The organism is Pseudomonas sp. TE24901 (assembly GCF_054058375.1).
The window spans coordinates 113,862-228,369 of sequence record NZ_JBSSAF010000006.1 but is presented as its reverse complement, the minus strand read 5'-3'; the positions used below and the strand labels follow the sequence as shown (position 1 = coordinate 228,369).

General features: G+C 61.8%; 104 protein-coding genes, 1 tRNA gene and 2 pseudogenes (2 of these 107 only partly in view). 44 read left to right on the top strand and 63 right to left on the bottom strand.

The window, feature by feature from the left end:
- The 3 genes from ACVWVP_RS14135 to ACVWVP_RS14125 all read left to right on the top strand — a co-directional run.
- Positions 1-1,032 carry the 3' portion of an ATPase domain-containing protein gene (locus ACVWVP_RS14135; RefSeq protein ID WP_259175044.1) on the top strand. Its footprint begins 411 nt before the window's first position, so 1,032 of the gene's 1,443 nt are visible here — the last part of the coding sequence; its start codon lies beyond the left edge, outside the window; the stop codon is at positions 1,030-1,032.
- Positions 1,033-1,055: 23 nt separating this feature from the next.
- A complete protein-coding gene (locus ACVWVP_RS14130; RefSeq protein ID WP_259174902.1) occupies positions 1,056-1,418 on the top strand; it encodes a response regulator in 363 nt (120 codons plus the stop codon).
- Positions 1,419-1,690: 272 nt separating this feature from the next.
- A complete protein-coding gene (locus tag ACVWVP_RS14125; protein ID WP_457406607.1) occupies positions 1,691-2,131 on the top strand; it encodes a hypothetical protein in 441 nt (146 codons plus the stop codon).
- A gap of 182 nt (positions 2,132-2,313) precedes the next feature.
- Here the strand turns inward: ACVWVP_RS14125 and ACVWVP_RS14120 are convergent, their stop codons facing one another.
- Positions 2,314-4,152 (bottom strand): ATP-binding protein, encoded by a 1,839-nt coding sequence (locus ACVWVP_RS14120; RefSeq protein WP_457406604.1) that lies wholly within the window; start codon positions 4,150-4,152, stop codon positions 2,314-2,316.
- Between the two features lie 164 nt (positions 4,153-4,316).
- Here ACVWVP_RS14120 and ACVWVP_RS14115 point away from each other — a divergent pair, with 164 nt between their 5' ends.
- From ACVWVP_RS14115 to ACVWVP_RS14085, 7 genes are all read left to right on the top strand, one after another.
- Positions 4,317-4,559, top strand: a complete 243-nt coding sequence (locus ACVWVP_RS14115) for a hypothetical protein (RefSeq protein ID WP_178925661.1) — start codon at positions 4,317-4,319, stop codon at positions 4,557-4,559.
- Positions 4,560-4,595: 36 nt separating this feature from the next.
- Positions 4,596-5,132, top strand: a complete 537-nt coding sequence (locus ACVWVP_RS14110; protein WP_457406602.1) for a hypothetical protein — start codon at positions 4,596-4,598, stop codon at positions 5,130-5,132.
- Between the two features lie 16 nt (positions 5,133-5,148).
- On the top strand, positions 5,149-5,319 hold the full coding sequence (locus ACVWVP_RS14105; RefSeq protein ID WP_457406600.1) for a hypothetical protein: 171 nt from the start codon (positions 5,149-5,151) through the stop codon (positions 5,317-5,319).
- Positions 5,320-5,525: 206 nt separating this feature from the next.
- A complete protein-coding gene (locus ACVWVP_RS14100; RefSeq protein WP_259173745.1) occupies positions 5,526-5,981 on the top strand; it encodes an SMI1/KNR4 family protein in 456 nt (151 codons plus the stop codon).
- 167 nt (positions 5,982-6,148) lie between these two features.
- Positions 6,149-6,613 carry a hypothetical protein gene (locus tag ACVWVP_RS14095; RefSeq protein WP_259173748.1) on the top strand — a complete coding sequence of 155 codons (465 nt, stop codon included), beginning with the start codon at positions 6,149-6,151 and terminating at the stop codon, positions 6,611-6,613.
- A 163-nt stretch (positions 6,614-6,776) separates the two neighbouring features.
- Positions 6,777-7,139: a hypothetical protein gene (locus ACVWVP_RS14090; protein WP_178925659.1), complete on the top strand. Its 363-nt coding sequence runs from the start codon at positions 6,777-6,779 to the stop codon at positions 7,137-7,139.
- A 68-nt stretch (positions 7,140-7,207) separates the two neighbouring features.
- Positions 7,208-8,464 carry a hypothetical protein gene (locus ACVWVP_RS14085; protein WP_457406595.1) on the top strand — a complete coding sequence of 419 codons (1,257 nt, stop codon included), beginning with the start codon at positions 7,208-7,210 and terminating at the stop codon, positions 8,462-8,464.
- On the opposite strand, the gene ACVWVP_RS14080 is transcribed toward ACVWVP_RS14085, so the two are convergent.
- Positions 8,465-9,052 (bottom strand): TetR/AcrR family transcriptional regulator, encoded by a 588-nt coding sequence (locus ACVWVP_RS14080; protein WP_259173752.1) that lies wholly within the window; start codon positions 9,050-9,052, stop codon positions 8,465-8,467. It lies immediately after the preceding gene.
- A 106-nt stretch (positions 9,053-9,158) separates the two neighbouring features.
- On the opposite strand from ACVWVP_RS14080, the gene ACVWVP_RS14075 reads away from it, so the two are divergent.
- On the top strand, positions 9,159-10,397 hold the full coding sequence (locus ACVWVP_RS14075) for an epoxide hydrolase family protein (RefSeq protein ID WP_457406592.1): 1,239 nt from the start codon (positions 9,159-9,161) through the stop codon (positions 10,395-10,397).
- Positions 10,398-10,465: 68 nt separating this feature from the next.
- Entirely contained in the window at positions 10,466-11,635 is a 1,170-nt protein-coding gene (gene solA / locus ACVWVP_RS14070; RefSeq protein ID WP_457406589.1) for an N-methyl-L-tryptophan oxidase, read from the top strand.
- A 161-nt stretch (positions 11,636-11,796) separates the two neighbouring features.
- Here solA and ACVWVP_RS14065 read toward each other — a convergent pair whose 3' ends face one another.
- Both ACVWVP_RS14065 and ACVWVP_RS14060 read right to left on the bottom strand, forming a co-directional pair.
- Positions 11,797-12,522 (bottom strand): BPL-N domain-containing protein, encoded by a 726-nt coding sequence (locus ACVWVP_RS14065; protein WP_457406587.1) that lies wholly within the window; start codon positions 12,520-12,522, stop codon positions 11,797-11,799.
- An 87-nt stretch (positions 12,523-12,609) separates the two neighbouring features.
- Entirely contained in the window at positions 12,610-13,236 is a 627-nt protein-coding gene (locus ACVWVP_RS14060; RefSeq protein ID WP_178925655.1) for a glutathione S-transferase family protein, read from the bottom strand.
- A gap of 127 nt (positions 13,237-13,363) precedes the next feature.
- Here ACVWVP_RS14060 and ACVWVP_RS14055 point away from each other — a divergent pair, with 127 nt between their 5' ends.
- Positions 13,364-13,819, top strand: a complete 456-nt coding sequence (locus ACVWVP_RS14055) for a VOC family protein (protein WP_259173764.1) — start codon at positions 13,364-13,366, stop codon at positions 13,817-13,819.
- Here the strand turns inward: ACVWVP_RS14055 and ACVWVP_RS14050 are convergent.
- On the bottom strand, positions 13,800-14,423 hold the full coding sequence (locus ACVWVP_RS14050) for a TetR/AcrR family transcriptional regulator (RefSeq protein ID WP_457406584.1): 624 nt from the start codon (positions 14,421-14,423) through the stop codon (positions 13,800-13,802). The genes ACVWVP_RS14055 and ACVWVP_RS14050 overlap by 20 nt on opposite strands.
- Before the next feature lie 135 nt (positions 14,424-14,558).
- Between ACVWVP_RS14050 and ACVWVP_RS14045 the strand changes: the two genes are divergently transcribed.
- Entirely contained in the window at positions 14,559-14,999 is a 441-nt protein-coding gene (locus ACVWVP_RS14045; protein ID WP_178925652.1) for a hotdog fold domain-containing protein, read from the top strand.
- A 38-nt stretch (positions 15,000-15,037) separates the two neighbouring features.
- Here the strand turns inward: ACVWVP_RS14045 and ACVWVP_RS14040 are convergent, their stop codons facing one another.
- From ACVWVP_RS14040 to ACVWVP_RS14015, 6 genes are all read right to left on the bottom strand, one after another.
- Positions 15,038-16,771 carry an OPT family oligopeptide transporter gene (locus ACVWVP_RS14040; protein WP_457406582.1) on the bottom strand — a complete coding sequence of 578 codons (1,734 nt, stop codon included), beginning with the start codon at positions 16,769-16,771 and terminating at the stop codon, positions 15,038-15,040.
- Between the two features lie 150 nt (positions 16,772-16,921).
- Entirely contained in the window at positions 16,922-18,979 is a 2,058-nt protein-coding gene (locus ACVWVP_RS14035) for a methyl-accepting chemotaxis protein (RefSeq protein WP_457406579.1), read from the bottom strand.
- A 284-nt stretch (positions 18,980-19,263) separates the two neighbouring features.
- The gene (locus tag ACVWVP_RS14030) at positions 19,264-19,557 is read right to left on the bottom strand and encodes a DUF3144 domain-containing protein (protein ID WP_457406576.1); all 294 of its coding nucleotides are present in this window, start codon (positions 19,555-19,557) and stop codon (positions 19,264-19,266) included.
- Between the two features lie 82 nt (positions 19,558-19,639).
- Positions 19,640-20,179 carry an ATP phosphoribosyltransferase regulatory subunit gene (locus ACVWVP_RS14025; RefSeq protein ID WP_259174364.1) on the bottom strand — a complete coding sequence of 180 codons (540 nt, stop codon included), beginning with the start codon at positions 20,177-20,179 and terminating at the stop codon, positions 19,640-19,642.
- A 287-nt stretch (positions 20,180-20,466) separates the two neighbouring features.
- Positions 20,467-21,165, bottom strand: a complete 699-nt coding sequence (locus tag ACVWVP_RS14020) for a tRNA (adenine(22)-N(1))-methyltransferase (protein WP_457406574.1) — start codon at positions 21,163-21,165, stop codon at positions 20,467-20,469.
- 6 nt (positions 21,166-21,171) lie between these two features.
- On the bottom strand, positions 21,172-21,882 hold the full coding sequence (locus ACVWVP_RS14015; protein ID WP_178925647.1) for a FadR/GntR family transcriptional regulator: 711 nt from the start codon (positions 21,880-21,882) through the stop codon (positions 21,172-21,174).
- A 340-nt stretch (positions 21,883-22,222) separates the two neighbouring features.
- Here ACVWVP_RS14015 and ACVWVP_RS14010 point away from each other — a divergent pair, with 340 nt between their 5' ends.
- Positions 22,223-23,584 (top strand): MFS transporter, encoded by a 1,362-nt coding sequence (locus tag ACVWVP_RS14010; RefSeq protein ID WP_457406571.1) that lies wholly within the window; start codon positions 22,223-22,225, stop codon positions 23,582-23,584.
- Between the two features lie 19 nt (positions 23,585-23,603).
- Positions 23,604-24,929 carry a glucarate dehydratase gene (gene gudD, locus ACVWVP_RS14005; RefSeq protein WP_457406569.1) on the top strand — a complete coding sequence of 442 codons (1,326 nt, stop codon included), beginning with the start codon at positions 23,604-23,606 and terminating at the stop codon, positions 24,927-24,929.
- A 126-nt stretch (positions 24,930-25,055) separates the two neighbouring features.
- On the opposite strand, the pseudogene ACVWVP_RS14000 reads toward gudD, so the two are convergent.
- The 8 genes and pseudogenes from ACVWVP_RS14000 to ACVWVP_RS13965 all read right to left on the bottom strand — a co-directional run.
- Positions 25,056-25,253, bottom strand: a pseudogene (locus tag ACVWVP_RS14000) (addiction module antidote protein); the annotation flags it as partial.
- A gap of 125 nt (positions 25,254-25,378) precedes the next feature.
- Entirely contained in the window at positions 25,379-26,536 is a 1,158-nt protein-coding gene (argE, locus tag ACVWVP_RS13995; protein WP_457406567.1) for an acetylornithine deacetylase, read from the bottom strand.
- The gene (locus tag ACVWVP_RS13990) at positions 26,533-27,207 is read right to left on the bottom strand and encodes a DUF1028 domain-containing protein (RefSeq protein ID WP_178925643.1); all 675 of its coding nucleotides are present in this window, start codon (positions 27,205-27,207) and stop codon (positions 26,533-26,535) included. The genes argE and ACVWVP_RS13990 overlap by 4 nt, the downstream gene beginning before the upstream one ends.
- 11 nt (positions 27,208-27,218) lie before the next feature.
- The gene (locus ACVWVP_RS13985; protein WP_457406564.1) at positions 27,219-27,950 is read right to left on the bottom strand and encodes a class II aldolase and adducin N-terminal domain-containing protein; all 732 of its coding nucleotides are present in this window, start codon (positions 27,948-27,950) and stop codon (positions 27,219-27,221) included.
- 54 nt (positions 27,951-28,004) lie between these two features.
- Complete coding sequence (locus ACVWVP_RS13980) at positions 28,005-28,835, bottom strand: ABC transporter substrate-binding protein (RefSeq protein WP_178925641.1); 831 nt, start codon at positions 28,833-28,835, stop codon at positions 28,005-28,007.
- Between the two features lie 29 nt (positions 28,836-28,864).
- Positions 28,865-29,737 (bottom strand): phytanoyl-CoA dioxygenase family protein, encoded by an 873-nt coding sequence (locus tag ACVWVP_RS13975; protein WP_178925640.1) that lies wholly within the window; start codon positions 29,735-29,737, stop codon positions 28,865-28,867.
- Positions 29,738-29,764: 27 nt separating this feature from the next.
- On the bottom strand, positions 29,765-31,282 hold the full coding sequence (locus ACVWVP_RS13970) for an amino acid ABC transporter permease/ATP-binding protein (RefSeq protein WP_457406561.1): 1,518 nt from the start codon (positions 31,280-31,282) through the stop codon (positions 29,765-29,767).
- 333 nt (positions 31,283-31,615) lie between these two features.
- The gene (locus ACVWVP_RS13965; protein WP_178925638.1) at positions 31,616-32,590 is read right to left on the bottom strand and encodes a LysR family transcriptional regulator; all 975 of its coding nucleotides are present in this window, start codon (positions 32,588-32,590) and stop codon (positions 31,616-31,618) included.
- A 183-nt stretch (positions 32,591-32,773) separates the two neighbouring features.
- On the opposite strand from ACVWVP_RS13965, the gene ACVWVP_RS13960 reads away from it, so the two are divergent.
- The 3 genes from ACVWVP_RS13960 (at position 32,774) to ACVWVP_RS13950 (ending at position 35,062) form a co-directional block, all read left to right on the top strand.
- On the top strand, positions 32,774-33,196 hold the full coding sequence (locus ACVWVP_RS13960) for a RidA family protein (RefSeq protein WP_457406558.1): 423 nt from the start codon (positions 32,774-32,776) through the stop codon (positions 33,194-33,196).
- 17 nt (positions 33,197-33,213) lie between these two features.
- Positions 33,214-33,678 (top strand): type II 3-dehydroquinate dehydratase, encoded by a 465-nt coding sequence (locus tag ACVWVP_RS13955; RefSeq protein WP_457406556.1) that lies wholly within the window; start codon positions 33,214-33,216, stop codon positions 33,676-33,678.
- A gap of 133 nt (positions 33,679-33,811) precedes the next feature.
- Positions 33,812-35,062, top strand: a complete 1,251-nt coding sequence (locus ACVWVP_RS13950; protein ID WP_457406553.1) for a flavin-containing monooxygenase — start codon at positions 33,812-33,814, stop codon at positions 35,060-35,062.
- On the opposite strand, the gene ACVWVP_RS13945 is transcribed toward ACVWVP_RS13950, so the two are convergent.
- The 3 genes from ACVWVP_RS13945 to msrA form a co-directional block, all read right to left on the bottom strand.
- Positions 35,059-36,402 (bottom strand): hypothetical protein, encoded by a 1,344-nt coding sequence (locus ACVWVP_RS13945; RefSeq protein ID WP_457406551.1) that lies wholly within the window; start codon positions 36,400-36,402, stop codon positions 35,059-35,061. The genes ACVWVP_RS13950 and ACVWVP_RS13945 overlap by 4 nt on opposite strands.
- A 98-nt stretch (positions 36,403-36,500) precedes the next feature.
- The gene (locus ACVWVP_RS13940) at positions 36,501-37,007 is read right to left on the bottom strand and encodes a hypothetical protein (RefSeq protein WP_457406548.1); all 507 of its coding nucleotides are present in this window, start codon (positions 37,005-37,007) and stop codon (positions 36,501-36,503) included.
- A 326-nt stretch (positions 37,008-37,333) separates the two neighbouring features.
- Positions 37,334-37,840 carry a peptide-methionine (S)-S-oxide reductase MsrA gene (gene msrA, locus ACVWVP_RS13935; RefSeq protein WP_259173813.1) on the bottom strand — a complete coding sequence of 169 codons (507 nt, stop codon included), beginning with the start codon at positions 37,838-37,840 and terminating at the stop codon, positions 37,334-37,336.
- A 399-nt stretch (positions 37,841-38,239) separates the two neighbouring features.
- Here msrA and ACVWVP_RS13930 point away from each other — a divergent pair, with 399 nt between their 5' ends.
- Together ACVWVP_RS13930 and ACVWVP_RS13925 are read left to right on the top strand one after the other, a co-directional pair.
- The gene (locus ACVWVP_RS13930; RefSeq protein ID WP_457406544.1) at positions 38,240-40,519 is read left to right on the top strand and encodes a tetratricopeptide repeat protein; all 2,280 of its coding nucleotides are present in this window, start codon (positions 38,240-38,242) and stop codon (positions 40,517-40,519) included.
- A 183-nt stretch (positions 40,520-40,702) separates the two neighbouring features.
- Positions 40,703-40,940, top strand: a pseudogene (locus ACVWVP_RS13925) (LysR substrate-binding domain-containing protein); the annotation flags it as partial.
- 10 nt (positions 40,941-40,950) lie between these two features.
- Here ACVWVP_RS13925 and gcvA read toward each other — a convergent pair.
- Positions 40,951-41,874 (bottom strand): transcriptional regulator GcvA, encoded by a 924-nt coding sequence (gene gcvA, locus ACVWVP_RS13920; protein WP_178925630.1) that lies wholly within the window; start codon positions 41,872-41,874, stop codon positions 40,951-40,953.
- A 157-nt stretch (positions 41,875-42,031) separates the two neighbouring features.
- Here gcvA and ACVWVP_RS13915 point away from each other — a divergent pair, with 157 nt between their 5' ends.
- On the top strand, positions 42,032-42,805 hold the full coding sequence (locus ACVWVP_RS13915; protein WP_457406541.1) for an SDR family NAD(P)-dependent oxidoreductase: 774 nt from the start codon (positions 42,032-42,034) through the stop codon (positions 42,803-42,805).
- Between the two features lie 99 nt (positions 42,806-42,904).
- Positions 42,905-44,299, top strand: a complete 1,395-nt coding sequence (locus ACVWVP_RS13910) for an aminotransferase-like domain-containing protein (protein ID WP_457406539.1) — start codon at positions 42,905-42,907, stop codon at positions 44,297-44,299.
- On the opposite strand, the gene panB is transcribed toward ACVWVP_RS13910, so the two are convergent.
- Positions 44,287-45,102: a 3-methyl-2-oxobutanoate hydroxymethyltransferase gene (panB, locus tag ACVWVP_RS13905; protein ID WP_178925627.1), complete on the bottom strand. Its 816-nt coding sequence runs from the start codon at positions 45,100-45,102 to the stop codon at positions 44,287-44,289. The genes ACVWVP_RS13910 and panB overlap by 13 nt on opposite strands.
- A 166-nt stretch (positions 45,103-45,268) precedes the next feature.
- On the opposite strand from panB, the gene ACVWVP_RS13900 reads away from it, so the two are divergent.
- Positions 45,269-45,436 (top strand): DUF2986 domain-containing protein, encoded by a 168-nt coding sequence (locus ACVWVP_RS13900; RefSeq protein WP_178925626.1) that lies wholly within the window; start codon positions 45,269-45,271, stop codon positions 45,434-45,436.
- A gap of 41 nt (positions 45,437-45,477) precedes the next feature.
- Here the strand turns inward: ACVWVP_RS13900 and ACVWVP_RS13895 are convergent, their stop codons facing one another.
- The 3 genes from ACVWVP_RS13895 to ACVWVP_RS13885 all read right to left on the bottom strand — a co-directional run bounded on the left by ACVWVP_RS13895 (position 45,478) and on the right by ACVWVP_RS13885 (position 48,124).
- Positions 45,478-45,903 (bottom strand): VOC family protein, encoded by a 426-nt coding sequence (locus tag ACVWVP_RS13895; RefSeq protein ID WP_178925625.1) that lies wholly within the window; start codon positions 45,901-45,903, stop codon positions 45,478-45,480.
- Positions 45,904-46,013: 110 nt separating this feature from the next.
- The gene (locus ACVWVP_RS13890) at positions 46,014-46,889 is read right to left on the bottom strand and encodes a LysR family transcriptional regulator (RefSeq protein WP_178925624.1); all 876 of its coding nucleotides are present in this window, start codon (positions 46,887-46,889) and stop codon (positions 46,014-46,016) included.
- 23 nt (positions 46,890-46,912) lie between these two features.
- The gene (locus ACVWVP_RS13885) at positions 46,913-48,124 is read right to left on the bottom strand and encodes a YeeE/YedE family protein (protein WP_178925623.1); all 1,212 of its coding nucleotides are present in this window, start codon (positions 48,122-48,124) and stop codon (positions 46,913-46,915) included.
- Between the two features lie 167 nt (positions 48,125-48,291).
- Between ACVWVP_RS13885 and ACVWVP_RS13880 the strand changes: the two genes are divergently transcribed.
- The 4 genes from ACVWVP_RS13880 (at position 48,292) to ACVWVP_RS13865 (ending at position 50,639) form a co-directional block, all read left to right on the top strand.
- Positions 48,292-48,741, top strand: coding sequence for a MarR family winged helix-turn-helix transcriptional regulator (locus ACVWVP_RS13880; RefSeq protein WP_457406535.1), 450 nt, complete (start codon positions 48,292-48,294; stop codon positions 48,739-48,741).
- Positions 48,742-48,768: 27 nt separating this feature from the next.
- Complete coding sequence (locus ACVWVP_RS13875) at positions 48,769-49,098, top strand: hypothetical protein (RefSeq protein WP_457406532.1); 330 nt, start codon at positions 48,769-48,771, stop codon at positions 49,096-49,098.
- Positions 49,095-50,372 (top strand): MFS transporter, encoded by a 1,278-nt coding sequence (locus ACVWVP_RS13870; protein ID WP_457406529.1) that lies wholly within the window; start codon positions 49,095-49,097, stop codon positions 50,370-50,372. Before ACVWVP_RS13875 ends, ACVWVP_RS13870 begins: the two co-directional genes overlap by 4 nt.
- Positions 50,373-50,459: 87 nt before the next feature.
- Positions 50,460-50,639, top strand: coding sequence for a DUF1289 domain-containing protein (locus ACVWVP_RS13865; protein WP_178925620.1), 180 nt, complete (start codon positions 50,460-50,462; stop codon positions 50,637-50,639).
- A 3-nt stretch (positions 50,640-50,642) separates the two neighbouring features.
- Here the strand turns inward: ACVWVP_RS13865 and ACVWVP_RS13860 are convergent, their stop codons facing one another.
- Complete coding sequence (locus ACVWVP_RS13860) at positions 50,643-51,434, bottom strand: DNA/RNA non-specific endonuclease (protein ID WP_178925619.1); 792 nt, start codon at positions 51,432-51,434, stop codon at positions 50,643-50,645.
- A 94-nt stretch (positions 51,435-51,528) separates the two neighbouring features.
- The gene (locus ACVWVP_RS13855; protein ID WP_259173898.1) at positions 51,529-52,746 is read right to left on the bottom strand and encodes an MFS transporter; all 1,218 of its coding nucleotides are present in this window, start codon (positions 52,744-52,746) and stop codon (positions 51,529-51,531) included.
- 120 nt (positions 52,747-52,866) lie between these two features.
- Between ACVWVP_RS13855 and ACVWVP_RS13850 the strand changes: the two genes are divergently transcribed.
- Entirely contained in the window at positions 52,867-53,571 is a 705-nt protein-coding gene (locus ACVWVP_RS13850; protein WP_457406525.1) for a TetR/AcrR family transcriptional regulator, read from the top strand.
- On the opposite strand, the gene ACVWVP_RS13845 is transcribed toward ACVWVP_RS13850, so the two are convergent.
- The 7 genes from ACVWVP_RS13845 to ACVWVP_RS13815 form a co-directional block, all read right to left on the bottom strand.
- On the bottom strand, positions 53,474-54,397 hold the full coding sequence (locus ACVWVP_RS13845) for a LysR family transcriptional regulator (protein ID WP_457406523.1): 924 nt from the start codon (positions 54,395-54,397) through the stop codon (positions 53,474-53,476). The genes ACVWVP_RS13850 and ACVWVP_RS13845 overlap by 98 nt on opposite strands.
- 73 nt (positions 54,398-54,470) lie before the next feature.
- Complete coding sequence (locus tag ACVWVP_RS13840) at positions 54,471-56,390, bottom strand: peptide transporter (RefSeq protein ID WP_178925615.1); 1,920 nt, start codon at positions 56,388-56,390, stop codon at positions 54,471-54,473.
- On the bottom strand, positions 56,387-59,308 hold the full coding sequence (locus ACVWVP_RS13835) for a two-partner secretion domain-containing protein (RefSeq protein WP_457406521.1): 2,922 nt from the start codon (positions 59,306-59,308) through the stop codon (positions 56,387-56,389). The genes ACVWVP_RS13840 and ACVWVP_RS13835 overlap by 4 nt, the downstream gene beginning before the upstream one ends.
- A gap of 10 nt (positions 59,309-59,318) precedes the next feature.
- Positions 59,319-62,348 (bottom strand): porin, encoded by a 3,030-nt coding sequence (locus tag ACVWVP_RS13830; RefSeq protein ID WP_457406519.1) that lies wholly within the window; start codon positions 62,346-62,348, stop codon positions 59,319-59,321.
- A 54-nt stretch (positions 62,349-62,402) separates the two neighbouring features.
- On the bottom strand, positions 62,403-63,467 hold the full coding sequence (locus ACVWVP_RS13825) for a hypothetical protein (protein WP_457406517.1): 1,065 nt from the start codon (positions 63,465-63,467) through the stop codon (positions 62,403-62,405).
- A gap of 99 nt (positions 63,468-63,566) precedes the next feature.
- Positions 63,567-64,601 (bottom strand): hydroxyacid dehydrogenase, encoded by a 1,035-nt coding sequence (locus ACVWVP_RS13820; protein WP_457406515.1) that lies wholly within the window; start codon positions 64,599-64,601, stop codon positions 63,567-63,569.
- 8 nt (positions 64,602-64,609) lie between these two features.
- Positions 64,610-65,938, bottom strand: coding sequence for an MFS transporter (locus ACVWVP_RS13815; RefSeq protein WP_457406512.1), 1,329 nt, complete (start codon positions 65,936-65,938; stop codon positions 64,610-64,612).
- 154 nt (positions 65,939-66,092) lie between these two features.
- Here ACVWVP_RS13815 and ACVWVP_RS13810 point away from each other — a divergent pair, with 154 nt between their 5' ends.
- Together ACVWVP_RS13810 and ACVWVP_RS13805 are read left to right on the top strand one after the other, a co-directional pair.
- On the top strand, positions 66,093-66,998 hold the full coding sequence (locus tag ACVWVP_RS13810) for a LysR family transcriptional regulator (RefSeq protein ID WP_178921472.1): 906 nt from the start codon (positions 66,093-66,095) through the stop codon (positions 66,996-66,998).
- The gene (locus ACVWVP_RS13805) at positions 66,995-67,888 is read left to right on the top strand and encodes a LysR family transcriptional regulator (RefSeq protein WP_457406510.1); all 894 of its coding nucleotides are present in this window, start codon (positions 66,995-66,997) and stop codon (positions 67,886-67,888) included. The genes ACVWVP_RS13810 and ACVWVP_RS13805 overlap by 4 nt, the downstream gene beginning before the upstream one ends.
- On the opposite strand, the gene ACVWVP_RS13800 is transcribed toward ACVWVP_RS13805, so the two are convergent.
- A complete protein-coding gene (locus ACVWVP_RS13800) occupies positions 67,885-68,781 on the bottom strand; it encodes a LysR family transcriptional regulator (protein ID WP_259173921.1) in 897 nt (298 codons plus the stop codon). The two genes, ACVWVP_RS13805 and ACVWVP_RS13800, sit on opposite strands and share 4 nt — an antisense overlap.
- A gap of 122 nt (positions 68,782-68,903) precedes the next feature.
- Between ACVWVP_RS13800 and ACVWVP_RS13795 the strand changes: the two genes are divergently transcribed.
- The 3 genes from ACVWVP_RS13795 (at position 68,904) to ACVWVP_RS13785 (ending at position 72,155) form a co-directional block, all read left to right on the top strand.
- Entirely contained in the window at positions 68,904-69,569 is a 666-nt protein-coding gene (locus tag ACVWVP_RS13795) for an RraA family protein (protein WP_176998606.1), read from the top strand.
- An 11-nt stretch (positions 69,570-69,580) separates the two neighbouring features.
- A complete protein-coding gene (locus tag ACVWVP_RS13790) occupies positions 69,581-70,789 on the top strand; it encodes a pyridoxal phosphate-dependent aminotransferase (RefSeq protein WP_457406507.1) in 1,209 nt (402 codons plus the stop codon).
- A 94-nt stretch (positions 70,790-70,883) separates the two neighbouring features.
- On the top strand, positions 70,884-72,155 hold the full coding sequence (locus ACVWVP_RS13785; protein ID WP_457406504.1) for a cation:dicarboxylate symporter family transporter: 1,272 nt from the start codon (positions 70,884-70,886) through the stop codon (positions 72,153-72,155).
- A gap of 11 nt (positions 72,156-72,166) precedes the next feature.
- On the opposite strand, the gene cuyB is transcribed toward ACVWVP_RS13785, so the two are convergent.
- Positions 72,167-73,615: a cysteate racemase gene (gene cuyB, locus ACVWVP_RS13780; RefSeq protein WP_457406501.1), complete on the bottom strand. Its 1,449-nt coding sequence runs from the start codon at positions 73,613-73,615 to the stop codon at positions 72,167-72,169.
- A complete protein-coding gene (locus ACVWVP_RS13775; protein WP_457406498.1) occupies positions 73,612-74,874 on the bottom strand; it encodes a dicarboxylate/amino acid:cation symporter in 1,263 nt (420 codons plus the stop codon). The genes cuyB and ACVWVP_RS13775 overlap by 4 nt, the downstream gene beginning before the upstream one ends.
- A 180-nt stretch (positions 74,875-75,054) precedes the next feature.
- Between ACVWVP_RS13775 and ACVWVP_RS13770 the strand changes: the two genes are divergently transcribed.
- On the top strand, positions 75,055-75,954 hold the full coding sequence (locus tag ACVWVP_RS13770; RefSeq protein WP_176998601.1) for a LysR substrate-binding domain-containing protein: 900 nt from the start codon (positions 75,055-75,057) through the stop codon (positions 75,952-75,954).
- Positions 75,955-76,109: 155 nt separating this feature from the next.
- Here the strand turns inward: ACVWVP_RS13770 and ACVWVP_RS13765 are convergent, their stop codons facing one another.
- The 10 genes from ACVWVP_RS13765 to ACVWVP_RS13720 form a co-directional block, all read right to left on the bottom strand.
- On the bottom strand, positions 76,110-76,352 hold the full coding sequence (locus tag ACVWVP_RS13765) for a hypothetical protein (RefSeq protein ID WP_457406496.1): 243 nt from the start codon (positions 76,350-76,352) through the stop codon (positions 76,110-76,112).
- An 18-nt stretch (positions 76,353-76,370) separates the two neighbouring features.
- Positions 76,371-76,673, bottom strand: a complete 303-nt coding sequence (locus tag ACVWVP_RS13760; RefSeq protein ID WP_457406493.1) for a hypothetical protein — start codon at positions 76,671-76,673, stop codon at positions 76,371-76,373.
- 24 nt (positions 76,674-76,697) lie between these two features.
- Complete coding sequence (locus tag ACVWVP_RS13755; RefSeq protein WP_457406492.1) at positions 76,698-76,856, bottom strand: hypothetical protein; 159 nt, start codon at positions 76,854-76,856, stop codon at positions 76,698-76,700.
- 212 nt (positions 76,857-77,068) lie between these two features.
- Positions 77,069-77,545, bottom strand: coding sequence for a hypothetical protein (locus ACVWVP_RS13750; RefSeq protein ID WP_457406489.1), 477 nt, complete (start codon positions 77,543-77,545; stop codon positions 77,069-77,071).
- A 93-nt stretch (positions 77,546-77,638) separates the two neighbouring features.
- Positions 77,639-77,857 (bottom strand): hypothetical protein, encoded by a 219-nt coding sequence (locus ACVWVP_RS13745; protein WP_457406486.1) that lies wholly within the window; start codon positions 77,855-77,857, stop codon positions 77,639-77,641.
- 328 nt (positions 77,858-78,185) lie between these two features.
- On the bottom strand, positions 78,186-78,488 hold the full coding sequence (locus ACVWVP_RS13740; RefSeq protein WP_457406484.1) for a hypothetical protein: 303 nt from the start codon (positions 78,486-78,488) through the stop codon (positions 78,186-78,188).
- A gap of 16 nt (positions 78,489-78,504) precedes the next feature.
- Positions 78,505-78,858 carry a hypothetical protein gene (locus ACVWVP_RS13735; RefSeq protein WP_457406481.1) on the bottom strand — a complete coding sequence of 118 codons (354 nt, stop codon included), beginning with the start codon at positions 78,856-78,858 and terminating at the stop codon, positions 78,505-78,507.
- 142 nt (positions 78,859-79,000) lie between these two features.
- Positions 79,001-80,151 (bottom strand): IS3 family transposase gene (locus ACVWVP_RS13730; protein WP_457406479.1). Its coding sequence is split into 2 segments (ribosomal slippage): positions 79,001-79,908 and positions 79,908-80,151, totalling 1,152 coding nucleotides; the frame shifts between segments, so codons are not numbered across the junction.
- A gap of 132 nt (positions 80,152-80,283) precedes the next feature.
- Positions 80,284-80,359 (bottom strand) — tRNA-Asn (locus tag ACVWVP_RS13725).
- Positions 80,360-80,419: 60 nt separating this feature from the next.
- Positions 80,420-81,316 carry a LysR family transcriptional regulator gene (locus tag ACVWVP_RS13720; protein WP_178921428.1) on the bottom strand — a complete coding sequence of 299 codons (897 nt, stop codon included), beginning with the start codon at positions 81,314-81,316 and terminating at the stop codon, positions 80,420-80,422.
- 100 nt (positions 81,317-81,416) lie between these two features.
- On the opposite strand from ACVWVP_RS13720, the gene lldD reads away from it, so the two are divergent.
- Positions 81,417-82,547 (top strand): FMN-dependent L-lactate dehydrogenase LldD, encoded by a 1,131-nt coding sequence (lldD, locus tag ACVWVP_RS13715; protein WP_178921426.1) that lies wholly within the window; start codon positions 81,417-81,419, stop codon positions 82,545-82,547.
- Here lldD and ACVWVP_RS13710 read toward each other — a convergent pair.
- The 3 genes from ACVWVP_RS13710 to ACVWVP_RS13700 are packed head-to-tail and all read right to left on the bottom strand — an operon-like array spanning position 82,544 to position 86,120.
- A complete protein-coding gene (locus ACVWVP_RS13710; RefSeq protein ID WP_457406477.1) occupies positions 82,544-83,776 on the bottom strand; it encodes a CaiB/BaiF CoA transferase family protein in 1,233 nt (410 codons plus the stop codon). The genes lldD and ACVWVP_RS13710 overlap by 4 nt on opposite strands.
- A gap of 26 nt (positions 83,777-83,802) precedes the next feature.
- A complete protein-coding gene (locus tag ACVWVP_RS13705) occupies positions 83,803-85,332 on the bottom strand; it encodes a 3-hydroxyacyl-CoA dehydrogenase (protein WP_457406474.1) in 1,530 nt (509 codons plus the stop codon).
- 2 nt (positions 85,333-85,334) lie between these two features.
- Positions 85,335-86,120 carry an enoyl-CoA hydratase gene (locus ACVWVP_RS13700; RefSeq protein ID WP_457406472.1) on the bottom strand — a complete coding sequence of 262 codons (786 nt, stop codon included), beginning with the start codon at positions 86,118-86,120 and terminating at the stop codon, positions 85,335-85,337.
- Between the two features lie 262 nt (positions 86,121-86,382).
- Between ACVWVP_RS13700 and ACVWVP_RS13695 the strand changes: the two genes are divergently transcribed.
- The 4 genes from ACVWVP_RS13695 to ACVWVP_RS13680 all read left to right on the top strand — a co-directional run bounded on the left by ACVWVP_RS13695 (position 86,383) and on the right by ACVWVP_RS13680 (position 91,031).
- Complete coding sequence (locus ACVWVP_RS13695; protein ID WP_259173970.1) at positions 86,383-87,240, top strand: IclR family transcriptional regulator; 858 nt, start codon at positions 86,383-86,385, stop codon at positions 87,238-87,240.
- Positions 87,241-87,309: 69 nt separating this feature from the next.
- Positions 87,310-88,464 carry an acyl-CoA dehydrogenase family protein gene (locus ACVWVP_RS13690; protein WP_178921417.1) on the top strand — a complete coding sequence of 385 codons (1,155 nt, stop codon included), beginning with the start codon at positions 87,310-87,312 and terminating at the stop codon, positions 88,462-88,464.
- 55 nt (positions 88,465-88,519) lie between these two features.
- Entirely contained in the window at positions 88,520-89,794 is a 1,275-nt protein-coding gene (locus ACVWVP_RS13685; protein WP_457406469.1) for an MFS transporter, read from the top strand.
- Positions 89,795-90,101: 307 nt separating this feature from the next.
- Positions 90,102-91,031, top strand: coding sequence for a GGDEF domain-containing protein (locus ACVWVP_RS13680; protein ID WP_457406466.1), 930 nt, complete (start codon positions 90,102-90,104; stop codon positions 91,029-91,031).
- 22 nt (positions 91,032-91,053) lie between these two features.
- Here the strand turns inward: ACVWVP_RS13680 and ACVWVP_RS13675 are convergent, their stop codons facing one another.
- The 7 genes from ACVWVP_RS13675 to ACVWVP_RS13645 form a co-directional block, all read right to left on the bottom strand.
- On the bottom strand, positions 91,054-91,827 hold the full coding sequence (locus ACVWVP_RS13675) for a TenA family transcriptional regulator (RefSeq protein ID WP_218647053.1): 774 nt from the start codon (positions 91,825-91,827) through the stop codon (positions 91,054-91,056).
- Positions 91,828-91,905: 78 nt separating this feature from the next.
- Entirely contained in the window at positions 91,906-94,380 is a 2,475-nt protein-coding gene (locus ACVWVP_RS13670; protein ID WP_178921409.1) for an EAL domain-containing protein, read from the bottom strand.
- Between the two features lie 198 nt (positions 94,381-94,578).
- Positions 94,579-96,399 carry an ABC transporter ATP-binding protein gene (locus ACVWVP_RS13665; RefSeq protein WP_178921407.1) on the bottom strand — a complete coding sequence of 607 codons (1,821 nt, stop codon included), beginning with the start codon at positions 96,397-96,399 and terminating at the stop codon, positions 94,579-94,581.
- Positions 96,392-96,994 carry a DsbA family protein gene (locus tag ACVWVP_RS13660; protein ID WP_457406921.1) on the bottom strand — a complete coding sequence of 201 codons (603 nt, stop codon included), beginning with the start codon at positions 96,992-96,994 and terminating at the stop codon, positions 96,392-96,394. Before ACVWVP_RS13660 ends, ACVWVP_RS13665 begins: the two co-directional genes overlap by 8 nt.
- A 36-nt stretch (positions 96,995-97,030) precedes the next feature.
- Entirely contained in the window at positions 97,031-97,972 is a 942-nt protein-coding gene (trhO, locus tag ACVWVP_RS13655; RefSeq protein WP_457406463.1) for an oxygen-dependent tRNA uridine(34) hydroxylase TrhO, read from the bottom strand.
- A gap of 118 nt (positions 97,973-98,090) precedes the next feature.
- Positions 98,091-98,387: a BolA family protein gene (locus ACVWVP_RS13650; RefSeq protein WP_178921403.1), complete on the bottom strand. Its 297-nt coding sequence runs from the start codon at positions 98,385-98,387 to the stop codon at positions 98,091-98,093.
- Between the two features lie 6 nt (positions 98,388-98,393).
- Positions 98,394-98,912 carry a DUF2059 domain-containing protein gene (locus ACVWVP_RS13645; protein WP_010567461.1) on the bottom strand — a complete coding sequence of 173 codons (519 nt, stop codon included), beginning with the start codon at positions 98,910-98,912 and terminating at the stop codon, positions 98,394-98,396.
- A gap of 181 nt (positions 98,913-99,093) precedes the next feature.
- Between ACVWVP_RS13645 and ACVWVP_RS13640 the strand changes: the two genes are divergently transcribed.
- Complete coding sequence (locus ACVWVP_RS13640) at positions 99,094-100,476, top strand: class II fumarate hydratase (protein WP_457406461.1); 1,383 nt, start codon at positions 99,094-99,096, stop codon at positions 100,474-100,476.
- Here the strand turns inward: ACVWVP_RS13640 and ACVWVP_RS13635 are convergent.
- From ACVWVP_RS13635 to pap, 3 genes are all read right to left on the bottom strand, one after another.
- The gene (locus ACVWVP_RS13635) at positions 100,473-101,429 is read right to left on the bottom strand and encodes a DMT family transporter (RefSeq protein WP_178921397.1); all 957 of its coding nucleotides are present in this window, start codon (positions 101,427-101,429) and stop codon (positions 100,473-100,475) included. The genes ACVWVP_RS13640 and ACVWVP_RS13635 overlap by 4 nt on opposite strands.
- A gap of 210 nt (positions 101,430-101,639) precedes the next feature.
- Positions 101,640-102,824, bottom strand: a complete 1,185-nt coding sequence (locus ACVWVP_RS13630) for a thiolase family protein (RefSeq protein ID WP_178921395.1) — start codon at positions 102,822-102,824, stop codon at positions 101,640-101,642.
- Positions 102,825-102,937: 113 nt separating this feature from the next.
- Positions 102,938-104,452 (bottom strand): polyphosphate:AMP phosphotransferase, encoded by a 1,515-nt coding sequence (gene pap, locus ACVWVP_RS13625; RefSeq protein WP_176998096.1) that lies wholly within the window; start codon positions 104,450-104,452, stop codon positions 102,938-102,940.
- A gap of 141 nt (positions 104,453-104,593) precedes the next feature.
- On the opposite strand from pap, the gene mnmC reads away from it, so the two are divergent.
- A complete protein-coding gene (gene mnmC / locus ACVWVP_RS13620) occupies positions 104,594-106,582 on the top strand; it encodes a bifunctional tRNA (5-methylaminomethyl-2-thiouridine)(34)-methyltransferase MnmD/FAD-dependent 5-carboxymethylaminomethyl-2-thiouridine(34) oxidoreductase MnmC (protein ID WP_457406457.1) in 1,989 nt (662 codons plus the stop codon).
- Here mnmC and ACVWVP_RS13615 read toward each other — a convergent pair whose 3' ends face one another.
- Positions 106,583-111,433, bottom strand: a complete 4,851-nt coding sequence (locus tag ACVWVP_RS13615) for an NEL-type E3 ubiquitin ligase domain-containing protein (protein WP_457406456.1) — start codon at positions 111,431-111,433, stop codon at positions 106,583-106,585. It lies immediately after the preceding gene.
- Positions 111,434-111,741: 308 nt separating this feature from the next.
- Here ACVWVP_RS13615 and ACVWVP_RS13610 point away from each other — a divergent pair, with 308 nt between their 5' ends.
- Both ACVWVP_RS13610 and ngg read left to right on the top strand, forming a co-directional pair.
- Complete coding sequence (locus tag ACVWVP_RS13610; RefSeq protein ID WP_457406453.1) at positions 111,742-113,514, top strand: N-acetylglutaminylglutamine amidotransferase; 1,773 nt, start codon at positions 111,742-111,744, stop codon at positions 113,512-113,514.
- 3 nt (positions 113,515-113,517) lie between these two features.
- Positions 113,518-114,508: the 5' portion of an N-acetylglutaminylglutamine synthetase gene (gene ngg / locus ACVWVP_RS13605; protein WP_178921387.1), read on the top strand. Its footprint extends 743 nt past the window's final position; only the first 991 of its 1,734 coding nucleotides appear in the window; it begins with the start codon at positions 113,518-113,520; its stop codon lies off the right edge, out of view.

The following is a 114,508-nucleotide window of genomic DNA, read 5'->3' as shown; positions in this document are numbered from 1 at the left end:
ATCGATACCAAAAAATTCATTTCTGAGTTGCAAGGGCACGCTGCGTTCGCTGGTTGCACCGTATTATTTCTCACCAGCTCCCGTCTCGACGATGGCAGCCCTGAGCACACCATGGTTGATGGTGTGATTGAAATGGGCGAAGAGCTATTTGGCACTCGCTCGGTACGTCGTATTCAACTGCGTAAAACTCGCGGCAGTGGAGCAATGACAGGCCTTCATGAGTGTGAGATTACCGACGAAGGATTGGTGGTTTACCCTCGACTCGAAAGTCTCTACAGCCATCCGTCCGCTCCCGACAGCGCCGATATGACGCGTATTCCTAGTGGCATTGGTTCGCTGGACGGCATATTGGGTGGAGGCCTTTACAGTTCCAGTGTGTCTCTGGTCATGGGCCCATCCGGGATTGGTAAAACGACTCTGGGTCTCAAATTTATATCCGAGTCGACGGTGGATGCACCAGGACTGCATTTTGGCTTCTACGAGAGCCCACAACGGTTGCGACTCAAAGGCCAATCACTGGGTATCGATATCAAGGGTATGGAGGACAGCGGCGCCCTAAGCATCGCATGGCAGCCTACTACTGAAGGCCTGCTGGATGGGCTGGGCGCACGACTGCTGAATATCGTTGAAGAAAAGGGCATCAAGCGCCTTTTCATTGACAGCCTCAGCGGTATGACACGAGTCTCGACAAATCCCGCACGGATTACTGACTTCTTTAGCGCTCTGATGAATGAGCTGCGATCCAGGGGCGTAACCGTATTCGCATCCTGGGAAATGCGCGATCTATTTGGCTCCGAGGTAAGCGCGCCAAACTCTGATCTGTCCAGCATCGTCGACAACCTGATGCTTATGCGTTTCTCTGAGAATCACTCTGAACTTAGCAGGACGCTTTCCATTCTTAAAGTACGAGACAGCTCTTATGACCCCTCGCGCTTTGAGGTAGTCATCCATGATAAAGATGTTTTCCTGACGAAGGCTTCAAGACATGAACCATCAGTTCCCACTGAGTCATCTCCAGGTTCAATTTCTTAAGCTTTTGAGTGGGTTGAACTGAAATGACCACCATCCTGGTCGTCGACGACGAGTATTTGATCGCTGACATTCTCAGCTTCGCACTGGAGGATGAGGGTTTCATGGTGGTAACCGCCAGCAATGGTCGAAAAGGGCTGGAGGTGCTCGATAGAGAAAGGCCTGCTCTAATCATTACTGACTTTATGATGCCGGTCATGGACGGTCTAGAGTTCGCTACATCTGTGCGAGCGCTTCCTTCCGGTAACGATTTGCCGATCATCTTGATGAGCGGTGCTCAGGCACACATCGGCATGCAGAGATCGGATCTGTTTGATGCAGTATTGGCAAAGCCATTCAATATCGATTTGATCATCGCCGAGGTTAGAAAACTCTTAAGTTCCGAGTAGCTGGCAACCGTTCAAAACAATGTGAATCACCCTGGGTTTCATAGATATTCGTGGTATCCGTTTTTGGACCACAGAACTTACTCATGAACAGCCGCTTCGGGTCGGTTGCGGTTAGCCGTGACAGGCAGCAACCGGCCAAAAGCGGACGTCGAGCCATTCCCCAGACCGTGTGCAAATCGCTCCTTAGCATGATCGACAACGCCTTAACGGCTAAGTAACGTTGCCTCAAGGCGGGCAATGGATGAGATCGGCGGCGTAGATGGAGGGTCAGCATGCAAGGCAAGCTAATTTATGAATTAACTGAGGAAGACTTCCGAGAGCACGGTGTCTGGTATTTCCCGATGGACGATGATGACTGGGAAATTGTTCGCCCCTGCCTGGAAGAGTGCGATACGACTGTGCTGGTGAGAACAGTTTTTCGCGGCGCTGATGGAGCCAGTTACGCTGGGTATGTGTACTGTAGTCTTACCGACGACATCGGTCATATCCAACCTAACCTGTTTTTACCCGATGGGTCCTCCATGACCTTTTGGGGAGGAGTTATCAAAGCTGTATGGGAGGACTGGATTCAGGGTGAAGCCACACGCTTGGTTTTTCCGATCACGTTTGAATCCGAGCCTTTGCTTGGAATGGCACAGATGACGGGGCAAATCGACGGACTCTATTATCTTGATGATGACAAGCGCACGCAGTGCTTAACTCCGCCGGTTTAAATTCATTAGCGGACGTTTAGAGCCTATCCGCGAGCGAATTGGATGATTTAGCTAGCGCTATTGAACGATCCGTCCCTGTTTCATTTTAACCGTGCCCAAAGCAGTCTAACTGCAGGAGCTTCTAGGTCCGCTAATGGCCGATAGCGGACAGTCTCTCTACTCCCTCCTCTGCAGCACACCCCCTACCTCCCCAACAACTCCCGAACCCGCCCCCCCAACACCTCCACCGCAAACGGCTTCGTCAACACCCCCATCCCCGCTCCCAACTGCCCATACCCCATCACCGCATTCTCCGCGTACCCGGTAATAAACAACGTCTTCAACCCCGGCCGCAGCTCCATCCCCGCCTCGGCCATCTGCCGCCCATTCATCCCGCCCGGCAACCCCACATCGGTCACCAGCAGATCAATATGCACATCCGACCTCAACAGTTTCAGCCCCGCCGCGCTGTCGGCGGCTTCAATCACGGTGTAACCCAGTTCGCCGAGGACGTCGGCGAGCAGCATGCGCACGGTGGATTCGTCGTCGACCAGCAGTACGGTTTCGCCGTGCCTGGCGACTTCGAGGGCGGTTTGGCCGGGTTGCAGGTCGTCGCCCGGGGCGGCGCCGTGGTGGCGTGGGAGGTAGAGGGACACGCAGGTGCCTTCGCCTTCGGTGGAGTGCAGGTGCACTTGGCCGCCGGATTGTTGGGCGAAGCCGTAGATCATGGACAGGCCCAGGCCGGTGCCTTGGCCGATGGGTTTGGTGGTGAAAAAGGGTTCGAACACGTGGGCCATCACGTCGGAGGACATGCCGGTGCCGGTGTCGGTGACGCTCAGGCGCAGGTACGGGCCTTCGCTGAGGTCGAGGGCGCGGGCGGCGTTGGCGTCAAGCCAGTGGTTGCCTGTTTCGAGCAGGATGCGGCCGCCTTCGGGCATGGCGTCGCGGGCGTTGATGCACAGGTTGAGCAGGGCGTTTTCCAGTTGGCTGACGTCGACGAAGGCGGTCCAGGCGTCGGCGGCGCCGGTGGTTTCGATCTGGATGCCGGGGCCGGCGGTGCGTTGGATGAGTTCGGCCATGCCGTACATCAGGGTGTTGACGTTGGTGGCGCGCGGTTCCAGGGTTTGCCGGCGCGAGAAGGCCAGCAGGCGTTGGGTGAGCACGGCGGCGCGTTTGGCCGAGCCTTGGGCGGCGACCATGTATTTGTCCACATCGGCCAGGCGGCCCTGGGCGATGCGGCGGTTCATCAGTTCCAGCGCGCCGGAGATGCCGGCGAGCAGGTTGTTGAAGTCATGAGCCAGGCCACCAGTGAGTTGGCCGACGGCTTCCATCTTTTGTGATTGGCGCAGCTTCTCTTCGGCCTGCATGAGCATCGCGGTGCGTTCGGCCACGCGCTGTTCCAGGGTTTCGTTGAGGGCGCGCAGTTCGGCCTGGGCGTCGCGCAGGGCTTCGTCGGCGATGGTGCGTTCCAGCAGGTCGGCGGCTTGGCGGGCAAGGATGTCGAGCAGGCGCAGGTCGCGTTCCGAAGGCTGGTGCGGTGTGCTCCAGTGGGTGGAGATCATGCCGAGCAGGCGACCATCACGCGACAGCAACGGGGTGGTCTGGGCCGAGCGGATGCCGGTGTTGCGGAAGGCTTGCAGGTCGTCGGTGCCGGCGATGTCGGGCCATTCTTCGAAGTCGCGGATGATGGCGCGCTGGCCCAACTGCAGGGCCATGGTGCAACTGCTGTAGGCCATGGGGCTCACCCATTGCCAGAACCCGACCGCTTCCGGTGGCAGGCCGCGCGAACACAAGAGCTGCAACTGGCCGCCATGGCCGGACGGGTGCCCCTCGGGGCACAGCAGCTGCATGGTGCCGAACTGCGAGCCGGTGATGGACACGGCGGCGTCGACGATCTTGCCGTAGAGGGCTTCGAGGTCTTGCTCGCCGATCAGGTCGAGGCTGATGCGGTGCAGGAATTCGATGTCCGACAGGGCGGTTTCCGAGTCGCGGGAAGCGGCGCTGGGAAAGGCGGCCGGGAAGGCGGTGCGTAGGGTTTTCATGGGGCTACCAAGGGAATGGCATTGAGCTATTAGCAGGTTATCAGCAAAGCTGTGACCACGCGCTATGGGCAGACGTTCGGTGGTGATCGCGGCAGAACGCGTGTGTGCGCAGACAGAGGTGTTTACACTGGCGGTTTTGTGCCAATCACTCAGGGAAGAAGTCGATGTCTACCGATCCGTTATGCCTGGTTTTCGTGCCTGCCCTGGTGGCCATCCTCACGGCAGCCGAGGCGGCAAAGGGCGCGCCGCTGAACGAAACCGAGGTGTGTGCGGTCCGAGACGCAGCCACCTGTATTGCGCTGCCGTTCAGCGCCGCGCTGGCGATGGAAACCGAGCGCGGTTATCCGGATATCGTCCCGGAAGACTGCTGGAACGAGTGGCAACGCGTGCGCCCTTCGCTTTCGTAACCCCGTTTTTGCCCGCTACGAATGGAATCGACCCCTATGTTCAGATCGCTACGCCCGTTAAAAACCTTCGCCGGCCTCACGCTGCTGGCCACCCTCACCGCCTGCGGCGCTATGACCGATGTGCGCTCGTTCTCCACGCCCTACACCTCCCCCACCAGCGGCGAGACCGCGCGCCTGCGGGTCATGAGCGATGGCATGGTGCGGGGCGTGCCCAAGTCCGACTGCATCAACTTCCGCCTGCCCGGCGCGGGTGTGATGGTGGCCAACCGCGACGGCTACGCCGACCGCAACGGCGAAACCCTGGGCATGGCGCCCGTCGCGCGCTATTCAAGTAACACGGTGATGACCGAACTGTTGGTGCCGGCTGGGCAGCCCATCGCATTTCATTACATCGGCGACCGTTGCTACAACATGTTCAGCTTCGTGCCGGAAGCGGGGATGGACTACGAGCTGGACGCCGCCAACCGCTATAAATGCGGGGTGACGCTCAAGCGCATGTTGGTCGGGGAGATCAAAGGCTCCCTGGTGCCGTTGGGTGAGAGCAAGTTGTGCAATTGGGCTGATAATTTCTAAGCAAGGCTCACACGCCATGGATATCCACGAGATCCAGCAACGCCTGGCGGGGGAATGGGCGTTTTACTACGACGTCTACTACCCCACTGCGCCCCTGTGGGAGCCGTCGAGCTTTAGCGAGGCCGCGAAGGCGGCGGCACAGTCAACAGTGTTGTCGCCTGACCCACCGCCTTCGCCGCCTCGCTAAAGCTCGACACCTCCCACAGGGGTCTGCGTAACGACGAAGATCCACTGTAGGCGCCGGCAAGCCAGCTCCTACAGTGGGTGCAGGTCAGCGGATGTACTCGGTCAACGCTGGGTTGGTGAGATCAAAAGCATCCGAATGCCGTTGGGCGAGAGCACGTTGTGCAATTGAGCCGATAATTTATAAAGCGCCGCCGGAGTAGCCCTTCAATGCAATGGAATACCTATTCACCGACCCATCAACCGCTATCCGATGATCTGGTTGACGGTATTCAAAAAGTCATCCGCTTCACCCTGCCCAACGACTACGTTGACTGCGTAAAGCGCTATCACGGCGGGCAACCAAAAGACCGGACCTTGACCATCGAGGTGGATGGCACGCCCTGGAACATCGGCTTCGGCATGCTGTTAACCCTGGACCCCTTCGAGAGCGCGGAGAACATCATCACCGCGCTGGTGACGCTGCGAGAACATCATCAACTGCCTGAACACTACTTGCCGATCGTGGTGGGCGGCGGCGGTGATTACCTGTGCTTCGATTATTCCAAAACGCCCGCCTCCCCCACGGTGGTGTTCTACTTTCATGAACTGGAGGTGGCGGAAGGCATGTTTGATGTCGCGCAGTCCTTCACCGCCTTGCTGGGGATGTTGCAACCCGAGGCGTAAGCCCAGCACTTGGGATTCACCCTCGCTCTGCCCGTTGGGTGTCGACGCTTCCAGAACATCGGCACAGCTGCCTTATTCCGAATGGGCCTGTAAAACTGTCAGAAATCACAGTACCCACCTCGGTGGCTGCCCTTTAGAGTGAAGGTCGGTCAACCGAGGAACTCACCATGCCTACCCTGATGTCCCTTCGTACAGCCGCCATGGCGCTACTGTGTCCAACTGCGCTGGCCAGCCTTGTGGCCTGTGCCCCCCACGCGACGACCCAGACGGCCACGTTCTGCCCGGCCATCGCCAGCATCCAGCAGACCAAAGAGGAACAGGGCTATAGCTACACCTCGATATCACCTGGCAGTGGATGGAAAGGCGAAAACCCATATGCACAGGAGCACTACCTCAAGGGGATGAAGTTCGAGTCGGCCGCCATCCGCACGGGCCAGGCGGGCCCAGGCGAGCGGGAGTACTACTTCGTGGCCTGTGACTACGAAGGGCCGGAGCAATTTGCATTTTTGAGGATGTCGCAACGCTTCCCGCAACGGCCGACTGCCGTAGGGCCAAACTGGAACGCGGACGACTTCTGCCGCGCAACGTCAGAGGATGGCTGCCCCTTCACAAATTTCGCGCCCGTGCCATAACCCCCTGTGGGAGCCGTCGAGCCCCAGCGAGGCCGCGAAGGCGGCGGCACATCCAACACATATGCCGCCTGCCCCACCGCCATCACCGCCCCACCAAACCCCAACAGCCCCAACCCAGGAGACTCTGTTAACCTGCTGCGCCTGCCCCTTTGCCGAGCGTCCCATGGCCCTCTCAAAACGCGACATCACGCGCCTCGAACGCGAGCTGGTCACAGCGCTCACCGACGCCTGCGACACCGCCAAAACCGAAATCCCCGGGTTTGAATGGCTGACCCACACGGTCAACCACGCCGACTTCCCCGGCAGCCTGCGCATCACCTGGGTCTTCGACACCCGCGCCAACAAGGACCACGCCGTGGCGACCGGGCTGGATGCGCGCATCCGCGAGCTGACCGCCACCGCCCTGCAAGCCGCCCAGCTCCCGCCCGTGCCGTTGCAGCGCTGCATTGCGCTGGACAGCGAAGAAGCCTGCCAAACCCAGCACGGCGGCAATTGGCGTTTGCGCCTCACCCGCTCAGCCAACTAGAGCCCGGCGCCCAACTGCTGGATAATGCCCGCCCTGCTCCCTGCTCGTCGAAAAGGAAGTTCCGCCCCATGAAGTTGCCGTTTTCCGCCGCCCTGCTCGCTGCTGCCTTGCTGGTGCCAGCCGTGTCCCACGCCGACGATGCCGCGCTCACCGACACGCTCAAGGCCTTCACCCACTGCGACGAGCGTTTCTTCAGCAACCTGAACACCCACCGCGATGCCTGGCAGGCTTATGCGCCGCTCAAGCAGGACAAGCACTTCAGCTGGATCGCGGTGCGGGATCGCACCAACCGCCAAGCCAATGCCGTGCCGGTGAGTGCGCCGGCCATCGCAGGGTTGAAGCTGCTGTCGTACAACGATGAAGTCGCCGATCTCGGCCCACTGGGCCTCTACTATTACTGGGGCTTCGTGGTGGACGGCGGTCTCGACGAGGTCGCCCAACGCCTCGCGCCGTTGATGGAACAACGCGGCGCGCTGATTAAAACCGAGGGGCAATACAGCCGCAGCGAGCTGAAGGTGGGCAACGGCTGGCAGTCGATCAAACCCATGCCGGGCAAGGCGCCGGGGTTGCGCCATGTGGAGCGTGTGCTGATCGTAGAGCCAGAGAACAAGCAAGGCACACAAACACGGGTGAGCTGTTCGGTACAGGGTGGCGTCAACGCCGGGATCCTGGCCGAGTTGCGCCCGGACATCGCGCCGGTGGACTACCCGCGCACCGTCGTCGAAACCTCCATCGGCGATGTGCCGGTGCCCGCCAACGTGCGTCAGCAACTGAACGTGCCGCTGTTGCAGCCCAAGTTCAAGACCTTGAGCTACAGCTACGTGTCGAAGGACGGCAGTGGCAAGGACAACCCGGTCAGGGTCACCTTCAACGCCGAGGGCGGGCTCCTGCGCAAGAACGAAGCCTATGGTGAGGCGTTCAATGTGGACCGCCTGATGCTGGCCGATCTGGTCCAGTTGAAATCAAAAATGAACGGCTTGGGCGCTGACCAGGTCATGCAAACCCAGTCGGCTGAATTGAAGGTGCCGAGCCGTTGGGCGCCCGGCCAAACGCTGAGCGCTTACATGAAAATGGCCTATGTGCCCGTCAAGCCCACCGACAAACCGACCGACACGACCTTGACCTGCCAGGTGGGCGAGCGCTTCCCGGCAAGCCAGGTGTTTACGTCGTTGACGGGCGATGCGATCCGGCTCAGCTGTGAACAGGGCGACTACAAGTCCACCCGTGCGTTCATCGAAGACCTGGGTGTCGCCCTGACGCTGGAGTCGGTGTCGAGCAAGGCGCGTATTGTGAATGAATACACAGCCTTTGATGTGGTGCGCTGACTAAAGCCCCAGCCCCTGCAACACTGTGTCGACCTGGCGCTCGAAGCCAGGTCGCTCGAACTTCACCAAGGCCATGCGCCACAGGCCTTGCAGGTAGGTGAGGATCACCGTGGCGGTCACTTGCGGGTCCAACGAGGCCGGCAACAGGCCCTGGGCCTGATCCTCGCCCAGGCGCTCGGCCATGATGCCGCGCACCGCTTCCAACCCTTGCTCGGCGCGCTCGCGCAGCTCCGGGTCTGACAACACCACGTCCGTCACCATCGCCGCCACCATGCACAGGGGTGATGGCATCTGTGCGCCTTCCAGGTCATCGAGGATCACGCTGAAAAATGCGCGGATGCCCTCGGCCGCCGTGGGCGCCGCCACCAGGGCTTCCAGGCGCCGCGCCACCACGTCGTCTTCGTAGCGTTGCACGCAGGCCAGGTACAGCTGCTTCTTGCTCTTGAGCGAGTTGTAGAAGGAGCTTTCGCCGATGTCCATCACCTTGAGCAAGTCGCGCAGGCCGGTGGCCACGTAGCCACGCTGCCAGAACAACACCTTGGCCTTCTCGACCGCCTGGTCGTAATCAAACGCTATTTTTCTTGCCATGGGGCACCTGCCGATTCTGTATCGGCCGATACAATATCATTGACGCGGGATTTCTGCTCGGGCTATTTTGTAGCGGTCGTTACAAAAAATTCCCTTGGAGACAGAAATGCCCGCAACATACGATTTTTCCGCCCATCGCCCCCTGGTCTTGCCGCCTGCCACCGAGGACGTCACGCCGTTTGAAGTGCACGTGCCCCAGGCCGCCCTCGAAGATTTACAGCTGCGCTTGCGCCTGGTGCGTTGGCCCGATCAGGAATTGGTGGAGGACTGGTCCCAAGGTGTGCCGCTGGAGGCGGCGAAGTCGCTGGTGGACTACTGGCTCAACGGTTATGACTGGCGCCGGTTTGAAGCGCGCTTGAACAGCTTCCCCCAGTTCCGCACGCGGATCGACGGCGTGGGTATCTACTTCATCCACGCCCGCTCGCCGCACCCAAATGCCACGCCGATCCTGCTGACCCACGGCTGGCCGGGCTCGGTGCTTGAGTTTCTGGAGGTGATCGAGCGCCTCACCGATCCGGTCGCCTTCGGCGGCACGGCTGAAGACGCGTTTGATGTGGTGGTGCCGGCGATTCCCGGCTACGGCTTTTCCGACAAACCCACCGAGCAGGGCTGGAACCCGGCGCGTATCGCCCGGGCCTGGGCGGTGCTGATGCGCGAGCGGTTGGGCTACAGACACTGGGTGGCCCAAGGCGGCGACTGGGGTGCGGCCATCACCACGGCGCTGGCCGGCCAGGCCCCCGAAGGCTTGAAGGCAGCGCACGTGAATTTGCCGATGGTGGTGCCGGCGCACTTGCCCGCCCACCCCACCGAGGAAGAACGCCAGGCCCTGGAAGACATCGAGCGTTACGTCAGCGACAAGGCCGGCTACGCCAACCAGATGAACACGCGCCCGCAAACCATCGGCTATGCCCTGAACGATTCGCCGGTGGCCCTGGCCACGTGGATGTATGAAAAATTCTGGGAATGGACCGACAACAACGGCTGCCCCGAAGACGCCCTCAGCCGTGACCAGATGCTCGATGACATCTCGCTGTACTGGTTTACCGGCACCGGCACCTCAAGTGCTCGCCTGTACTGGGAAGGCGTGGGCGCGACCATTCGTGGCGCGGACTTTTTCTCGTCGGCCCGGGGCGGTGTGGAGCGCATCCAGGTGCCGATGGGCGCGAGCCTGTTCCCCGCCGAAACCTTCAAGCCGCCACGCGCCTGGGCAGAGGCGGCGTGGGCCAACCTGTTCTATTGGAATGCCGTGGACAAGGGCGGGCACTTTGCAGCCTTCGAACAGCCGCAGGTGTTTGCCGAGGAACTGTGGAAGGCGTTCCGACCGTTTCGCGCCAGCGCCGGTTGATCGCGGCCATTGTGTTTTAGCCGTGGTTGCACTCAACTAAGCGCCCTCCCCTCTAGCGAGTATCGACAGTGGAACGTTATGAATCGCTGGTCATCGGTTTGGGCGCCATGGGTGCCGCCACGGTGTACCAATTGGCCAAGGCCGGCGTGAAGGTCGCCGGCATCGACCGTCATCACCCGCCGCACACGCTGGGTTCCAGCCATGGCGACACGCGCATCACGCGGTTGTCGGTGGGTGAAGGCGCGCCGTACGTGCCTATCGTGCGTAACTCGCACCGTATCTGGCGCGAGCTGGAGGCGGTGTCGGGGGAGGCGTTGTTCGAGCAGTCGGGGTTGTTGGTGCTTACGTCCAGCGAGGATTTCGACCCCAGTGATGCCACAGACTTCACCCTGCGCACCATCGCTTTGGCGCAAACCTACGGCATCGAACACGAGGTGCTGGATGCCACGCAGATTCGCCAGCGCTTCCCGCAATTTGCCACGGTGGCCAACGACGCCATCGGCTACTACGAGCCCGGTGGCGGGTTTGTGCGGCCAGAGCGCTGCATCGACGTGCAGCTCAAGCTGGCCGAGCAGCACGGCGCCACGCTGTACAAAGGCGAGACTGTGACCCACATCCGTTCGGATGAGCACGGTGTGACGGTGACCACCGACAGGCGCACGTTGCAGGCGGACAAGCTGGTGGTGAGTGCCGGCAACTGGGCGGGCGGGTTGTTGGGCGCGCCGTTTGATCAGTTGCTCAAGGTGTACCGGCAGCAGCTGTTCTGGTTCGAGCTGGAACCGGGTGCCGACCTGGTGGGGAAATCGCCCACCTACATCCTCACCCACGGCCGGGGCGACAGTCAGAACCACTACGGCTTCCCCGCGCTGCCCGGCGAAGGCAGCCTGAAGGTTGCCACGGCGCAGTATCACACCCACTCCACGCCGGAAACGCTGGACCGCACGGTATCCCCGGCGCAGGAACGGGAGATGTATGAGCGCCAAGTGCAGGGCCGTATTGCCGGGCTGACGGGCAAGGTGGTCAAGTCGGCCGTGTGCGCCTACACGGTGACGCCGGATCATCACTTCATCATCGACCAACACCCGACGTTGCAGCACACCCTGGTGGCGTCGCCGTGTTCGGGGCATGGGTTCAAGCATTCGGCGGCGTTGGGCGAAGCGTTTGCCCAATGGTGCATGCACGGCAAGAGCGAGCTGGATTTGTCCTCGTTCTCCCTGGCCCGCTTCAACGCCCCCTAACCCACCCGGAACCGCGCAACCTTGCCGGCGATGGCGGTGGGTCATTGACCGATGCACCTACCGCCATCGCCTGTAGTGAGCGGGCTTGCCCCGCGCCGCGGCATCCCTGCCCCACCGATAAACCTGACACACCGCCGCGCGGGGCAAGCCCGCTCACTACATTAGAAGCTGTGGATCAGGGTGCTGAAGAGGTCGTTCCTGGGCATTTTGCTTAGCGGGATCTCAGCGTTTTCGAACCATTCCCGGCTGGCCTCGGGGTGCGGGCCGCTGAGCACCACCACGCCCTTTTCAAAGGTATACCGCGCCGCCGCGACGTCGCCGTTGCGGTAGGTCGCCAGGGTCGTATAGTGCCCAGCCTTGGGCATGTAAGGACCGTCCTGAAAAAACACCTGATCCGCCTTGCCGCCCCACGTGACCTGCACGGCAGCGTCGACAATACCGGGCACTTCGAAACCGGGGCGGCCGGCTTCGCCGTCAAGATCTTGAGGGATCAGGCCGAGGTTGGTGTCATCCGCCAGGTAGGCGCCCATGCACAACCCCAGGTAGCGGCCGCCGTTGGCGACATAATCACGGATGGCCTCGCTGCGCGCCTCCCCCAGGCTGCGCAGGGCGCCGGGGATGTCCTGGCCGCCGCCCGGCTGTACATAGAGGTCGTAGTGCGCCAGGGTTTGCGGCGTGATATCGACGGGCTCATCCGCCCCCACAAAATCGATGTGGACGTTGGGATTGACCCGTTGCAGGGCCTTCGCCACGTTCTCGGAACAGTCGTCACAACCCGCCGGCCCCCGATAGATGGCGACACGGGTGATGGACGTCGCGGCGCCGGCCAGTGACGGCAGCAACAGGGCAAATGCAAACAACGGCGCGGCGATGGCTCGCAGGTTCATGGCAATGGGCTCCAGGGCAGACAGCCCAAAGCCTATAGCGATTGCGTCGTCCAATCCGTTAACAGTTGTAAGCAACCCCGCCCAGCGTCACCGAGCAAACGCGTACTCACCGCCCTGCTCCACCGCCTTGCGATACGCCGGCCGCGCCTGGAAGCGTTGTACCCACGCCGCCAGGTTCGGGTACGTCGGCAACTTGCCCTGGGCCTTGGCGACTTCGCCGATGAAACTCATCTGGATATCCGCCCCACTCAACTCATCCCCCAGCAGGTACGGCGTTTTACCGAGCGCTTCGTTCAAATAGCCCAGGTAATTGGCCACTTCCGACTCGATACGCGGGTGCAGCGGCGCGCCCGCTTCGCCCAGGCGGCCGACGTAGAGGTTGAGCATCAGCGGCAACATGGCCGAGCCTTCGGCGAAGTGCAGCCATTGCACGTACTGGTCGTACGCGGCGGTGGTTGGGTCCGGCTGCAGGCGGCCCTGGCCGTGGCGGCGGATCAGGTAGTCGATGATCGCGGCGGACTCGATCAGCTTCAGGTCGCCGTCTTCGATCACCGGGGATTTGCCCAACGCGTTGATGGCCTTGAGTTCCGGGGGCGCGAGGTTGGTTTTCGGGTCGCGCTGGTAGCGCTTGATCTCATACGGCAGGCCGAGTTCTTCGAGCAGCCACAGGATGCGCTGCGAGCGCGAGTTGTTGAGGTGGTGAACAATGATCATGACGTGCTCCGAAGGGCCAGTGGGGTCTTGGCAAGAGACTACGCCAGCAGCCGAGAGTGCCGGCAAATAAATTTCTAGGCGATACGCGCCATGGTTAGGATAGGCATCGATCTACAAGGAGCCCGCCATGGACCTGAAATTCAGCCACGTCGACATACTCGTCGAACACCTCGAAGACGCCTGCGCCTACTACGCGCACATCCTCAAAGCACGTATCTCCAAGACCTTCGTCTGGGAACGCGGCGGTTTGCACGTGCGTTATGCCGTGGTGCTGCTGGGCCAGGAGCGCTTCATGCTGGTCCAGCCGATTGCCGGCAACTTGCGCGAGCTGTTGGACGCCCACGGCGAAGGGATGATTTACCGCCACTGCTACACCACGCCGGACGTCGAAGTCGCCTACGACGAACTGGTTGCCGCCGGTGTGCAGCCCGAGAATGAAAACGGTGTGCCCCTGGCCCGCGAGAACCTGCAGTCGCCTTCCGGTGGTCGCATCATCTGGCTACCCAAGCGCTTCGGGCACTTCTCCATGGAGATCCTCGAAGAAGCCACGCTGGAAGCCTTCATCAAGGACGCGTTTGACTGATGGACGCCCATGCCGCCTGCGCCAGCAACGGCGCATGGTCAATCGGGCTGTTCTTGACCCGCCCGGACAACCACGCCCGGGCGTAACTCTCCGCCGCACCGATGATCAGTGACAGCAACAGCTCAGGCGGAATATGGCTGAAGGCTTCACGACGCTCAGCCTCGCTCATCCACTCGGTCAACTGCCGGTTGCGCTGTTTGTTGCGGGTGAGCAGTTCGTCCTTGTGCGGGCCGTTGGCCACGGCGAACCGGCTCTGGAACACAAAGCGCGCCCATTCGGGTTGCGCGTCGACCCATTCCACATAACTGCGCACCAGCGCTTCCACACCGGCCTGGGCGGTTTGCGCCTGCTCTAGATGGTGAGCGCGCAAAGCCGCTTGGTCTTCCAGCGCGGCAAAAAACAGCGCGGCGACGATGCCTTCCTTGTTGCCGAAATGATGGTAGATCGCGCCCACGCTGGTCTCGCAGCGGGCGCGGATAGTGTCGATGGTCGTCGCTTCAATGCCCACTTCGTTAAAGCAGGCCAGGGCCTCGCGCAGGATGCTGCGTTTGAGGTCGCTGCGCCGGCCTGGGAAGGTGCGCTCGAACAGATCAGGTGCGTGCATGAAGTGGCTCGGCAAATGTACGGAGTCTAAAGCGACAGCGGCCCAGAGAGAAGGCATGGCCTTGACACCTCTGGAATTTACAGAATATTGTTCCGTCACAGAATATTATTCTGTAAATTACCCAGAGGAAAACCCATGAGCCAGTTTCTCACTATGTTCAACAGCGCAGGCCCTGCCGCGTTCAGCCAGATGGCCTGCCAGGTGGCGCCCTACTTCAGCACCATCAACCCGCACATCGCCGAGCTGCGCCCCGGGCACGCGGTGGTCAACGTGCCGTTTCGCAAGGAAATCACCAACCACCTGGCCTCCGTGCATGCCATTGCCTTGTGCAACGCGGCGGAATTGGCCGGCGGCACCATGACCGACGTGTCGATCCCTCAAGGGGCCAAATGGATTCCCAAAGGCATGACCGTGGAATACCTGGCCAAGGCCAAGTCGAACATCCGCGCCGTGGCCGATGGCAGTGGCATTGACTGGACGACAGCCGGGGACAAGATCGTGCCGGTGGACATTTTCGACGAGGGCGAGGTGAAGGTGTTCACCGCCAGGATCACCATGAATGTGAAGCTTGCCTGAGGCCTGGGCGGCAGGCTCGGCCTGGGCCGAGCCATGCTTCACCCAACCGCCACCATCGACCACAACGAAGCCCCCACGCCGGTGATGCTCTCCCCCGCAATCAACCCCGCAGCCGCGGTGATCGCAAAGCGTTCGGTGAGGCTCGGCCAGCGGCAGCTCACCAGCCAGGTGAGGATCGCGCCCAGGGCCATCATCAGCGAGACCGAGGCCGGCAGCACAAAGGCCAGGCCCAGCGCGGCGGCGCTCGGGAGATAACGGGCACGATGGGCGGGCAAGGTGCTGTCCAGAATGCCCAGCAGCACGCCGACCAAGCCGCCAAGGGCGATGGCCCAGCGGATACTCGTCGACAACGAATCCAGCCCATGGGTGAGGGTTTGCGCCACGGCCTTCCAGGTGGCGACGGCCGGTGCCGGCCACTCCTCGGTGAGCAACATGGAGGACGGGTCAGGGATCAGCGCCAGGTAGGCGAACACACCGACGATGCTGCCGATGAAAATCCCCAGGATCTGCGCGATCACTTGCTTGTGCGGCGTGGCGCCAATGGCCTTGCCCACCTTGAAATCATTCATCAAATCGGTGCACTGCCCGGCTGAACCGCCAGCCGTATTGGCGCTCATCAGGTTGATCGGCACCTGCCCCGGCGCGGCGATGCCAAAGCTCAGTTGCGACAGTTGCCCGATCGCCCCAATCGGCGGAATGCCGGTGGCGCCCACCACGCGTGCGGCGACGGCCGCGAGGCAGATTGCCAAGGGGATGGTGAGCAAGGCCATGCCCAGGTGGATGCCGAACAGCAACGCCTGCAGGCTCACCACCAGCACGATCGACAGCGCCAAGCCGGCGGCCGGCCCCGGCTTGGGCAGCGTCCAGGTGGCCGCGCCGCTGGCGCGCGTCGAGCGATGCAACGCCCACAAGCGAATCGTCAACGAGGCCAGGGTGGAACACACCATCAGGCTCACGCCCGGCCACAGCAACCACTCCACCAGCGCGGCGAATTGCGGGCCGCTGCTGTCTGCCGGCAAAGTCACCAGGTGCTGCGCCAACAGCCAGGGGCCGAGGCCGCCCCAGGCGAGCAAGGCGCCGAGCAGCAGGGTCAGGCCCACGCGAATGCCGATGATGCCGCCAAAGCCCACCAGCAACAGGGACGGGTCAGCGGTAAAGGTCAGGCGTTCCAACGCGGCGCTGGGCGACCACCGTGGGAAGGCCCACACAAAGGTGTCCACCCACTTGACCAGCCCCGACAGCAACGCGGCACTGAGCAGCACTTTCAAACGTGTCGCGGCTTCACGGCCGTGGTTGTAGATGTGCAGCAGGGTTTCCAGGGTGGCCATGCCTTCGGGAAATTTCAGCGCCTTGTCGTTGAGCAACGACGGGCGCAGGTACCAGGCGATCCAGATGCCCAGGAAACTCACCGAGAAGACCCAGGCAATCATCGGCAGCGCGTCCAGCTGGTTGCCGGTCAACAAGGTGTAGGCCGGAATCGGCGCCACCAGCCCACCGGAGATGATCGACGCGGCGGCCGACGCCACGGTCTGGTTGATGTTGCTTTCGTGCAACGTCCACGGCAGCTGCTCGCCGGAGCGCTTGGCCAAGCCCTGGAAAATCGCGTAGCCGATCAGCAAGGCGATGATCGACATGTTGAACGACCAGCCGATCTTCAGTCCGGCGTAGACGTTGGAGGGGGTGAGCAGAATGCCGAGCACGCTGCCAGTGATGACGGCACGCAGACTGAGTTCGCGGGTGACGGGGCCATGCGGCAGGGTCGTTGCAGGCATGCGGATTCCTTTCGGCAAGGGAACGGGCTACCTGATAAGTGAGCCCTGCCTGCGCCGAAGGTTCAGGTGGAAGACCTGACCGGCCCCTGAAAACACCTGAGAACATCCTGTGGGAGCAAGCCCCCTCCCACAGGGGTGAGTTGTGTCAGCTCAACCCAGGCGGAACCGCGCCGTGTTATCACTCAACGCCTGGCTGCCCTTGCTCAAGGTATCCGCCGCACGGTTCACCGCGCGCGCACCGTCCAACAAACGCCCTGCCGCCTGATCCACCTGCTGGATATTGCCGCTCACCTCATCTGCAGTCGCCGCCTGCTCCTCCACCGCTGTGGCGATTTGCGCCAGGGTGTCGGTGACGTGCTGCACCGCCCCGGCGATCTCACCCAGGCGGGTGCCCAGGCCGGTGACGGATTCGGCATCTGTCAGCGCTTGTTCACAGGCAGCGCCCATCAACGCGACGGCCTGGCTCACGGTGGCGCGCAGGCTGTCCACCGTGCCGGCGATCTGCGCGGTGGAGGCCTGCGTGCGTTGCGACAGGCTGCGCACTTCATCGGCCACCACGGCAAACCCACGCCCCTGCTCACCGGCGCGGGCGGCTTCGATGGCGGCGTTGAGCGCCAGCAGGTTGGTCTGTTCGGCGATGCCGCGAATGGTGTCGACCACCGACTGAATCTGCTGGCCTTGCTGGCTGACCTGTTCCAGCGCGTTGGCGGTGTCGCCCAGGCGGCGGTTCAGTTGCTGGATGCTCGCCGTGGTGCGCTGGCTGTCGCGGCTGCTGTCTTCGGCAATGCGCCGGGTCTGTTGCGCGCTGCCCGAGGCCTGCTCGCAGCTTTTGGCGACGCCCATGGAGGTGGCAGCCAGTTGCGTGGCTGCTGCGGCGATCTGGCTGATTTGTTGTTGCTGGTCCTCGACTTCGGTGAGGGTGCTGCCCGACTGCGTGTTGAGGGTGAGCACAGTGGTGCCCAACTGCTGCGTCTCGTGGTTGACCCCCAGCAGGCTGGTGCGTAACTGCACCACCGCGACGTTGAGCGCCGTGCTGATCGCCGCCAATTCGTCGCGACCCTCCACCGCCACTTCCACACACAGGTTGCCGTCACGCAGGGACTCGGCCAGGGTGGTGATGCCGCTGGCGCTGCGGCGGATGGACGCTTGCAGGCACATGAACAGGTACAGCGCCGCCAGGGCCAGCAGGCTGAAGGTGGCCACCACCGGAATGAAACGCTTGAGCGAGCGGTCACGGTAATAACCCAGGCGTTCGTCCAGCGAATTGAGCGACTGGCTACGCAACGCACCCAGCGCACCGAGCATGCTGTCGACACTGCCATCGAACGTCGCCATGTCGAGCTTGATGGTACCGCCGAACACGCCTTCATCCAGGGCCTTGAGTTGGGTGTCGAGCAGTTGCAGGCTGTTGTCGTATTGCGCTGTCCATGGCTCCAGGCCTGGGTATTGCTTGGCCTTGAGCGAGGCGGCGGCCTTGACCAACTGGTCCCGCGCATCGCCGATGCGCCCGCGCAGGTCACGCATCTGCAGGCGGCTTTGCAAGGTGAACTGCCCGGAGGCAATGGACGACTCACCCACACTCGCCGTGCGGCCGATGCGCTCGATCAGGTCGGGGGTGTGCTGGGTGGAGATCTGCATCAGCAGGTAGGTTTCCAGCCACGGGTCGAGGATCAAGCCGGCGTCGAGGGTGATCTGTTCACGCAGGGCTTGCAGGGCGGTCAGGGCGGCGGTGAAACGGTCATAGCCGTCCGGCCACCAACCCACGGTGCGCTGGGACTGAGTGTCCATGCCCTTGACCGTGGCCTGCAACGCTTCGAAGCGCGCCATCGTGTCAGCACTGGCGTTCTGCGCTTTGAGGGCCTCGCCCAGGGCTTGCAGGCTTTGCAGAATGATCGGGCTGCCGGCGTCCACCTTGTCCATCGCCGCCTGGGCTGCGGGGGTGGGCGCGTGGAGGATGTCCACCGCTTTCCAGCGCGCGGCCAGGTTGCGCTGGGCGGTGAGCTGGGCGTCCAGCGCGTCCAGGGCCAACAGTTGGCGCACGCCGGATTGCTCGCTGGAAATCACCGCGAGCTTGTCGCGGTAGTCCTGGCCGATCATCCACAGGCTTCCGGCCAGGGGCAGCATGAACAGGAAGAACAGCACCTGGAACTTACGCGCAAAACCCAAGCGCCCGAGCAGGCGGATACCGGGGGACAAAAGACTGTGCATGGCCGACCACTCCCTAAAACAACCCACACGGTGCACCGAGGGGCGAAGCCTTGAAATGACTAGCAGCAAAATGCCATGTCATTGATTAGCTTGGCTCTAGCAAGATACGGGCCGTTGGTTGAGACGCAGGAGATCAGCGGGGTTGCACGCTACAGGTGCACAGCCAACGCCCCGAAATGGGGCAAAAGCACTCAGCCCTGAGGGCAGACCTGTAACGGATAAACACCCCGATCAACGGTAGGAGCCGGCTTGCCGGCGATGGCGGTGGGTCAGCTATCCAGGTTTCAGCGGGTGTTGCCCATGTACCGCTCGAAGTTGTTGATGTGATCATCCAGGTTGTCTTCCAGCATCATCCGGTACTGGTCGCAGAAATACTTGAGCATCGCCTCCCGCGCATCGGCCATTTCTGCGCCGGACTTGAAGTTGCGCGCGCTGGCCCAGGCGCTGAAGCGGGTGGCGCCGAACGTCATCGAGGCGCTGACTTCGCCAAGGTTCTCGCAGGTCTTGAGCTGCTCGTTCGACAGTTCGATATGTGCATCAGCACGGTCATAGAAAGCTTGATCAGTGGCATCTGCCATGGCGGGGTTCCTGGGTGAACGAAGAATGGCGGGCATTGGAACATATCCGCCAGGCGCCCCCAAGCAGGAGGCGCCCGTTGCATCAGCTCAATGCGAGCACCAACCGCTCAAGCCCGATACCAAACCCGGCACCTTCTCGGTACGCACCGCCGCCGACCACCTGTTGCTGCGCGCCCAGCGCAGGGCAACGCACTTCAAAACCGTTGCCCTCCAGGTAGTAACTCAGCCCACGCTTCACCGCCAGGCTCAACTCATAGTCGAGCCCCAGCGAATCCAAAAAACCGGTGCACAGTGCCTGGCTGCGCTGCAACGCCAACGCGGGCAATGGGCTGAGAATCTCCAGGCCCAGCTGGGTGAATTCTCGATAACGCCCGGCTTGCGGCCGCTCGTAGCGATAACAGCGCGCCACATAAAAGAACATCGCCTCTTCCCGACCACCGAGCAATTCGGCCGTGCGCTCCTGGAACAGCGCCGTGGCTTCGGGGATCAAGCAACACTTGCGGCCCGCCTTGTCATCAAAGGCCCACATCTGCCCGATGATTTCACTGCCACCGGCCTTTTCGATGAACGTGTCCTGGCCCCACAGCGCGGGCACAATGACTTCTTCAGCGCCCGCTTCGATGAAGCCAGCTCCGAAAGCGCCCCTCGATTTTTCGCATCAGTGCCGCTTCTGTTCCGGTCACGATTCGGGTTCCGCGCAACATGGTCATGGGGTAAATCTCCATTTCTACAGACAATAAAAAAGGCGCCGGGAGGGGCGCCTTGGGTTGGGTTCATTGAGTGATCAGAAGGTTTGATCAATCCGTGAATGCAAGCAACCGCGGCCCCTTGGGAAAGGTCCGTGGTGGTGATGGCGGTTGCTTTGAGGAAATTGAGTCATGCCCGATCCTGGCACATCTGTAGGAAAAGTTACAACCCCAGCAACGCCGCAATCCACTGCGCCTGCCTGGCGACTTCTTGCCGCTTCTCGTCCGGCACCGCCTGGCGTGCGCGCTCAAAGCTGGCCAGGGTTTTCTTTTTCTGGCGCAGCAGGTGCTGCCACTTGGCCAGGAACACCGGGCTGCGCGCCTGCATCTGCAGCGGGCCGAAGTACAGTTCTTCGCCGGTGTAGGTCACAGGCTCGGCGCGTTCAGCCACGATGATTTCGTAGTAGAAGCGGTTTTCCCGCAGCAACTCTTCGCGCAGGATGTGGTAGCCCTGCTCCATCAGCCACTGGCGCAACGGCTGCTCGCCGCCATTGGGTTGCAGGATCAGGCGTTCGTGACCATTGAGGTGCGCCTGGCCAGCGTCGAGGATGTCGCGGATGGTTTCGCCGCCCATGCCGCACAGGCTGACGGCAGTGATGCCATCATCGGGTTCGATGGCCGCCAAGCCGTCAGCCAGGCGCACCGTCACGTTCGCCTCCAGGCCGTTGTCGCGCACGGTTCGTTGGGCTGCGTGGAACGGCGTCACCGCCACCTCCCCCGCCACCGCTGCCGTGATCGCGCCGCGACGCATCAGCGCCACCGGCAGGTAAGCGTGGTCCGAGCCGATATCAGCCAGGCGTGCGCCCGCGGGCACATTGGCAGCCACGCGCTCCAGGCGCTGGGACAAAGTGTGTTCGTTCAACGGGTTTTACTCTCCAGAAAATCGATCGCGGCTGTTGGTCAGGTGCAACACCATGGCCGCCCGCGCGGCGTCCGGGTCCTGGCGCTTGATCGCATTGAAGATCGCTTCATGCTCCAGGTTCGCCAACTGCCCCAGCTTGGCGAAGTCGGCGCCACCGCGCTCGGCGCCCTTGACCTGGGTGCGCGGGATCATCGCATTGCCCAGGTGCAGCATGATCTCGGTAAAAAAGGTATTGCCCGTGGCCTCGGCGATCAGTTGGTGGAAGCGCTTGTCTTCCTCCACGCAGCTGTCGTTGTTGGCCAGCGAGGCCTGGTAGTCATCCAGCGCCTGGCGCATGTGGGCGAGCTGTTCATCACTGCGGCGCTGCGCGGCCAAGGCCACGGCCTGCACCTCCAGCCCCAGTCGCAACTCCAGCATGTTGCGCACGCTGGCGACGGTGTCCACGTGCAGGCGCAATCCCTGCTGGGCACTTGGCGCCAGCACGAAGGTGCCGATGCCGTGACGCGTCTCCACCAGGCCCGAGGCCTGCAACTTGGAAATCGCCTCGCGCACCACCGTGCGGCTCACGCCGTGTTCACCGACGATGGTGGATTCCGACGGCAGTTTTTCACCGGGCTTGAGCTGGCCGAGCAGGATGCGCTGGGTCAGCGCGTCGACCACGCCTTGGGCCAGGTTGTTGGAGCGCTTACGGACAAGGGTTCGGCTTTCAATAGGCATCGCGACGGGTCCACGGGGCTGAGCTGGTGGGAGCTTAACACCCTGCTCGGAGCCCACGCTGGCTCGATGCAAAAAACCCTCAACTTGTATGACAACCAATATTAAGGCCGCCGTTCATGTTGACAACCGCACAGCAGCCCGCCTCCTTCAACGCTGCTTGCACAACCCCAAAGAAGCCCAATAAATACGGGACAAATAACCAAATTACTCGATTCCATCATGGCCTTATAAGAACAAATTCACACCACACCGCATTGCGAACTCAAGAAAACCACTTGTATGATGTCTATCAACAAAACACGCAAACCCGCATAAAAATAATCAGGGGGAGTTTTGAATTGTGAACAATTCAAACCATGCAGCTGCCACGCCAGAAACAGAGTCCGTGCTCGCGCGCACCGTCAGCAAAGTGAAGAGCCATGTGCTCCCACTGTTCGTGATCATGTTCATCCTCAACTACATCGACCGGGTCAATATCGGCTTCGTGCGTACGCACATGGAGCATGACCTGGGCATCGGCGCGGCGGCCTACGGCCTCGGTGCCGGGCTGTTCTTCATCGGTTACGCGCTCTTCGAAGTGCCCTCCAACATGCTGCTGCAAAAGGTCGGCGCGCGTATCTGGCTGACCCGCATCATGTTCACCTGGGGCATCGTCGCCACGCTGATGGCGTTCATCCAGAACGAAACCCAGTTCTACATCCTGCGCTTCCTGCTGGGCGTCGCCGAAGCAGGCTTCTTCCCCGGCGTGATCTACTACTTCACCCGCTGGCTGCCCGGCGTGGAGCGTGGCAAAGCCATTGCGATCTTCCTCAGCGGCTCGGCCGTTGCTTCGCTGATCTCCGGCCCGCTGTCAGGTGCGTTGTTGCAGATCGAAGGCTTTGGCTTCCACGGCTGGCAATGGATGTTCGCCATCGAAGGCCTGGCCTCGGTGGCGCTCGGCTTCTTCGTGTGGTTCTGGCTCGACTCCAAACCCCACGACGCCAAATGGCTGACTCGCGAAGAACAGGACGCCCTGGTAGACGCCATCGATCAGGAACAGCGCGAGCGTGAAGCCCTGACCACCGTCAAACCCAGCCTCGGCAAGCTGCTCAAAGACCGTCAGATCCTGCTGTTCTGCGTCTTGTACTTCTGCATCCAACTGACGATTTACGCCGCCACGTTCTGGCTGCCGAGCATCATCAAGAAGATGGGCGATCTCAGCGACGTGCAGGTGGGCTTCTTCAACTCGATCCCGTGGCTGATCTCGATCATCGCCATGTACGCCTTCGCGTCGCTGTCGGGCAAATTCAAGTTCCAGCAGGCCTGGGTCGCCGCCGCGCTGTTGATTGCCGCAGCGGGCATGTTCATGTCCACCACGGGCGGGCCGATCTTTGCCTTTGTGGCGATCTGTTTTGCGGCCATCGGCTTCAAGTCGGCCTCGTCGCTGTTCTGGCCGATCCCCCAGGGCTACCTGGACGTGCGCATCGCCGCGGCCGTGATCGCACTGATCAACTCCATCGGCAACCTTGGCGGCTTTGTTGCGCCGACCACGTTCGGCTTTCTTGAACAGACCACCGGTTCGATCCAGGGCGGCCTCTACGGGCTGGCCGGCACTTCGATCCTCGCCGCGATCCTGGTGTTCTTTGCCAAGACCTCGCCTTCTGCCGTGTTGACGCCGTCCGGCGGCGTGCCAACCGGCGCAGCACTCAGCAAACCTCTTTGAGCTTATTTAGGAACGTGCCATGACCACTCCCGTTATCACTCACTTCCAGGTCATTCCGGTGGCCGGCCACGACAGCATGCTGCTCAACCTGAGCGGCGCCCACGGCCCTTACTTCACACGCAATATCGTGATTCTCAAGGACAGCAGCGGCAACACCGGCGTCGGTGAAGTGCCCGGCGGCGAACGCATCCGCGAAACCCTGGAAGACGCCCGCAGCCTGGTGATCGGCCAACCCATCGGCCAGTACCAGCGCATCCTCAACCAGATGCGCAGCACCTTTGCCTCTAGGGACGCGGCCGGTCGCGGCCTGCAAACCTTTGACCTGCGCATCACCATCCATGCCGTCACCGCCATGGAAGCCGCGCTGCTCGACCTGCTCGGCCAGTTCCTCGAAGTGCCGGTGGCGGCGTTGCTCGGCGAAGGCCAGCAGCGCGATGCGGTGAAAATGCTCGGCTACCTGTTTTACGTCGGTGATCGCAACGCAACCGACCTGGCCTACCGCAACGAGGCCGACGCCGAGGATGACTGGTTCCGCCTGCGCCACGAAACAGCCCTGACCAGCGAGGCCGTGGTGCGCCTGGCCGAAGCGGCCAAGGCCAAATACGGTTTCAATGACTTCAAGCTCAAGGGCGGCGTGCTCAGTGGCGATGAAGAGATCGAAGCCGTCACCGCCCTGGCCGAACGCTTCCCGGACGCGCGCATCACGCTTGATCCGAACGGCGCGTGGTCACTCAAGGAAGCCATCCGCCTGTGCCGTGACCAGCACAAGGTACTCGCCTATGCCGAGGACCCGTGCGGCGCAGAGAACGGCTATTCGGGCCGCGAAGTCATGGCCGAATTCCGTCGCGCCACGGGCCTTAAAACCGCCACCAACATGATCGCCACCGACTGGCGCGAAATGGGCCACGCGATCCAACTGCAATCGGTGGACATCCCCCTGGCCGACCCGCACTTCTGGACGATGCAAGGCTCGGTGCGCGTGGCGCAGATGTGCAACGAATGGGGCCTGACCTGGGGTTCGCACTCCAACAACCATTTCGACATTTCCCTGGCGATGTTCACCCAAGTGGCCGCCGCCGCACCGGGCGATATCACCGCCATCGACACCCATTGGATCTGGCAGGACGGCCAGCGCCTGACCCGCGAACCGCTGAAGATCGAAGGTGGTTACGTGAAGGTGCCGAGCAAGCCGGGCCTGGGCGTGGACATCGACATGGACGCCGTGGCCAAGGCCCACGAACTGTACAAGGGCATGGGCCTGGGTGCCCGGGATGACAGTGTGGCGATGCAGTTCCTGATTCCGGGTTGGGCATTCAACAACAAGGCGCCGTGTCTAGTGCGGTAAGGCCAACACAGGTAAACAACTGTGGGAGCGGGCTTGCTCGCGAATGCGGTGGATCAGCTACAGATGTGCTGGCTGACACACTGCATTCGCGAGCAAGCCCGCTCCCACCGTTGATCGTCGTCTTGTTCAAGTCCGCGTCTTGCGGGCTGCAATCGGTTGTACCGTGAGCTCGACACCCAACGCCAGCATCAGTTTCTGGACCGTTTCATAACGGGTTTTCGAGCCGCCCTTCAGGGTTTTGTACAGACTCTCTCGATTGACCCCCGCCGCCTCGGCCACCTTGTTCACGCCTTGGGCCTTGGCCACTTCGGAAAACGCCGCCATCGCCGGCAAGCCGGCTCCTACGAGGTTGTGTTAGCGCAGATTCCTGTGTGGGAGCTGGCTTGCCTGCGATGGCGGTTTACCTGCTGGCACAGCGTTAACTGACATGCCGCCATCGCCAGCAAGGTCTAGGGGTAGCCGTCGCTCACAAATTCCACCACCCGCGCCAACATCCGGTCACACGCCGCCAGTTGCTCCACGCTGATGAACTCATCCGGCTTGTGCCCTTGCTCCATGCTGCCGGGGCCACACACCACGGTGGGAATACCGGCCCGGTCAAACAGCCCGCCCTCCGTACCAAAAGCCACGGTGCCGAATGCACGGGAGTCACAGAACTGCGCCACCCATTCAGCAGCCTGGCTTTCCAGGGAGGTGGCCAACCCCGGGTAGCTGGACAGCTCGCTGAAACTGATCGCCGATTGTGCACTCACCGCCTGCATCGCCGGCAGCAAGGTCTGTTCGGCATAGCGCTGCAACTGCTGGGCAACCTGCCAGGGATCCTGGGCCGGCAACGAGCGCACTTCAAAATCAAAGGTGCAATTTTGCGGGACGATATTCAGTGCCTTGCCGCCACTGATCACCCCGGTCTGCACCGTGGAAAACGGCGGATCAAAACGCTCATCCAACTGCGGTGGCGCCTTGAGTTCTTCGCCGAGCCGCACCAGCTCGCTGATCAAGCACGCCGCGTATTCAATGGCGTTGACCCCGGACGGCGCATACGCCGAATGGCACGCCGCGCCCTGCACCTCGCAACGCACCGCCAATTTGCCTTTGTGGCCCAGCACCGGCTTGAGCTCGGTAGGTTCGCCGATCACGCACAGCAGCGGCTTGACCGCCTGCCCATGGAACCGTTCGATGAGCGAACGTACGCCCAGGCAGCCCACCTCTTCGTCATAGGACAAAGCGATATGCACCGGCATACGCAACGGCGCCTCCAGCAACGCCGGCACGCTCGCCAACACACAGGCGATATAGCCCTTCATGTCGGCCGTGCCGCGCCCATACAACTTGCCGTGTTTTTCCGTGAGTTCGAACGGCGCCACGCTCCAGCGTTGGCCGTCTACCGGCACCACGTCGGTGTGGCCGGACAACACGATGCCCGGCACATCTGCCGGGCCAATGGTCGCCAGCAGGTTGGCCTTGCTCTTGTGTTCGTTGTAGACCAGCTCACAGGCCACGCCGAGGTCCTGCAGGTAGGTGCGCACAAAGTCGATCAGGGCCAGGTTGGACTCGCGGCTGGTGGTGTCAAAACGCACCAGCTGCGCCAGCAGGTCGCGGCTGTTCATCGGTCATCCCCCGGCACGGCATAGCCCGGGGCGACATGCGGGTTGAGGGCGCGGTCGATGTAAGCCTGCGATTGCCCGCGATAGGCCTGCCAGAGCTGGTCGAGGGCGCCGATCGGGTCTTCCTCGGCCCAATCCACCCGCAGGTTGACGATGGGCCAGAGCAAGTCGTCGACCACCACCAGCGCCGCCGAATGCACCGGCCCCGCTTCACCGCCCCGCGCCTGCCCGGTGTGCAGGGCGGCCAGCAGGCGATCCGCGAGGGGCCCGGCAGCGTTTTCGAACGCGCGCACCATGGCATCAATCACCCCCGGGGCCGCCAGCATGTTGCCGGCCGCCACACACTGCTCGCCGCTGACCGCGCCATGAATGCCGAGGGTCTGGGCACCACTGAAATGCGCGGTGCGGCCTTGGCTGTCGATCACCGTCACCTGGCGGTATTCGCTGTGGGCCTGCCCGGCCATGGCCGCCAGCGCCTCACCGGGTGTTGCGCCTTGCTCCAGCAGGTCCAGCACCTGGGGCCCCAGGCTGGGCAAGGTGATGTTCTGTGACGCCACCGCGCCCACACCGGGCCGCAGCCACGGGCAACGCGCGCCCACGGCAATGCTCGACGAGCTGATGGCAATGCCCAACTGGCCGGTTTCTGTGCAGCGGGCGACAACGGAAAACGTCATGGAAAGGCTCCTCAGTCGAGCACGGAAGGGTCAGCGTCGATCATCAACTGCTTCATTTCTTCAAAGTGCTGGCGCGAAAAATCCGCAATACCTTCCCAGCCCCGTGCAGTTTTTTCCGCGACGTCATCCGACAGCACCCGCAACGGTTGCCCGGTGGACCACGCCGTCACGAGGATCTGGCAGGCACGCTCCAGGGTCCAGATATCGTCGAAGGCTTCGCCGATGGACGCCGCCGTCACCATCACGCCGTGGTTGCCCATCAGCAGGCGGCTCTTGCCGTCGAGCAAGCCGGCCAGGCGTGCGCCTTCGGCCTCGGTATCGGCCATGCCGCCGTACAGCTCGTCCACGGCCACGCGGTTGAAGTAACGCGCGGTGTTCTGGTCGATCGGCGGCACATGAGGCTTGGCCAGGCACGCCACCGCCGTGGTGTAGACCGGGTGCAGGTGCAGCACCGCGCGGGTGTGCGGCAACAGGCGGTGGATCTGCCCGTGGATCGACCAGGCGGTGGCGTCCACGTTCGGGTTGTCGGCGCAGGTCGGGTCATCGGCGTTGAGCAACAATAGGTCGCTGGCGCGGATGCGTGAAAAGTGCTTCCACTTGGGGTTGAGCAAAAACTCTTTGCCATCGGCCGACACGGCGGCGCTGAAGTGGTTGGCCACCGCTTCGTGCATGCCCAGGTGCGCGATGATGCGAAAGGTCGCGGCCAGGTCGATGCGCGTCTGTTCTTCGAGGGATAACGCCATGAATCGGACTCCGCAGGGCGCGGCCGCACGCGAATGCGGCACGCGCGGGTAGGTTTACTGCGGCATCAACGCCGCGATGTCGGCCTCGGTGGGCGCCTGGAAGTTGTACTTCTTCAGCAAGGCCGCGTATTCAGGCGTGGCGCGGTATTTTTCCAGGCCCTCGACCAGGGCTTTTTTCACCGTGTCATTGCCCTTCTTCACGCCGAAGCCGTTGAGCACCGGATAGATCAGGGTGTCGGAAGAAATCACCACGCGGTTGCCCAGCTTGTCGATCACGCCACGGGCCACGGCGGCGTCGGTGATCTGGGCTTCAACCGCGTGAGCCAGCAAGGCCTGGGTGGTTTGCGGGTCGGTGCTGTATTCGCTGATCTGGATCGGCTTCAAGCCCTTGGCCACGCAATACTCAGTCGACAGTTTGTTCATCTGCGCCAACCACGACGTGGCGCCCATGGAGCCGATCTTGTGGCCGCAGAATTCTTCCGGGGTCTTGGGCTGGAAGGCGCTGTCCTTGAGCGTGAGGATCGACTCGCCGCTCTTGAGGTAAGGGATCATGTCGATGACCTTGACCCGCTCAGCAGTGATGTACATCGACGAGTTGGTCAGGTCGAAACGGCCGGCCTGCAGGCCGGTGATCAGATTGGGAAAACGCGTGTCGAGGGTCTCGACCTTGCGCCCCATGACCTTGCCCAGGCCGTCCATGAACTCGATGTCAAAACCTGCCGGCTTGTTGTTATCCATGTACTCATAGGGGAAGAACGTCACATCGGAACCGGCGATGATCTTGCCGTCCTGCTGGAACGCCGAAGCCGCCAACGAAGTCATCGCAACCGCGGCGCCCAACAGGCATGCGGCAAGGGGACGAACACTCATACGAAACGCTGTCATGGTTTTTACCTGCAAGGGTTTGAGTTGGGTTAGGCAGTGGCTGAATCTTGTCCGGCCTGTTGCACGAAGAACGAGGCGCCACGGGGTTTCTGCGGCAAGCGCATGTGGTTGTCCGTGGAGCGCACCAAGCCGCTCTCTTCACCGGCCACCAGCAGGCCGGCGTGTGCACTGGGCAAGGGGTTTTCGCCGAATGGCAGCGCGTCTTCAGCGGCGTAGACACTGATGAACAAAGTGCGCGGGAGTTCGGTCTCGTTAGGGCTGGAAGCATGCAAAAGGCGGGTGTGCATGAAGCACACGGAGCCGGCCGGGCCGTAGCAGGCCACCGGCTGCTGGCAGTGTTCCTCGACCACCGCGTCATCCACCGAACCGGTGAAACGCTGGTGCTGCCAGTGCGACCACAGCGGGCCTTTATGGCTGCCGGGAATCACGTTCAGCGGGCCGTTTTGCGGGGTCACTTCGCTGACCATCAGCAAGGCGGTGACGATGTCATCGTTGCTGTGGGGCGTGAACAGAAAGTCCTGGTGCCACTTCACCTGGGTCGCGGTGTGAGGCAGTTTGGAGTTGATCTTGCTGTGGTGAAAACGCGTGCCCTGGGCGCCGATCAGTTGCGCGCAAATCGCCGCCATGCGTGAGTGCAATGCCACACGCTCATACGCCGGGGAAATCTCGGTGGGCGAACTGACCCGGCGCAACGATGGGTGATCGGCGCGGTGATCGCCTTCCAGGTCGAAGCGTTCGCGACCATCGACGGTCGCGCCCCAGCCTTTCTGGTGGCTTCGGCTTTCTTCTACCCATTGGTCGAAATCGTGTTGCAGTGCGGCCACTTCGTCCTGCGACAACACGTCTTCGACCACCAGGAAACCGTCACGCTGGAACTGTTCGATTTGCGCTTGCTCGATCATTGTATTTTTTCCTGAACGTTGAGGGGGTCACGCCAGCGAGACGTCCTTGAGGAACGCCTCCACGCGTGGGTTGTGGCCGCTGCGCAGGGCGCCCGGCGTGTCGTCGCAGACCACGCGGCCCTTCTCCATGAACACGATGCGGTCGGAGACCTTGAAGGCGAAGTTCATCTCGTGGGTGACGATCACCATGGTGATCCCCTCCTCGGCCAAGGCTTCGATGACCTGCAGCACTTCGTTGACTTTTTCCGGGTCGAGCGCCGAGGTGGGCTCGTCGAACAGCATGATTTGCGGGCGCATCATCAAGGCGCGGGCGATGGCCACCCGTTGCTGCTGGCCGCCCGACAGCTGGTGCGGGAACTTCCAGGCGTGGTCGAGCATGCCCACCTTGTGCAGCAGCGCGTAGGCCTGTTGCTTGAGGTCGGCCAGGCGCCCCAGGCGGTGGTATTTGGGCGCCATCAGCAGGTTGTCGAGCACGCTCAAATGCGGGAACAGGTTGAAGCTCTGGAACACCATGCCGATGTTCAGGCGGTGCTCGGCATGCTCGATAAATTGCGGCTTCTGCGCGCCGACCTTGTCGAGGTGAATGAACGGCTGGCCGTTGATCCGGATCTCACCGTTATCCAGTTGTTCCAGGCCGTTGAGCAAACGGATCAACGTGGTTTTGCCGGAGCCGGACGGGCCGATCACCGACACCACTTCACCGGGCTGGATCTGCAAGTTCACCGAGCCCAGCACTTCAACGTCGTTGTAGGCCTTGTGCAGCCGCGCCGCCTGCAACGCCGGTTCGCCGTTGCTGGCTGGGCGCACCAACGCCGTGCGCTGCTGGGTGGCCAGCGCCAGCACTTCAGCGTCCGGCACACGGGACACGTTGCGTTGGTTGACGTCGAGAGAGCGCTCCAGGCGTTTGAGCAGAAAGTCGAACACGGTGACGATGAACACGTAGAAAAACGCCACCGCCGCCATGGTTTCGATCACCAAAAAGTTCTGCGAATACAGGCGCTGGCCGACCATCAGGATCTCCGTGAGGGAGATCACCGACACCAGGGAGGTGAGCTTGACGATGGAGATGTATTCGTTGGCCAGCGAGGGCAGCGCCACCCGCAAGGCTTGAGGGATCACCACACGCCACTGGGTACCGAGAAAGCGCAGGCCCAACGCCCGTGCTGCTTCGCCCTGCCCTTTGTGAATCGAGAGCAGGCCGCCGCGATGGATCTCGGCGACGTAGGCGCTTTCGCAGATCACCAGGGCCAGCAGGCCGGACCAGAATGGGTCCGCCAAAATCGCCGACGTGCCGGGCAACGCCTGGGGCAAGTTGTAGATGAAGATCAGCAGCACCAGCAGCGGGAGGCTGCGGAACAACCAGATATAACCACGGGCCGGCACGCTGAGCAGGCCGTGCCTGGATTGCTTGGCCAGCGCCAGCACGAACCCGAAGACGATGCTCAACAACCAGGTCAGGGTGCTGAGCTTGATCACCGTCCACGTCGCGCGCCAGAACTCGGCGTCGCCGAGCAAACCAAACATGTAGTGCCAGTCGAATGTCATCGTCGTGGTGCCCTGAATAAGTTGATCTACATCGATGGGTTGAGAGTCGTGGCGGGAGGTGGTCAGGGTCAATTCGTAAAAGCCGGGGCACTGGGTAGGCAGAACCTATGCAGCCAAAAACCACGCAAAAAACCAATGAACGAAGATCCAATGTGGGAGCGGGCTTGCTCGCGAAGGCGGTCTGTCAGTTACTGATGTGCTGACTGATAAACCTCATTCGCGAGCAAGCCCGATCCCACATTTTGATCTCCATTGTTCTGGGATCATGCGCATTGGCCAAAATGGTGCGCACCTGAACCCACCACGTCGAACACGCCACTTATTGGTGCAACGTCAGCTCACACCACTCATCACCCGCACCGCATGCGGGTCGAAAAAGCTCGGCGGTGCCATGCCGGGGATGTACTGGTCGGAGACAAACATGCGGCACCGCTCGGCAAACGCCGACACCACCCGCGACAGCTGGGTGTTGCTGGCCGTGGCGTAGCCCAGGCGCATCGGGCGATGAGCGCCGGCCAGGCGCAGGCGGATCACGCGCTTGCCATCCTGGGACACGTTGGATTTGGGCCGTGCATTCGCGAAGGAGTAACCGATGCCGTTACCGACCATGGCGCGCACCGTTTCGAGGTTGGTGGAGCGCATGATGATGTTCGGCGTGGTGCCCGCCTGGATGAACAGGCTGAGGAAATAATCGCGGCTCCAGGGCGTGTCGAGCAGCACCACCGGGTAGGCTTCGAGGTCCTGCATGCTCACCGCCGGCAGGTTTGCCAACGGGTGGTATTCGCCGACCATCACATAGGGCGGCAGTTGGGCCAGGGGCTGGAAGTCGATGTCCGGGCTGGTCACCAGGTCGTAGGTCAGGGCGATGTCCAGCTCGCCGCTGCGCAGTTTCTCCAGCAGTTCCTCGTGGTTGCCTTCGGCCTGGGTCAGCCGCACACCGGGGAACGCGCGGCCAAAACCAAACACCAATTCCGGCGTGATCATCGGCGCCAGCGACTCCAGGCAGCCCACCCGCAGCGGCCCGCGCACGGTGTTCAACGACTCCGAGGCGATGGTGTAGAGGTTGGTCATTTGCTCCAGGATCAGCTTGGCCTCCTGCATCACCTGGCGCCCGACGGCCGTGAGGGAAATGCCCTGGGCGTGGTGCCGCACAAACAGCTGGATGCCCAGCTCCGCTTCCATATGGGTGATCGCCGCCGAGATCGACGGCGACGACACATGAATGCGTTCAGCCGCAGCACTGATGCTGCCCGCCTCGCCGGACGCGACAAAATATTCCAGTTGGCGCTGAGTAATTCGACTGAGCATCACGCCTCCACAACAATGGGTGTACGTGATCGATAGTGCAGGGTTCGTGCCGGGTCACTGCGCCTGCCGATGAGGGGCACGGGCTTCGGTTTTTCCTAAGCACTACCCTGCACAAATGCTGGTTTCGCTACAGCCATGGTGGTGTGAAGCTGCGGTCATCCCGTTTTCAGCGAGCCGCCTGCGATGCCCACCCACACTCGAATCCGCATGTTCAACACCCGGGAAACCTACCCCAACCAAAGCCTGGACAACGACCTCTGCCAGGCCGTGCGCGCCGGCAACACCATTTATGTGCGCGGCCAGATCGGTACCGATTTCGAGGGCAACCTGGTGGGCCTCGGCGACCCGCGTGCCCAGGCCGAACAGGCGATGAAAAACGTCAAGCAACTGCTGGAGGAGGCGGGCTCCGACCTGTCGCACATCGTCAAGACCACCACGTACCTGATCGACCCACGCTACCGCGAGCCGGTGTACCAGGAGGTCGGCAAGTGGCTCAAGGGCGTGTTCCCGATTTCCACCGGGCTGGTGATCTCCGGCCTGGGCCAGCCGGAGTGGCTGATGGAGATCGATGTGATCGCCGTGGTGCCGGATGACTGGCAGCCCTGAATGACCTGGAGTACGCCATGAGCCACCGTGTGATGTTCCTCAACGGGCCGAACGCCAACCTGTATGGGCTGGATAAACGCGGCACCTACGGCAGCGAGAGCTTTGCCAGCATCGAAGCGCGCTGCCAACGCCACGCCGCTGAAATAGGCCTGACCCTGGACTTTCGCCAGAGCAACCACGAGGGCGTGCTGGTGGACTGGATCCAGGAGGCTCGGCTGAGCAGCGATGCCATTGTGATCAATGCGGCCGGGCTGACGTACAGCTCGGTGCCGATCCTCGATGCGCTGCTGGCGTTCGACGGGCCGATCATCGAAGCGCACATGAGCAACATCTGGAAGCGCGAAAGCTTCCGGCATCACTCCTTTATATCCAAGGCCGCCACTGGCGTGATCGCCGGGTTGGGCGCGCTGGGTTACCAATTGGCCCTCAGCGCCGTGGCCCAGCTGCTCCACGAACGCCAAACCACCATCGAGCACCTGTAGGAGCCGGCTTGCCGGCGATGACGTTGGGTGAGCCATCCAATCCGTTATCTGGAACACCGCTATCGCCGGCAAGCCGGCTCCTAGAGTGACAACCGGTGTTGCAGACAAACCTTTTACCTTTCGGGAAACGCCTATGTCCGTCGAAACAATCAATACCCTGGTGGTCGGCGCAGGCCAGGCCGGGGTTGCCATGAGTGAGCACCTGTCCCTGATGGGCGTGCCACACATCGTGCTGGAACGCCACCGCATCGCCGAGCGCTGGCGATCGGAGCGCTGGGACTCGCTGGTCGCCAACGGCCCGGCCTGGCATGACCGCTTTCCCGGGCTGACATTCGAGGGCATTTCCCCCGAAGCCTTTCCACCGAAAGAGCGCATGGCCGACTACTTCGAAGCCTACGTCGACAAACTGCAGGCGCCGGTACGCACCGGCGTCGAGGTGCAGCAGGTGGAACGCCATGTGGGTCGCCCCGGTTTCAAGGTCACGACCTCGGCTGGCGTGATCGAAGCCACCAACGTCGTGGCGGCCACCGGCCCGTTCCAGCGCCCGTCTATCCCCGCCCTCGTCCCGGCGTCGGCACCGCTGTATCAACTGCACTCCTCCTCCTACAAGAACCCCGGCCAATTGCCCGAAGGCGCGGTGCTTGTGGTGGGTGCCGGTGCCTCCGGCTCTCAGATCGCCGAAGAACTGCAAAAAGCCGGTAAGACCGTGTACCTCTCGGTGGGCGAACACTACCGCCCTCCCCGCGCGTACCGGGGCCGCGACTACTGCTGGTGGCTGGGCGCGTTGGGCTTGTGGGATGAGGTCAAGATCCAGCCGAAGAAAAAACACGTGGCCTTTGCCGTCAGCGGCTATGAAGGTGGCAAGACCGTGGACTTCCGTCGGCTGGCCCATCAAGGCATTCACTTGGTCGGCGTCACCCAAGGCTGGGACGCAGGCGTGATGACCTTTGCCCCAGGCCTGGCCGATAACGTGGCCGAAGGGGACCGTGCGTATTTCGAGGTGCTGCGCGATGCCGACGCGTACATCGAAGCCAACGGCCTGCCCTTCCCCCTGGAGCCCGAGGCCTGGGACCTGCTGCCCGATCCGCCATGCCTGCTCAACCCGAGCCTGAGCCTGGATTTGGCCGAGGCCGGCGTGACCACGATCCTGTGGGCCACCGGCTTCACGTTCGATTTCGGCTGGTTGAAAGTCGACGCGTTCGATGAGAAAGGCGAGCCCTTCCACAAACGCGGGATCTCGGCCCAGAGCGGGATTTATTTCCTGGGCCTGCCGAACCTGGTGAACCGTGCCTCATCATTTATCTATGGGGTGTGGCACGACGCGAAGTACGTGGCTGACCATATCGTCTTGCAGAATGAATACAGGGCTTACAACAGGCCTTAAGGCTTGAGGTTTTTCAGCAAGGTGAAGAGTTGGCCGGTCAAGCTCCATCGCGGGGTGGGTAGGTCGGAGGGTTCGGCCAGCGCATCGAGAAGGGTGCGATGGGGTGCTTGGCTGGAAAGCGTATCCGAGATCAAGTACTGCTCGTTTTGACGTGTCGAGGGGGCCTCACGTTTGTACGGCCTGCCAGTGGCCGGATCCAACACGTAGCCGGCGGCCTTGCCTTCTTCCGTCACTGTCCAGTCGTCGTCAGTCTTCACAAGGACAGGATTGAAAGGCGGCAGCGTTATGCTCATGTTCGTGGTTTTGACGATATGGTCCGCGATAACGATTGGGTTCAAGACCGCGAACTCACTGCCAAGCGGCGGCTGGTCGGCACCTTCATCGGAGAACTTGTTCACCATCCGTTCCAGGAACGGTATGCCGCCCACGTTGGAAAACGCGCCATGGTCGGGGTTGAGGATGTAGCGCAAAAAGCCCGGGTCGATGCGCGTGCTGTTGATTGCCGAGCCGTTCAGGATACCCGCGGCGGTGGCGGCATCGTCTGGCTTGAAATCGTACCTCACCGGATGCCCGTCCAGGTCGTAGCCGCTATTGCCACCGAGCATCTGGCTGCCGTCGGTGTAATAGCGGTAGGTGCTGTATGACGTGATCAATCGGTCGACAAAATGCAGATCTACTCCTTCGGCTTGTGCATATCCGTACATATCCGCGATCACCGCACGGTCTTCGAGGGTGAGAAACTCGCAGCGATTTTGCCTTTCGTTGTAGGCCGTGGCAGGCGGAAGCGCGACCGGCGGCTCTCTGCCACCAAACAAGCGCGAGATCATGATTTTACGACCGTTAGCAAACTCTGGCTCCGGACTGGAACTTACAGGGGCCTCAGCTGATTGCAACGTTTGCCAAGCGGCACGTCGTTCATTAATGGTGAAGGAGCCGCCGTCGTCGTGGGCGATCAGGCTGAGTTGATCGCGCGCGAGACCTTTGAAGGGGTTGCTGTCAGTGCCGTTGAGAAACGCCGTCGCTTGCCGCGCCCGTGCCAAATGTTCCGGGTTGTCGGTGGTTGGAATCTGCGCATCATGTTGCGCCTTATGGGCGAAATACTTGGCATCGGTGATAGGTGCCAGCAGGTCGGCACCAGTGTGCCCCCCACGCATTTCAGCGCGCACGGCCGCAGCACTCAATTGGCCGGCCAGCAGCGAGACGGTGGTGGCGCCGTTATTGGAAGTAGAGGAATCGGCCTCGCCTGCTTCGGGCAAAGCAACGGGTGGCGTAATCTCGTCTACGGGATGGCTGGCCACTCGACTGTGAGGCGACGTTGTATAGGGACTGATCGTGTTCATGAGTATGTACCTGCATAAAAACATGCGGTTTCTATACAGATCTGTTCTTTTTTAGAGAGCACTCGCAATCGAGCCGACCGCGAGCGCTATACAACAGATCAATATTGATATTTAAACGTTACCGAATCGACACCGGCTGGACGAGCGAACGGTGGTTCTCCGCCTCGCACGCTATGATTGATAACAACTTTAGAACCATGGCCAAAAGCTTGGTCATTAAAAACATCCAATGTTCCGGAAGAACTTGGCTGAATATCCTGACAACTCCTTTCAGAGCTAAAAGGGCGGTAATAACACAGTTCCACATCATCGTGAATCGTTTTAGGGTAGTACGTAGTACTCCATTGAATCCCTAATAACTTTTTCGGGAGAGTAAGCGTCCCTGCGGGTATATCTGTGGACAAAACATTAAACGTAGAAAATCCAGTACCCGGATAAACATCAGACATAGATAGCACCAGCACAGGCGTGGGTGCATCCGTCTTGGTTAAAACCCTTTCTTCCGCGAACACTGAGCCACCTGCAATCGCTGCAAAAGCAGCCACTAAGCCGAGAAGAAAACCCCTCGCAACTCTCACCAACGGAACCACACTCAAGCTTTTCATCATTTACCTCCACAGAGTCAGAAACCAACACCTGGAATTAAACTCAAGCCAACTGTAAGAACCACGCCAGTACGATTGCACGAATAATTAACCGGATAAACCCACGCACTTCCTAAAATAACGAAAGAAGACTCCGTCATACTAGAAAGTAAGAAGCTGCGGGCAACTTCCTAGTCCGCCTCACCCTCTACTTAAAATCCTTATTTCATACGTGCACAGTAGAAGCCCGCAGCACTGGGCAACGGACGGAAAAGCGGGGCAAGGTACCGAGCCGTCGCGGGGAGACGACTCGGCGGGACAAGGGGGGGGTCGAAGGCAGGGCACGCTCACGCGCGCTTGGGCAGTTTCCAGTTCGGGCGTATGAAGTGGCAGGTATAGCCGTTGGGGATGCGCTCCAGGTAATCCTGGTGCTCCGGCTCCGCTTCCCAGAACGGCCCGGCCGGTTCGATTTCAGTGACCACGCGGCCCGGCCACAATTTGGAGGCATCGACGTCAGCCGCCGTGTCTTCGGCGATGTCCCGTTGCTGTTCGCTGAGGTAATAGATAGCAGAGCGGTAGCTGGGCCCCAGGTCATTGCCCTGGCGGTTCGGCGTGCTGGGGTCGTGTATCTGGAAGAAGAACTCAAGGATCTGCCGATAGCCGATCACAGCCGGGTCGAACACGATCTCGATCGCTTCCGCATGGTTGCCATGGTTGCGGTAGGTGGCATTCGCCACATCGCCACCGGTGTAGCCGACGCGTGTGTGCAGCACGCCGGGATAGCGCCGCAACAAGTCCTGCATGCCCCAGAAGCAGCCGCCGGCAAGAATGGCGGTTTCGGTTGTGTTGGTCATGGTCTGTCACCTCGATGGATACAGGCGTAGTTATGGGGCCGTGTGGACCAATCCCAAGGCCCGGGCGACGATTTCCGGAGCTGCGCAGGTACCGGGTTGAGGTCTCCACATTGTTTTCCCCGGAACCGAATATCGAGATAGTGGCCATTTTCGGGGAAAATGCCCGCCGTTGACGCTCAGCGGGGAGAAAAATCAGCCTCGACAGGGAACAAGATTAGCGCCACGCCCCACGGTGATGGCACAATGCCCAGCTGTATTTCCACCGATCAGGGAGGTCAAAAATGCGTCCGTTACAGCCGTCAGTACATTCTGAGCGTCGACAACAACTCGTACATTCACCAATACGGTATGCCTTCCTGCGAGGAGCACTGATAGTCACTGGCAAAAACGACCTCAATCATGAATAAACCGAATCGCCCCGCCACACCGTCAAAGCGTTTCGCCCTTTGTTTGTTCGGCTTACTGGTGGCTGCATCACACACCCACGCCGTCGAGAATAAAAAAGAAGCGGAGCTGGAGTTCTACAAAACCCTCACGCAAATGCGCATTGACACTGCGCGCGACCTGCTGACAAAGGACATGCAGACCTTATCAACACGTATTGATGCGCAAGAAAAACGTGTGGAGACGCAGAACTCACAAATTGATAAGGGCTTAAACGTACTCAGCAACATGCTCAGTGGCCTCGGCATTATCTTGGCCCTCGCAGGTATGGTCGGGTACTTCTCGGTTCAGAACAAAGCAAAAAAAGAAGCACAGAAAGAAGCCGAACTCGCCGCCAACAAGTGGTTTCAAACCCATGCCATTGCCATGCAAACTCAGCTCAATGAGTTGCAAGCAAAATTCCAAGTGCTCGAAGGCGAGGCGCAAACAAACTTCAATAAACACATACAAAAACTCAAGAAGCTCGATGCGCTTTCCGAACGAGCCATGCACATCTTGCAGCACAACCTCAGTGAACCCGATCTGTCGCGAGATGCACCTTCCGCTGATGCATCCGAAGCGCTGTCCGAGGAAGCCGTTGCCGTCACACAAAAGCCTGAGAGCCAGTACACCTACAAAGACTGGAACACACGTGCCTTCGATGCCTACAACAAGGGTGATAAAGAAGGCGCCGCACGATTCTGGCGCGCGGCGGCGAACGACAAGTCTGCTACACCGACCAACAGTGTCCGCGCTCTGTTCAATGCCGGGGTAGCGCTGGGCGCTCTTAATCGCAACGATGAAGCGATTGCAGTGTATGAGGAACTTATCGAACGGTTCCGTACGGACGAGAAGCCCGCCATTAAAACGCAATCCGCCAGAGCGTACGTAAACCTGGGTGCCACACTCGGCAAGATTGGGCAGAACGAGCAAGCGGTCACCGTGTACACGGAATACATGCAGCGTTTCGAAAAAGAAGATACACCTCAAATCAACGAAGCGACGTCCCAGGTACTGTTCAACACGGGCGTCAGGCTCGCGCACATGAATCGTCACGAAGAGGCGATTTCCAATTACGACAAGCTTCTAGATCGATTTGGTACGCAGGAAATCGTATCGATGAAGGACCGGCTCGCGTGCACCTATGTAAACAAGGGAGCCGCTTTAGGGCAAATCAAAAGCAACAACGAAGCTATTGCTGTCTACGACCATGTTATCCAGTCTTTTGGAAACAGCGACTCACCCGTTGCAAAAGAACAAGTTGCCTTCGCCCACCTCAATAAAGGCCTCAGGTTGCGAGCCTTGGGTCGCCACGACGAGGCCATCGGCTCGTTTGACAACTTGATAGACAACGTGGGCATCGACGCTACAGAACCTGTCAAGTCCAGTACCGCAAAAGCGATGCTCAATAAAAGCCATAGCTTGTGGCGGCTCGGTGACAGAGAGGAGTCCATTGAGGCCTGCGACGACCTGATTCGTCGTTTTGAACATGAGACATCGGTTGCCTGCCAGATCCAAGTCGCGAAAATCCTGATCGCGAAAGGCACCCGACTGTGGCAAATGAATAAACATGATGATGCGATGGATGCTTATCAGGAAGTCATCAAGAAATTCGAAAGTGCAGAGGCCATTTCGGTACTTGAGCACGTTGCAAGAGCAATGCTCAATTTCGCCAGCGGCCTAGAAGAGCTCAACCGTCACAGTGAAGCCCTTGTCGTTTTCAACACACTCATTGATCGCTTTGAACACGTTGAATCCAGCACTATAAAAATCCAGGTCGCAAATGCCATCTTGCAAAAAGGTATCGTCATTGGCGGTCCCGAGAACCTGGCAGAGTCCATTAAAGTGTACGACAGTTTATTGGAGCGCTTTGACAAGGACGAAGACCCGGCAATCCAACAGGTTGTTGGCCACGCGAAGAACAGCAAAGGATTCGATCTGCTGTCTCTTGCCAAACAGCACTGGAGCGACACGGAACGTCGAACACGTTGTCTCGAGCAAGCCAAAGTTCTTTTCATCGAGGCAGACGACATCGAGCCCAACGGTCCAGTTGTTCTCGGCAATCAAGCCTACTGTGATCACTTACTCGGCCTTCCCCTTGAGTCATACCGTGAAAAGTTAGGCCAAGCACTGTCAACCGGAAAAGAAAAGCTTTATGCCGGTACTTTAGAAGACCTGCTGATCCACCCCGTCCCGGAAGTAGATGACAGCTTCCGCGCGTTACTCGAGGGTGTGTGGCAGGAGATCAAACGTTAGCCGCCCACCTGTGTTGCTTTCAGCCTCGGCTTCAGGATTTCTGGCGGTCGACCCTACTGCCGAGGTGACGTGCGATGTTCGAACTGGCCCCCCTCCTGACGTACATAACCGTGGTGATCGGCCTATTTCTGATCTACCTGGACGTGCGAGCTTTTCTGGCGCGGCCTGGCGCAATTCGACACCCGAGTGGTGATGGAGGCCAATGCGATTGGCGCGCTGATCGAAGTGGTGCGCAGGACCACGCTGTCGACCCTCCTGCCGGCCCCTATTGCGCGGGCGCACCCGGGTCGCGATTGAACTGGGGCCGCAGACACTGCAACGCACGGCGGTGCTGATGCAGCGTAAAGGGGGTTATCAGTCGGCGGTGGCGCGAGCGTTTATGGCGGTCGCGAATGAGGTGGCGATGGGGCTGGAAGCCTAAACCAAACCTGTCAGGGCTGGCGATCGCTTGCAGCCTGGGCCAGCAGCCACTCCCGAAACGCCTTCACCTTGGCAAGGTCAGCCACTTCGGGCCGGTGCACGATGTAGTAAGCGAACGCCAGCGGCCGGCTGGCCTCACCAAAAGGCCGGACCAACCGCCCCGCTTGCAGGTCATCGCGCAACATCACGCTGCGCCCCAGCGCCAGCCCCTGGCCGTCAATCGCCGCTTGTAGCACCGCCGCCGAGTTGTTGATGCGCAACCCGTGCTCGGCATTGATCCCGGGGAACCCCGAAGCATCGAGCCAGGTGCGCCACGTCGGGTAGTGGGGGTCGCCTGCCATCGACAGGTCGTGGATCAGCGTCGCCTCGGCGAGCTTTTCCGGTGGTAGCCGGCCCTGCTCCAGCAACGGATAGGTGGGCGCACACACCGGGTAGAGGTCCTCTTCCATCAAGTGGGTGGCGACCAGCCCAGGCCAATGGCCCGCCCCGTAACGCACGCCGATGTCCATGCCTTCGGCGATGAAATCCACCGGCCGCAGGTTGGTGTCCAGCAGCACATCGGTCTGCGGGTGAGCCCGCTGGAAATGCTCGATACGCGGCAGCAGCCACTTGGCCGCGAACGCCGGGCTGACCGTTACCGTGAGCCCTGTGCTGAGAGCCCCCTCCTTCAACCGCGCCACCCCCAGCCTCAAGCGATCAAACCCCTCGCGGATATCCGGCAATGCCTGGCGCGCCACCTCGGTGAGCACCAAGCGCGCAGCGCCGCTGGACCCGCGCGTGAACAACGGCACGCCAAGCCAGGATTCCAGGGTTCGCACCTGCTGCCCCACCGCTGCCGAGGTCACGTGCAATTCTGCTGCGGCCGCTGAAAAGCTCAGGTGCCGGGCAGCCGCTTCAAAGGCTTTGAGTGCATTGAGGTAGGCGGGCGTATTCATCGTTAAAGTTTTTCTTTAGTAGGCGGCAATGAATTCTGGTTTGTGGGCAACGATGCCCGGGGCGAAGAATAGCAGCCAAGGACGAACTAGATCAGCTTCGATAGCGATCGATCCGTTCAGGGACTTTTTCTGTCATACCCCACAGGACACTCTCACCATGAAAAGATTTTCTTCCAAGATTGCCATTATCACCGGCGGCGGTTCGGGTATCGGCAAGGAAGTCGCACAACGCCTGGTCGCCGAAGGTGCCAGCGTCGTAATCAGCGGTCGCGATGCGGAAAAACTTGAAAAAGCCGCCGCGCAGATCGATCCCAGCGGCCAGTACGTTCGTACCCTCGCGGCGGATATCGCCAAACCCGCGACCGCCAAAGCGCTGGTGGAACTGGCCACCAGCGCGTTCGGCGGCGTGGACATCCTGATCAACAACGCGGGCGTCTTTAACCCAAAACCCTTCCTGGCGCTGGACGAACACGAGTACGACGGCTTCGTCGATATCATCCTCAAGGGCAAATTCTTCATGGCGCAGGCGGCGGCCAACGCCATGCTGAAACGGGGCGGCGGTGCCATCGTACAAACCGGTTCGCTTTGGGCGTTGCAAGCCATTGGCGCCACACCGTCGGCGGCGTATTCGGCAGCCAACGCCGGTGTGCACGCCCTGACCCGCAACCTGGCGATTGAACTGGCGTCCTCGAACATTCGCATCAACACCGTGGCACCCGCCGTAGTGGAAACGCCGGTGTACAACACCTTCATGGACAGTGAGCAGGTCAAGGCCGTACTGCCCACCTTCAATGCCTTCCACCCGCTGGGGCGCAATGGCCAGCCGGCCGACGTTGCCGAGGCCATCCTGTTTTTGGCCTCGGAACAGGCGGCGTGGATCACTGGTACCGTGCTGCCAGTCGATGGCGGCGTCACGGCGGGCCGCATCTGATCATCGCTCCCCTGGGAAGACCTGCCATCGCCAAATAAATGCGTTCGGCGGTGGCTTGCGCGATACTCGCCCGCACCCAACAAGGCGGCGCGAGTGATCATGGACAGGCCCTCAACTACCCCCTTCGCCTACCAGGCGGTGTACCGCTACCTCGTCGAGTTGATCGCGGCCAGCCCGGCACAGCCGGAGCAGAAATTGCCATCGCTGCGCCAACTGGCCCAGCGCCTGGGTGTGTCGGTCTCGACCACCAAATACGCGTACGCCTTGCTCGAAGACGAAGGCCGGATCGTCGCCCGACCCAAGTTCGGCTACTTCATCAAGGCAGCGCCCGCCCCGCCGTTGGAGAGCGACACACCCAGCCTGCTCGACCAGGCGTTCGCCCACGCGCGCACGCCTGGGATGATGGCCTTGAGCAGTGATGCACCGGCGATGCTGCTGTCACTGGAAAACCCGTTGCTGATGATCGAGCGCGAACTGACGCGGCAATACACCCGGGCGCCCTCGCCGCCCTACCTGCCGTTCGGCGAGCCCGAATTGCGCGGGGCATTGGCCGAGCGTTATACCCAGTCGGCCGAGCGTTATTGGCAGGCTGACCAGGTGTATATCGGCTCGGACCTGCACAGTGTGCTGAACCTGGCACTCAACGCCCTCGACCTGGCCGGCACGGTGGCGCTGGTGGAGTCGCCCTGTTCGTGGGCGGTGCTGCGGCAGTTGGAGGCGGCGAATATCCGTGTGATCGAAATGCCGTTGGGCGCTGATGGGCGCTTCGATCTGGCCGCCTTCAAGGAACGGCTCAAGTGTGAGCCTATTCGCCTGGCCGTGCTGTCATCGGCGGTGAACATGCCCCACGGCAGCCGGATGCCCGCCGAGGACAAGCAGCAGATCTGCCAGTGGCTGGCGGAACGCTCAATCTGGCTGTTTGAAAACGACACCTACGGCGAACTGTATTTCGACACCCAGCCTCCCCGTTATCGCGACTTCGCCGACCCGCAGAGGCTGTTGGTGTTCTCAACCTTTGAGAAAGTGATCGGCGCAGAAGCGCCCTTCGGTTACCTGTTGTGCCGTGAACACGGCGCACGGTGGCGTGAGCTGTTCCTGGCACGGGGGTTTCGCCTCTCGCCGATTCGCCAAAAAGCTATCGCCCGGCTGTTCACGACCAAACGCATCGACCCACACCTCAAGGCGCTGCGGGCCCAATTGATTGCGCGCATGAACGAGATGAATGCCCTGCTGCAAGCACAAGGCAACGGCCTATGGGAGATTCTGGTGCCACAGGGCGGCGCGACCTTCTGGCTCAAGGCAACACGCCCGGTGGACATGCGCCAGGTATTCGACCAGTTGTTGGCCCGGCACATCGTCATCGCCCCCGGCGAACTCTTCAGCCGGCAAGGCCTCTGGCCGCACCACCTGCGCCTGAGCTACACCCTCGACTGGAGCAAAGATGTCGCCCAGGCCATCAGGCAACTGGCCGACGCGATCCGTCACAGCCCGTAGCAATGCCGCGCTTCGGGAAAGCGGCCACGACGCACTTCATCGGCAAACCGCTCGCAGGCGTCACGGATCACCGCGCCGACGTCGGCGTACTGCTTGACGAAACGCGGCACGTGATCGCCACCCAGGCCCAGTACATCCTCCGTCACCAGCACCTGGCCGTCGCAGGCCGGTGACGCCCCAATGCCAATGGTGGGCATGGCCGAGTCCAGGGTGATCTGCCGCGCCAGGCCTTCCGCCACGCCTTCGAGCACCACGCTGAAGGCGCCCGCCGCCAGGTTGGCCCGCACGTCTTCGGCGATCACCGCGCCGGTGTGCGCCGTAAGGCCTTGGGCCTTGAAGCCGCCCATCACGTTGACGAACTGCGGCATCAGCCCCACATGGGCCATCACCGGAATACCCCGCGCCACCAGAAACTCGACGGTGCCCGCCAACGCCTGGTTGACCTCCAGCTTCACCGCATCGCAACCGGTGCGTGCCAACACCTGGGCACAGTTGCGAAAGGCTTGCTCACAGGATTCCTGATAACTGCCAAACGGCATGTCGGCCACCACACACGCCAGGCGCGTGCTGTCGACCACCGCCCGGGTGTGGCCGATGATTTCTTCCAGCTGCATGCTCAAGGTCGACGCCCGGCCGTAGCCGACCATGGCCGTCGAATCGCCCACCAGGATGAAATCCACCAGCGGGTCGATCAGCCTGGCAATCGGGCTGGAATAGGCGGTAAGGGAGACGATTTTCTGCTGGCCCTTCATGGCGACCAATTGAGGGACGGTCATGCGTTTGGTGCGGGTATGGGTGCTCATCGAGGTTTTCCGTTTACGCAGGTTGATCAAGGCTTACCCGGCCTGATTATTGGCCAAACGCACCCTGATTCAATGCACAGATCCGCGCTAAAAAGCGACCCAGTAAGGAATCTACCGGGAGGGTTAGCTGGTATCATCGCGCGCATTACCCGCCGGATAGATCACCATGAACCGCCAGAAAAAACTCCAGCAGCTCTTCAAGGCCAAGGCCAAGAAGGCCAGCGCCAAATTGGCGCCGAAAAGCAAGGACCGCTACATCAGCAAGGCCGACCGCGCGAAGCTGGCGGCCGAAGCCGATCAAGCCACCACCACCGCCTCTGACGCGAACGACTGAACGGCACACGGGATCCGCCCCCGCTCGCGTGCCCCCTCCCCTTACTTGGCGAACAGCTGGCTCATGTCCTTGAACGCCTTGAACTCCAGGGCGTTGCCACAGGGGTCGAACAGGAACATGGTGGCCTGCTCGCCGACCTGGCCCTTGAAGCGCACGTAAGGTTCGATGACGAATTGAGTCTCACGTGCCCGCAACCGATCGGCCAGCGCTTCCCATTGTTCCCAGTGCAGGATGATGCCGAAGTGCGGCACCGGCACATCGTGGCCATCCACCGGGTTGGAGTGCACCGACGCCTGGGAGTGGGTCTTGGGGTGTTCGTGGATCACCAACTGGTGGCCGTAGAAATCGAAGTCGACCCATTGCGCGCTGGAGCGACCCTCGGAAAGGCCAAAGACATCACCATAGAAGTGACGCGCGGCGGCCAGGTCATACACGGGAATCGCTAGGTGAAAAGGAGAAAGGCTCACGGTGGCTACCTGCTGGTTCGGTTATTCAGAACTCGATTCTTCACCAGAAAGACCGGGGGATAAAGCGCATATCTTTGGTCCTGAGCCTCAATCATTTCGATGCTCGCGCCCTATTGGGGCGCGTCCAGCACACTGATGACGCACGAACGGAATAATTCGAAGAGTGGCAGTTGGCGCTGGGTGTACTTGGTCAGCAACACGATTTCGCGGAAAAACGTCAGTTTGTCCAATCGCAAAACCCGCACGTCGCTGTCATGTTCCAGCCACAACCCGGCCAGGGGCACCAGAGACACGCCGAGGCCGCTGCGCACCATCTTGACGATAGCGTCCAGCTCATCCAGTTCCAGGGCCAGTTGGGTCTGGATTTTTTGCTCCTTGAGGAACTGCGTCACCTGGCGCCCGCCGAACGAGCCCCGGTCGTAGCGCACGAAGGGCTGTTCGCGCAGGATCTGCAACGGGTCATCGCCCGGCACGTCATTGGCGGTGATCAGCACAAACGGCTCGCGGGCGATGACCTCAATGTTGAGGTCTTTGGGCAAGTTGAACGGCGGGTTGATCATGATCGCCAGGTCCAGATCACCGGCGTCGACCTGGCTGAGCAGGTTCAGCGAAACGCCGGGCACCAGGCTGACCTCGATGAACGGCGCACGCCGCTTCAAGGCCACCAACGCCTGAGGCAGCAGCCCGGTCTGCACGCTGCCGATGGCGCCGATGCGCAACGAACCCTGGAAGTTGTTGGCGCTGTCGGGCGTGCCCATGCGCGAAAAGATATCGAGGATCTCTTCCGCCAGCGGCACCGCCCGCTGCCCCGCTGCATTGAGGGTGGCGGAGCGTCCGGTGCGGTCGAACAGCTTGACCCCCAGGGCGTCTTCAAGGTGCTTGATCTGCGCGCTCACCGCCGATTGCGTCAGCCCCACCTGCTGGCCTGCGGCCGCAAAGGTGCCCTTGCGCGCCGCGCATACGAAAGTCCGCAGTTCTCGAATCATCCAGGCACCCTGTGGTTGAAGGTTCAGCAGCCGCTTAAGGCGACCTGCGGCCGCTCGCCAGCAAAGAAGAACGGGCGCAGGCGCACGCCCACGCTGTTGCCGATGAACGCCGCCACCAGCCACACCCAGCCATGCAGGCTGCCCGAGGCGATGCCGCTGAAGTACGCGCCGATGTTGCAGCCATACGCCAGGCGCGAGCCATAGCCGAGCAGCAGGCCACCGATCACCGCGGCCACCAGCGAGCGCGTGGGGATCTTGAGACTCGGCGCAAAACGCCCGGCCAGGCCAGCCGCCAGCAGCGCACCGAGCACGATGCCGATGTCCATGACGCTGGTGATGTCTTCCCACACCGGCGCGGCCAAGGCCTTGGCATTGCCCGGCATTTGCCAGAACGCCCAACTGGCCACGTCCACCCCCAGGCCGCTCGCCACCTTGGCGCCCCACAGCGCGAACGCCGAGGTGATGCCCCATGGGCGACCGGCCAGGGCCAGGGTCGCGTAGTTGAGCAGTGCCAGGCCAATCGCGCCCCACACCAACGGCCACGGGCCACGCAGAAAGCGGCGCAGGCCAGTGTGCTCACTGGTGACGCCTGCTTCCAACTGGCCGTGGCGGCCTTTTTCCAGACGTACGGTGATCACCGCGATCAGGGCAAACACCGTGAGGCTCAGGCCCATGGCCGGCGCCACGCCGAAGCTCTTGACGATGGAAATCGCCGGGAACGCCGGCAGCGAGAACCACCAGTCCACGTGGTGGGTGGCGATCAACGAACCGCAAATAAAGAAGAACAGCGTCACCAGCATGCGCGCATTGCCGCCGCCCACCGTGAACAGGGTGCCCGACGCACAGCCGCCGCCCAACTGCATGCCGATACCGAAGATAAATGCACCAAACACCACCGACACCCCGGCCGGCGCCACCAGCCCGACCACCGGCTGGCCGAACAGAGTGCCTGCACCCAGCGCCGGGAAGAACAGCAACACCGCCACCGCCAGCATCACCATCTGGGCGCGCAAGCCGGCGCCGCGCCGATCATTGATGAACACGCGCCACGCCGAGGTGAAGCCAAAGGCGGCGTGATAGAGGGTCAGGCCCAGCGCCGCACCGACCACCAGCAACAGCACCTGGTGCGCGCCCACGCTGGTTTGCAGGAACACGGCGCCAAGCACCAGGAAAATAAAGGCCACCAACGGCGCGACGGGCTTGCGCACGGGGGCGATGGGAAGAGAGGTGCTCATGGGGTTCTCGGTTCGTGTGAATGGGTGGGTTGCGAGGGGGGCAAGTATAAACCGCAAGGTGGCGCCAGCCTTGGTTTATTGGCCTTTGATGAAGCACTGCGTTTTATGAAAAAAGTTTAATGCAGTCAAACTGTACAGTTTTCCTGCATGGGTGCTAGGGTTCAGGCATGACCGACTCTTTTGCAACGTCCGCCCCCCACTCCGCCGCCCTGGCCGCGGCACTGCGCATTTCCCTGGGCAAACTGAGCCGCCGCCTGCGCGAGCAGACCCACCCCAACGATTTCACCTCGGCGCAAAAGTCCGTACTGCTGCGCCTGGATCGCGACGGCCCGGCCACCGTGTCCGCCCTCGCCCGCGCCGAAAGCGTGCGCCCGCAATCGATGCGCATCACCGTGGCCGGGCTTGAGGCCATGCAGGCGGTCAGCGGCCAGCCAGACCCCAGCGATGGCCGGCAGACGCTGATCACCCTGACGCCCGCCTTGCGCAAGCACCTGACCGAAAGCCGCGCCGCCAAAGACGACTGGCTGCTGCGCGCCCTGCACGAACAACTGTCGCCCCATGAACACGATGAACTCGCCGCTGCGGTGAAACTGCTGGAGCGTCTCGCCGATTTTTGACCGACCTGCCACACGAGGTGCCTGACCATGCAATGGCTTGACCTGCTGTCCTACTTTTTTGGTGGCGCGTTCCTGGCGAATGCGGTGCCGCATTGCGTCAGTGGCGTGAGGGGCGAAGCGTTCCAGACGCCCTTTGCGCGGCCTCGTGGTGAAGGCTTGTCGTCGTCGACGGTGAACGTGGTGTGGGGCTTTTTCAACCTGCTGGTCGCCTACCTGCTGCTCGGCCGCGTCGGTGAGTTCGACCTCAAGCACACCAGCCATCTGCTCGCGCCCGGGCTTGGCGCGCTGTTGATGAGCCTGTTCATGGCGCGGCACTTTGGCCGTTTCCACGGTGGCAACACGTCGCAGCCATCATGAGTGCTCTTGGCACCTTCCGTTCCCTGCGCAGCGCCAACTACCGCATCTGGGCCGCTGGCGCCCTGGTGTCGAATATCGGCACCTGGATGCAGCGCACCGCCCAGGACTGGCTGGTCCTCACCCAACTGACGCCGCACAACGCGTCGGCCGTGGGCATCGTCATGGCGCTGCAGTTCGGCCCGCAACTGCTGTTGCTGCCCTGGACCGGCTTTGCCGCCGACCACTTTGACCAGCGCAAAATGCTGATCGTGACCCAGGCGGTCATGGGCCTGCTGGCACTGACCCTGGGCGTGCTGACCGTCACCGGACTGGTGCAGTTGTGGCAGGTGTATGTGTTCGCGTTTTTGTCCGGCTGCGCGTCAGCGTTCGATGCGCCGGTGCGGCAGATCTTCGTCGCCGAACTGGTGGCCGAGAAGGACTTGTCCAACGCCATCGCGCTCAACTCCACCTCGTTCAACATGGCGCGCATGATCGGCCCGGCCGTGGCCGGTGTGACGATTGCATCAGTGGGCACCGGTTGGGCGTTCCTGCTCAATGGTTCGAGTTTCTTTGCCGTGCTGGTGTCGCTGTTCTTCCTGCGGGTCTCGGACCCAAGCACCAAGGTGCGGGCACTGCGCACCAAGGGCAGCCTCACCGAAGGCATCCGCTACGTGTGGGCACGGCCGGACCTGAAGGCGATTCTGCTGATGCTGTTTCTGATCGGCACCTTCGGCATGAACTTCCCGATCTTCATCTCGACCATGGCCGTCAGCGTGTTCCACGCCGATGCACGCGGCTACGGCCTGCTGACCTCGACCCTGGCCATCGGCACCATCGCCGGCGCCCTGCTCGCTGCCGGTCGCGAGCGGCCGCAGTTCAAATCACTGCTCAGTGGCGCGGCCGTGTTCGGGGTCGGCTGCACCCTGGCGGCCCTGGCGCCCAACTACTGGACCTTCGCGATTGCGCTGGTGATCATCGGCGTCGGCGCGATGACCTTCAGCAACACCACCAACAGCCTGATGCAACTGACCACCGAACCGCACATGCGCGGCCGGGTGATCGCCCTGCGCGTCGCCGTCGCCCTCGGTGGCACCCCCATCGGCGCGCCCATCGTCGGCTGGGTCGCCGACCACTTGGGCCCGCGCTGGGCACTGGTCGTCGGCGCCGTCTCAGGTATCCTGGCCGTCGGCGTAGCCCTCTACACCCTCAAACACCACCTGGACCCTGTAGTGAGCGGGCTAGCCCCGCGCCGCGGTACACCCGATCCACCCGATACACCCGATACACCCCAATGATCAAGCTCGCCCCGCGCCGCGTTGTACCTGACACACCGCCGCGCGGGGCAAGCCCGCTCACTACAATTATTTTTTGGTGAAAATACGTTGGCCAAAGACATCGAGAACCCGTGCATTTCCATCTGCCAACTCAGCGGCGACCTCTGCCTCAGCTGTGGGCGCAGCAAGGACGACATCCGCAAATGGAAACGCATGAAACGCCCCGAGAAGATGGCCGCCGTACAGCGGGCGACCCAGCGCCTGAAGGCGTTGAAAAAGTCCAAATGACGGTCAGGTGCGCCCGACCGATCCCGACACCGGAAGGTTGCCCAGCAACTTGAGCCCGGTGCTCTTCACGAAGGTCTCATAGTCCATCGGTTTTTGAATGCGCGTCTCGGCGTTGGGCAACACATAGGCCCAGGCACGTTGGCTTGACGCGTCATACACCAGCTTGAACAGGCGCGTCGGCACCCAGACCTGGTTGTCGCCGATGGTGCCGTAACCGGCATCGAACAGCGGCCCGGTGAACACATACACGTCGCCGCCGGCACGCACGGCGAACTTGCGCACGTCGGCCTCGACCTTGCTCCAGATCTTGCGGTTGTTGGTGGGGTCCTGGGGCACCATGTTCGACAGGGCAAAGGACTGAGCCATGGCATTGGCATTCGGCGCATCAGCGGCCGGGGACTGGTGGCCACGGTCCATGTGCTGGGCGCGGTAGTCGCTCAACTCGGCACGCCCACCCTTGGGGATGCGCGGGTCGGCGTAGAACTGGTTGGTGCGCTCTTCGCCCTTGGCGTCTTTCAACTGCGCGGCGTTCAGGCGTTCAACCACCACCAGCGGAGTCTTGCTGGTTTGCGAGTAGAGCACGGCGAAGTGATCGGAACACAACGCCAGGGGTTTCATGCTGGCCGGCACGGTGGCGGTGTTGATGGGCGTTGCAGCGGGAAACAGGTCGGCACAGGCGTCAAACGACAGGCGTTTTTCCTGCGCGGAATACAGGTCGGGCAGGCTGCGGGCGCTGACCCCGGTGGAGAGCAAAACAAGGGCGGACAGCCCAACGGCAATTTTGCGTAGGTGCATGCATTAAATCTTCGAATAGGAATGAAGCGGCAGGCTCCGCGGTGCGGAGCCAAGTGGATGATATTGCGGGAATTATTGACAGAGCATTGTACGATTAGTGCCCGACGACTGTAGGTTTTCCTACCGCTCGCGCCCCTGGCTTGAACCCATGGCTGCGCGCGCCCCAGGCAATCGCAAACGACACACCGATCAACAGCACCATCGCCCACGGAAACGATGCAACGCCCCAGGTATCCAGCAACACCCCGCCCACCACGCCGCTGCCGGCGATGGCGCTGTTCCACGCCACCACATTCAACGACAGTGCCACATCCGCGCCGTCGCCCGCCGCGTCCGCCAGGGCGGTTTGCAGCAGGGTCGCGGCACCGCCGAAGCTCAGGCCCCACACGGCGATCCCGAGGTAAATCACCTGGGGCACGTTGCCCAGCAAGCCGAACAACACACTCACCGCCGCAAAGGTCGCCAGGCTCACCAGCACGGTGTTGCGCAGCAGCGGTTCGACCAGCCTGGCGGTCAGCCAGATCCCGGCCAGCGCGGCGATACCGAACACCAGCAGCACCAGGTCGACCCGCTCCGCCAACCCTGCAGGCGCCACGAACGGCGCGATGTAGGTGTACAGAATGTTGTGCGCCAACATCCAACTGATCACCACCGCCAACACTGGGCGCACGCCGGGCGTGGTCAGCACCTTGCCCAGGGACAAGCGCTGGTGCGCAGCCTGTGGCGGGTAGTCCGGCACCTTCACCAGCACCCACACAATGAGCATCAACGTCAGCGCCGACATCAGGCCAAACGTGGTGCGCCAACCCACCAGCCCACCCAGCCAGGTGCCCAGCGGCACGCCCAGCGACAGCGCAATCGGCGTACCGACCATCGCCAGGGCCAACGCCTTGCCCTGCTGATGGGGCGCGACCATGCGCCGGGCGTAACCGGCCAGCAGGCTCCAGGCCAATCCGGCTGCGACACCGGCAAAGAACCGCGCCACCAGGGTCACGCCGTAATGGGACGACAGCGCCGTGATGGAGTTGAACAGCAGAAACCCGACGATGGTCAGCAGCAGCACATTGCGCCGACGCCAGCCCCGGGTGGCGATGGTCATGGGAATCACCGCCAGCACCGAGCCCAGGGCATAGGCGGTGACCATCTGCCCGGCCATCGACGGTGAAATCGCCAGGCCGTCGCTGATCAACGGCAACAGGCCGGCCGGCAGGGTTTCGGTGACGATGCAGATGAAGCCGGTCATCGCCAGGGCAAGCAAGGCGCCGATAGGCAGGCGGTCGGACGCGGCCGATAAGGTGATTGAGGGGGTCACGGTAAGCTCCTTGGGCAGACTTAAATACTGATCGATACAAATGTTGCAGGCGCACACGACGCGTTGTCAACGACTTATGTATCGACTAGTATTTATCTCGTTTTCCACCGGAGATCGGTAATGGCAACCATGGGCCGCCCCCGCAATTTCGACCGTGACCAGGCTGTGGACCAGGCTTTGCACCTGTTCTGGCAGCACGGTTATGACGCCACCTCCCTCGCCCAGCTCAAGGCCGGCCTGGGTGGCGGTATCTCCGCGCCGAGCTTTTATGCGGCGTTCGGCTCCAAGGAGGCGCTGTTCGATGAGTGCGTGCAGCGCTACCTGGCGACCTACGCCCAAGTCACCGAATGCTTGTGGGACGAAACCCTGCCACCCCGCCAGGCCGTCGAAACCGCCTTGCGCCAGTCGGCCCGCATGCAGTGCGAGGACGGGCACCCAAAAGGCTGCATGGTGGCCTTGGGCGTGATGAGCGCCCCGAGCCCGGAAAATGCGCGGGTAGCCGACGCGTTGACCCAGTCACGGGCACGAACCCGGGCGGGCATCGTGGCGTGCATTGAACGGGCGGTGAACGCGGGGCAGTTGCCGGACACGCTCAACGTGGCGGCGATGGCGACGGTGTTTGACAGCTTTTTGCAGGGCGTTTCGATTTTGGCGCGGGATAACGTGCCGCACGCAACCATCAACGCGGCGATCAGCCAGCTCCTGCTGACATGGGACATTGCCGCCTCTACGGCGCCGCCCACTCGTCACGACACGCCATCAGGAAATCCACAAACGCCCGCACCCGATGGGGCACAAAGCGCCCATGGGGATACAGCAAGGTAAACGGTCGCGAGCGGCCGCCGAAGGGTTTCAACACTTCCACCAGGCTGCCGTCGGCCAGCTCTTGCTCGACGATGAACTTGTAGGTCTGAAACAACCCGGCGCCGTGCTTGGCCAGGGTCACCCCGCCCAGCACATCGTCGGAGCAACTGTAGCCCGCCTCCCCCGCGTACTCTCGATCCTTGCCGTCCACCTGGAACAGCCACGGAATGCGCCGGCCATTGCTCGGCAGTTCGTACTGGATGCATTCGAACCCAGGCAGGTCGTCCAGCCTCTGCGGCACACCGGCGCGTTGCAAGTAGGACGGCGCGGCGACCACCACCAGTTCGGCGTCTTCCAGCAGGCGCGCGATCAGCGATGAGTCCGGCTGGGCCCGCACGCGCACGGCCAAGTCGTAGCCTTCGGCGACGAAGTCGATGTTGCGGTTGCTGATGTGGATGTCCACGCTGACATGCGGGTACAGCGCGCGAAACGTCGGCAACAATGGCAGCAAGCGGTGGTGCGCATAGGTGGTGGGGATGCTGATGCGCAACAGGCCGGACGGCACGGACTGCGCGCCCATCACTTCCTGTTGCGCTTCCACCAGTTGGCCCAACGCCTGGCGACATTGTTCGAAGAACGTGCGGCCGCTGTCGGTCAGGCGGATGCTGCGGGTGGTGCGCACAAACAGGCGCGAGCCCAGGCGCTCTTCCAAGCGCGAGACACTGCGGCTCACAGCCGCCGGCGTCACGCCCGCCACCTGCGCGGCGGCGGTGAAACTGCTGGCTTCGGCGGCGAGGCAGAACAACTCGATGCTGCCCAGCTGCAAGTCTTCGAAATGGCGCTTCATGAGTGACACCGGCTCCACGACGATTGAGGCGGTGATGATCCTGCTCAATGGCCCTTCACCACAAGGGCCTGAATCAGTTTGTAGTGAGCGGGCTTGCCCCGCGCCGCGGTGTGTCAGGTACCTCATGTGTATCTGACGCACCGCGGCGCGGGGTAAATCCGCTCACTACAGCCGTCGATAGGGCGGCGCTTAGGGCGTGGGGGTCACCGTTGAACAGCACGCCCAGTGGATTGCAACTGTCCAGGTGTCGATACAGGGCACTGCGTTCGGCATAACTCCCCGCCATCCGTACCGCCGCGTCCACGTAGTCTTCATGGGTAGGCGCAATGCTCCACAGCGGCAACCCCACGCGGCGAAACAGGCCTTCGTCGATATGTTCGAATACCTGCGGCCCGGTCTTGCACACGCCCGGCAGGCCGACGGTGAAGGCGTCGATGATGCCGTTGGTGTTGCCGAACGGGAACGGGCTGAGGAACATATCGCAGCCATTGAGCGTGGCCATGTAGTCGGCGTAGGGCTGGTGCGGGTACACCGTGGCGTCGCCGACGTAGCGCTCGATCAACCGCACCAGTTGCGGGAACAACAAGCCCTGGGCCTGCCCCACCAGAAAGTGAAAACGCACGCGCTTGCCGCTGCTGTGCAAGGTGCGCACAGCAATCGCCTGGCAGGCGCGCAGGAAGGTCGGGTTGAGTTTCATGGTGGTGGCGGCGACGGCGATGTTGACCCAGGGCGTGTCTTCGCGCACGGCAGCCGGCAGGTCGACCGCAATGGCGGAGGGCCGATAGGGTTGCCCATTGGCGGGCAGTTGCAGCAGGCGCTCGGTGAAACACGCCGGGTCGCCGACAAAATCCGCTTCGACGCTGATGCGGTCGATGTGCCGTGACGCGGTCGTCGCGGGATGCCCCAGCGCCGCCACCTGCAACGGCGCAAAGCGCAGGTTGCTGGCAAACATCGTGATCTGGAACATGCCGACGCTGGGCATGTAGAACACGTCGGGCTGGCGCACGGTAGCGAGGTTGGTGAGTTGCCGCAGGCAGGCAAACAGGTCGTCGGGCTCGCGCAACTCGATGAATTCATCGAACACGGCGCGACCCAGAGCATCCACATTGGCCGCGTACCCCACCGCCACCACGTGAAAATCCCGCCGCGCCGCTTCCAGCGTCAACGAGTGGGTGCGATAGATCGAATGCCCACCGGAGAACCATTCCAGCAACACCAGCATCAACGGTTTTTCACGCGTCGGCGCAACGCCCGTAGGCACACTGTGAATGCCCACGCTGTCGAGCTTGCGTTCGATCAGCGTATTGATCGAGGCCTTGATGCGGTGGCGTTGCGGCAAATCGGCGTAACTGCAATGCATGTACACGTCGTGCAGCACGTTCAGCGGCAGCGTATCCAGGCTATCCAGCTGCTCCAGGCGCCCGGGCAACCAGGCCAGCAGCGCTTCACGCTTGGAGTGCGCAGCCGGCGTGCCGAGAAAACGCGGCGACATCAGCGCCATGAACAGCGCCGCCGCCAGGGTCGGGTTCTGTGCCCACAGCAATTCCACATCCAGCGGCAGTTGGGATTCCGGTGAATACAGCAGGCAGAACTTCACCAGGTCCTGTTCGGCGATGCGGTAGCCGTTGCCCCCAGGCCCGAGCAAATTCAGTGAGCGCAGGATGTGGTCGGCGTTGATAAAGGCGCTGGCGGCAAACAACGAGGACAGCCAGCGTTGCAGGTTGATCAATTGGCCGAACCCACCCGGGCTGATGCTGAACCCCGGGTCGGAGAACAACGCGGTAATCGCGCAAGTCAGCCGCGTGAGCACATGGCTTTCCAGCTCCCCGGGCGTGAGCGCAGGCGACACGCTGAGGGAAAACTGCTCCGACAGCTTGCCGTAGTTGCGGTCGATCAATTGCAGCAGGCGCACCAGTTCACGGGCGCCGCCCTCGTGGTCGCGGCTGTAGCACAGGTACTCGAAGGCTTCGAGGGAAAACACCGGGTCGTTCATGGTGCGGTGCCCTGGGCCACGTCGATGTTCACCTGGTCCGCAGCGCTGCCCAGCGGTGTGAGGTGGTAGTCACCGGTCAGCGGTTGGCGCCAGGTATCACCGACCATCTGGCTCTGGTGATACTGGCGCGTCGGCTCGGAGGTGGTGTCCAGCAGGCTGTTGTGGATCAGCCCGCCACGGCTGATCAGCACCGCGCCACTGCCGGTGGCCAGGATCGAGGAGGTGCCGTTGCCCTGGTTGAGGTAATTGCCCGACGGCGTGTCGAGGTCCAGGCGCAGGGTGCCGTCCACCACTTGCAAGGTGTTGGTGCCGTTGTCGAAGCTCAACGCCGCGCCACTGGCACTGCGCGCAGTGACGGTGAGGTCGCCGCTGCCACCGGTCATCACGTTGTTAAAGCCCCGGGCGTTGGTGGCCGTGAATTGCAGCCCCTGCCCCGAGCCCAGCGCCGTGCCTTGCAGGCGGATATCGCCGCTGCCCGACAGGATATTCACCCCATTGCCCGCCCCCGACGCCCCGCTGCGAATACTCAAGCCCGGCGCAGCAGACGCCGCGCCGGCCGTCCCGCTCAGCGACAGGTTGCCGTCCAGGGTGGTCAGGTTGATCACCGACGCGGTGCCGGTGGAGTTGACCACCGTGCCGGAGTCGCCGGCGCTGCGGCCATCAACCACAATATCGCCCCCCGCACCCGCGCTCAGCGTCACCGCGCCGGTGGTGGAGGCCGCCAGGAATACGCCACGGCCCGATGCCGCAGCGCCCTGGACCGTCAAGGTGCCGCTGCCCACACTCAGGGTTTGAGCCGACGACGCCGCCGTCGAACACACCAGCACACCGCTGCCCGACACCGCGCTGCCACGCAGGGTGACATTGCCGCTGCCGGTGGCCGCGATGGTGTTGCTGGTGCTGAAGATCCGCGTGCCGTTGCCGCTGCCCAGGTTAGTGCTGTCCACCGTGATGGAGCCCACACCCGAGGTCACGATATTGCTGCCACCGGTCAGCACGAAGGCATCGCCGCTGCCCGTGCTGCTGGCCTGCACGGCGGTAATACTGATGTTGCCGCCACCGGCGTCCAGGGTGCTGCGGCTGATGTTGATCGCCGTCGCGGTGGAGCCGGCGGCCAGGCTGGCGGACGTGGCGCCGCGCAAGGTGATGTCACCGCCGCTGGTGCTGATGCGCGTGCCGTTGGTCAACGAAATACCCACGCCATTGCTGACGTTGGTGCTGGCCCAGGAGGTCGCCGGGTCGACCACGCCGCTGATGGTGAGGTTGCCGCCATTGGTGCTGATGCTCGCGTTGCTCAGGGCCACCGAGCCGTTGCCGCTGTTGTTGAAGTTGGAGACCAGCGACACGTTAAGCGTCTTGCCGGTGCCATTGCTGATGCTGGTGTTGGTCATCACGATATTGCGGTGCGCCTGCAGGGTCAGGGTCGCGTTGCCCACCCCCTTGACGTTGTCCAGCACGTTGATGTCCCCGGACGTGCCGGCGCCCGACGAGGTGGTCACCAGGATGTTCGCGCCTTCCGACAACGAGGCATTCAGGGTTGCTGAACTGAGGTTGGAGCTGGCCCCCGCATTCGGCGTAAAGGGTGTGCTGCTGGACGTGCCGGTGCTGGCGGTGCGGGTGATGTTGATGTTGAACGGGTCAATCAGCCATGTGCCGCCCTGCCCCGACACCGCGCTGAGGTCAACCACGCCCATCACATCCAGCGCATGCCCGGAGGTTTCCACCAACCCGCCACGCCCCTGGCTGCCGGCGCCGCGCACGCTGATGCCGCCATAAAATTGCGTGTTGTCCTTGGACCAGAGGATCACTTTGCCGCCGTCTCCCTGGCTCAACGCATTGGCGCTGATGCGCGCATCGCTGCCCATGAAGGTGCTGTCGGCCTGGTGCAGGTTGCCGCTGCCCTGGTAATCGCCGCCCATCAACACCGTGCCGCCGCCGATGTCGCCATCGGCGTCGATGCGGCCGCTGTCGAACAGGCCCACGTACTGGCCGGTCATGGTCACGTTGCCGCCGCGCTCGCCGGCGTTCTTGCCCGACACATCGAGCACGCCGCTGTTGACCACCACCCCGCTGTCACCGCCATCGAGAATGATGCGGCCGTTACGCTGTTGCAGGCTGCGGGCTTCGATCACGCCTTCGTTGTTCACCACATTGCTGAGCATCGCCTGGGAGTCGCGGGCGGTCATGGCCACGGCACCGCCGTTGGCACTGAGCAGCCCGCGGTTGATCACACTGGCGCCGATCGCCGGGTCGTTGACCTCGACGTTGATCAGGCCGTCACCGGTAAAATCCAGGGTGATTTTTTCCCCACCGCCCAACACCACCGAACCGAGCTTGGCGACCACCGTGCCTTCGTTGCGCACCTGGCTGCCCAGCAGCGCGACGCTGCCGCCATCCCGCGCACTGATCGTGCCCTGGTTGATCACCGCGCCACCGCTGGGCCCGGAAAACACGTATTTGCCGGCCATGAAATCGCTGTTGGAAATGTTCAGCGAACTGGCCACCAGCCCACCCACGTCCACCATCGACCCCGCGCCGAACAGCACGCCCTGGGGGTTGATCAGGAACACCTGGCCATTGGCATTCAGGTGCCCAAGGATCTGCGAACCGTCGCTGCCGGTGACCCGGTTGAGCGCCACCGAAGACGCCCCCGGCTGCAGGAAATTCACCTGGGCGGCACTGCCGATATTGAACGTGTCCCAGGTGGTGATCAGGCGGTCGCTGCTCTGGTGCACGGTCATCACATTGCCGCTGCTGCTGATGGTGCCGCTGCCGGCGACCACCTGGCCGTTGGTGGGCAACGCGTTGCTGTCCAGGGCCAGCGCGGGCAGCGGCGTCAGGCTGTAGAGCGCGCAGAGCACGGCGAAACTCAGGGGTTTGAGAACAGGCAGCGCGGTTTGGAATTGTTGTGTGCTCACAGCCTTCTCCTCAGAACGAATAGTTGATGCCAGTGCCGACGGCGCTGATGGTAGTGCCCGCGCCGGGTGAGTAGCCGCTGGCCGCCGTGACGCCGGTGAGGGCGAAGTTGTAGTTGGCCAGGGAGTTGTTCTTCAGCAGCACGTACTGGGTGAACAGGTCGATGCGCTTAGTCAGCTTGTAGTTGGCGCCGATGGCGTACTGGGTGGCGCCCATGCCGTGGGTGTCGCATTCCACCGGGGTGGCGCGGATCATCTCGCACTTGCCGGGCAAGGCCTTGCCGTAGCTGGCCTTCAATGTCCAGGGGCCGATCTTGTGGGACGCGCCCACCAGGTAGGCCCGGCGGCGGTACTTGGAAAGGTCGCTGGTGGTGGTGCTGGTGTTGATCACTCCGTCTTCGGAATAGGACAGGTCATCGGCGATCAGCGACAGCTTGGTCGCGCCAAAGTCGTAGGCCAAGCCGTAGCGGAAGCTGAAATCATCCGACGAGGTGCCATCGGTGACGTGGGTGCTGCTACCCAGCCCGCGCGCGTTGCGGCCCAAGTCGGCAATGCCGAAATAATTGATGTGCCGCTCGGTGGCGAACACCGCCGTGAAGCCGCCGTTGTTGTAGGTCAGGCTGCTGCCGTAGACATAGCCCTTGTCCACATCACTGGCGGCGCTCATGCCGTTGTTCGAATACGCCAGTTTGAGTTGCAAGCCGTTCCACTCCGGGGTCCAGTATTCCACCACGCCGGCCTGGCGGCGGTTGAACGCCGCGTCGCCATTTACCGCCGTGTCGTTGTAGCTCTGCGGGCCGTTGACGTTGGTCGACAGGCCAGCGCTGAAGCCCGGCGAGCCGATGATGTTGAAGTACGCCGCACTGGTCTTGCCGTTGAACGGATCCAGGGTGGTGGTGGACTCTTTCATCGGCATGTCCCACACGCCATACAGCAACGTGCCGTAGTCGGTGTTATTGAACGCCGCGCCGGTGTTGCGCAGCTTGGTGCTCGGCGATGCCGACGGGTTCACCGACTTGTCGTTGCTCGCGGTGTAGTTCATCGAGATGCCGTATTCCAGCTGCCACAGCAGCTTCCAGTCATCGCTGAGGCTGTAGCCGCCGTGCACGCCGAGGGCGGACACGTTGTCGCGGGCGCGCCAGAAGCTCGCCATGTTGCGCCCGTTCGGCGTGGCCAGGCGGCTCTGGTCAGCCGGTGCTGCCGGGGTGGAGCCATGGCGGTCGACGTATTCAGGAACGATGCCGAAGTTGCCGTAGATGACGGTGTCGGTCTCGGCCACTTCGAAGTCTTCGCCCTTGGAGCCGATGTCGCTGGCCAGCCCGGCGAACGCCTGGGGCGAACCGGAAATCGAGAACCACAGGCGCTTGGCCGCACGGTCGTCGCTGGTGGGGTCGGTACCCGGGGAGAACGCCAGGCTGGTGTTCATCACCAGGTCGCGGTGATAGAGGTTCAGGCCCACGCCGTAGCCGTAGCGCGTGAGGGTGTTTTCGCTGGCGTCCCACGGGTTCTTGTTGACCGTGACCTTGCCCGCATCGGCAAACAACGTGCCCTCGGCGATGGCGCCGTTGAAGCGCCCGAGGTATTTGCGCAGCTCCAAGCGGCCGAGCACGCCTTCATCGCCGGCCACTTCACCGACGGGGTAGGCGCGCACACCGTTGGGCCCGCCGAGGCTGAGTTTTTCCGAGGAGTCGAGGTTCTTGTCGGCCCACTGCCCGGTCACCGAGCCAAACAGCGAGTAGCCATTGCCCAGGTATTGCAGGCGGCTGAAGCTCAGGTTGGCTTTCTTGTAGTGCCCGGCGGCGTTGGCGGTGAGCGCATCCAACGCGGCGTCGGCCGGCGTTTTTTTATCCAGGTCGCCAATGCCGTAGGCCAGGCTCCAGGTGTTGCTGCCCTGCCAGTCATCGCGCCAGTTGCCGTACAGCGTGGCGCTGCGAAACACCGCCGACTTGTTCACGGTAAAACCACCGGCGGAGTCTTCGAAACGCCGGTGATCTTCGGCCAGGTTGAAGCTGATGTTGCTGTCACGCGAGCGCAACAGCGAGCTGTTGATGAACACCGAAGACACCTGCGCGGTGCCGTCGGCATCCAGGCCCTTGAGGTTCTTGCCGATGCTGTATTCCAGCTCGGCATAGTTGGCGCCCACCGAGATCCCGGTGGCGCCCAGCGGTTGCTGGTAACCGATGCCCTTGATGTCCAGGCCTTCAAAGGAGTTCTGCGAAGTGGCGGTAAAACTGTCGCCAAGGCCCAGCGCATCATTGAGGCTGACGCTTGAAGTCAGGCGATTGCTGCCGGTGTAGTAGTTGCCGTAGTTGTCGATGGCGGCGCGGGCGGTCCAGGCGGTCATCTCGCTGAGCTTGAGCACGATGTCGGCGGCGCCGGGCTGCTGCGACGGCCGCAGGATCGCGTGCACGGCCACGCCGGTGATGTCCGACAGGCGCAGCAACACGCGCTCCAGGTCCTGCTCACGGATGATGGTGCCGGAGGGCAGCGCGTTGACGAACTGCTGCTGCACTTCGGGGCGCAGGCGCACATTGGCGTCCGGCAATGCGCTGACCTGGCCGATCACGCCCTCGGAAACACCGAGGGTCACCTGGCCATTTTGAATATCCTGGGCCGGCAGGTAGGCCCGCGCCACCAGGTAACCCCGCGCCCGGTACAGCGCCGTGACCTGCGCGGCGGCGTCACGCAGGCCATCCAGGCTCAGGGTCTTGCCGGCGTAGGGCAGCAGCACCGGCTGCAACTGGGCATCACTGAGTTCGCGGTTGCCTTTCACCACGAAGCGCTTGACCTGCACCTGCACGCTTGAATTGCCCACCTTGGGCGCTGGCGTGTCGTCCTGGCTTTCGATGCGCACGCTGCCAGGGGTAGCCGGCTGGGCATTGTCGGTGGGGCGCAGCACCGAGCGGCTATTATCGAACAGGGTGCCGGACGAGGGCAGCGTGTCGGCCTGGGCCTGGGCAGCGATCAGGGCGGCGGCCAGCAGCGACAATGCGCCAGGCCCCCAGGCGCGCGGCGCCCGGGCAGTGGGGAGAGTTGGGCTCATACAGTTCTCTTATTGTTTTTATCGAGACGCAGCGTTGGGCAAACAGCGTGAAACTCAGGGAAACAGCATTCGCGCCACCGCCTTGTCACCCAGGAGGCGCGCCGCGTTGTGGCCGATACCGGGAATCGTGTGCTGGGGATGGCGCAAAGGAATCTGCCATTGGCTCGACAGGAACTGCTCGTAGCTGACGAAATTCAGTTGCCGGTCGAGCCGGGTATCGCCCTGGTAATTGGCCCCGCAGGAGCTGTCGAGCACGCGGCTGGTGGGGTTGTTGTCCTGGGCACCGACCAGGTAGGTGATGTCGCGCGCGGCATAGCGGGCAAACACTTGGCGGTTCGTCAGGTGCTGGTTCTGCAGGTAGGCGGGTGCATTGTCGAGGCCATAGCGATAACGGCTGTAGCTGGGGCACATGATGCTCACCACCGGCTTGAACACGCCGTCCTGCAAGCGGTTTTCGTCGAAGTACACGTAGCTCGACGGGCTGGCGACCACGTAGCGGATCGTCAGGCCGTGGGCCTTGAGGCTGGCGTCGAGGTCATTCATCACCGCGTAGCGTTGCATCAGCTGCGCACCGGCCGAATGGCTGACCATCACAATTTCCTTGAGCGCCGGGTAACGCTGGCGATCGGACAGGTAGCCGACCACATCGTCGAGCACTTGGAACGCCGGAATGCCCTTGCGCCCGAATTGCGATTCGATGCCGTGCATCCACTTGTCGCGGGGCCACAGCGGCATGTCATTGCTTACACCGGCGTCGGTGGGGGTGAGGAAATTCGGCGCCAGCAACAAGGTGGTGGTGCTCGGCAGACGGGCGTTGCCCAGCAGCTTGCGACCGGTGTTGAAGTACTGGTCGGCGTCGCGTTGCACGCCGTGCAAAATCACCACCGCACGCTCCAGGGTCTTGGGCGGGTTGTAGAGGTCGGCGTTGGCGTAGATCGGGAACGGGTAGGCGCGGTCATCGTGGCCCAGGCGCAGGACCTGGCGGGCATCGGCTTCAGGCTTGTCGACGCCCTCGCTGTGCACGTCGACCTTGGCGCAACTGCTCAGGGTGCCCATCAGGGCGAGGGAGGCCAAAACGGCGGTAAAGGGTTTCAAGGCGGTGGGCAGGCTTATGAACATGACCGGGCACTTCTCTTGTTTTTTTAAGAGCCTATCAGTGCTGTCCACCTATTAAAAATATCTAAATAACGGGGTTTGGATACTTTAAAGATATGCCAATCAAACACCCACCACACGCCCTACCCGCTCGCTGATCAGCCCCCAGGCTTCGGGGTTCAGCAGATGGGATGGACGCTCGCCGCGCAGCAACGCCGCGATCTGCGCCGCCGATGAACGCGCCACGTTGCGCCGGCCCCCATGGGTAACGCCTGCCGTGTGAAAGGTCGCGACCACATTGGGCAGGCTCATCAGCGGTGCATCCTGGGGCGGGGGTTCGCAGGCCCACACATCCAGCCCGGCGCCGCTCAAATGGCCGTTCTTGAGGGCCACGTACAACGCCGCCTCATCATGGATGCCACCCCGGGCGGTCGAGAGGAATACCGCGCCCCGCTTCATCGCCGCGAACTGCTCGGCGCCCATCAAGTGGCGAGTGCTGGCATCCAGCGGGCAATGCAGGGACACGACATCACTGCGCCGCAACAGCTCGGCCAAGGTCACCGGTTGCGCGCCCTGGGCCTGCACCTGCTCATCGCGCAGATGGGGGTCGTAGGCCAGCACCTCGAGGCCGAAACCCCGGGCGATGGTCGCCACACGCCGGCCGATTTCCCCCAGGCCGATCAGGCCGAGGGTGCGCCCATGGATCTCCTCGCCCATCAGGTCTTCGCGGCTGAAACCCGTGGCGTGGCGCAGGGTGTTGTGGGACTCGACGATGCGCTTGACCACCGCCAGCAGCAGGCCAAAGGTGTGCTCGGCCACCGAGTGGGCATTGGCCCCCGCCTGGTTCATCACGGCGATGCCCGCACGGCTGCAGGCGGCCACGTCCACCGTATCGAACCCCGCGCCGCCCGACGACACGCAGAGCAGTGCCGGGCACTGCTCGATCAACGCCTGGCCGGCAAACCAGTGCTTGGGCAACTCGTCCTTGGCGGCCGAGACATGGTACGCGTGGGCCTGGCGCAAGGCGGCCAGAGTACGTTCATCGTCCCCCTGGCGCGGCAGCACCTGCAGCGCCAGTTGGGGGTTGGCCTGAATCATTTCGTCAAAGACGGGGTTGATCCAGAAATCGAGGCGGCACACCTGCATCACTCGGTTCATCCGGGCTCCTAGGCTTGTGGGTTGGCGGCAGTTGGAGGGCGTGGCTCGACCATGGTGAGCACGATGGCGAAGGTGATCAGCGAGCTCACCCCGAGAAAACCAAACACGTAGTCCCAATTGAAATGATCGAGCAACACGCCGACCACGAACGGCGTGAAGGCACCGCCCAGGGAACCGCCGGTGTTGACGATGGACGCGGCGAACGGCACGCGCTCTTTGGTGGCCAGGCCCATGGGGTACACCAGGAACGTGGAGTAGCCGATGTTGAGCAGGATGCCCGCCAGCAGGAACACCGCCGACAACAGCAAGGGGTCGCTGGGCGCGTTGAGCAGCACCACCATCATCAGCACCGTGGCCAGCGAACCGATCAGCATCGCCGGTTTGCGCCGACGGTCGAACACCCGGTCCGAGAGCCAGCCACCCAGCAGGTTGCCGATGATCGCGCCAACCCACGGCGCGGAGGCGACCATGCCCATCTTCAACACCGAGTACTGCTTGACGGTGATCAGGTAGGTGGGCACCCAGGTCATGATCGAATAGGTGATGCCCACCATCAGGAAGTAGCCCATGGCACAGGCCCACACGTTCCATGAGGCGAGGATGCTTTTGTTGTCGGCCAGCAGCGGCACCTGGCGGGTGCGGATCAGCCGGTCGAACCACACCGGGATGCGTACCATCGGCTGGACCGAGGCCGCGCCCTGGGCGTGGCTGCCCTGGATATGCTGCAACTCGCTGGCCGAACAGTGCGGGCTGTCAGCCGGGTCGTCCTTGACCAGCCACCACCACAACAGGGCCACGAAGAACCCCGGGATGGCGAAGAAAAAGAACACTTCGCGCCAGCCGTACAGGTGCACGATGTAGGCACACAGCGGCGGCACGATGGCCGGCGCCACCTTGATCGACGACATGAAGATGCCGGTGGCCAGGCCCTTTTCGCTCGGCGGAAACCAGCGGTTGATGATCGACACGATGCCGATGTTGATCGGCCCTTCCGCCGCCCCCAGCAACGCACGCGCCAGCTTGAGTTGCAGCACGCTGGAGGTGAAGCCGATGAGCAAGGTGGCCAGGGAGGTCAAAACCAGCGAACCGGTCAGCAGCTTGCGGATGCCGTAGCGGCCGAACAGGTAGCCAGCGGGGATCTGCACGATGGCGTAGGTCAGGTAGAACAGGCTCGCCAGGGCGCCGATGTCGGTGTTGCTCAGGTGGTATTCCTGTTTGATGAAGGGCACCACCACGCCGATGTTGGCACGGTCGGCACCGGCCACCATGTAGGCCAGGAAAAACAGCGCCGCCACGACCCAGCGAAAACGGCTGGTGGATTTGGAGTCAGCTTTCATTTCTTCACCGATCTTTCTTGGAGTTATGGTCGGTACGCCGTGAAGAAACCCTCACGCCAGTAGGCCGTGAGCGGGATAGTGCCGAGGAAATTTAAGTAGACATAGAGATATTCCGTGAACTAAAAACATTCCAAAACCAGATGGGATTCATCCTGTGCCTACCTTCAAACAGCTCGAAGCGCTGATTGCCGTGGTCGACCACGGCACCTTCGACGGCGCGGCCAACCGCCTGGGCCAGGTGCAGTCGGCCATTTCCCGGCAGATCCAGGAACTGGAGCACTGGCTGGGGTTCGCGCTGTTCGACCGCAGCGGCCGTGGCGCCCGGCTCACCGCGCTGGCCGCACCGGTGGTGGCCCAGGCCCGCGACGTGCTGTTGCAGCGCGACATCGTCAACAGTTGCCTGATCAGCCCGCAGGTGCTCAGCCGCCGGTTGCGCATCGGCATCACCGAACTCAGCGCCCTGACCTGGCTGCCACGGCTGATCAAGGCGGTTTCCAGCCACTACCCCAAGGTGCGCATCGAGCCGGAGGTCGACCTCAGCGTACGTCTGCATGGGTTGCTGATGGCCGGCCAGGTTGATGTGATCGTGGTGCCGGATGCGTTCAGCAGCAATGGCCTGATCAAGGTGGCACTCGATGAGGTGCGCAACAACTGGTTCTGCGCACCGGGTCTGCTCGATCACCAGCAACCCCTGACCCTGGAAGATTTGAGCCACTGCACCCTGCTCGCCCAGGGCCGGCTGTCGGGTTCCGGCCTGCTGGTAGACACCTGGCTCGCCACGCACCAGGCCAGCCCCAGCGCGCACATTCCGTGCAGCAGCCTGGCGGCCCTGATCGGCCTGACCGTATCCGGCCTGGGCGTGACCTACCTGCCCGACATCACCGCCGCGCCCTATTTGCTCAATGGGCAACTGGTGAAGCTCGACGTGACGCCGCCGCTGCCCACCACGCCCTATGTAGCGCTGGCACGGGCCGACAGCTACAGCCCGTTTCACCGGCATGTGATGGAATTGCTCGGCGAACATTGCGACCTGCAACAGGCCTATGGACGCCCGGCATGATCAACATCAAGCAGATCGAAACCTTTTACTGGACCCTCAAGCTCGGCACCCTGCAGCGGGCCGCCACGCGCCTGTTTATCACCCAGTCTGCCGCCACCAAGCGCCTGCAGGAGCTGGAAAAACAGGCTTGCCTGCCGCTGTTCGAACCCGGCAGCCACAAGGTGCAACTGAGCCCCAAGGGCGCCGAATTGCTGGAGGCCAGCGAAGGCCTGATCGCCAGCCTGGCCCGGCTGGACGCCTTGCGCGGCGCCGCCCACCAGGTGCAGCGCGCCGTGCGCATGGGGTTGACGGAGCTGGTGACCATCACCTGGTTCACCGACTTCGTTGCGCGCACCAAGGCCGAGCTGCCGGACATCAGCCTGCACCCGGACGTGGACCTGTCCGCACGCCTGCAACGCAAGCTGCTCGACGGTGACCTGGACCTGGTCGTGATCCCGCAGGACTACGTCACCGCCGCCATGGCCTCGATCCCGCTGCAATCGATCACCTTCACCTGGCTGGCACCGCCACGGCTGTTCCCCGAAGGCACCACCCTCTCCCTCAAGCAACTGGCGCTGTGGCCGATCATCGTGCAAGGCCCGGACTCGGGGATCACCCAACGCTGCGAGCAGCTGTTTGCCCAAGAGGGTATCGAGTTCAACCACGTGTACGGCAGCAACAGCCTGTTCGCGCTGCTGGCGTTGATCCGTGCGGGGGGGGGCATCAGTTGTTTGCCGAGGGGTTTGTTCGTGGACGAGATCGAGCGCGGGGAATTCCAGGAGGTGACGCTGGAAGTGCCACCGGCCGCCGTGAACTATCACCTGGCGTTTCTCAAGCATGGGCGCACCGCGCTGATTGACACCCTGGCCGACCTGGCGCGCCAGTCGACCCAGGGCGATGCCCGCCGTTAGAGCAACAGCCGCGAAAAATCGCAGCAGGCCTGGGCCATCTGCGCCACGTCCTGATTCAAGCCGAACTGGCGATCGACCCGGTGCAACGCCACGTAACGCACGCTGGGCAATTCCGGCTCGGTGACCAATGCCCGTAGCGAACCCTGCTCGATCAGATGGGACAGGCACGCCTTGGGCAGGTAGCTCACGCCAATCCCCGACAGCGCCAAGCCCACTTGCACCAGCAGGTTGTGGCTGGTGAGCGTGCGCGGCATCTGCACGTTGTGGGTGGCCATCCAGCGCTCGTAGATCAAGCCGGTGCCCGACTGCGAGCCCTGGGTGAGCACGGTGTAGCTGGCCAGGGTTTCCAGGCTGACCGGGTCGGCGTCGGGGATCAGCCCGGGCGAGCAGATCCAGGCGTTGTCCACGCTTTGCAGCGGGGTGCTGTGAAAGCGCGAGTCGCTGTAGGCGTCGGGCACGATCACCAGGTCCAACTGGTCGCTTTCCAGTTTGCGGAACAGCTCGCTGCTCAGTTCCACCGACGGTTCGATCTGCACCTTCGGGTACGCCTGGCGCAACGCCTCCACCAGGGCCGGCAGCCAGGTCAGCGCGGTCAACTCGGTGACCCCCAGGCGAAACCTGCGCACCAGCACGTTGCGTGCGCTGACCCGTTCGAGCAACTGATCGCGACTGTTGAGCAGGTCGCGGGCGTAGTCGAGCAGTTCGCCGCCCTTTTCGGTCAGCCGTGCATTGCGCTTGCTGCGGTCGAAGATCTCCACATCGAAGGTTTCTTCCAGTTCCTGGATGCGTTTGGAGATCGCCGACTGCGACATGTTCAGCTTGTTTGCCGCCGCTTCGAAGCTGCCCAGTTCGGCAATCCAGTAGAGCGCGTCGATTTGCTTGAAGGTGATCATGCCGGTCAACTCATGAGAAAAAGCGATGCTAACACATCATAAAATATCGCTAAAACTGTCCGTTCATCGCTCCTAAGATTTGGCCATAGCCCGTCGCTATCCCACGATTCTGGAGATTTGCCATGTCCTTGCCCGGTTCCCGCATCCTTCCCAACGCACCGATGGCCCCGGCCGAACTGGTGGAGGCGTTCGCCCATGTGGTCACGCCGCACATCAGCGACAACCTGGGCCGGCACATCGGCGCCCGTGGCCTGACGCGCTACAACCGCACCGGCAAGCTGGTGGGCACGGCGATCACCGTGAAGACTCGGCCCGGCGACAACCTGCTGATCTACAAAGCCATGAGCATGATGCAACCCGGCCACGTGCTGGTGGTGGACGGCCAGGGCGACACCAACAACGCGGTGATCGGCGAGCTGGTCAAGCTCTACGCCCAGCAGCGCGGCTGCGTCGGGTTTGTGATCGACGGCGCGATCCGCGACGTCGCCAGCTTCGACGACACGCCCTGCTACGCCCGTGCGGTGGTGCACACCGGCCCTTACAAGACCGGCCCCGGCGAGGTGAACGTGCCGGTGTCCATCGGCGGCATGCTGATCAACCCGGGCGACCTGCTGGTGGGCGATGAAGATGGCCTGGTGGCGTTCTCCCAAGCCGATGCCGCCGAGGTGCTGCGCCGCGCCGGGCAACATGCCGAGCATGAAGAAGCGGTGAAGGCCGAAATCGCCACCGGCGCGGTGCGCCAGAGCTGGATCGACAAGGTGCTGGCCAACGCCGGCCTGGCGGACTGAAGGACACCCTGATGAGCACTGCATTTCTTTCCGACCGCGTCCTGGGCATTGCGCCCTCCCCCAGCGTTGCCGCCAATGCCTTGGTAAGCGAGCTGCGTGCCCAGGGCCGTGACATCGTCAATTTCACCGTGGGCGAGCCGGACTTCGACACCCCGCCGCATATCCTGCAAGCGGCCAGCCTGGCGATGCACAGTGGCGACACCCACTACACACCGACCACCGGCACCCTGGCCCTGCGCCGGGCCATCTGCCTGAAGCTCGCACGGGACAATGGCCTGGTCTATGGCCTGGACGAAGTCGTGGCCGGCTGTGGCGGCAAGCACATCATCTATCACGCGCTGGCCGCCACCCTGAACCGTGGCGACGAAGTGATCGTGCACACGCCCTATTGGGTGTCCTACCCGGACATCGCGCGGCTCAACGATGCCACGCCGGTGATCATCCCCGGCGATGAAAGCCTGGGCTTCAAACTCGCGCCCGACACCCTGGAGCAGGCGATCACCCCGCGCACCAAATGGGTGATCCTCAACAGCCCCAACAACCCCAGCGGCGCGGTGTACAGCGAGGCCGAACTGCTGGCGCTGGCCGACGTGCTGCGGCGCCATCCCCATGTGCTGATCATGGCCGATGAGATCTACGAGCACTTCGTCTACGGTGACGCCCGGCATGTGCCGTTGACGCGCCTGGCGCCCGACCTCAAGCCGCGCACGCTGATCGTCAACGGCGCGTCCAAGGGCTACGCCATGACCGGTTGGCGCCTGGGGTTTGGTGCCGGCCCGGCATGGTTGATCAGCGCCATCGCCAAGCTGCTGTCGCAAACCACCACCTGCCCCAGCTCACTGAGCCAGGCCGCCGCCGTGGCCGCCTTTGCCGGCGAGCAGGCGCCCATCGCCGACATGCGTGCGCAATACCAGCAACGTCGCGCGCACATGCTGGGGTTACTGGCGGACATCCCCGGCGTGAGCTGCACCCCACCGGACGGCGCGTTCTACGTGTTCGTCAATGTGAGCGCGCTGATGGGCAAGCTCACCCCGGCGGGCGACCGCCTGGAGGACGACACGCAGCTGGTGGACTACCTGCTGCGTGACTACGGCCTGGCCACGGTCAGCGGCGCGGCCTACGGCATGTCGCCGTATGTGCGCCTGTCGTTTGCCAGCGCCCTGGACGTGATCGAAGAAGGATGCCGTCGTCTCAAAGACGCATGCCACGACCTGCGCTGACGGCTTCTCGCTGCACCCGGCGGCCCACCACGGCCGCCTTTCGACTGCCTAGAACAACAACTTAAAAATCATTGATCTCAAATGAGGCATTCCTATGCACACGCCCCGCATCGCGCTGGTCTGGCAAATCGTTATCGGCTTGCTCACCGGCATCGCCATTGGTGCCCTGTTGCACCGCTTTCCCGAGTCCCGCCCATGGCTGGTGGACAACGTGCTGCAACCGGCGGGCGACATCTTTATCAAGCTGATGAAGATGATCGTCGTGCCGATCGTGTTTTCCTGCATGGTGGTGGGCATTGCCGGCCACGGTGACGGCAAATCCCTGGGCCGCATCGGGGTCAGGTCCCTGGGCTATTTCTTCTGCATCACCACCCTGGCGATCATCGTCGGGCTGGTGCTGGGCAACCTGCTCAAGCCAGGTGCCGGCACCGAACTTTCCAGCCTGCACGCCGCCACTATCAGCCTGCCTACCAGCAGCGGCGCCGGACATAGCCTGGGCCAGATTCTCGTCGGGATCATCCCCGACAACGTGATCAGCGCCATGGCCCAGGGCAGCCTGCTGTCGGTGCTGTTTTTTGCGGTGATGTTCGGCCTGGGCGTGTCGCGCTTGCCCGCCGAAGGCAAAGACCCGGTGATCGCGCTGCTGCGTGGTGTCAGCGATGCAATGTTCAAGGTCACGTCGATGATCATGGCGTACTCACCGATTGGCGTGTTCGGGATGATCGCAGTGACTGTGGCCAACTTCGGGTTTGGCTCGCTGCTGCCGCTGGCCAAGCTGATCCTGGTGAGCTACGTGTCCATCGTGTTTTTTGTGCTGGTGGTGCTGAACCTGATTGCGCGGTTGTGTGGGATCAACCTGTTTGCCTTGATGCGCCATATCAAGGACGAACTGGCCCTGGCCTTCTCCACCGCCAGCTCCGCAGCGGTGATGCCACAGCTGATGAAAAAGCTCGAAACCTACGGCGTGCCACCTTCGCTGGTGAGTTTTGTGGTGCCGGTGGGTTACTCGTTCAACCTGGACGGCGCCTCGTTGTTTCTGGGCATCGGCACGTTGTTTGTCGCGCAGCTCTACGGTATCGACCTGAGCCTGGGCGACCAGGCCTTGCTGGTGGTGACCATGGTACTCACCTCCAAAGGCGCGGCCGGGGTGCCGGGCTTCATGTTCGTGATTCTTTCGGCCACCCTGGCCAGCGCCGGCCTGCCGTTGGAAGGTATTGCGTTTATCGCCGGGGTGTACCGCTTGATGGAAATGCCCACCACGGCGTTGAACGTGCTGGGCAATGCCTTGGCGCCGCTGGTGATTGCCAAATGGGAGGGGCATGAGCGTCAACCGGTCATAGAGGCAGTGCCTGTGCGACGGGGATAGGGGTGCAACACCTATCGATCAACGCTCACCTGTGACAGCCGGATGCACTGGCGCGCGAGGATCGTGGTGGGGTCCACCAGCGCCACGCGGTGACTGTTGATCTCAAAAGCCTCGCTGTGGGCCAGCACCAAAGGCAACTCGGTGCAGCCGAGGATCAACACCTTCGCCCCCTGCTCACACAAGTGCTCGGCCGCCAGCAGCAATTGCTCGCGGCAGATGCCTTCAGTAAACCCCGCCTTGATCCCCCGCTCACCGTAGATCGCCTCCATGACCAGCGCCTGGTAGTCAAAGCCCGGCGTGATCAGCTGCAACCCCACACGCCGCGCCGCGTGGTGATAGACCTGGCTTTGTACCGTGCCGGAGGTGGCCAGCAGCCCGACCGCCTGGCCACTACCGTAGTGCTGCGCGATCCACTCCACGGTCTCGCTGAGCATGTTGACGATGGGCACGCGCAGGTGCGGCTGGAGGCGCTCGACAAACGCATGGGCGGTGTTGCACGGAATAGCAATGGCCTGGGCGCCGGCGCTTTCCAAGCGTTTGCAGGTGGCGTACAGCGCCAGGGTCGGGTCGGTTTCATCGCGCAGCAGGTTGGCGGTGCGATCAGGGATCTGCGGGTTTTGCTCGACCACCATCTTGATATGGTCCTGGTCTTTGCCGGCCGGCGTGTGGGCGACCACCTTGCCCATGAAGTCCACGGTGGCGGCCGGGCCCACGCCGCCGACGATGCCCAGCTTGAACGGCGGTTGGCGCGCCGGGCCATCGGCCTGGGTGGCGAAGTCGGCGTAGAGCTGGTTGATGTCGAGCGCGCTGATGCCGCGCCGCTGCAAGTCGCCGCAGACCAGTGACAGCTCGGTCATACCCGGCACGATCAGCGTGGCGCCCTGTTCCTGCAAGGACAGGCACGCCTGGTACACGCCCTCCAGCGGTACGCCTTCCAGATGGCCGTCCTTGATGCCGTTGACGCCGTACATCGCCTCCATCAAGGCCGCCTGCGCCTCGGCGTCGGGGTACAGCAGGTTGAAGTGCTGGCCGAGGTGTCTTTCAAACAGGCCGCAGTGGCGCACGAAGTCCGACGCAATCACGCCCAGGCTTGTACCGGGCGCGACGCTGCGAGTGATGTGCTGGACCAGCGCCTGCATCATGTCGAGCACGGGGATACCCAGCTCCTGCTGGATCTCCTCGCGAAAGGTCTGGCTGGCGAAACACGGCAGCAGCACCGCGTCCACGCCGCTGTTCTCAAACGTTTTGCACACCTGGAACACGTAGAACTTGCGCGACGTCATGCTGGCGTTGCGGTCCAGCGGCAGCAGCACATCCTTGAAAGGGTGCTGCTCAAACAGGAAGTGATAGCGGCCTTGGTCCTCCAGCACCGCCCGGGACTTGACCAGCTTGTAGAACAGGTCTGCCCCGGCCAGCGAGCCCAGCCCGCCGACGATACCCAGCCGTCGCGTACTGCTCATGTGCGCACCGCCTGTGGTGCTTCGGCGGGCTCTTCTTCGGCCTCCGATTGCGCCACCACCGCCGTGGCGATGCTGTTGCCAACCACGTTGGTAGCGGTGCGGGCCATGTCGAGGAACTGGTCGATACCAATGATCAACAACAACCCGGCTTCGGGCAGGTTGAACATCGGCAAGGTTGCCGCCACCACCACAACCGACGCCCGGGCAACGCCGGCCATGCCTTTGCTGGTGATCATCAGCGTGAGCAAAATCAGCAGTTGCTGGGTGAAGCTGAGGTCGATGTTGTAGGCCTGGGCGATGAACATGATCGCGAAGGCCTGGTACATCATCGAGCCGTCGAGGTTGAACGAATAGCCCAGCGGCAGCACGAAGCTCGACACGCGCTTGGGGGCACCGAATTTTTCCAGGGCCTCCATGGTTTTCGGATAAGCCGACTCGCTGCTGGCGGTGGAAAATGCCAAGAGGATGGGCTCGCGAATCAACTTGCCGAGGGTGAACACCGAGCGCCCGAGGAACAGGTAGCCGGCCGTGAACAGCAGCCCCCACAACAGAACAATCCCCAAGTAGAACTCGGCGATAAGCTTGGCGTAATCGGCGAGCAGGCCCAGGCCATTGGTGGTGATCGCCGACGCAATCGCCGCGAACACGCCGATCGGCGCGAAGGCCATCACGTAGTCGGTGATCTTGAACATCACCTTGGCCAGCTCATCCACGGTGTCGGTAATGCGCGTGTAACCGGCGCGCTTCACACCCGCCAGGGCAAAGCCGAAGAACAGCGAAAACACCACGATCTGCAGGATCTCGTTGTTGGCCATGGCCTCGGCAATACTGCGCGGGAACACGTGGCTGATAAACGCCTTGAGGCTGAAGTCACCGGTATTGACCGGCACCGCCGCCGCCGCGTTTTGCACCACTTGCAGGTTCATCCCCGCACCGGGCTGGAACAGGTTGACCAGCCCCATGCCCAGCAGCAATGAGACCAGCGATGCCGTCACAAACCACAGCATCGCACGCAGGCCAATACGCCCCACCGAACGCGAACTGCCCAGGCTGGCGATGCCGCCCACCAACGTGGCGAAGACCAGCGGCGCGATGATCATCTTGATCATGCGCAGGAAGATGTCGGTGACCATCGAGAAATACCCGGCCAGCTCCTTGGCGCCCTGCTCGCTCCCTGCATAGTGATGACACGCCCAACCCACCAGCACGCCCAAGGCGATGCCGGCTGCAATTCGACGGGGAAGTTTGTTGTGCTTCACAGTGCTGCCCTCATGTGGTTTTTGTTGTGTGGGTGATGGGCAGAAATTCTAGGGACAGCTCACAGGCCTCTTGATGAGTAATCCGGCTAACCCCATGCGCTTTTGGAATAGTTAGCGAAAAGCCACGCCTGGCCTGGGCGCGGCGGCATACACTCAAGGCTCACACCCTGGAGACCGGGCATGCAGATCAAATGGTTGGACGACCTCTTGGCCATCGCCGAGTGGAAGAATTTCTCCCGCGCCGCCGAAGTGCGATGCGTGACCCAATCGGCGTTGTCGCGGCGCATCCGCTCACTGGAAGAATGGGTGGGCGCCGAACTGGTCGACCGAGGCACCTACCCGGTGCAACTCACCGCCGCCGGCCAAGCCTTCTGCACCGAAAGCCGTGACGCCCTCGCCGGCCTGATGCGCCTGCGCGCCAGCCTGCGCGAAGTGGAACGCATGCCTGGGCGCTCGATCCAGGTGACAGCGGGACACAGCCTGTCGATGACCTTCCTGCCCAAATGGCTGGCGCAGTTTCAGCGCCAGACCGAACAATTCAATGCGCGCGTGGTTGCCGCGAATATTCATGACGCGGTGATCGCGCTGGAAGAAGGCAGCTGCGACCTGATGATCGTCTACCACCACCCGCTGGCGCCGATCCTGCTCGACCCGCAACGCTTTGGCAGCCTGGCCCTGGGACATGATGCGTTTATCCCGTTGTGTGCTCCGGATAAACGCGGTCGCCCGCTGTACCGCTTGCCCGGAACGGCCGGCAAACCGGTGCCGCATTTGGCGTACACCGCGACGACTTTTTTGGGGCGTGTGGCTGAAATCGTGATCAAGAACGGGCCGTCACCCGTTGTGCTGGAGCGCTGTTATGAGGCGGATATGGCGATGTTGTTGATGCGCATGGCCATCGAGGGCTATGGCGTGGCGTGGTTGCCGCAGAGTGCGGTGGTGGATGAATTGGAGCGAGGCGTGCTGGTAAGGGCTGGTGGGGAGGAATGGAGTACGCGGTTGGAGATTCGCTCGTATTGCGCGGTGGAGAATCAGAATCCGACGATGAGGAAGTTGTGGCGGGCGTTGGAGGGGCTCTGAATAGAGTGCGGCTGAAATCTCGTTGAAACCGCTGGTGATACGTCTTCTGGGACGCAGGCGCTTAAAAAGTACTGAGGCGCTCTAACCCGAACTTGCTAATTGCTAGCGCACTTGTAACACGAAAGTTAGTCACGCCGGACAACTATCATGACCCATTACTGTTGAAAACCAGGCTCAACTATTTCTCCATTCGAAAAGACAGAGACTATAGATCCTTCCCAGCCATAGACAATCATACCTTTATCAACATGCTCCACCTCGAATCCCGTTTCAAAACACCCTCCTTGCCCAACAATGTCAACTGACGCTCCAGGCTCAATCAGGTATTCTTCAGCCCAGGGCTCGATAATAAGCAGCATCACTGCTTCACTTCCATTGATGCAATTAATTCTCTGCATAGACTTCGCTCCCAACTGCTAACATTTCCCTGGCCAACGCAATACAATGCCGCCACCTTGAAAGATAGATTTTCTTTCAAAATCAATCATATCTAAAATTTTCTGTAATTTTTCTGGATCAGCAGCAGCACCGAAATGATAAGCCAGCTTCGTAGGGGTTTCTTCAGACTTTTTCTTAACGACCCAATAAGGAATATAAAATCGTCCTTGAAGGATAGCCTCTAACCAAAGCGGCTCAGCGTCTGCCACCATCTCAAAATAAGGTCCATATGTCAGATCTACACATACAAGAACCCGATTACCAGACACACTGCGAATCATACGCCCCCCTATTTTAGCTCGCGATTAATCCGAATCGATCAAGTCAAGTATTGCTTGCAGCTTTTCCACATCTACCACCGGGCCAAAATAGTACTCAGCCCCTCCGAGAAACTGTAAGTCTTTGGGCTTGCCGATCCAGTAAGGTACGTAATACTTGTCATCTAGCAAGTCTTCAAGATCCATACTGTCTTCGTAGCTCGACACGCGAACATAGGGACCATACGTAGGGTGTTCGATCAGGAAGATTTTTTGGCCGGTTATCGAATCTATCATGCTGCCCTATCTAGCGAGTGACGTTGTACTGTAAACACTATCGCACCCTCTCTGGGAGTTCCAAAAAAACAATACAAAACTCTTGAAGGCCAGAGTTCTAGCCAAAAACAATTCGGACAAACTTACTCTAGGCGCCACTCTACAGAAAAACTCTTTATAATTTTGATATTATCTGAAAAATCAACTGAAATTGTCCCAAGAGCAGCTTTGATCTCTTTCGGCAAGTCAACAAGTTTCAACCCACCTCTAGGCTTAGCGATTAGCGTGTAACCTTCGCTCTCAGCGTCATAGCTATACAACCCTTTCTTAGCCATCGAAACAAACGACCGTAAATAGCGTTCACGCTTAGCCTCAGACTCAAAAAATTCAAGATGACTCTCTTCAATTTCGCACTCAAAAACCTCGGTTAACGAATGAAAATAATCATATACCAATTCATATTTTGACATTGAAACCCGAACAGAGTCGGGGACAAAGCCATGCCCCGCAGTAGCAAAATGCGCAAGTGCTCCATCCCGATAAGATGCAAACCAATCCAGGTCATTTACCTCCAGAAACTCGTCATCCATCTGCAGCCCCGTCAATACGTTTGAAGTCAATCTAACTCCTCATGCGAAGCAAAATAAAATTTCCTTTTAGTTTATGAAAAACTCAGAAGAGCGTTCCGTTGCATTCACATACAAAAGAATAAGTCAGTTGGGAAATTCGTGTTCTACCGCCTCGCTATCAAACGGGTCGAGGTTATTTTTCAGCACAACGTTTCCAGAGTAGCTATTACGCAAACGATAGTAAACACCTCCTTGATAAATACTATTTCTTTCTTCAAGAGCAATCCCCAAAGATTCCTCGATCTGATCTCTAGCGACGTCCAGGCTAATTTCCTTTGCGCTGTATAAATCGTAGGATTTCATTTGGACTACTCTACACTTTTTGCTTGATTTTTTTGCAGCTTGCGAGAGGATCGAGCCGCAAAGCCAGTATTATAATCTGATCGACCGCTTAACTTACCGGCCAATCCCTAAAGCGCCGCACCTGATCCGCCGTTTATAAACTCGAAACTTTTCTTTCGGTTGCTTATTTGGAATGTTCATTTCCCCTCCCTTAGAAACCACCCAACCTCTCTAATCAGATACCACTGACAGCAATAGTGACCGAATCAGGCAAAAAAAATCTGAACTTATATGCGTTTGCCCACGGCAAGCTAGTCAGCTAAACATTCCCATCCTTCACACCACTGACTCAATACTTAAAATTACTTTTCACTTCACCACCGCGAATATAAGACATTGCAAAGAATCGCCAATCCTCACCGCGTCTCACTGCATTCTCCCTAAGCTGCGTCGCTAGCTCAAACAGCGCAAAACCATCAAAATCATTCTCGGCATCATTGACTACAACACCATTATTCTGAATAGAAAGTTCAGACTCCATACAACCTGGCCCCATCTCAACCTTGTAGATGAAGGCGTCATAACCATGAACAATACCCGATTCAACGATCGTAAAAATTTGCTTTACCAACTCAAAGTCTTCGTCAACCAACTCTGTCTCCTCATTACTAAAATGACAAAAGGAACGCCTTCCAATCCCGCAAAGCCTTTTCGAAGTCATCCAGACTAATTGTGACTGCGAACGTCTCATCATGAAGTGAATAGATTTTAACCTCTTTATTGTAAATATCGGCACCCCACGTTTCACGCCACCAGTCAACAAAGGCTTGCTGCGCGTCTCTCACAGACATTACTCGGCTCAACCCCTCATCCAGCCAAGAAATAGTGTGCCCTAAAGACAGTCCTCCATCGTCAAGCAAGAGGCATGCAAGAAGATCGACTTGGTCAGGCCCCACCACATCCGTGCGGCACCAGGGTGTTGGATCACCCATTGAATTTTCTACAAAGAAATCAATTTTCATATTAGTCCTTAAATTGATGTACAGACGAGACGTCCGTAAAGGATAAATCGATATAAACACTCTCAACTATCGAATCATCACCTTCATTGCCAATTCCAGGGATATAGAAACTCATTCCATAGGCTGAATCGCCCCGGGTTCTCTAGACACCTTGCAAGCTCATTGCGTGACGCTTTTCAAACTCTACCGGTGACAGCTGATTGTTGAAACCATGTCGACGTTTTGAGTTGTAGAACATTTCGATGTAATCGAACACATCGCTACGAGCATCTTCACGTCTGGTGTAAATTTTCCGCTTGATCCGTTCTCGTTTCAGAAGCTGGAAAAAGCTCTCGGCCACGGCGTTATCATGACAGTTGCCTCGACGACTCATGCTGGCAACCAAATTGTTTGCCTTCAAAAAGCTGCGCCAATCGGAACTGCTGTACTGGCTGCCCTGGTCGGAATGAACCATCACCTCTTGCTTCGGTTTACGCCTCCAAACCGCCATCAACAACGCATCAATGGCCAAATCACTGGTCATCTGCGACTTCATTGACCAGCCAACGACCTGACGAGAAAACAGATCCAGCACCACTGCCAAATACAGCCAGCCTTCATAGGTACGAATGTAGGTGATGTCGGTGACCCAAACCTTGTTGGGTTCTACGACATCGAACTGGCGCTTCAGCAAGTTGGGTGAAGCGACCGCTGGCTTATCGCCGTACTTTCCAGGGCGGCGTCGATAACCTGTCTGAGAGCGCAGCCCTTCAAGACGCATCAGCCTTGCCACACGATGGCGCCCGCAAACTTCACCGACCTCGCGCAGATCGTCATGGATTTTGCGATAGCCATAAACGCCGCCGCTCTCCAGCCAGGAATGCTTGATCAAACCCAGCAGTCGCTGGTCGTCTTTAGCACGTGCAGATTGCGGCTCAGACAACCATGCGTAATAGCCGCTGGGATGGACTTTCAGCGTCAGGCAACGCCGTCGAATGGAATAGTCGCCGGCTCGCTGCTTGATAAAGGCGTACTTCAACCGCACTCCTTGGCAAAGTACGCGGCGGCCTTTTTTAAGATGTCTCGCTCTTCAGTAACACGCTTTAGTTCGGCTCGCAGACGACGCAATTCAGCGTGCTGATCTTCGTCTTGCTGCCGTTTTTCTTGAGGTTTGCTGTAGCGCTTTATCCAGGCATAGAGGCTATGCGTCGACACGCCGAGACGGGCCGCCACATCAGCGACAGGCAGCTTCTTTTCGGTCACTTGATTGACCGCTTGTATTTTGAATTCTTCGGGGTAACGCGGGTTGCTCATGGCACCTCCTAATAGGCCTCAGTTTAAGGCAAAGAGGTGTCTAGGAAACCCGGGGCGATTCAGTGCGCTTTGATCGCCCCGGAGAAATCCAAGGCAAAAAAAAGCCTGCATCTCTGCAGGCTTTTCTCTATCTGGCTCCACGACCTGGACTCGAACCAGGGACCCAATGATTAACAGTCATTTGCTCTACCAACTGAGCTATCGCGGAATGCGCCGTATGTTACTGATTAAAAAGGGGAAGTCAAGCTTTCTCTGGCAATTGGGTCGATTAAACCGGATGGCCGGTTGAAAGCGGGTGTTCCCTGGCCAACTCCAACCAGGCCAGCGCGGCCGGTGGCAGGTGGGCGCTGGCGCGCCAGGCCAGGGCGATGTGCCAGTCGGTGTGGGGTTCGTCCAGGGGGATCAGGGCGATGCCCGGGTGCTGGTGTTTGTGGGCGAGCATGCGCGGCAGGAAGGCGACGCCCAGCCCGGCGGACACCAGGTCGACGATAAAGTCGATCTGCCCGCTGCGGGCGGTCACCCGGGGCGTGACACCTTTGCGCTCACAGGCGGCGAGGATCTTGGCGTTCAGGGCAAAACCGGCTTCGAACAGAATAAACGGCGAATCCGCGAGGTCGGTGAAGTCGATACGTGTGCGCTGCGCCAGCGGGTGGCTCACGGGCAGTACTGCCATCAACGGCTCGTTGCGCACCGGCTGATAGTCGAAGCCTTCATCTATAGGCAACAAGAGCGCCGCCAGGTCGATCTCCCCCGCTTCCAGGCATTCGCGCAGTTTTTTGCTGCCGTATTCGGTGAGTTCGATTTCGATGTCAGGGTAGCGGCTGCGGTAAGTGGCGAACATCGCCGCAAACAACACACCGCAGCCCACCGGTGGCAAGCCGATGCGCAGCAGGCCGCGCTTGAGGTCGCGCAGGTCGTTGATTTCAGCGACCAGGTCGTTGCGCTCGGCAAGCAGCACCAGGGCGCGGCGGTAGGCGATTTCGCCGGCTGCGGTGAGTTCGTTGCGATGCCCCAGGCGATTGAGCAGCGGCACGCCCAGTTCGTCTTCCAGGGTCTTGACCGCCTTGCTCACCGTCGACTGAGTCAACGACACCACTTCAGCCGCCTGGGAGAAACCGCCTTGGCGCACCACCTCGACAAAGGCGCGTAATGTTCTGAGGTTCATCGGTATTCCTTTCGCGACTGGCTACTAGCGATAAAAGTTGTTTTTATCATGCCAGAAGTTTGCCTATCCTGAGCCACCTTGCCTTGTGGAGCCACTGTTCATGATCATTTCGTCCGCCTCCGACTACCGCGCAGCCGCCCAGCGCAAGCTGCCGCGCTTTCTGTTCGACTACATCGACGGCGGCGCCTACGCCGAACACACGCTGCGCGCGAACAGTTCGGACCTGGCCGAGATCAGCCTGCGCCAGCGCATCCTGCGCAACGTCGACAACCTGAGCCTCAAAACCACGCTGTTCGGCCAGGAACTGGACATGCCGGTGATCCTCAGCCCCGTGGGCCTGACCGGCATGTACGCGCGACGCGGTGAAGTGCAGGCGGCGAAGGCGGCGGCAAACAAGGGCATTCCGTTCTGCCTGTCGACCGTGTCGGTGTGCCCGATTGAAGAAGTGGCGTCACAAAGCGCCCGGGCGATCTGGTTCCAGCTCTATGTGCTCAAGGACCGCGGTTTCATGCGCAATGCGCTGGAGCGTGCGCAAGCGGCGGGCGTGACCACCCTGGTATTTACCGTCGACATGCCGACCCCAGGCGCACGTTATCGGGATGCGCACTCGGGCATGTCCGGGCCGTTCGCGGCTTCACGGCGCATGTTGCAGGCCGTCACCAAGCCGCAATGGGCCTTCGATGTGGGCGTGATGGGCCGCCCTCACGACCTGGGCAACATCTCCAAGTACCTGGGCAAACCTACGCACCTGGAAGACTACATCGGCTGGCTGGCGAATAATTTCGACGCGTCCATCAGCTGGAAAGACCTGGAGTGGATCCGCGAGTTCTGGAAGGGCCCGATGATCATCAAGGGCATCCTCGACCCGCAAGACGCCAAGGACGCGGTGAGCTTCGGCGCCGACGGCATTGTGGTGTCCAACCACGGCGGCCGCCAGCTGGACGGCGTGCTCTCCACCGCCAAGGCCTTGCCGCCGATTGCCGACGTGGTGGGCGATGACCTCACGGTGCTGGTGGATTCGGGCATCCGCTCCGGGCTCGATGTGGTGCGCATGCTCGCCCTGGGTGCCAAGGCGTGCTTGCTGGGCCGCGCCACCGCCTACGCGCTGGCCGCCGATGGCCAGAGCGGCGTGGAAAACCTGCTGGACATCTTCGCCAAGGAAATGCGCGTGGCGATGACCCTTACCGGGGTCACCTCCATCGCGCAGATCGACCGCTCGACGCTGGTCTAGCCCTGCTGCTCGACGATCCCACGGGCCTTGAGCTGGGCCAGTTGCTCGGCTGACAGGCCCAAGCGCTGCCCGAGGATATCGTCGGTGTGCTGCCCCAGCCTCGGCGCCGGCCGCAGGTATTCCACGGGGGTGCCGGACATCTTGATCGGGCTGCCGACCATGGCGAAGTCCGGGTTCTGCGGGTGGGGAATCTTCACCATCAGATTGCGCGCAATCACCTGGGGTTCTTCCAGGGATTGCGCGATGGAGTTGATCGCCCCCACCGGCACTTTCGAGGCGTGAATGCAGGCCACCCACTCATCGGCGCTGCGCCCGAGGAAGTGCGCCGAAAGCAACGCCACGATTTCTTCACGGTGGGCCACGCGGTCGGCATTGCGGCGAAAGCGCGGGTCATCCGGCAAGTGCGGCAAACCGATGCTCTGGCACAGGGCGATAAACTGGCTGTCGTTGCCGCAGGCAATAATGAAGTCGCGGTCGGCGGCGCGGAACACCTGGTACGGCACGATATTGGCGTGGGCATTGCCGTAGCGCTGCGGCACCTTGCCCGAGGCCAGGTAGTTCATGCTTTGGTTGGCCAAGGTGGCGACCTGCACATCCAGCAATGCCATATCAATGTACTGACCGACGCCAGTGCGCTCCCGGCTGAGCAGCGCGGCCTGGATCGCCACGGTGGAATACAGGCCGGTCATCAGGTCGGAAAACGCCACGCCGACTTTTTGCGGACCGCCGCCCGGCAAGTCATCACGCTCGCCGGTGATGCTCATCAAGCCGCCGATGCCCTGGATGATGAAGTCATAACCCGGCTCTTCGGCACGCGGGCCGGTCTGGCCGAAGCCGGTGATGGAGCAGTACACCAGGCGCGGGTTGATCTCGGCCAAGGTCGCGTAGTCCAGGCCGTAGCGCGCCAGGGAGCCGGCCTTGTAGTTCTCGATCAGCACATCGGAACTGGCCGCCAGCGCCCGCACCAGCTCCTGGCCTTCAGGGCTGGCCAGGTCGATGGCCACGGATAACTTGCCGCGATTGGTCGATTGATAATACGACGCCTCGCCGGACGACTCGCCGGTGTCGGTCTTCATCCAGGGCGGGCCCCAACCACGGGTGTCGTCACCGCTTTGAGGGCGCTCGATCTTCACCACTTCCGCACCCAGGTCCGCCAACACTTGCCCACACCAGGGGCCGGCCAACACCCGGCTTAAATCCAATACTCGCAAACCTGTCAAAGCACCCATTGTTCTTATCCTGTGAGGTTGGCAAATCAGCCGGCAGTCGGCTCTTCATGGCGCAGGGAAACACCCAGCATCGCCCGCCGCCGCAGCCAGGGGCTGGGGCGGTAGCGCGGGTCGTGGGTGAGTTCGCTCATGCGCTGCAAAATCGTGAGGAGGCGCCGTGGCCCTAGGGCATCGCCCCAGGCCAGCGGGCCCTGTGGATAGCCCAAGCCCAGGTGCACCGCCTGGTCGATATCGTCGACGCTGGCGATGCGCTGCTGGGCAATATCGCAGGCCAGGTTGACCACCATGGCCAAGGTGCGCTGGGCGACAAAACCCACGCTGTCACCGATCACCGTCACCCCTACTCCATCCGCTGCCAGCAAGGCATGGGCAGCGTCGCGCATGGCGGGGGATGTGAGCGGGTTTTGCATCAGGGTGCGATGACGCGACAGGTCCGTCAGCAGGTCGATGCACAGGGTGCGCGCCGGGTCGGTGTCGAAACGCACGCAGGCGCTGGTGGCGTCACGGCCGTACGGCGCCAGCAGGCACAGTGCCTGGGCCGACGGCTGCGCGGCATGCTCCAGATGGGCGCCGAGGTCGATCACCAAGGCGCTCAGGCGCTCGTAGTCTTCGCTGTTCTCGGTGGCGATCCACACGGGTGGCTGCGGCTGTACCGTGGGCACCGGCTGAGGTTGCGGGCCGTTGATGAGCTGGCCGTTTTCATAGTGATAGAAGCCCTGCCCCGTCTTGCGCCCCAGGCGACCCGCCACCAACATCTGCCGGGTCAGGGCAGATGGCCGGTAGCGCGGCTCCTGGTAGAACTGGTTATAGATCGACTCCATCACCGGGTGGGACACGTCCAAACCTGTGAGGTCCAGCAACTCCAGCGGCCCCATGCGAAACCCGGCGCCGTCACGCAGGATGCGGTCGATATCACCGCGCTCGGCAATGCCCTCGTCGAGCATCTTCAAGGCTTCGGTGCCGTAGGCGCGACCGGCGTGGTTGACGATGAAACCGGGGGTGTCCTTGGCGCGCACACCGCGATGGCCGATGCGGGCAACCAGGGCCAGCAAGGCATCGCCAACGGCTGGCGTGGTGGCCAGGCCGTCGATGATCTCCACGACACGCATCAACGGCACCGGGTTGAAGAAGTGCAGCCCGGCCACACGCTCGGGGCGCTGGCAACCGGTGGCGATGGCCGTGACCGACAGTGAAGAGGTGTTGGTGGCCAGGATGCAGGTCGGGCTGACGATGCCTTCCAGCTGTTGCAACAGGCCGCGCTTGGCGTCGAGGTTTTCCACGATGGCTTCGACGATGAGGTCGCAATCCTTCAGATCGTTGATCACGCCAGCGATCTGCAGGTTAGCGAGTGCCCCATCCATCACCGCCTGGCTGATCTTGCCCTTGCCCACCAGCTTGGCGAATGTCGCGCCGAGGTTTTCCCGTGCCGATTGCGCAGCACCTTCACGCGCATCGAACAACCGTACCGTCACGCCCGCCTGGGCGGCGATCTGCGCAATGCCGGCGCCCATGACGCCGGTGCCCACGAGGCCCAAGGTATTGATCGTGTGGCTCATGCTTATTCCCCCCGGTAGTGCGGCGTGCGCTTCTCGAAAAACGCGGCGGCGCCCTCCTTCTGGTCCTTGGAATCGAACAGCAATTGGAACGCCTTGCGCTCCAGCACCAAGGCGCTTTCCAGCGGCAAGTCGGCGCCGGCCAACATCACTTCCTTGATCTGCTCCACCGCCAAGGGCGGCAAGGCAGCGATCTGCGCGGCCAATTCGAGTGCGCGGGGCAGTGTCTGGTGGTCAGGGACCATCTCGCTGAGCATGCCGATGGCCAGGGCTTCCGGCGCACTCACCATGCAGCCAGTGAGCGCAATGCGCATCGCCTGGAATTTGCCCACCGCCCGAATCAAGCGTTGGGTGCCGCCCGCCCCCGGCATCAGGCCCAACTTCACTTCCGGCTGGGCAAAGCGCGCCGACTCGCCGGCCACGATCAGGTCGCAGTGCATTGCCAATTCGCACCCACCGCCCAGGGCAAATCCGTTGACCGCCGCAATCACCGGCTTGGGGCAGCGGCTGATGGCTTCCCACAGGTACTCGGTGTGGCGACGGTACATGTCGATCGCGCCTGCGCTGGCGAACTCCTTGATGTCCGCGCCGGCCACGAAAAATTGCTCGCCACCAGTGAGCACGATGGCACGCACCTCCCGACGCTTGGCCAAGTCACGAAAGTGCTCGGCCAGTGCTTCGCGCACCTGGGCATTGAGGGCGTTTTTCACCTCGGGGCGGTGGATACGTACTACGGCCACGCCATTGTCATGGACGTCGAGGGTCACCACAGATGGGTTTGCGCTGGTCACATTCACTCCTGCTGCAACGTTCTTGTTAGTGGGATTGTTATTTGTTTCGCTATGCGAAATAACATTCCGTATTTATCGATAATCATAGGTATCGACTCTGCAGGTGTAAACGTAAAAACCAGAACACATTTGAAAACGGCCTATAAACCTTTGTTTTAAAGGTATTTATCAGTCGCCAGGTGCAGGTTTCGAAAACTTGCTTAGTTTCGCTGTGCGGAATACTATTTTGTTTTGTTGATTTTATAAAAAAATGAGGCTTACCATGCGCCGTCGAAACCTGGATGCGGACAGCACCGAAGTGCCTGCAGGCAACACCGCCTTCGAGCATGTGTTGATTGATCCGATGAACAACGATGAGGAGGAAGACAAGGACCGTCAGTTCGTCACCGCCCTGGCGCGCGGCCTGGAACTGCTGCGTTGCTTCACGCCGAGCGAGAGTGTGCTGGGCAACCAGGAACTGGCGCGCAAGACCGGGCTGCCAAAGCCGACGATCACGCGGATGACCCACACACTGACGCGCTTGGGTTATCTCAAGCAAATGCCGCAGTCGGGTCGGTATCAGCTGGACGTGGGGGTGATGGCCTTCGGTTACGCCATGTTGTCGAACCTGTCGATCCGGGCTGTGGCCCATCCGTTGATGGAGACCATGGCCAAGTACGCCCAGGCCGCCGTCGCAATGGCCACCCGGGACCGCCTTGATGCGGTGTACCTGGACGTGGTCCAGGGTGAAGCGAACATGACCATGCGCCGCCAGGTCGGCACGCGGTTGCCGTTGCACTTGAGTTCAGCAGGCCGCGCCTGCCTGGCAGCAATGCCGGAAAACGAGCGGGAGTTCATTCTCGACCACATCCGCCAGCGCCATCTGGAGGACTGGCCGAACATCCGCAAGGGGCTGGAACGCGCCTTCCGGGACTACACCGATTTCGGCTATTGCATGTCGATCGGTGAGTGGCACCGCGATGTCAACGCCATCGCCGTACCACTGCGACACGCACAACACGGCTTGCTGGCGTTCAACTGTGGCGGACCGAGTTTCCACCTCTCGCGGGAGAAACTCGAAGACGACATCGGCCCACGCCTCAAGCACATGGTGAACAACATCGAGGCCGCCACCCGCTAGCTGGACCGGTGCATGGCCTCGGCAGATCGACGATAACAGGCCCGCCGAACGGGCCGCTGAGGAATGCACATGATCCGAGACGCACAAACGCTTCATATCCTGGTGGACGCCATCGCGCAGTTCGTCGATGAAGCGCTGATCCCACGGGAAAACGAAGTCGCCGAGACCGATGACATCCCGGCGGACATCGTCAGCCAGTTCCAGGACATGGGCCTGTTCGGCCTGACCATTCCCGAAGCCTACGGCGGCCTTGGCCTGACCATGGAAGAAGAGGTGACCATCGCCTTTGAACTGGGGCGCACCTCCCCGGCCTTCCGTTCCTATTTCGGCACCAACAATGGCATCGGGTCCATCGGCATCCTGCTCGACGGCACCGACGCACAGAAGGAACACTACCTGCCGTTGCTGGCCAGCGGCGAGTTGCTCAGTTCGTTCTGCCTCACCGAACCCGACTCCGGCTCCGACGCCGCCTCGTTGAAAACCACTGCCGTGCGCGAGGGTGACCACTACGTGATCAACGGCACCAAGCGCTTTATCACCAACGCGCCCCACGCCGGCATTTTCACCGTGATGGCGCGCACAAACCCGGCGATCAAAGGCTCGGGCGGCATCAGCGCATTTATCGTCGAGCGCGATACTCCCGGCCTGTCCCTCGGCAAGCGCGACCACAAGATGGGCCAACAAGGTGCCCATACCAGCGACGTGATTTTCGACAACGTGCGCGTGCCGGCCAGCCAACTGATTGGCGGCGTGGAAGGCGTGGGCTTCAAGACCGCCATGAAGGTGCTCGACAAGGGTCGCCTGCACATCGCCGCCGTCAGCGTCGGCGCCGCCGAACGCATGTTGAATGACGCGCTGAACTACGCCATCGAACGCAAGCAGTTCGGTCAGCCCATCGCCGAGTTCCAGTTGATCCAGGCGATGCTCGCCGACAGCAAGGCCGAGATCTACGCCGCCCGCTGCATGGTGTTGGACGCTGCGCGCAAGCGTGACGAAGGCCAGGACATCGGCACCGAAGCCTCGTGCTCGAAGATGTTCGCCACCGAGATGTGCGGCCGCGTCGCCGACCGTTGCGTGCAGATCCACGGCGGCGCCGGCTACATCAGCGAATACGCCATCGAACGTTTCTACCGGGATGTACGCTTGTTCCGCCTGTATGAGGGCACCACGCAGATCCAGCAGTTGGTGATTGCCCGCAACATGATTCGCGCGGCGCAACGCTAGGTTTCACCGCTTCACCCATACCCAATGCCCTAACAACTACAAACAAGGTATCGCTATGGAAGTCGCCGCATCGGCGGGCGCGTTGTCGCCTGCAAAAAGCAAACTGTGGATTGTTGTGTTCGCCTTCTGCTTCCTCGGCCTGTTGATCGATGGTGCAGACCTGATGCTGCTGTCCTACAGCCTCAGCAGCCTGAAAGCCGAGTTCGGCCTGACCAGCGTCGAAGCCGGCAGCCTGGGCAGCTTCACCCTGGCCGGCATGGCCATCGGCGGCATCTACGGCGGCTGGGCCTGCGACCGTTTCGGCCGGGTGAAAACCGTGGTGTGGAGCATCCTGCTGTTTTCCGTCGGTACGGCGGTGCTGGGCATGACCCACAGCTATTGGCAGTTCGCGAGCACACGGTTCTTCGCCTCCCTGGGCCTGGGCGCCCTCTACGTGGCGTGCAATACCCTGATGGCCGAATACGTGCCCACTCGCTACCGCACCACGGTGCTCGGTACGCTGCAAGCCGGTTGGTCGGTGGGCTACATCGTCGCCACCCTGCTCGCCGGCTGGATCCTGCCGGAGCACGGCTGGCGCTGGCTCTTCTACGTGGCGATCATCCCGGTGATCCTGGCGGTGCTCATGCAACGCCTCGTGCCGGAACCCCAGGCCTGGATCACTGCCCAGGCTGAACGCGCCCAGCAGAAAGCCAACGGCATACGCCAAGCCACGCAGAAAAAGCCCGACGGCATGTTCAAGCTGATCTTCAGCGACCCGAAAGCCAGCCGCATGTTCCTGTTGTGGGCGCTGACCGCAGGCTTCCTGCAGTTCGGCTACTACGGCGTGAACAACTGGATGCCGTCCTACCTGGAAAGCGAATTGGGGATGAACTTCAAGTCGATGACCAGCTACATGGTCGGCACCTACGCGGCGATGATCTTCGGCAAGATCCTCGCCGGCCTCGCGGCCGACCGCCTGGGCCGGCGCACCGTGTTCGCGTTCGGTGCCTTGGGCACAGCGATCTTCCTGCCGGTGATCGTGCTGTACCAGAGCCCTGAGAACATCCTGTGGATGCTGGTGGTGTTCGGCTTCCTGTACGGGATTCCCTATGGTGTGAACGCCACCTACATGACTGAAAGCTTCGAGGCGAAATTTCGCGGTTCGGCGGTGGGCGGGGCCTACAACATCGGGCGTATTGGCGCGGCCGTAGCGCCAGCAGCCATCGGTTTCCTGGCGTCCCATGGCTCCATCGGCATGGGCTTCCTGGTGATGGGGGGCGCGTACTTTATTTGTGGTGTGATCCCCGCGATGTTTATTCGCGATAAGCAGTTCGACCCACAGAAACAGTAAGGCCGCCCGCTTAGTTGCCAAATAACTGGCGTCATCATTCAGCGACTGTTTTCGAATCTGAAAACAGTCGCTTGATTTATAAAGGGTTTTATTTTTATACAACGATTTGGCATGAATCTCGCTCTAACCTTTTTCAAGCAGGTTAAGCGATGACAAGACGTGCGGCAGTACCCAGGGGTTATAACCCTTGGCAAAGCGGTTTAAACTGTTTCCAATGTTTTACGGAACTGAAGGAACAGTAAGACGCTTGGCACTCGCCACTCTCATCGAGCCTGTAAGACAGTAAGTGCTTAGAGGCCGATCGCTTATGAAAACACCGACCCAGACCCACGCAATTGACTTCGACAGTGCCAAATTGCAACGCCTGGGCTTTGGTCAGCCTTCCCTCCTCCCCATTCGCCGCCCCGCGTCGATCGCTCAATTGCGCCAGCAATTGGGCCTGCACTTGCAGACCAGCCTGGAACCGGAGCGCATCCTCGGCCTGTTTTTCCGTGAGGTTCAACGCTTGGTGCCGTTGGATGCCATGCACTATCGCCACGAAGCCAGCGACCTGCGCCTGGAGTTTGGTCATCGCGGCCATCACTCGGTGAGCTATACCTTGAGCCATGAAGGCGAGCATCTGGGTGAGCTGATTTTCCGTCGCAACCAACGCTTGGTCGAAGAAGAACTCGGGCAGCTAGAATCGTTGTTGGCCACCCTGCTGTACCCGATGCGCAACGCCCTGCTCTACCGCGCCGCCACCCGCAGCGCCCTGCGTGACCCCTTGACCGAAACCGGTAACCGCATCGCCATGGACCAGACCCTGCAACGGGAAATCGACATGGCACGCCGACACCTGAGCCCGCTGTCCTTGCTGATGCTGGACATCGACCACTTCAAGAAAATCAACGACACCCACGGCCATGCTGCCGGCGATAACGTGCTACGCGCCGTGGCCGGAGCAATCAAAAGCCAGTTGCGGAATGTGGACATGGTGTTTCGCTTTGGCGGGGAAGAGTTTCTGATCCTGCTGTCGAACACCGGCCGGGAGGCGGCGGCGATGGTCGGTGAGCGCCTGCGCCAGGCGGCACAGGCCCAAGATTATTGGGCGGACGGTACGCGAATCGAATTGACGGTGAGCCTGGGTTGCTCGACATTGTTGGCGGCGGAAACGGCCGACAGCTTGCTGCGCCGCGCCGACAATGCGCTGTACGTGGCCAAGCGCGAAGGCCGCAACCGCTTGGCAATGGCGGGGTAAGTCCCCCGCCATCACGCTTACATCACGCTTCGCTGGCCACGCGCGCCTGACGCTCGCGAACGGCTACGGGCGCCTTTTCCTTTTCTTTTTCCAGACGCATGCAGCTCTCCAGGAAGAGGTACATGTAGTCGTAGCTCTTGCACACCGCCTGGCGCAACTCAACCTGCAGGGCCTTGCTCGGGTTCATTCCGGCCAGGGTGCAGATGATTTCCAGGGCTTCCCACGGGTGAGCATCGTCGTACTGGGCGTGCATCTTCAGCCACTTCATCGCGCGCTTGCGGTCTTCCTCAGGGAAGGCTGCCGCGTACACACCGGTGGAGCACACCACGGCGGACCACTCCCCAGTAGCCCCCTCGATGGCGTAGTTGGTCGCGGCAATCGCCACGATCAACGCGTCGGCCGAGCTGGTGTGCCAGCACCAATGGCTCAGTGCGTGCAACTCAGGCGGAACATTCTGCGCTTGCAGTTCTTCGAGGCTGACACCGTGAGCCCGCGCCCAATGCACCCAATAGTCGGCATGGTTCAGTTCCACGCGAATATTGCGCATCAGCCACCGACGCGCCATATCCTCCCCAGGATGGCGGGCAAACTTGGTCTTGGTGAGGTTCTGTGCCATGTACAAGGCAAACTGTTCCACCACGGGCCAACCACCGATCAGGTAGTGACGCAGGGTCTTGGCGCTGAGCGTGTTGTCGCGCATGCGCTGGTACAGTTCGTGCTCGACAACTCGGCGCTTGCTCTCGCTACAGTCCTGGATCAATTGCTGCGCCCAGGCGGGGTAACTCGAGGCTTCCATAAGCGGGCCGGTTCTGTTGAATGTGTCGATCACTATAGGGCTCCTTTTTAAGTGTGATTGTACAGACCAGCAAAGTTTTCAGCGGAATGTGCCGGGCGCCTTGAACAGCAGAGGCTGCGGCCGCACAGGTCGACACTGCAAGCTATCAAAGGTAAACAATTGCGGTCGTTCAATCAGGTAACCCTGAGCGTAATCCACACCTATCTCAAGTAAAGCCTGTTCGATTTGCGGTGTTTCAACAAACTCGGCAATTGTGCGCTTACCCATGACATGGCCAATGTGATTGATCACTTCGACCATCGCGCGGTTAATCGGGTCGTCCAGCATATCCTTTACGAAACTTCCATCGATCTTCAGGAAGTCTACAGGTAAATGTTTGAGATAGGCGAATGAGGACATACCGGCACAAAAGTCATCGAGGGAGAAATGACAACCTAACGCCTTGAGTTCATTGATAAAACGGATCGCGCTACCTAAATTCGCTATAGCGCTGGTTTCTGTTATTTCAAAACAGATCATCGTCGGTGGAATGTTATAAGCGGCAAACTTCTCATGCAGAAAACCAAGAAAGTCATCATCACCAATAGTAATGCCTGACAGATTAATCGCACACATCGCCATAGGCCGGCCTGGGCGCTCACGCATACAGTTGGCGATGATCTTGAAGACGTTCTCTACCACCCAGCGGTCCAGCGACGTCATCAAGCCGTAACGCTCTGCGGCCGGGATGAAACTGTCCGGCAGGATGATCCGGCCGGCCTCATCGTGCAGGCGCAGCAGGATCTCGACATGGCCGTCCCCGCCGTCGGTGTGGCCCAGGGGCGAGATTTCCTGCGCATACAGGCAAAAACGGTTTTCCTCCAACGCCATGTGCAAACGCTGCACCCAGGCCATTTCACCAAAACGCAGCGACAGTTCCGAGTCATCGGCGTGATAGACCTGCACGCGGTTGCGGCCTTTTTCCTTGGCCATGTAGCAGGCCATGTCAGCGGCGCGCAGTGACGTCTCCAGGGTGGTGGGCGCTTGCGAGATATGCACCAGCCCGATACTGACCGTGGTCATGAACGGCCGGCCCTTCCATACAAAATGCAGGCTCTGCACGGTATGGCGCAGGCTCTCGGCGATCTTTTCCGCCACCGGCGCCGGGCAGTTCTCCAGCAGGATGCCAAACTCGTCGCCCCCCAGCCGTGCCAGGGTATCGCCCTCGCGCAGGTCCGATTGCAGCAGCGCGCAGATATGCCGCAACAGCTCATCACCGGCCGCATGGCCGCAGGTGTCGTTGACCAGCTTGAACTGGTCCAGGTCCAGGAACATCAACGCATGCCGACCGCCCGGCTGACGCCCCACCTGCTGCAACACCTGCTCCAGGCGGAACTCGAACTCGCGGCGGTTGGCCAGGCCGGTCAGCGCATCGTGGGTCGCTTGCCAGGACAGGTTGGCGATGTACTGCCGCTCCTGGGTCATGTCATGCAGCACCAGCACCGCGCCGCTGACTTTGCCCGCACTGCGGATCGGCGCCCCCACCAGGGTCACCGAGACCGTGCTGCCGTCCAGGCGCTGGATCAGTTTGGAATGCTCGCTGCCGCCACTGAGCTGGCCCTTGATGATGTGCTCGATCAAGGTGAAGCCGTCAGGCTCGGCGTTCTCATCCAGCAGGTTGAACAGCGCCGCCAGCGGCAAGCCTTGGGCCTGGGCTGACTTCCAGTGAGTGAGCGCCTCGGCGGCCGGGTTCATGTAGGCGATGGCGCCGTCGACGTCGGTGGTGATCACCCCGTCGCCAATCGATTCGAGGGTGATCTGCGCCCGCTCCTTTTCCACCTGCAGGGCGTCGGCAAACGCGTGGCGCTGGGTCAGCAGTTTGTGGGTGCGCAACAGCGCCAGGGCGATCAGACCGAGGGCGGTGGCCAGGTTGGTGATCAACAGCAACCTCAGGATGACCCGCGAGCCTTCGCCCAACGCATCACTGAAGGCCTTGGCAGCCGGGGTGACGCCGTCGTTGATGCCGATGATGCGCGCCTTCCACTCTCGCACATCGCCGCTGCTGACTTGATTGGCCCTGATCGCCCGGTGCATGGTCTGCGCCAGGTCATCCAATTGCACCAGGTAGCCGTCACCCACGGTCCACAGCTCGATGGCTTTTTCCAGGTAGCTGAAGTGACGGAAATTGAGGTACAGCCAGATCAGGCTGGACACGTCATCCGGGTGGTTACCGCCCTTGAGAATGCCCAGGCGTGCGGCGGTCAGGTCCGGCGTGGAATGATCCAGGGCAATGCGCAGCTCATGCCCGCCCTGGGGCACGGCGATGGCCTGCTGGTATTTGAGGAACGTGGCTTCGTCGCGGTTGTCGGCGTACAGCGTCAGGTAGTAGATGGCGTCTTTCTGGCCCTTGGACCACAAGCTTTCGCCCGCCACATAACCGCGCACGGCCGAGAGCACGTAGAGGCTGACGCAGCCCAATAATGCCTGGAACAGCACCACCGCGATAAAGGGCCAGACGATGCCCAATAGTCGAGGCGTGCTTAACGTCGTTCCGAGAGTCCGCTTTTGCTTCATGAGGTCCCTTGCACAAGCACTACCAAAAAACGGCGAGTGGTTAACGCTCCTGACAGCACGGCCTTGGCTGAATTCGCTCGAACCGACCAAACGGATCGCGCCGATTTACGTGCCCACGCCGTCGTCCGGAGAGGGAAGGCCACTATTTCCTGGGGAGACTCTCGTACTTATTACATAAAAACCCGTGCACACCCGACATCAACGAACTTGCTGCAAGTGCCCGTACAACTTGGCGTAGAGACCACCGTCGGCAATCAGCTGCTGATGGTCGCCATCCTCGGCAATATGCCCTCCATCGAACACCAACACCCGGTCAGCCTGTTTCACCGCTGAAAGCCGGTGGGCGATGATCAGTGTAGTACGGCCACTGAGAAACCGCGCCAGCGCCTGGTGCAGGTTGTACTCGGTAGCCGCATCCAGGGCCGAAGTGGCCTCGTCCAGGATCACCACCTTGGGCTCGGCCAGGACCATCCGCGCGATGGCCAGGCGTTGGCGCTGGCCCCCGGAAAAACGCACCCCCGAGCGCCCCACCACACTGTCCAGGCCCAAGGGCAATGCCTTGACGGTAGCATCCAGCTGGGCGATTTCCAGTGCCTGCCAACAGGCCTGGTCCGAGCGTTCGCGGCCCATGGTCAGGTTGGCGCGCACTGTATCGTTGAACAGCGCCGGGTGTTGCAGCACCACGGCGACGTTCTCGCGAATGGTCTCCAGACCGATTGCCTGCTGGGTCGCGCCACCGAAACGAATGCTGCCCGCCTGCGGGGTGTAGAGCCCCAGCAGCAGTTGCACCAAGGTGCTCTTGCCGCCACCGCTGGCACCGACGATCGCCACCTTCTCGCCGGGCGCAATGGCCAGGTTCAGCTGGTCAAGCACCAGGTCTTCGCCGTAGCCGAAGTTGAGGCCACGCACCTCGATACCGACGGTTTCGCGCCCGATGAACGGGTCCTCACCGCCGGGATATTGGGGCTCGTCGGCACGCGCCAGCAGCTCGTTGATCCGCGTCAGCGCCCCACCTGCCGCGTAGTACGCGTATTGCAGGTTCAACAGTTGTTCCACCGGGCCGATCATGAACCACAGGTAGCTGAACACCGCGAGCATCTGGCCGATGGACAGGTCGGAAAACAACACGGTGAGCATCGCCGCCGCGCGGAAGATGTCGATACCAAACTGAAACAGCAGCCCGCTGGCGCGGCTCGATGCGTCGCTCTTCCATTGGGAGTTGATCGCATAATCACGCACCTCCTGGGCACGCTGGCCAAGGCGGCCGAGGAAGAAGCCCTGGCGGTTGCCGGCGCGCACTTCCTGGATCGCGTCCAGGGTTTCGGTCAGGGCCTGGGTGAAGCGCGAGGTGCTGTCGTTCTCCAGTTTTTTCAGGTGTTTGACGCGTTTGCCCAACTGCACCGTGGCGTAGATCACCAACGGGTTGAACAGCAGGATCAGCAACGCCAGCTGCCAGTGCATCCATACCAGGATCGCCGAAGTGCCCACCAGCGTGAGCATCGCCACCAGGAAGCGGCTGAGGGTTTCGCCGACAAACTTGTCCAGCGTGTCCAGGTCGGTAACCAGGTGCGTGGTGACCGTGCCACTGCCCAGGCTTTCGTACTCACCCAGGGAAATGCGCTTGAGCCGTTCGATCAGGCGCACGCGGATGCGGTAGACGATGTCCTTGGCCAACCGTGCGAACAACCGCGCCTGCACCACGTTGAACACCAGCGCGCCGCAACGCAGCAGCAGGGTCACCAGCAGCATCAGGCCGATATAGCCCGCCGCTTTTTGCCAGCCCAGGGGCAGCGCGTGATTCATGACTTTTAAGGCTGCATCACCATGGCCCAGCAGCACTTCGTCTACCAGCAACGGCAATAGCAGCGGAATGGGCACGCTGCACAGGGTCGCCAGGACGGCGACGCCATTGGCAATCCACAGGGATTTCTTGTGACGCAGGGCCAGGCGGCGGATTTCCGCCCAGGTCAGACGATCAGTGCGTTTGGGCCGCTCAGTGAGGTCGGGCTGGTCATGCACAGGTTGCTCGCTCCAACCATCGGCCCAACAGCGGCGACAGCTCGGACAACGGCTGGTAGCCGTTGGTCAGCAAGGCCAGTTGACCATTGCGCTCGGCCAGCAGCGTCGGGAAACCGGCGATACCCAGGTCCTGCACCCAGGTGAAATCGGCCGCCGTGGCGGCGTGTTGCTCGGCACGGTCGAAGGCACCAGCAAATTCGATACGCGGGATACCGGCCTGCTCCGCCAGTTCCACCAGCACGCTGGCGAGGGTCACGTCACGGCCCTCGACGTAAAACGCACGCTGGATCAGCCCCAGCAGCTTCCAGGCACAATCCGGCGCCAGGCTGCGCGCGGTGACGATCGCGCGGCACGCAGGCTCGGTGTCGTACACAAAACCGTCGGGCAGCGCGCCTTCACGGTTGAACGGCTGGCCAGTGGCCTCGGTGACCGCCTGCCAGTGTTCGAGGATGTAGCGCCGGGTGGCCGGCTCCAGGGCCGCGCCACTGCCGGTGCGCAAGCCGCCCACCACCAGGTGCAGCTCGACGCCAGCGGCCTGGGCCTGCTCCACCAACGCCTCGGCCACCGGGGCAAAGCCCCAGCACCAGGAACACATCGGGTCCATCACATAGAGCAGGCGTGCGGGCATGGGTCAGGCCTCGAAAGGAGTTTGCTTATAGTTGAAGCCAATCGGGTGCGGCATATTGCGGGCCTTGGCCAGCTCGATCTGCTTTTGCCGGTCGATCGCGCTGCGACGGGTCTTCTCCGGCAGCTTATCCCAGCAATGTGGACAGCTGATGCCCGCCACATAGTGCTCGGACGCACGGTCTTCCACGCTCACCGGTGTGCGGCAGGCATGACATTGATCGTAGTCGCCTTCGCTCAAGTCGTGGCGCACGGTCACACGGTTGTCGAACACAAAGCAGTCGCCCTGCCATTTGGTTTCCTCCTGCGGCACCTCTTCGAGGTACTTCAGGATGCCGCCTTTGAGGTGGTAGACCTCATCGAAGCCTTCGCTGAGCATGTAGCTCGACGCCTTCTCACAACGGATGCCACCGGTGCAGAACATCGCGACCTTCTTGTGCTTGGCCGGGTCGAAGTTGGCTTTGATGTAGTCGGGAAATTCGCGAAAACTGGTGGTTTTCGGGTCGATCGCGCCTTCAAAGGTGCCGATGGACACTTCGTAGTCGTTACGGGTATCGATCAGCAGCACTTCCGGGTCGCTGATCAGCGCGTTCCAGTCCTGCGGGTCGACGTAGGTGCCGACCTTTTTATTCGGATCCACGCCTTCAACGCCCAGGGTCACGATCTCTTTCTTGAGCTTGACCTTGGTGCGGTAGAACGGCTGCTCGTCGCAGTAGGATTCCTTGTGGTCGATGTCGACCATGCGCGGGTCGGTCTTGAGCCAGGCGATCAGGCCATCGATGCCTTCGCGGCTGCCGGAAACCGTGCCGTTGATGCCTTCTTCGGCGATCAGCAAGGTGCCTTTGATGCCGTTGTCGACCATCGCCTGCAGCAGGGGCTCGCGCAGGGCGACGTAATCTTCGAGGGTGACGAACTTATACAGTGCCGCCACGACAATCGGTTGAGTCATGGGTGTTCTCTCCAGGTGGCTACCCTCGTAAGGGGTGAACCGGATGCAAAAAAAACGCGCCGGCTAAGCGGCGCGTTGCGGATTCTAACAAATGCCCGGTGCCAGAGACACCCGTGCGTCAGTCATGCCCGCCGGCGCAGGTCGGCGAGGCCGGGGCTGCGTCGATTTTCGCCCATTCTTCAGGCGTGTAGGTATGCAGCGCCAGCGCATGAAACTCGCTCATCAGGTCACCCAGGGTGGCGTAGACCTTCTGGTGGCGCTTGACGCGGTTGAGCCCCTCGAACTGCGAGCTGACCAGCACGGCCTTGAAGTGGGTCTGCAACCCACGGCTGTGCATGTGGCTTTCGTCCAGCACGCTCAAATGGTCGGTGCCCAGGGCGGCAAGCGCCGTTTCGATACGCTGTTGCATGGTCATTCCTGCTTACTTCTTCTTGGCCGGAGCGGCGGCTTTAGGCGTCAGCTCGTTGGTCATGTCTTCCAGCAGCTTGTTCACCACCGGCACGGCGCTTTCCAGCTTGGCCTGGGTCATCTGGGCCGATTGCTGGGTCAGCTGCGGCATTTTTTCCAGGACTTTCTTGCCCAGTGGCGACTGGTAGAACGCCACCAGGTCCTTGAGCTCGGACTCGCTGAAGTTGCTGGTGTAGAGCTTGACCATGTCCGGCTTCAGCTTGGGCCAGCCAATGGCCTGGTCCAGGGCGGCGTTGGCCTTGGCCTGGTAGCTGTCCAGTACGGACTGCTTGGCGGCAGGCGCCTTGGTCTGTTCGAAACGCTGGGCGAACATTTGCTGCACTTGCATGTACACCGGGGTACCCAGCTTGTCGGCATGGGCCAGGGTAAGGAAGGCTTCGGCACTGGCGTTGTGGCTGGCGGTATCGGCAAAAACCTGGCCGCTGGCGCAAACCAGAGCAACCGCGGTACAGATGGCACGAAGACGAGTCATCGAGTTTCCTTTTCTAGCAGGCGAGGTAAGACCCCAAGGGCGCCCATTCTGCGCCTAAAAAACCTTATGGCTCAACCCCGAGCCTGGTAGAGCCTGGATTGCCCGATGAAAAGTCTTTTAGGGAACCCGCCCGGTCGATCACGGCCTAAACTGCGCAAACAGACCTGAAGGAGTGTGCCCGATGAGCCGTATCGAAACCGACAGCCTGGGAGACGTCCATGTCCCGGATGACGCTTACTGGGGCGCCCAGACCCAACGTTCGCTGGTGAATTTTGCCATCGGCGAACAGCGCATGCCCCTGGCGGTACTGCACGCCCTGGCCCTGATCAAGAAGGCCGCCGCACGGGTCAACGACCGCAACGGCGACCTGCCCGCCGACATCGCCCGCCTGATCGAACAGGCCGCCGATGAAGTGCTCGCAGGCCAGCATGACGACCAGTTCCCGCTGGTGGTCTGGCAGACCGGCAGCGGCACCCAGAGCAACATGAACGCCAACGAAGTGATCGCCGGCCGCGCCAACGAGCTGTCGGGCAAGACCCGTGGCGGCAAGAGCCCGGTGCACCCCAATGACCATGTGAACCGCTCACAGAGTTCCAACGACTGCTTCCCCACGGCCATGAGTATCGCCGCCGTGCAGGCCGTGCATCAGCGCCTGCTGCCGGCCATCGCCACGCTTTCCGGTGGCCTGGCCGAGCTGGCTGCGCGCCATATGACCCTGGTAAAAACCGGCCGCACCCACATGATGGACGCCACGCCCATCACCTTCGGCCAGGAACTCTCAGCCTTTATTGCCCAACTCGATTACGCCGAACGCGCGATTCGCAGCGCCCTGCCCGCCGTGTGCGAGCTGGCCCAGGGCGGCACCGCCGTGGGCACCGGGCTCAATGCACCCCACGGGTTTGGCGAGGCCATTGCGTCCGAATTGGCTGCGTTGTCGGGCTTGCCGTTCGTCACCGCGCCGAACAAGTTCGCCGCCCTCTCCGGCCACGAACCCCTGGTGACCCTGCACGGCGCGCTGAAAACCCTGGCGGTGGCCCTGATGAAAATCGCCAATGACCTGCGCCTGCTGGGCTCCGGTCCACGTGCGGGGCTGGCCGAAGTGAAGTTGCCGGCCAACGAACCGGGCAGCTCGATCATGCCGGGCAAGGTCAACCCTACCCAGTGCGAAGCGCTGTCGATGCTGGCCTGCCAAGTGCTGGGCAACGACGTGACCATCGGTATGGCCGCCAGCCAGGGGCATTTGCAGTTGAACGTGTACAAGCCGGTGATCATCCACAACCTGCTGGAATCGATCCGCTTGCTGGCGGACGGCTGCAATAACTTCCAGGAGCATTGCGTGGCCGGGCTTGAGCCCGACGCTGCGCAGATGGCCGAACACCTGGAGCGTGGGCTGATGCTGGTGACTGCACTCAACCCGCATATCGGCTATGACAAGTCGGCAGAGATTGCCAAGAAGGCCTACGCCGAGGGGCTGACGCTGCGCGAAGCCGCGCTGGAGCTGGGCTACCTCACGGATGAAGAGTTCGACCAGTGGGTACGCCCGGAAAACATGCTGGGCAACTAAGACGCCAAGCGCATGCGCCGGGCCTTGAGCCCGGCAATCAGCGACGGCGCCAGCGCCACGGTCGCTGACCCCAGCATCACCACCAGCGCCCCGGCATAGCCCAGGGCGTTGATCTCTTCGGCCTGCACAAAGTCCGGCCACAGCCAGGCGGCCAGCGCCACGGCGACAAATGTCACCAACGGCGTGAGGGCCAGGGTGGCGCTCACCCGCGAGGCTTCCCAATGGGCCAAAGCCTCGGCGAACGCGCCATACGCCACCAGGGTATTCATGCAGCACGCCAGCAACAGCCAGCCTTGCAGCGGGCTCAGGTCCAGGGCTTCCAGAGGATGGGCCCAGGGCGTGAGCAGCACGGCGCAAGACAGGTAGATCACCATCATCACCTGCAGCGAATTCCACACCGTCAGCAATTGCTTCTGGCCCAGGGCGTAGAACACCCAGATGGTGGTGGCGAGCAGGATGGTCAACACGCCGGCGGTGTAGGTGCCCAACGAGGTCAGCATTTCCTCCAGGCGCTGGTTGAAGAACAGGCCGAACCCCACGACCAGCACCACCAGCCCGGCCACTTGCCCCAGGCTGAAACGCTCCTTGAACACAAAGACACTGGCGATCATCAGGAAGATCGGCCCCATCTGCACCACCAACTGCGCCGTGCCAGGGCTGAGCATTTTCAGGCCCACCAGGTACAGCACGTAGTTGCCCACCAGGCCGCACACCGCCATGCCCACCAGCCAACCGCCTCTGGGCCCGAGCACCTTGCGGCTGGGCAGGCGTTTGGTGAGCGCCAGGTAGATGAACAGGCAACTGCCGGCGACGATCAGGCGAAACCAGGTCACGGTGATCGGGTCCATCACCTGCAACACCTGTTTGAGTTTCACCGGGAGGATGCCCCAGAGCAGCGCGGTCAACAGGGTCAAGCAAAAGCCGTAGACCCAGCGGCCGGAAGAGATGTGCATGAATGCCCCAGATACCAGAGGAAGTGGAAGGGGCATTCTAGGGGGACTAAGGGGGGCGCTGGCGAGCGTTTTTTTCAGCATTACGCAAATCAAATGTGGGAGCTGGCTTGCCTGCGATCGCGGTTGTTCAGCCAACGTATTCTTGTCTGACACTCCGCTATCGCAGGCAAGCCAGCTCCCACAATTTGATCCGGTTTCGTCAGGAACGGATCAACGTACCGCTTCGAACAAGCCGGTCGCGCCCATGCCGCCGCCGACGCACATGGTGACGATGCCGTAGCGCAGGTTACGTCGCTGCAACTCACGCACCAGGTGCCCCACCTGCCGCGAGCCGGTCATGCCGAACGGGTGTCCGATGGAGATCGAGCCGCCATTGACGTTGTACTTGGCGTTGTCGATCTCCAGGCGGTTACGCGCATACAGGCACTGCGACGCAAACGCTTCGTTGAGTTCCCACAGATCGATGTCCGCCACCTGCAAGCCCTTGGCCTTGAGCAGCTTGGGCACCGAGAACACCGGGCCGATGCCCATCTCGTCCGGCTCGCAGCCGGCCACGGTAAAACCTCGGAAAAACGCCTTGGGCTTGAGCCCCAGGGCCAGGGCTTTCTCCAGGCTCATCACCAAGGTCATGGACGCACCGTCGGAGAGCTGCGAAGAGTTGCCCGCCGTCACCGAGCCGTCTTCGGCAAACACCGGTTTCAGGCTTTGCAGATTGGCCAGGGTGGTGTCAGGGCGGTTGCAGTCATCGCGATCAACCACGCCGTCGAGCACCTGCACGGCGCCGGTGTTCTTGTCCTCGACCTTGTACTTGACGGCCATGGGCACGATTTCATCGTTGAACAAGCCGTCGGCCTGGGCCTGGGCCGTGCGCTGCTGGCTTTGCAGCGCGTACAGGTCCTGCTCTTCGCGGCTGACGTTGTAACGACGAGCGACGATCTCGGCGGTCTGGCCCATGGGGAAATAGATGCCCGGCACCTGCTCCTTGAGCAGCGGGTTGATCAGGTGATCGGTGTTGACGCTTTTCATGGTCAGGCTGATGGACTCCACACCGCCTGCAACGATGATATCGCTGCACCCCGACGCAATCTGGTTGGCCGCGATGGCAATCGCCTGCAGCCCCGAAGAGCAGAAACGGTTGAGGGTCATCCCTGCCGTACCGGTGCCCAATTGCGAGAGCACCGCCACGTTGCGCCCGATGTTGTAGCCCTGGGCGCCTTCGTTGGAGCCGGCGCCGACGATGCAGTCCTCCACCGTCGCCGGGTCGATGCCGTTGCGGGTGAGCAACGCGTTGACGCAATGGGCCGCCATGTCATCCGGGCGCGTCTGGTTGAACTTGCCGCGAAAGGACTTGGCCAGGCCGGTTCGCACGCTGTCGACGATCACTACTTCACGCATGGGCTACCTCGATCTTGTGGTTGTCAGGAGATGGATCGAGGATAGATCCCGCTCCCGCCAACCGCGACGATCATTCACCCCGGATATGCAAACCCATGATGACGGGCCACGGGTTATTTCTTTTTCTTTTTGTCGTGCTTGTCGGATTTGGCGAAGGCCTCCTCCAGCGCCAGGTTGATGGTGCGCAATACCTTGACCCGCGCCCAGCGCTTGTCATTGGCTTCCACCAGGGTCCAGGGCGCCACTTCGGTGCTGGTGCGGTCGACCATGTCGCCGACTGCCGCGCGGTAGTCGTCCCATTTGTCGCGGTTGCGCCAGTCGTCCTCGGTGATCTTGAAACGCTTGAACGGGATCTCTTCGCGGGCCTGGAAACGTTCCAGCTGGGTGTCCTTGTCGATGGCCAGCCAGAACTTGACCACGATCACCCCCGCATCGCGCAGTTGCTCCTCGAAATCGTTGATCTCGCCATAGGCGCGCATCCAGTCTGCCGGGGTGCAGAAACCCTCGATGCGCTCCACCAGCACGCGGCCGTACCAGGAGCGGTCGAACACGGTGAACATGCCCCGCGCCGGGATCTTTTGCCAGAACCGCCACAGGTAAGGCTGGGCGCGTTCATCTTCACTGGGCGCGGCAATCGGCACGATGTGGTACTGGCGCGGGTCCAGCGCTGCGGCCACACGGCGAATCGCCCCGCCCTTGCCCGCCGCATCGTTACCCTCGAACACCGTGACCAGGGCGTGCTTGCGCATGCGCTTGTCGCGCATCAGGCCAGAGAAGCGCGCCTGCTCGGTGATCAGCTGTTCTTCGTAGTCGTCCTTCTCCAGGCGCAGGGTCATGTCCAGGCTGTCGAGCAGGCTCTTTTTGTCCACCGACGCAATCAGCGGCGCCGGGTTCATGCCGCTAGCCTTGCCCTTGGGCAGCTTGAGGGCATTCTGCAGACCTTCCAGCAGCAGCTTGCCCACGGTGAGCCCACGGTAATGGGCGTCCACCCCTTCGATGACATGCCAGGGCGCGTAGTCGCGGCTGGTGCGGCGCAGGATGCGCTCACCGAAGTGCACGAACTTGTCGTAGGTCTCCGATTGCTGCCAGTCCAGCGGGCTGATGCGCCAGCTGTGCAGTGGGTCGTCGGCCAGGGCCTTGAGCCGCGCCTTCATCTGTTTCTTGGACAGGTGGAACCAGAACTTGAAGATCAGCGCGCCTTCGTCGCAGAGCATCTTTTCGAGGCGTTCGGCACCGGCGATGGCCTGGTCCAGGCGCGCGTCCTTGATCTGCCCGTGCACCCGGCCTTGCAGCATCTGGCTGTACCAGTTGCCGAAAAAGATGCCCATGCGCCCCTTGGCCGGCAGCTGCCGCCAGTAGCGCCACGCCGGTGGGCGAGCCAGTTCTTCGTCGGTCTGCTGGTCGAAGGTGCGCACCTCGATCAGGCGCGGGTCCATCCATTCATTGAGCAGCTTGACGGTCTCGCCCTTGCCAGCGCCTTCGATACCGTTGATCAGGATGATCACCGGGAAGCGCTTCTGCTGTTGCAGCTCGTACTGCACTTCCAGCAAGGCTTCGCGCAGCGCCGGCACTTCGGCGTCGTAGGTGTCTTTGTCGATGGCGTGACCGATTTCGGCGGATTCGAACATGGGCAGCTCCGTGTCAAGATGGATCAAGACTAGCGGATTGGGCAACAACGCGCGGCAGGAAATTCCACCTGCGCTTGCCGTGGGTCAATTCAAAGCCCATTGATCAGCTAGAATGGCCGCCTTGCCTTTACCGAGCCGCCCATGACCCCCATCACCCCTGCCCAGCTCGACTGGGACGAACAAGGCCGCCCGCACTCGCGGGTCTTCGACGATGTGTACTTCTCCGACAAGTCCGGCCTTGAAGAAACCCGCTATGTGTTCCTTGAACAAAACCGCTTGCAGGAGCGCTTTGCGGCTTTGCCGGTGGGCGGGAGACTGGTGATTGGTGAAACGGGGTTCGGCACCGGCTTGAATTTCCTGTGCGCCTGGCAATTGTTCGAGCAGCAGGCGGTGGCCGGTGCGCACCTGCATTTTGTCAGCGTGGAGAAATACCCGCTGAGCCACGCCGACCTGCAACGGGCCCTCGCCCTCTGGCCCGAGCTGCAACCCTTTGCCGAGCAATTGCTGGCGCAGTACATCGCCATCCACCAGGGCTTCCAACGCCTGGTGCTGGACAACGGCCGCGTAACGCTGACCCTGTTGATCGGCGACGTGCTGGAGCAATTGCCGCAGCTGGACGCGCAAATCGATGCATGGTTTCTCGACGGCTTCGCCCCGGCAAAAAACCCTGAGATGTGGACCGCCGAGCTGTTCGCCCAACTGGCACGCCTGGCAGCCCCCGGCTCGACCATCAGCACCTTCACCAGCACCGGCTGGGTTCGCCGCTTGATCAATGCGGCCGGTTTCAAGATGAAGCGCACGCCAGGCATCGGCCACAAGTGGGAGATCCTGCGCGGTGAGTTCCTCGGCTGGCCCTCGCAAGCACCTGCGCCGCCGCCCGCCAAACCCTGGTTCTCACGCCCGCCGGCACTCGATGGCGAACGCCATGCCATGGTCATCGGCGGCGGCCTGGCCGGTTGCGCCACCGCGGCCAGCCTCGCCGCCCGTGGCTGGCGTGTCAGTCTGCTGGAGCGGCATGCCGCCCTAGCCCAGGAAGCCTCAGGCAACCCCCAGGGTGTGCTGTACCTCAAGCTGTCGGCCCACGGCACGGCGTTGTCGCAATTGATCCTGAGTGGTTTCGGCCACACCCGGCGTCTGCTGGAACACCTGCACCGGGGTCTCGACTGGGAGGGCTGCGGCGTGTTGCAACTGGCGTTCGACGCCAAGGAAGCTGAGCGTCAGGCGCAACTGGCCGAGGCCTTTGCGCCTGAGCTGCTGCACCTGTTGGACCGCGACCAGGCTCAGCGACAAGCCGGCATCGAGCTGGCCCACGGTGGGCTGTTTTTCCCCGAAGGTGGCTGGGTCCACCCGCCGGCGCTGTGCCAATGGCAGGCGACGCACCCGTTGATCAATGTCCTCACCCATCACCATGCCGTCGAGTTGCAGCGCGTCGATCAGCAGTGGCAGGCCCATGACGGCGACACGCTGCTGGCCAGCGCCAGCGTGGTGGTACTGGCCGGCGCCGCCGAGATCAGACAGTTCCCCGCCAGCCGCGAGCTACCCCTCAAACGCATTCGCGGGCAGATCACGCGGCTGGCGCAAACCCCGGCGAGCGAAGCGTTGACTACGGTGGTGTGCGCCGAAGGGTACGTCGCGCCGGCACGCCTGGGAGAGCATACCCTCGGCGCCAGTTTCGACTTCAAGAACGACGACCTGACACCCACAGCCGCCGAGCACGCGGGCAACCTGACGATGCTGCGGGAGATCTCCGAAGACTTGCTGCATCGCCTGGGCGCCGAAACCCTGGCGCCCGAACACATGGAAGGCCGCGCCGCGTTTCGTTGCACCAGCCCCGACTACCTGCCCATCGTCGGGCCACTGGCCGATTTCACTGCGTTCAACCAGGCCTATGCCGTACTGGGCAAGGATGCCCGGCAAGTGCCGGACACTCCCTGCCCCTGGCTGCCTGGCCTGTACATCAACAGTGGCCATGGCTCGCGCGGGCTGATCACCGCACCGTTGTGCGGCGAACTGCTGGCAGCCTGGCTCAATGACGAACCGCTGCCCGTGCCGGCCAGTGTCGCCGAGGCGTGCCATCCGAACCGGTTTGCCTTGCGCACGTTGATCCGTGGCAAGGCGCCAGCGCGTTGATCAACTGGCCGACGGCGCGCACAGGCTGAAGTCGTCCAGGCGCAACGCATCCTGAGTCAGGGTTTCGACTTCCCTGACTTCGGCCTGGCGCTGATCCCTATGGACCTCGTTCATGCGCGCGCGATACTCGGCATCCTGCAGTTCCAGCGCGTTGTCGAAGACGTCTTGCATACGTTGGCTGAATGGCGCATTCAACGCCTCGAAACGGCTGGCATGGGTGCGCTTCAAATACTCCCGCCAGAACGGCAATTCGACGATGTACTTCAACAGCGCCGGTGACAGCTCTGCGGCTTTGAGATCCAGTTGCGCCTGGTCGAGTGCCGTGCGCGAAACCTTGGCCAAATCGCTGTGGAGCATGCCCTGGGGCTGCCCTGGCAGATACACGACGCCCTTCAGCCCGGTGCGAAACGCCAGGCTGACCTCCAACGGGTCGGCGCCCGGGTGCTCCAGGCTATGACGCCGGGCGATGTGTTCCAACTGGTCGAGTCGAAACAAGCCCTTGGCCAATTTCAACAGCGGCTTGGCAGTCAGGGGTTTGCCATTGATCGCACGCGACGCCTGATGGATTTCCACCAGCACTTCCAGGCTGCTGAAATTCACGGACACCGCATCGTCGCAATTGAGGGGCGTGGCCGCGCGCTGAAAAATCTCTTCACGCAGATCGGCATCGGCCGCCGTAGCGTCGAGTACCTGCCACACCCGTCGGCTCATGTCCTCACGCACCTGCCGGGCATCCGAGGTATGGCCCAGTTCAGCCAGCAAGGTGAATAACCCGTCACTGCCGGGTTCGTTTTTAAGGCCGGACCAGGCCAGGTCCTTGTCGGCGTAATCCGCCACATGCTCATCCGCCAGCCAAGTATCCCGGGCCCGCTGTTCGTTCAAACGACTGATGTCATCTTCAAGGAACCCCATGCCGACACCCACGCGCTGACGGTAGTCGCCCAGCGCCGCGCGGCTGACGGTGGACAACGGGTTATGGCGCAGGTTGAACGCCCGAGCCCTCTCCCGGGGCAACGCCAGCAGCCAGTCGGGCAACTCGGCGATGTCGTTTTCGCGCAGGTCAACCTGTTCCAGATAGGGTAAGCCACGGGCACTGGCGGGAAAGTCCTTGAGCCGGCAGTCCCGCAGGATCAATTCGCGCAAGCCCCGCAACTGGCCTACATCCGGGGAGTCGATCAGCGGGTTGCCAGCCAGGTCGAGGCTTTTCAGGCCACGCATTTCGGCGAGTTTCTTGCGCGTGTGCTGGGTCAGTTGCAGGCGGTTGCGAGCCAGGCGCAGATGGTCGAGATCGGGCATCAGGGACAGCGCCTCTGGCAGGCGCGTCAGCCGATTGTCCGCCAGGTCCACCGAACGCAGGCGAGTGAAGTGCTTGAGAAAGTAGGTCACGTCATCGCCCAACTCCATGTTGCGCAGGGACACCTGCCGGGCCCTGTCGAAACGCACCTGGGGCGGCAGAGGCGGCAGGCTGCCCAGTGTCATGCCATCCAGCGTCAAGCCGGGCACATCGAGACGCTGCGCGTCATGCACGATGAATTGGCCGCGCCAGCAACGCTCTATGGCTTTACTGGCCTGGGCACGTCGCAGGCGGTAGTCCAACAAGGGGCCATCGGCGTCTGTGTGGCCACGACGGTCGCTGGCCCAGCGTTTGAGTGCCTGCTGCAGCGCGCCCAGTTCCACCTCCAGCCCCTGGACAGCCTTGGCGCGGCTCAAGTGATCGTGGCCTGCCCCCTGCAGGAACACGCAGATCTGTGCCGGAGACATGCCCGGGTAAAGCTTGCCGACCTTGCGCACCAGCGCCGGAGCAAACTCGACCGCGGGGCCGGGCTTGCCTTGCAACTGGCTTTGAATGCACACAACGGGCTCGTCCTCTTCCATCTGCACCCGTTCAGGCCACAGGTAACGCGCAATGCGCCCACGTTCATCCTGACTCTTGAAGCGTAACTGGCTGCGCAGGTGATCGACCGACTGCTCACCCACCAGGTTCATCGTCCGGCGCTCGGCGGCCGACAGACAATCCACCACGGCCTGGAGCAGGCCATCGGGCCCGTTGACGCGGGTATTGAGGTCTGCTGCGCGCTCATCGAAGGCCTGGAAGCCCTCGGCCGTGTGCAAGATCGTCCGGCGCACTGCGGCAGTGGCAGCGCCGACCTGATCCAGCACAGGCCCGGCCAGGCTTCCCTCGCGCAGTTGCAGCAGCAGGTCCTTGGGCCAATGCGCCAGGCGCCCGAGCATGCCGAACACCGCGCGCCGGGTCGACGCATCGGCCAACTCAGGCCAGTACAGGCCCATCAGGGCCTGGTCCTCATCGATCAGGTCGAGCATCACTCGGCTGCGCTGCGCCAACCCCAGTGACACTCGGCCGGTTTTGCGCAGGTAATGACGTTCCACCCCAGGGGCATCGCAGAACAATTCCCAGGCGACGCGACGCGGCAAACGTGGAAAGTGCGCACACAGGGCCGCCCATTCGCCAAAGGCGAAGCCATTGTAGTGTTCATACAGTTTGCGATAGAGGACGTGGTGCTGATCTTTCACGGTGTCCAGCAAACGGCGTGTGAGCAACGCCGGCGCCTCCTTGAGTTCAACGGTTTGCCCCAGCAGCGTATGGCGCTCATCCTCGGTCAAGGCCAGCAGCAAGGTGTCGGTGACCTGGCCGTCCCTGAGTTGCTGCTCGGTGATATGGATGCTCCGGTCTTCGTAGTCGAACGGCGCCAGGTCCGGGTAGCTGACCAACAGGTAGCCCTCTTCGTCCAACACCTCAAAGAAACGCCCTTCCGGCCACCCGGGCATCAGCGCCAGGGCCAGAATCTGGGTGCGTGCGGTGACGGGATCCGGGGCGTGGCCGTTTTCCAGGGTCTCGATCAGGTCCAGCACCTTGCGGTGCTGGCGCCATCGGGCCACGCCGTCCTGGAAGCGTTGTGGCAGCGCCTGGTGATCCTGCGCCCACTGCTGCAGCACCTCCAGGTCGACCTGGTTGATGGCTGCAATACGCTGCAGGCTTTCGGCAGGCACGTCGGCCAGACCTGGTGCAAGGCGCCGGAGGTGATACACAGGGTCGGTCCAGCTTTGCGGACGCTCGTGAGTTTGCTGCCATCCGCCCTGGTGGTTATGTTTGAGCGGCGGCCGATACGCCTTCGGGTTCCGCGGATGGTTGATCCGCCACAGGCCGATGGCGGGGTCATAGCTGATGTCATAGACGTGCCCATCCATGCGGATGTAAGACTTGCCATTGGCCTGGTACACCCCGCGACTGTTATTGACCCTGGGCACCTGCAGGTCCACCCCCGGCCGGTACGATGAAAGGCGTGGGCGCCACAGGCGTGGCTGGCCATCCACATGCCTGACCGCCTCCACCCCGTCGAAAAAGGGTGTCGAGGCACTCAGGCTACGCTTGAGCGAACCCACCACGCGCCCTCCTGCCGCAAACAGCACCATGGCCGCAATGTCCTCCACCACGTTCACCAGATGCCGGAGCGCCTGGGCGTTGTCGTGGTGGCTCCAGTCCTCGACCCCGTCGAACACCTCCCCCAGCAGCTGCCCAATGGCCACGCCCATCATCAATTGCCCCAGCACCGGCACGACGAAGGACGCCACATTCAACACGTCCAACCCAACGCCGAGGTAATCCAGCCAGCGTTGTTGCCGGGCATCTTCATCCACCTGCTCGACGGGTACGGCCAGCAACCGGGCGTCCAACTGGAGCTTGCCGACATAGGCACGAAAGAAAAAATCGCTGAGGTTACTGAGCACCGGCACCGCCGTAATGGCGCCCAAGGCCTGGCGCTGATCAAACTGCGTGAAAAAATTCAGGCGCTCGGATTCGTCCAGGTATTGCCCGAACACCTGTCGATACGAGGCCACCTGCAATTTCAGGGTGAGGTATTGCTCGAAATCCTGTAGGGACGGGTACTCATACCAGGGGCGTACGGGTTCATTGGGCATGTAGACGATCAGGTCTCTGGCCGGCAACTCGCCCGGCGAAGCCTCGCCGAACACCACGACGCTCCACAGGCAGGCGCCGTCGATGTTCAAGCCTTGCCAGATCAGAGGCGTTTGCGCGGCCGTCGCCTGGACGACCTGGCCGGCCGGAACATCGGCGTTGATCAACGACAGCAACCGGGCATGGATGGCCGCGCTGATATGTTGCTTGCCCAGGGCAATATGCAGGTCGATCAGTACGTCTGAACGCTTGACCGAACCCACGGCCACCGCCATCGCGTTGTAGCTCAGCCCCAGTGGAGGTTCACCGGGGGCCGGCAAACTGAACACTTCTCGCAGATGGGCCTGGTAGGCACTGCCCAGGTCCAGTGCGCGGCAATAGCCCACGAACTGCCGCGCGGTCATTCCAGGCGCCAGGCTTGCGTCCTCGCCCCGGCGAATCACGGTATCGTCCGGCAACCCACCGGGTTCGGCTTCCGCGGCCGTGAAGTTCTGCATGGCCGCCTGCAACAGGCTGGGCCTTTCCACTCTCGCCGTTTCCAGCAAAACGCCGGTGACGTAGAGCCCCACTCCGAAGGGTTGGCGTCGGGATCGCTCCAGGTAATCGAGGCGCACATCCAGCCCGATATGCCCCTGGGCGATCAGGTAAGCGCGCAGTTTTTCCGCGCAAAAACGGTCCAGTGGCTGCAGCGCGCGCAGGCGTTCGGTCAATTCCCTTCTCGACGTTTCACTGTGACTGTGCGCCTGCTCGATGGCCGACAGCGTCTGCGGTGGCGCTTGAACCATCCACAGCGGCAGTCGCTCGCGCAACACCCGGGCCTTGTCCAGGTCGCCGGTGATCTCCAGCAACCCCGCGTCCAGCTCATCGGCGGTCATCGGCGCAACCAGCGCCTGTACATCTCGTGTTTCAGTCATCCCAACCGTCCCTCATGCCGTCAATGATGACCGGATACGATAAGCCCGGCTGTCGCCCTGAAAGATTCAAATTCCCATGCTTTGCGCGCCCACATGCTCAAGATTCTGGTTCTAAACCAGCAGCTGTTACCGCCACAGGTGTGCAGCCCGCGCAACGCCTGCACAGCAGTCGCGGCGCCTACGGCTATGTGCCTTATAACTTATCGGTCTAAAACTCCACGGATAGCACTGGGTCAGTTTCTGGGTACGCGCCCTCAGGGCGTATTGAGTTTAAAAACCTCCCCAACGGAAAAACCGGTAAGGAATTTATGTGCGGATTAGCTGGAGAATTACGTTTCGATGCCCAACCTGCCGACCTGGCTGCGATTGAGCGCATCACCCATCATTTGGCCCCCCGTGGCCCCGACGCCTGGGGCTTCCACGCCCAAGGGCCGATTGCCCTGGGCCACCGACGCCTGAAAATCATGGACCTGTCGGACGGCTCGGCCCAACCGATGGTCGACGCCCACCTGGGCCTGTCCTTGGCCTTCAACGGCGCCATCTACAACTTCCCGGAACTGCGAGAAGAGCTGGAAGCCCTGGGCTACGCCTTCTATTCCGGTGGCGACACCGAAGTGCTGCTCAAGGGTTACCACGCCTGGGGCGAAGCCCTGCTGCCCAAGCTCAACGGCATGTTTGCCTTTGCCATCTGGGAGCGTGACGCTCAGCGGCTGTTCATTGCCCGCGACCGTCTCGGCGTGAAGCCGTTGTACCTGTCGCGCACCGGCCAGCGCCTGCGATTTGCTTCCACACTGCCAGCCTTGCTCAAGGGCGGCGATATCAACCCGATCCTCGATCCGGTGGCGCTCAACCATTACCTGAACTTCCACGCCGTGGTGCCGGCCCCGCGTACCCTGCTGGCGGGCATTGAAAAACTGCCACCGGCCAGTTGGATGCGCATCGACGCCAGCGGCAAGACCGAACAGAAAACCTGGTGGACCCTGCCTTACGGCCCGCGTGAAGACGAAAAGCACCTGACGCTGGAAGACTGGACCGACCGCGTCCTGGACAGCACCCGCGAAGCCGTGGCCATCCGCCAACGTGCGGCGGTGGACGTGGGCGTGCTGCTGTCAGGCGGTGTGGATTCGAGCATGCTCGTCGGCCTGTTGCGCGAAGTCGGCGTGGAAGACCTGTCGACCTTCTCCATCGGCTTTGAAGACGCCGGCGGCGAGCGCGGTGACGAGTTCCAGTATTCGGACCTGATCGCCAAGCACTACGGCACACGCCATCACCAGTTGCGGATTGCCGAACGCGAGATCATCGAGCAACTGCCAGCCGCGTTCCGTGCCATGAGCGAGCCGATGGTCAGCCACGACTGCATCGCCTTCTACCTGCTGTCGCGGGAAGTGGCCAAGCATTGCAAGGTGGTGCAAAGCGGCCAGGGCGCCGATGAGCTGTTCGCCGGTTACCACTGGTACCCGCAGGTGGACGGCGCCAGCGATCCGTATGCGGCGTACCGCGAGGCGTTCTTTGATCGCAGCTACGACGACTACGCTGCCACCGTCGCGCCTAAGTGGCTGACCGCCAACGACGCGGCCGGTGACTTCGTGCGCGAGCATTTCGCGATGCCGGGTGCCAATGCGTCGGTGGACAAGGCCCTGCGCCTGGACAGCACGGTGATGCTGGTGGACGACCCGGTCAAACGCGTCGACAACATGACCATGGCCTGGGGCCTGGAAGCGCGCACGCCGTTTCTCGATTACCGCCTGGTGGAACTCTCGGCCCGTGTGCCGGGTAAGTTCAAGCTGCCCGATGGCGGCAAACAGGTGTTGAAAGAAGCCGCGCGCCGGGTCATCCCCAGTGAAGTCATCGACCGCAAGAAGGGCTATTTCCCGGTGCCGGGCCTCAAGCATTTGCAAGGCGACACCCTGAACTGGGTGCGCGAACTGCTGCTGGACCCGAGTCAGGATCGTGGCCTGTTCAACCCTGCGATGCTCGACCGCCTGCTCACCGACCCGCAAGGCCAACTGACACCGCTGCGCGGCTCCAAGCTGTGGCAACTGGCGGCGCTGAACCTGTGGCTCAGTGAACAAGGAATCTGATCGATGAAACCCCATGCAGCGGCTTACAGCCAACGCCTGCTCAAGGGCCAGGCGCCCTCCTACGAGCGCCTGCAAGCCCGGCTGGCCGAAGACGGCAGTCCTTCGAGCGCCGAACCGATTGCCGTGCACTGCGGTTGGGGCCGGTTGCTGATCGGGCATACCTTCCCAGACCCTGCGAGCCTGGCCCAGGAGCTGCTCAACGAGCAGCCCGGAGAGCGGGATATCGCGTTGTACGTGGCCGCGCCCCAGCAGATCCTGGGGATCGACCCGCAGCAACTGTTCCTCGACCCCTCCGACACCCTGCGCCTGTGGTTCACCGACTACCGCCCGGCCACCCGGGTGTTTCGCGGCTTTCGCATTCGCCGGGTGCAGACCGAGGCGGATTGGGCAGCGGTCAACCAGCTGTACCAGGGACGCGGCATGTTGCCGGTGGACGCTGAACGCCTTACGCCGCGCCATCAAGGTGGCCCGGTGTACTGGCTGGCCGAAGACGAAGACAGCGGCGCGGTGATCGGCAGCGTGATGGGTCTCAACCACCAGAAGGCCTTCCATGACCCGGAAAACGGTTGCAGCCTGTGGTGCCTGGCGGTCGATCCGCAATGCACGCGCCCAGGCGTCGGTGAGGTACTGGTGCGTCACCTGGTGGAGCATTTCATGAGCCGTGGCCTGAGCTACCTGGACCTGTCGGTGTTGCACGATAACCGCCAGGCCAAGAGCCTCTACGCCAAGCTCGGTTTTCGTGCACTGACCACCTTTGCGATCAAGCGCAAGAACGGCATCAACCAGCCGTTGTTCCTTGGCCCGGGCCCCCAGGCAGGGTTCAACCCCTATGCGCGGATCATCGTCGAGGAAGCCCATCGGCGCGGCATCGATGTGCAGGTGGACGACGCCGATGCCGGCCTGTTCACCTTGAGCCACGGCGGGCGCCGTGTGCGCTGCCGCGAGTCGTTGAGCGACCTGACCAGCGCCATCAGCATGACCCTTTGTCAGGACA

Coding starts and splice junctions, on each gene's coding strand:
- ACVWVP_RS14130 (WP_259174902.1), top strand. CDS start 1,056: ATGACCACCATCCTGGTCGTCGACGACGAGTATTTGATCGCTGACATT.
- ACVWVP_RS14125 (WP_457406607.1), top strand. CDS start 1,691: ATGCAAGGCAAGCTAATTTATGAATTAACTGAGGAAGACTTCCGAGAG.
- ACVWVP_RS14120 (WP_457406604.1), bottom strand. CDS start 4,152: ATGAAAACCCTACGCACCGCCTTCCCGGCCGCCTTTCCCAGCGCCGCT.
- ACVWVP_RS14115 (WP_178925661.1), top strand. CDS start 4,317: ATGTCTACCGATCCGTTATGCCTGGTTTTCGTGCCTGCCCTGGTGGCC.
- ACVWVP_RS14110 (WP_457406602.1), top strand. CDS start 4,596: ATGTTCAGATCGCTACGCCCGTTAAAAACCTTCGCCGGCCTCACGCTG.
- ACVWVP_RS14105 (WP_457406600.1), top strand. CDS start 5,149: ATGGATATCCACGAGATCCAGCAACGCCTGGCGGGGGAATGGGCGTTT.
- ACVWVP_RS14100 (WP_259173745.1), top strand. CDS start 5,526: ATGCAATGGAATACCTATTCACCGACCCATCAACCGCTATCCGATGAT.
- ACVWVP_RS14095 (WP_259173748.1), top strand. CDS start 6,149: ATGCCTACCCTGATGTCCCTTCGTACAGCCGCCATGGCGCTACTGTGT.
- ACVWVP_RS14090 (WP_178925659.1), top strand. CDS start 6,777: ATGGCCCTCTCAAAACGCGACATCACGCGCCTCGAACGCGAGCTGGTC.
- ACVWVP_RS14085 (WP_457406595.1), top strand. CDS start 7,208: ATGAAGTTGCCGTTTTCCGCCGCCCTGCTCGCTGCTGCCTTGCTGGTG.
- ACVWVP_RS14080 (WP_259173752.1), bottom strand. CDS start 9,052: ATGGCAAGAAAAATAGCGTTTGATTACGACCAGGCGGTCGAGAAGGCC.
- ACVWVP_RS14075 (WP_457406592.1), top strand. CDS start 9,159: ATGCCCGCAACATACGATTTTTCCGCCCATCGCCCCCTGGTCTTGCCG.
- ACVWVP_RS14065 (WP_457406587.1), bottom strand. CDS start 12,522: ATGAACCTGCGAGCCATCGCCGCGCCGTTGTTTGCATTTGCCCTGTTG.
- ACVWVP_RS14060 (WP_178925655.1), bottom strand. CDS start 13,236: ATGATCATTGTTCACCACCTCAACAACTCGCGCTCGCAGCGCATCCTG.
- ACVWVP_RS14055 (WP_259173764.1), top strand. CDS start 13,364: ATGGACCTGAAATTCAGCCACGTCGACATACTCGTCGAACACCTCGAA.
- ACVWVP_RS14050 (WP_457406584.1), bottom strand. CDS start 14,423: ATGCACGCACCTGATCTGTTCGAGCGCACCTTCCCAGGCCGGCGCAGC.
- ACVWVP_RS14045 (WP_178925652.1), top strand. CDS start 14,559: ATGAGCCAGTTTCTCACTATGTTCAACAGCGCAGGCCCTGCCGCGTTC.
- ACVWVP_RS14040 (WP_457406582.1), bottom strand. CDS start 16,771: ATGCCTGCAACGACCCTGCCGCATGGCCCCGTCACCCGCGAACTCAGT.
- ACVWVP_RS14035 (WP_457406579.1), bottom strand. CDS start 18,979: ATGCACAGTCTTTTGTCCCCCGGTATCCGCCTGCTCGGGCGCTTGGGT.
- ACVWVP_RS14030 (WP_457406576.1), bottom strand. CDS start 19,557: ATGGCAGATGCCACTGATCAAGCTTTCTATGACCGTGCTGATGCACAT.
- ACVWVP_RS14015 (WP_178925647.1), bottom strand. CDS start 21,882: ATGCCTATTGAAAGCCGAACCCTTGTCCGTAAGCGCTCCAACAACCTG.
- gudD (WP_457406569.1), top strand. CDS start 23,604: ATGACCACTCCCGTTATCACTCACTTCCAGGTCATTCCGGTGGCCGGC.
- argE (WP_457406567.1), bottom strand. CDS start 26,536: ATGAACAGCCGCGACCTGCTGGCGCAGCTGGTGCGTTTTGACACCACC.
- ACVWVP_RS13990 (WP_178925643.1), bottom strand. CDS start 27,207: ATGACGTTTTCCGTTGTCGCCCGCTGCACAGAAACCGGCCAGTTGGGC.
- ACVWVP_RS13985 (WP_457406564.1), bottom strand. CDS start 27,950: ATGGCGTTATCCCTCGAAGAACAGACGCGCATCGACCTGGCCGCGACC.
- ACVWVP_RS13980 (WP_178925641.1), bottom strand. CDS start 28,835: ATGACAGCGTTTCGTATGAGTGTTCGTCCCCTTGCCGCATGCCTGTTG.
- ACVWVP_RS13975 (WP_178925640.1), bottom strand. CDS start 29,737: ATGATCGAGCAAGCGCAAATCGAACAGTTCCAGCGTGACGGTTTCCTG.
- ACVWVP_RS13970 (WP_457406561.1), bottom strand. CDS start 31,282: ATGACATTCGACTGGCACTACATGTTTGGTTTGCTCGGCGACGCCGAG.
- ACVWVP_RS13965 (WP_178925638.1), bottom strand. CDS start 32,590: ATGCTCAGTCGAATTACTCAGCGCCAACTGGAATATTTTGTCGCGTCC.
- ACVWVP_RS13960 (WP_457406558.1), top strand. CDS start 32,774: ATGCCCACCCACACTCGAATCCGCATGTTCAACACCCGGGAAACCTAC.
- ACVWVP_RS13955 (WP_457406556.1), top strand. CDS start 33,214: ATGAGCCACCGTGTGATGTTCCTCAACGGGCCGAACGCCAACCTGTAT.
- ACVWVP_RS13950 (WP_457406553.1), top strand. CDS start 33,812: ATGTCCGTCGAAACAATCAATACCCTGGTGGTCGGCGCAGGCCAGGCC.
- ACVWVP_RS13945 (WP_457406551.1), bottom strand. CDS start 36,402: ATGAACACGATCAGTCCCTATACAACGTCGCCTCACAGTCGAGTGGCC.
- ACVWVP_RS13940 (WP_457406548.1), bottom strand. CDS start 37,007: ATGAAAAGCTTGAGTGTGGTTCCGTTGGTGAGAGTTGCGAGGGGTTTT.
- msrA (WP_259173813.1), bottom strand. CDS start 37,840: ATGACCAACACAACCGAAACCGCCATTCTTGCCGGCGGCTGCTTCTGG.
- ACVWVP_RS13930 (WP_457406544.1), top strand. CDS start 38,240: ATGAATAAACCGAATCGCCCCGCCACACCGTCAAAGCGTTTCGCCCTT.
- gcvA (WP_178925630.1), bottom strand. CDS start 41,874: ATGAATACGCCCGCCTACCTCAATGCACTCAAAGCCTTTGAAGCGGCT.
- ACVWVP_RS13915 (WP_457406541.1), top strand. CDS start 42,032: ATGAAAAGATTTTCTTCCAAGATTGCCATTATCACCGGCGGCGGTTCG.
- ACVWVP_RS13910 (WP_457406539.1), top strand. CDS start 42,905: ATGGACAGGCCCTCAACTACCCCCTTCGCCTACCAGGCGGTGTACCGC.
- panB (WP_178925627.1), bottom strand. CDS start 45,102: ATGAGCACCCATACCCGCACCAAACGCATGACCGTCCCTCAATTGGTC.
- ACVWVP_RS13900 (WP_178925626.1), top strand. CDS start 45,269: ATGAACCGCCAGAAAAAACTCCAGCAGCTCTTCAAGGCCAAGGCCAAG.
- ACVWVP_RS13890 (WP_178925624.1), bottom strand. CDS start 46,889: ATGATTCGAGAACTGCGGACTTTCGTATGCGCGGCGCGCAAGGGCACC.
- ACVWVP_RS13885 (WP_178925623.1), bottom strand. CDS start 48,124: ATGAGCACCTCTCTTCCCATCGCCCCCGTGCGCAAGCCCGTCGCGCCG.
- ACVWVP_RS13880 (WP_457406535.1), top strand. CDS start 48,292: ATGACCGACTCTTTTGCAACGTCCGCCCCCCACTCCGCCGCCCTGGCC.
- ACVWVP_RS13875 (WP_457406532.1), top strand. CDS start 48,769: ATGCAATGGCTTGACCTGCTGTCCTACTTTTTTGGTGGCGCGTTCCTG.
- ACVWVP_RS13870 (WP_457406529.1), top strand. CDS start 49,095: ATGAGTGCTCTTGGCACCTTCCGTTCCCTGCGCAGCGCCAACTACCGC.
- ACVWVP_RS13860 (WP_178925619.1), bottom strand. CDS start 51,434: ATGCACCTACGCAAAATTGCCGTTGGGCTGTCCGCCCTTGTTTTGCTC.
- ACVWVP_RS13850 (WP_457406525.1), top strand. CDS start 52,867: ATGGCAACCATGGGCCGCCCCCGCAATTTCGACCGTGACCAGGCTGTG.
- ACVWVP_RS13845 (WP_457406523.1), bottom strand. CDS start 54,397: ATGAAGCGCCATTTCGAAGACTTGCAGCTGGGCAGCATCGAGTTGTTC.
- ACVWVP_RS13840 (WP_178925615.1), bottom strand. CDS start 56,390: ATGAACGACCCGGTGTTTTCCCTCGAAGCCTTCGAGTACCTGTGCTAC.
- ACVWVP_RS13830 (WP_457406519.1), bottom strand. CDS start 62,348: ATGAGCCCAACTCTCCCCACTGCCCGGGCGCCGCGCGCCTGGGGGCCT.
- ACVWVP_RS13825 (WP_457406517.1), bottom strand. CDS start 63,467: ATGTTCATAAGCCTGCCCACCGCCTTGAAACCCTTTACCGCCGTTTTG.
- ACVWVP_RS13820 (WP_457406515.1), bottom strand. CDS start 64,601: ATGAACCGAGTGATGCAGGTGTGCCGCCTCGATTTCTGGATCAACCCC.
- ACVWVP_RS13815 (WP_457406512.1), bottom strand. CDS start 65,938: ATGAAAGCTGACTCCAAATCCACCAGCCGTTTTCGCTGGGTCGTGGCG.
- ACVWVP_RS13805 (WP_457406510.1), top strand. CDS start 66,995: ATGATCAACATCAAGCAGATCGAAACCTTTTACTGGACCCTCAAGCTC.
- ACVWVP_RS13800 (WP_259173921.1), bottom strand. CDS start 68,781: ATGATCACCTTCAAGCAAATCGACGCGCTCTACTGGATTGCCGAACTG.
- ACVWVP_RS13795 (WP_176998606.1), top strand. CDS start 68,904: ATGTCCTTGCCCGGTTCCCGCATCCTTCCCAACGCACCGATGGCCCCG.
- ACVWVP_RS13790 (WP_457406507.1), top strand. CDS start 69,581: ATGAGCACTGCATTTCTTTCCGACCGCGTCCTGGGCATTGCGCCCTCC.
- ACVWVP_RS13785 (WP_457406504.1), top strand. CDS start 70,884: ATGCACACGCCCCGCATCGCGCTGGTCTGGCAAATCGTTATCGGCTTG.
- cuyB (WP_457406501.1), bottom strand. CDS start 73,615: ATGAGCAGTACGCGACGGCTGGGTATCGTCGGCGGGCTGGGCTCGCTG.
- ACVWVP_RS13770 (WP_176998601.1), top strand. CDS start 75,055: ATGCAGATCAAATGGTTGGACGACCTCTTGGCCATCGCCGAGTGGAAG.
- ACVWVP_RS13765 (WP_457406496.1), bottom strand. CDS start 76,352: ATGCAGAGAATTAATTGCATCAATGGAAGTGAAGCAGTGATGCTGCTT.
- ACVWVP_RS13760 (WP_457406493.1), bottom strand. CDS start 76,673: ATGATTCGCAGTGTGTCTGGTAATCGGGTTCTTGTATGTGTAGATCTG.
- ACVWVP_RS13755 (WP_457406492.1), bottom strand. CDS start 76,856: ATGGATCTTGAAGACTTGCTAGATGACAAGTATTACGTACCTTACTGG.
- ACVWVP_RS13745 (WP_457406486.1), bottom strand. CDS start 77,857: ATGAAATCCTACGATTTATACAGCGCAAAGGAAATTAGCCTGGACGTC.
- ACVWVP_RS13735 (WP_457406481.1), bottom strand. CDS start 78,858: ATGAAAATTGATTTCTTTGTAGAAAATTCAATGGGTGATCCAACACCC.
- ACVWVP_RS13720 (WP_178921428.1), bottom strand. CDS start 81,316: ATGAACCTCAGAACATTACGCGCCTTTGTCGAGGTGGTGCGCCAAGGC.
- lldD (WP_178921426.1), top strand. CDS start 81,417: ATGATCATTTCGTCCGCCTCCGACTACCGCGCAGCCGCCCAGCGCAAG.
- ACVWVP_RS13710 (WP_457406477.1), bottom strand. CDS start 83,776: ATGGGTGCTTTGACAGGTTTGCGAGTATTGGATTTAAGCCGGGTGTTG.
- ACVWVP_RS13705 (WP_457406474.1), bottom strand. CDS start 85,332: ATGAGCCACACGATCAATACCTTGGGCCTCGTGGGCACCGGCGTCATG.
- ACVWVP_RS13695 (WP_259173970.1), top strand. CDS start 86,383: ATGCGCCGTCGAAACCTGGATGCGGACAGCACCGAAGTGCCTGCAGGC.
- ACVWVP_RS13690 (WP_178921417.1), top strand. CDS start 87,310: ATGATCCGAGACGCACAAACGCTTCATATCCTGGTGGACGCCATCGCG.
- ACVWVP_RS13685 (WP_457406469.1), top strand. CDS start 88,520: ATGGAAGTCGCCGCATCGGCGGGCGCGTTGTCGCCTGCAAAAAGCAAA.
- ACVWVP_RS13680 (WP_457406466.1), top strand. CDS start 90,102: ATGAAAACACCGACCCAGACCCACGCAATTGACTTCGACAGTGCCAAA.
- ACVWVP_RS13675 (WP_218647053.1), bottom strand. CDS start 91,827: ATGGAAGCCTCGAGTTACCCCGCCTGGGCGCAGCAATTGATCCAGGAC.
- ACVWVP_RS13670 (WP_178921409.1), bottom strand. CDS start 94,380: ATGAAGCAAAAGCGGACTCTCGGAACGACGTTAAGCACGCCTCGACTA.
- ACVWVP_RS13660 (WP_457406921.1), bottom strand. CDS start 96,994: ATGTGTTCCTGGTGCTGGGGCTTTGCCCCGGTGGCCGAGGCGTTGGTG.
- trhO (WP_457406463.1), bottom strand. CDS start 97,972: ATGACTCAACCGATTGTCGTGGCGGCACTGTATAAGTTCGTCACCCTC.
- ACVWVP_RS13650 (WP_178921403.1), bottom strand. CDS start 98,387: ATGACCATGCAACAGCGTATCGAAACGGCGCTTGCCGCCCTGGGCACC.
- ACVWVP_RS13645 (WP_010567461.1), bottom strand. CDS start 98,912: ATGACTCGTCTTCGTGCCATCTGTACCGCGGTTGCTCTGGTTTGCGCC.
- ACVWVP_RS13640 (WP_457406461.1), top strand. CDS start 99,094: ATGAGCCGTATCGAAACCGACAGCCTGGGAGACGTCCATGTCCCGGAT.
- ACVWVP_RS13635 (WP_178921397.1), bottom strand. CDS start 101,429: ATGCACATCTCTTCCGGCCGCTGGGTCTACGGCTTTTGCTTGACCCTG.
- ACVWVP_RS13630 (WP_178921395.1), bottom strand. CDS start 102,824: ATGCGTGAAGTAGTGATCGTCGACAGCGTGCGAACCGGCCTGGCCAAG.
- pap (WP_176998096.1), bottom strand. CDS start 104,452: ATGTTCGAATCCGCCGAAATCGGTCACGCCATCGACAAAGACACCTAC.
- mnmC (WP_457406457.1), top strand. CDS start 104,594: ATGACCCCCATCACCCCTGCCCAGCTCGACTGGGACGAACAAGGCCGC.
- ACVWVP_RS13615 (WP_457406456.1), bottom strand. CDS start 111,433: ATGACTGAAACACGAGATGTACAGGCGCTGGTTGCGCCGATGACCGCC.
- ACVWVP_RS13610 (WP_457406453.1), top strand. CDS start 111,742: ATGTGCGGATTAGCTGGAGAATTACGTTTCGATGCCCAACCTGCCGAC.